Here is a 115343-nt window from a genome sequence, read left to right on the forward strand (position 1 = left end):
AAAACTGGTTTACTAATTGCTGTTACTGTACCTCATAAAGCTGCAATCTGCTGTAACTGTTCCCCGTTCCCTCTTCCCTATTCCCTACCTAAACAAAATGTTAAATTAATTTTGTACGGGTACTTAAATACATTAAAGCATTGATAATTGTTCATTGTTCATTGCTCATTGATAACTGCTCAAATTCAACATCTTCGTAAATTTCCGCCATCGTAATTTCGACGTTAACCGATTGTAATTTCAAAATACTGTCTTTAGTTAAAGTTTCCAACAGCCAGTTATTTTGATAAACTTTACGATAAACCTCTATTTTTACTTCCAGTTGATGAACTAAAATATACTCTTGTAAATTGGGTATTTGTCGATAATTAAAGAATTTTTCATTTCGATCTATACGCTCTGTGATTGGTGAAATAACTTCTGCAATTAAACAAGGACGACTTTTAAAATATATTTCTCTATCTTGAGAATCTTTTACAACAGATACTTCAGGATAATAAAAAGCATTCATCGATTCAATGCGTACTTTCATATCAGATGAAAAAACATAGCAATCAGTACCGTACAACTGGGTACGTAACCTTGCAAATAAATTTTCAGCAATAATTTTTAAATTATGAGATTCTCCTAATAAAGGATAAAGTTGACCTGCAATATATTCGTAACGAACTAGACTTTCTAAATCGTATTGCAGATATTCATCAATAGTTGAATCTACATATTTTGGTTGAGTATACATAGTTATTAAAATACGGTATCATATAATATCATACCGATAAATAAAAATATTTTTATGTCTATTCTATTCAAAAATTTTAACAATCTTTTCCTTTTTTTACACAGCTTTAGAAGGGATGGGGAGAGTAATTTAAATTCACTAAGTAGGTTGGCGCCAATAAATATAACTATGTAACGAAATGTAAAAAAGATTGAAACCCTTGCGATGAACCGCAGCTCCGCTGAATGCAACCGAATGCCTCGTCGCAATGACAAAACATAACCACGTTTATTTACACCCACCTACTTATCTTAGTGTCAGTAGGGAGGAAGATGCTTCGATGTCTTTAAGGATCGAGACGCTCCCATTACATTTCAAGCTCTTAACTCCTCACTGGTAACTGGTAGCTGGTAACTGGTAGCTGTTCACTGATAACTGTTCACTGTTTCTTGAAACTGCTTGGTGTTGCGTACTTTGGCGAAATCTGGATCGGTTTTTGCTAGTTTTTCGTATTTACCGGGAACTATTTTCATGGCTTTTTGCAGATTAACGATCGCTTCATCAGGATTATTTTGCAAAGCATAGGTGCAGGCTTTGTTGTAATATGCTTGATGTTTGTTGGGTTGAATCGCGATCGCTTTGTCGTAGGATGCTAAAGCTTGTCTGTATTTGCGTAATTGGGTTAAGGCAATACCTCTATTAATCCAAGCTTCGTACTTGTCGGGTTCGATCGCAATAGCTTTATCGTAGGATTTTTCAGCTTCATGGTAGAGACGCATCGCTGATAGAGCATTTCCCCGGTTGTACCATGCTTCATCCTTGTTTGGCTTAATAGCGATCGCTCTATCGTAAGAGCCTAAAGCTTGCCCGTATCGCTGCAAACTAGAATAAGCATTTCCCCTGTTAATCCAGGCTTCAGCATTATCGGGTGCAGCCATTACCACCTTGTCGTAAAGTGCGATCGCCTCTTCGTAGCGATTTGCTTGTAATAGTTTATTTCCTCGATCAAAAAAGTCTTCTGTCTGCTTAACAGAGTCTTGTGTAGACAACCGAGCAACGTTAATTTCTTGCACTACTTTTTTGTCATCCTGTCTTGTTGATTCTGCCCAATCACTACAACCAAATATCAATAAAGCAGTTAAGCCAGAGGCAACAAAACGGCTACAAAATGCCATATCGCATCCATAGAAATCATATAATTTATCCTAAGTCTTTTTCTTACCTTTAACAAGTATCTAGCAAAACTAATTGATTAATTAATTTGTTCTCTTTTATAGTAAAATACTTACCGATAAATGCTTTTATTTTTTAAAGAAAAAGGAAGGTTTATAATACATGAAGTACTACAATACATTAGTCATCTATTTTTGACAATCAATTCTTCAACTAAATTTGCTGAATTATTCTATTAATTTTAACCTGTTATGATTTATGCAAAGCTCTCTATTTAAGAGGGTTGAAGGATTTCAATTTTAATGTTTTAAAGCTTAATAATATTAATTAGATATTTGTCTATTTTAGTTATACGTAACAATAGATACATCTTACTTAAGATTAATTAAAGTAGATTAAAATCAGAAAGAATGTAACACAGTAGCTATTATTTATACATAATTAATTGAGATTGTAAAGCTATAAATAAATAATGCTAGGATTTAACCCGCCTCATGAAATTATTTGAAATCATTAGTAAGTAAACAGTAATACTTACTTATAGTAAATTAGCAAAATTGGAGCATTGAAAAATATTTGATATAACTGTTAAAAATAGTACAGTTATCTGTTGAAGAGAAATCAGAATAATTCCTGAATTCTCAAAACTTTTTCTGTATGCACAACGCGCCATTTAGTACTGCTGATGTCAAAATATAATCATGTCAATTGAATCTAACTCCCACTCATCGCAGTCTCGGAGCCAGCAACCCGCATCCGAAGACAAATGGCAACCCGATGAATTCGAGAGTATAACAAGTACAAGCCAGTTACCTAACGGGCTTACCGCTCAACAAGTAAACTCAGCCATAGCTTCGGTGCAGTCGCAACAAAACACGAGTGCCCTACAGCAAGCCCGTTCCACCTTTGCTGACGACAGTTCCACAGAACTGCAAGTCACATCACGAGCATTATTAATAACTTTATTTGCAATTATATTAACGGTTGTTGGTATAGTCCTAAATCAGCCGATAGTTGGCATTGTAGGAACCGTAGCAACATTATTATTATCAGTAATAATACTTTTACCCTGGTTGCGAGTTACAGTAACTGAACTGCTGACACCTCAACAGCGAGCGTTGATTATTGCTTTTTTAGGCATAACCGTCTCGATTGCAGCTTTAGTCAAATTTGTTCCGGGCACGATCAATTGGGACGTTTCGGGAACTTTAGCCGATTGGTTTGGTGCTTTAGGACAAATTCTGATAGCCATTATCGCGGTTTATGTTGCTTGGCGACAGTATGTCATCTCCAAAGATTTAACAATTCAGCAAAATTTACTTACCATTCAGCAAAATAATATTACTCAACAGCAGACAATCGACACATATTTTCAAGGCATTTCCGATTTAGTATTAGATGAAGAAGGATTATTAGAAGATTGGCCGCAAGAAAGATTGCTAGCAGAAGGGCGTACCGCTTCAATTTTGAGTAGCGTTGATTCAGTTGGAAAAGCCAAAATTCTCCGCTTTTTATCTCGTTCTAAATTATTAACACCATTACAGCGCGACGCACATCTAGGTAGAGCAATTCTTGACGGTAGTGGTGGCTACGCCATTGACTTGGTTGCAGGAGTGCGCGTCATTGACTTAGGAGTAATGCTAGCGGGTGCCAACCTTTCCAATACAGATTTACGGTGGACGGATTTAAGCGAAGCCAACCTAGTACGCGCCAACTTAAATAACTGCGACTTAGTAAAAGCCAACCTTTGCCGCACCATATTATATGAAGCTAATTTATCGGGAGCCGACATCAACGCAACCAAACTATTTTACGGTTCCTTAGAAAGAGCATCACCCCGCAGTCGTTTGCATCCACCCAATTATCGAACCGGGGAGCGCACGGGTGCAGTAGTAGAAAAAGCTAACTTTACCAACGTTAAAAGAATGTCTCCAGCCAACCGACATTATTGTTGTAATTGGTGCGGCGAAGAAAGTAGAAAAACAATTCCCGGTGGTTGTGAAGGAATTGAAAATAAGTTGGGGAGGTGATTGGGAATTGGTAATTGGTAATTGGTAATTGGTAATGGGTGATTTGTAGTAACCTAACATTGTTTGGAAGGCTAAATAAAATATTTAAGACTAACATCTTGCAGCATTGTTGTTAAACCCAAATTTCCGCCTTGAAATCAATTTCAAGGCTCATATACAAAGTACGTTGAAACGCACTATAAGAAGCTGAAAACTTTCCCAGTCTGATTTATCAGACTTTGTGTTTGAGCCTGGGAATTTATTCCAAGGCGGTTTATGAGGCTTGTTAAGAATGGTGCATTCGGGTGAATTAAAATCGACTGAAAAACTCAATTATGACTTTTAAAGAATTTTTACAGCGATATGCTGCTGGGGAAAGAGATTTTAGCGAAATTAACTTAGAAGGAAGTGGTTTTATAGGAACTGATTTTAGGCTAGCTAACCCCGAACGAGATTATTTTACTTGCGCTGAACTCGAAGACACCAATTTTAGTAACGCTAATTTAAGTAAAGTATGTTTTGAAAGAATTGAGATCAGAAACTGCAATTTTACAGGGGCTAATCTTCAAGAAGCATCCTTAGCTGAAGCAGCAATTTTTGACTCCAATCTTAAAGAAGCGAATTTAGATGGATTCAGCATGATTGAAGCAGTTATCGAAGGTTGCAATATGGAAGGTGTAAGTTTGAGAAACGCCGAATTGGGTGATAGTGGGATCGGTGGTAGCAATTTACCGAATGCGAATCTTGAAGGGCGTCACGGGGAGATTTCTGTAGGCGATATTGATTTCACTGGGGCAATTGGCTTTAACCGTTATCTTGTATCTGGTGGATATTACAATATTACTCTTCCCGATGGCAGATTCATTGCTGATTGGCTAGTTGAGGAGATTTGAAAAATTAATTCTTGTATTTGTAGGGTGTGTTGTCGCGGAGCGCAACGCACCATTAAAGAACATTAATACCAAAACGGTGCGTTAGGCGCGATACAAATATATTTCGTCACAATCCAAATTCCCTATCGCGCCATAACACACCCTACTAATAAACCCACGCAGGTGGGTTTTGCCTGTGTAGCCGTGGTTTCAACCGCCAGGTATTTTTCATTCCCAATCCCCAATTCCCAATTCCCAATCCCTAATCCCCAATTCCCCAATCCCCAATCCCCAATTCCCAAATTTCAAGATAAATGAAGCCAACACATCTATGCGAAAATACTAATTCCCCATTAGAATCTACCAAAGTCGGGTTATAAACGAAACAATCCGAAACCGAAAACCACTAACCAACCTTCTGCGCTGTGAAATTGAAATTAAGCCGTTTGATTCCATTTCTTGATGAAACTGTATCCAGTTGGGCATTAGAAGCCCGCTTGTTACGCTGGTTAACCTTGATTTGGCTGTTTGTAGGTTTAGCCGTATTGTTTTCGGCTTCTTACCCAGTTGCTGACGTTAAGCATGGTGATGGGCTTTTGTTTTTCAAACGTCAATTGATAACTGTATTCTTGGGCTTGATTCTCTTCAATATCATTGTTAATTTACCCTTTCATAAAATAATTGGGGTATCCCATTGGCTGCTAATGTTGTTTTTGGGGTTGATTATTCTTACTTTAATTCCGGGTTTGGGAACTAGGGGGGTTTACGGTACGAGCCGCTGGCTATCTATTGCAGGATTCCCGATTCAACCTTCGGAATTTATCAAACCTTTTTTAGTATTGCAAAGTGCGCGAGTTTTTGGAAATTGGGACAGACTTAGTTGGGGAATTCGCATTGCTTGGCTGGGGGTTTTTGGTTTAGTGTTGCTGGGAATTCTCGCGCAACCTAACTTGAGTACCACGGCACTTTGCGGTATGACTGTCTGGTTAATTGCTGTCGCGAGTGGTTTGCCTTACAAATATTTGGGAGGTAGCGCTGGTGCGGGAGTTATATTAGCGCTGATGAGCGTTACCGTTAATAAATACCAACGCTCGCGTATTACTTCTTTTTTCAATCCTTGGGACGATCCTCAAGGTACAGATTACCAGTTAATTCAAAGTTTATTAGCAGTAGGCTCTGGCAATACTTGGGGTTCTGGATTTGGACTTTCTCAACAAAAGCTTTCTTGGCTACCAATTCAAGATAGTGACTTTATTTTTGCTGTATTTGCTGAAGAATTTGGCTTTGTTGGCAGCGTCACACTGTTAGTAATGTTAGCTGTATTCGCAACTTTGGGATTAATTGTAGCTCTCAAAGCAAAAAGCGTTATATACAGATTATCGGCAATTGGGATTACCACTTTACTTACAGGACAATCATTTATAAATATTGGTGTTGCCAGTGGAGTTTTACCAACCACGGGTTTACCTTTACCATTTTTTAGTTACGGCGGTAGTTCGATAATTGCTACATTGATTGCAACAGGTTTATTAATTAGAGTTGCACGGGAAAGTAACGAAGCCGACGTACTTCCATTACGACGACAGCCGATAAAATCCAAACGCGAAAGACGGTTTTTACATAGGAATAAATTTTAATTTCATACTCTCAGGAATGGCCGCAACCGCAACCAAAAAGTAGGCATTCCCAACTCTAAGATTCCCCCAACCCCCCGCTATCTTGGGGGGCTTTGCGTAAGTCCTTTCTCTTCATAACTGTTCCCTGTTCCCTGTTCCCTATTCGCTATTACCGATTACCCACAATTGATATGTCTTGGTTTCTCTTCGCAATTTCCACAGCTTTTTTAGAATCAGTCAGAGATATTTTCAATAAAAAGACAGTTGACAAAGTTGATGAATATGTTATTACTTTTTCTTTAAATTTATTAACTGCACTATTTTCTCTACCGCTATTTTTATTTAACGATATTCCCGGTTTAGCAAATAACTTTTGGTATGCTGTAATTGCTATCGGAATTTTAAATACCATAGCATTTTTACTTTTTTTCAAAGCCATCAAAGCTTCTGATTTATCAATAGTCGCACCGATAACTACATTAAGTCCGTTATTACTTTTAATTACTTCTCCGTTTCTTGTCGGTGAATTTCCCAATGCTGTTGGTATTTTAGGAATATTTATAATTGTAATTGGCGCTTATGTATTGAAATTTCAAGATAAAAGTAGGGGATATTTAGCTCCTTTTAAATCGTTATTTAAAGAAACCGGGTCAAGATTAATGTTTGGGGTAGTATTAGTATGGAGTCTTACCGCCAATATTGACAAAATCGGCGTGCAGAATTCCTCTCCTATTATGTGGGCGATCGCCGGACATTTAAGCGTAGCTATATTTACTTTTCCAATATTATTGTTTAAATCAAAACCCAATATTAAAAATATTAAATCTAATAGTGGAAACCTAATTGTAATTGGTTTTTTAAATGCTTTAGCAATATTATCTCAAATGACTGCATTACAGATGGCTCTCGTATCTTTTGTAATTGCAGTCAAACGTACCAGTGCTTTATTTAACGTTTTATGGGGTTGGTTAATTTTTAAAGAACAAGATATTAAAGAAAGAATTGCTGGTTCGATAATTATGATTTTGGGAGTTGTAGTTATAACTTTGTCGAAATTGGTTTGAATGGGGAATGGGGAATGGGAAAATGGCGGTTGAAACCGCTTCTACACAAACAAAACCTGCCTCCGCAGGTTAAAAGAGATAATTGGTAACTGTTCACTGATTACGGTAGCCAAAAATCGGGAACAATAGATTTAACAATTGAGCGCACTGTACTATTAATTGTTCTTCCAATTTGTATATGTGGTTCGTCTGCTTCTACTGGTAAAATATTTGCATTTATACCTTTTCCTAAATAATCAACTACCAAATTTGCAGCTTCTAAACCTGTAACAAAAGCTTTTTCTTGAGACCAAGATCCGTGACGGCTGGTAATCCAATCACCGCTCATAAATACATTATTAAATGTTGTTTTTGCTGGCAACATATGTCTATAGCTACCGGGTGAAAAGTGCGTTACAGCTTGGGGTAAACGAATGACGCTGCTATCAATTACTTTTGCATTGGCAAATTCCGGTACGCAGCTTGCTAGATATTTTTGCACTATAGGAATTATTTCTTCGTCGCTCAAAGGAATAAATTGATTTGCATGGTAAAAATCAACTTCTACAACCGTTCCCGGCTCGTTTCTATATTCATCGTGGAGCGCGTTTAGATCGAAAAACGTCCATCCGGTAGTTTCATCAAAGCCGAAACAAGCGTTAGAAGGAAGCGGAATATTAACTTTGCGATCGAACCATAAACGAGTTGCTAATACGTCGATCGCGTTTAAATTCTTTAAATTGCGGAATTCTTCACGAGTTTGCAAGCTTTCGCTGTTGGCAACAATCTTTTTCATTCCGGTAATACCAACGCTAAAAACTACTGCATCGGCTTCAAAAACTTCATCACCGCAAACTACACTTTTTACTTGATTCCCATCAGTAACTAAATCGGTAACTCGCTGATTTGCAAGTATTTTCCCCCCAGCTTGTTCAATTTTCTCTACCCAAGGACGGAAGATTTTTTCGCCAACCGTACCCCGGCACCAAACCACATCAAAATCCGGTTGATGTGCCAAAATAAAATAATAGAGCATTCCCAAAGTTGCAGCAGCCGAACATTGTTCTCCGGGTGCAAATAAACCCACCAACAACATCGGCTCAAAAGACTCGTGGTAAAGCCGTGCAGAAACACCAAACTGCTTAAATAATTCCCTCGCCGTGACATAATCGTAACGTCGCCAAGCAGCATCAGAATTATCAAAATCGATTAGAGCGTAGAGCAAAGGTAAAGCACTGAGTCTATCAACTAACGGCAATCTTTTAAATTTAGTATAAATAAAAGTTCCTAAAGGAGTAGGAAGCTTGGGTAAATCTTGAAAAATAGGAGACTCAACCTCCAAACCTGCGGGAGAATACTGAGATGAACGAGTCCAAGTAGTGAAAGGATTAATATTTAATTCATTGATTAGCGAAAAAATATTTCTATAAGGATACCAAAACCCGTGAATACCAGCTTCAACAGATTTGCCTTTCTCAGTCTTCCAACCAGCAACCAAACCCCCTGGATAAGAGCCAGCTTCCAGAAGCGTCACATCATAACCTTGTTTGGCTAAATGGTGAGTTGCACCCAAACCAGCCCAACCCGCACCTACTACTACTACTTTTTTCATATTCAATTATCACCCGGAGGGTGTGGATCATCAATTACCAATTATCAATTACCAATTATCATATTATTTTGGGTTGCCCGTGGACAAAAGTAAAGAGATTACCTCTTGCCATGTGTAATTTATTGCAAGATACTGACTTGTAGACGTATATCAAAACTTCAAGATTTTTTACTAGTCTTCAAACCGGGTTTATAATAATTTTGATCCGGTATTTATTGTTTATTTTTTCGCAAATGTGGCTTCTAGCTGCGTGCCAAATACTGATAATTAGTTATATCCAATGATAAACTTAGCGCAATCATTACAGGTATTCAAAGAAAAGAAACAAATATTAGTTACAAGTATAATTATTATAGTTTCGATAATTATTTTTCTGTTTTTATTATCACAGTTATATCAATTTGACTGGATTGGGTTTGGAACTGTTTCAGATATTTATATAAGTGACCAAGAAGCAATAAATTTTAAAACTGGCAAGATTGTCAAGCTTCACAAAAAAATGGAGCATATAAAGGCGGCAAAAAAGCTTTGGGACTGGTTGGAATTGCTGGGAATTCCAGTTTTATTAGTTATTTTAGGTACTCAATTTCAAATTAATGAAAAGAAGCTAGCGGAAGAAAAACAATTAGCTGAAAAAGAACGAGTTGATGAACAAGTCAAAGCTGAAAAAGAACGAGTTGACGAACAAGTTAAAGCTGAAAAAGAACGAGCCGAAGAACAAGTTAAGGCTGAAAAACAAAAAACAAATAATATTTTAAATGAAGAAGCTTTGCAAGCTTATATTGATAGGATGTCAGAGTTACTGCTTGATAAAAAATTAAAATCTTTGTCTGCAAACGATCCTTTACGAGAAGCAGCATTAGATGTTGCACGTGCCAGAACTTTGTCAGTATTGCGGAGATTAGATATAGATGGAGAAAGAAAAGGAAGCATTATTCGGTTTTTAATTGATGCAGAATTTATCAATGAATTGCAGCTTGATTTGAGCTATGCCAAGCTCAGTGGTGCCGATTTAAGTGGAGCTAATTTGAGTGGGGCTAATTTTTATGGGGCTAACTTCGAGGGAGTTAATCTAAATGGGGCAAAACTGAGCGGTGCAAAGTTAAGTGGGGCTAACTTCTATGGAGCAAAGTTGAGCGGAGCTAACTTCTACGGTGCCGATTTGAGTGGTGCAAAGTTGAGCGGAGCCAAATTGAGCGGCGCTAACTTTTACGGTGCCGATTTGAGTCGTGCTTATCTTAGTGGTGCCAACTTGAATGGAGCTAACTTCTACAGTGCAAGTCTCAGCAGTGCTAATCTCAGTAGTGCCAATCTGTGTTTTGCCAACCTTAGCGGTGCCAACCTTTGTTTCGCCAACCTTTTAGGAGCATATCTTAGTAGTGCCAAACTCAGTGGAGCAAACTTAAGTGGAGCAAATTTTTTCAACGCTAATCTTAGCGACGCAAAGCTCAGTGGTGCCAACTGTAGTAATACTAAATTTAATAGTGCAGACTTGAATGGTGCCAACTTAGTCGAAGCTAAAAACTTAAGTTTAGAACAAATCAAGCAAGCTAAAAACTGGCAAAAAGCGGTATATACTGCTGAATTTTATAAGCAGCTATTTTTAGCAGAAAATATAGCCGAAGAAGAGATTTATTAAAGGGAGTAGAGAGTAGTTAGGACTTGGGAGTTAGGAGTTATTTCTTCTTTTTCCTTTCTCCCCATGCCTAATGCCCAATTAAACATCTAATTCAATTTCATATCCCAATCTTTTAGTAAGAGAAATTTTATAAACATCACCTTCATTCATCTCTCCAGGCTGTTTCATTTGAGTTAAAGCAGTAACGACTTCATCTGAATTTGCGGTGAGAATCACTACAGGTTGATCGCAAGCGATAGGAAAATCATGCCAAGTACCAAGATGCAGTAAAAGTCCATGCCCAGGAGGAAAACGCAGCGCTTTTACTTGCGATAAATCCGGTAAATCTTGATTATTCTCGTGAGTTGGTGGTGACAATACCATAATAAAAGGAGATTGTCCCAAACCGATAAACATTTGTGTCATGTACATATGACGTTCCAACCAAGTTACTGTTGGATATCCTGGCATTATTTTCGCAGTTCTAAAAGTTGCATCACCGCGATAAATAAAGTCTAAATTTTCACCTTCTAATACTCTTCCTTGGTAAAAAGGTATTCCCAATCCAGGTTTACTGACATCATCACCCAATAAATGTCCGTAAGGTTTAATATTTTCTGAATTGGCATCAATTACCGGAATTGTTAAAGTTTGAGTTTGAGAAGTATTCATATTTTAGATTTTAGATTTTGGATTTTAACAACGGATACATTTTTTGTATTTTTGATTATAAACCTAAAAACCTCACCCTGTCCTTGCGGACATCCCTCTCCTTAATAAGGAGAGGGAAAGATTTACCTTCTTGTAAATCGAGGGTGAGGTTTTTCGATAAATGTACTATAGGAATTAATATTATTGATAACTGATAATTGATAATTGTTCATTGATTAATCACTGATTCATATATCTTTTCCCCCGTGGTTATCCAAGTATCTGGTTGATTTTTAATGTTCATCAAACATTCTTTTAAATATTTTAACCGCATTGGTTGACCGACTATAAAAGGATGTAAACCAATTGCCATTACTCGCGGTTGTGATTCTCCTTCTTGCCACAGTTGATAAAATTGATCTTCTATGGCTTTAGCAAATTCTGCACCGGAAAAACGGTTGCTCAAACATAAAGTAATATCGTTGGCTTCTATAGTATAAGGAATAGCTAATAAACGTCCATCTGGAACGGGATACCAATAAGGTTGATCGTCATTTACCCAATCGGCTGTATATTCAATTCCGGCTGAATGTAACAGTTCAAATGTTGATTCTGTAATCGAAAAGCCCGGTGTTAACCAACCTTTTGGAGTTTTACCCGTGGCTTGTTTGAGTAAAGTTAAAGTTTTGTTTATGGTATCGGTTTCTGCTTCTCTATCCATGCCACTATGACCAGTAGAATTATTAATTCCATGTGCCATTATTTCCCAATTGTGCTGCTGCATCGCTTCCATAATTTCTGGATATAACGTGGAAATTTCGCCGTTTACTGCTGCCGTGACGGGAATTTCTAATTCGGCAAATAATTCAAATAAACGCCAAATACCAACTCTATTCCCATAATCTCGCCAACCATAGTTAGCAATTTCTGGATAACTATTTAGATGAGGTTGAATTGACGTTCCTATTTTACCAAAGGTGAAATGTTCGATGTTCATTACCACCCATACGGCAACTTTAGCATCGTTAGGCAATTTTAATTCTGGGCGTTGGGAAATCGGTTGAAAAGATGGAGGAAGCATAAATCAGTGAGCAGTGAGCAGTGAGCAGTGAGCAGTTGGGAGTCAGGAGTTATGAGTTATGAGTAGCAAGTAAAATATATGGCGATGTTTATTATAATACGATTTCTCTTTACTTCTTTCCTCTGCGCTCTTTGTGTCAAGCATCGGTTTTTACTCAGTAATCCTAGAGATGGAAAGAAAGCGATCGCATTCGGGTGAATTTTAATAGACTTAATTGTTAAAGAGATAATTGTAAATAAAATGCTCTAAACATTAATTCTTATTAGCTTCATAGTCTCTATTTAACAGCTTTTAAAATAAGTAATTAATCCTTAGCTATTCAAATCAAAATCTTTATTTAACGTTAAATATTTCTTAAGATAAAGTCGATAAAATATATTAGACAAGTATCGTATAAGCGATGCAAAGTATATAAATTTATTGGTCATCTAATCAAATATAAACTAGATTCCGGAATAGTTTCTTGAGGATTTGATGTTAAAAATATCAACTGAGGATACGAATAAACCCAATATTACAAACGAGGTTTTAGTATGGAAGGCGCTTTACTAATTCTCTTTCTATTTCTACTGATTACTTCTACAGGAAAAGAAAAAGAACCGGATGAACATTACGAAGTTAAAATCTACGACAAGAAAAAGAAGAAAGACGAAGAAGAAGATTAATTTCTCAAAAATGAATAAGTTGCGAACAGAATAATCGGGGTAATTCTACTTAACTAAATATTAAATGAAGGCTTTGCAATTGCAAAGCCTCTACACCTTTTAAAAGGTTATAATCGTTTCAAACTAAAAACAAATGATGGTAGTCTTCGCTCCGCAAGCTGGCACTATGAAAATTAATTGGAACGACTATATTACAGAATAAGTTATTAATTCTTCAACTTTTGACATTTTAGCTATTGAAAAATGTATTATTGATTCGGGTTATCTAATGCCCAATCCCCAATCCTCAATTAAAATGCTTACCGAAATATTAATAGAAAACGATACCCTAAATAAAAATCTAATCTCAGAAGCACTTAAAGATAAGTTTAGAGCAAAAGCTTTTGATATTACACCTGAAAATGTAGAGGAAACTATAAATAAACGCTGGGATTTACTCAAATCTATTTATCCGGCTTTTAAAGAATTATGTCAAACTAATTTACAAATGTCAAAGGTAGCCGTGTTGCCAACATTATGGGATTTATGGCTACCTTTAGCAATGCAAATTGCATCGCGACATCAACAAATTCAGCGTCCTTTTATACAGGGAATTTTAGGTGGACAAGGAACTGGCAAAACCACAACTTGTAAAATTATTAACTTGATTTTGTCACACTTAGAATACCGCACCTTGAGTTTATCTATAGATGACTTATACAAAACATATCAAGCACGTTTAATTTTACAACAACAAGATCCCCGTTTAATTTGGCGGGGGCCACCGGGAACTCATGATGTTGATTTAGGGTTAAATGTTTTAGATAATATTCTTCAGCGACAAACTACTATCAATGTTCCTCGCTTCGATAAATCGCTACATTCTGGAAATGGCGATCGCACTTTACCAGAAACGGTAGAAAATATTGATATCGTGTTGTTTGAAGGTTGGTTTGTCGGAGTTAAACCAATAGATTCCGCAGTATTTAATACTCCACCGCTACCAATTATTACGGAAGCAGATAAAGTATTTGCCAGGGATATGAACCATTTGCTCCACGACTATCTACCCTTATGGCAACGCTTAGATAGTTTAATTGTTTTAAATCCTACAGATTATCGTCTTTCTTTAGAATGGCGAAAACAAGCAGAGCATCAGATGAAAGCCAGCGGAAAAACTGGAATGACAGACTTACAAATCGAAGAATTCGTAAATTACTTTTGGAAAGCACTGCACCCAGAATTATTCATCAAACCATTAATAAAATCTCCATCAGTTGATTTAATAATTGAAATTAATCCAAATCACAGCTTTGGGAAAGTTTATAAGCCCAGTTAGGAATTGGAAGTTAGGAATTAGGAATTATGAATTAAGTAGGTTGGCACCAATAAATATAACTATGTAACGAAATGTAAAAAAGATTGAAACCCTTGCGATGAACCGCAGCTCCGCTGAATGCAACCGAATGCCTCGTCCCAATGACAAAATATAATCACGTTTATTTACACCCACCTACTTATAAATTACTCAATGCCCAATGTCCAATTCCCTATCCCCAATTCCCTATCCCCGAATCTCTTTCAATAAATCATTAAAAGGTTGCCAATTATCTTCTTGAGCAATTGATTGCCAAACTGATTCAATTACGGGTCTTAATATTACTGTTTGCGGATTAAAATCTTTTAAGGTTTGAGCAATATTATCCATTTCGGAAGTTGCCATAGTATTCAATATTCTGTGGTAAATTCCGGCCCAGTTAAAGAATAATTCCGATGAACCTAATGATTGCTTGATTTCAGAACCTTCTAATATGTAACTAGCGTCATCTTGCCATTTGTGAGAAAAATTTGCGGCGATATCGGCGTAAAAATGATGGTAGCTGACAGGATAATGTTTAAGGAAATCAATTGTTGCTTTTAATATTTCGTCAGTTTCTCCTGGTGGTAACTCTTGGTTGAATCCCAATTTTTTCAACATTAATAAACGGTAGTTGCCCAGAAAATATTTACCGAATTTTATTAATCCAGCATCCATATCAGATTTATCAATTACAGCCTTTAATGCTTCTTGGAGCATTTCTAGATTCCACATACAAATATCTGGCTGGTGGATGTAAGAGTAACGGCTGTAATGATCGAAATATGCTGCGGTAAAATGTGGATCGTAAGTAGGAATAAATGCATAGGGACCGTAATCAAAACTTTCCCCAGTAATCGACATATTGTCAGTATTTAAAACCGCATGACAAAAACCAGCCGCCATCCATTGCGCTGCTAATTTTGCGACTCTTTCTACTAATTCCCCATAAAATAAAGCATATTTTTCTTGCTCATTAATTAAATGCGGATAGTAAACCTCTATTACATGATCTAAAAGCTTTTTAGTTAAATCTGGACGCTTTAAATAGTTTAAACGTTCAAAAGTACCAAAACGAATATGGGAACGATTCACTCTTACCATTACCGACGAACGAGTTGGGGAAGGTTCATCACCGCGCCACAACTGCACTCCCGTTTCGATCAAACTCATACACCTGGAAGTGCGTACACCCATGCGATGCAGCATTTCCCCCGCTAATACTTCCCTCATTCCACCTTTGAGAGTGAGCATTCCATCCCCACCACGGGAATAAGGTGTTCTGCCGGAACCTTTAGTACCGAAATCATAAAGTTCGCCATCGATTCCGCGTACTTGCCCGTAAAGAAAACCTCTACCATCACCCAATCTGGGATTGTATTCGCCAAATTGATAGCCGTGGTAGCGCATTGCCAGAACAGGTTTACGCTGCTCAAATTTACCAAAAGCTTGAATAAAATCTTCGTCTGTTACCTCTTGGGGGTTTAATCCTAAAAGCGGAAGCAGCGCATTATTGCGGAAACGGAGTTTATGAAGGGAAAATTCCTCCGCAGCAACTTCATCAAAATAGTCCGAGCCTAAAGATTCAAAAGCCGGTTCGTAGTCGAGGTTAAGTAGGGGATTGGTAGTTTCAGCCGTTTGCATTACCAGTACGGGTAAGTTTGTCATTACCTTTAATGGTACATCTGAGAGGAAGATTGGGGGAGGGGGGATGGGGAGATTGGGGGATGGGGAGATTGGGGAGATTGGGGGATGGGGAGATTGGGGGATGGGGAGATGTCTAATTGTTAATTGGTTAGTTTGTAGGTTGGGTTAGGCGCACGAAGAACTATGGTTTTCTATGAATAACTAATCTGCATCGCCGTAACCCAACATTACCGTATCGGTATTTTAGATTATTTATCCACAATTGGTATATAGTTTAAATTAAATAAACATAGTCAAACATAGACAGATTAAGTCAAATGATTGAAAGGTCATGAAACTAATTCAAAAGCATTTTCTTAAACAAACACACCGGAAATTTAAGGAGATTGACGGAGCCTGTTTTGCGTCGAAAAACTTGTTTAATTGCGCTGTATACATTTGCAGACAAAGTTACTTTAAAGGTAAGAAAATACCAACTTTTAACGAGTTATATCATCTTCTTAAACTAACTGATGATTATAAGAGTTTACCTGCCAAAATATCACAACTCATAATCAAACAAGTCAGTAATGTTTTTAAGTCGTATTTAAAAGCTCAGGCGGAGTATTCTAAAAACCCCTTGAAGTTTAGAGGTAAACCGCGACTACCCAAATATAAACATAAAGAAAAAGGTAGAAACTTATTAACATTTAATTACCAAGCTATTTCCAAAACTTGGTTAAAGAAGGGTTTTGTTAATCCTTCTGGGTTAACTCTAAAAGTACCAACCAATATCACTAATATTGATGAAGTTAGAATTGTACCAAAATACGGATGTTATGTTGTTGAAATTGTTTATAATGTCCCTGACGTTGAACAATGTACTCCTGGTGTAATAGCTTCAATAGACATAGGTTTGAATAACTTAGCTACTGTTGCTAGTAATGACCCAAACTTTACTCCTTTTATTGTTTGTGGTAAAGCGATTAAATCTTATAACCAGTGGTACAACAAACTTAAATCGAAATTACAATCATTTTTACCAGAAAATCTATACACTTCTGGAAAACTAGAAGCCCTGACACGGAAGCGTAATAACAAGATGGATTATTATATCCATACTTATAGCAGGTTTATTGTCAATAAACTTATAGAACGTGGTGTTAGTCATTTGATAATTGGTAAAAATGAAGGCTGGAAACAAAACATTAAAATTGGTAAAAGAAATAATCAGCACTTTATTTGTGTTCCTCACTCTAAATTTATAAATCAGTTAGTTTATAAATGCGAACTTGTGGGAATTAAAGTCACAACCAGTGAGGAGAGTTACACAAGCAAGTGTAGTTTTCTGGATATGGAGCCAATTAAGAAACATATTTTTTATCAAGGGAATCGAGTCAAAAGAGGATTATTCAAATCTTCACAAGGTTTGAAAATTAATGCCGATTTGAATGGGGCTTTGAATATTTTGAGAAAAGTAGTTGGGGATTCTGTTTTTAACAGAGACTCAGTAGAGCGGCTTGTAGTTAGCCCTTTAAGGTTTAAACCTTATAAAGCTTGAGTAGATTTGTCTACAAAATTAGTAACTATTGGGTTACTCTACTTGTTAATATAGATTTTCCTTAAAAATTTAGAACTTAGGCAATCGCAATGATAAATTAGGCATTCTAAATGTTCAGATCCCCCCAACCCACGCCACTTGCTACAACTCTGGGAACCAGAGCAACGGGGGCTTTGCGTAAGTCTTAAAAATAAAAAGACTCCGCAATGGCGAAGTCTCTACATTAATTATTAATGATAAAATTGATTTCTACGATTAATTACCAACAATAGCATTAATTTTCTGCCGAGATGTTTTAACTATTGATTGAATGCGAGCCTTTTGATTTGGTGTTAGCCTCATAGATTGAAGTAGTTTGCTTCTTCCTTGGCGCGTTTTTAAAGATTGCATAATATCACTACGTTGCGCTTTAGTTAACACATTGGTAATTTGTCTAAATGCTTCATCTTGAATAGCATCTACTTTTTTCTTTTGTTGCGGAGTAAGTCTTTTATAAACACGCGGTATTGTATATCCTGCTGCTTGTATTGTCAGCGGAATTAAAATAAATCTAGGTATTAATGCTTCGGCTTTATTAGCGGAAATTCCAGTTAAGGATATAGCTATTAATGCAGCACTTAAAAACACAGACAGACGCTTTGTGGATTTACCAAACATTGAGAAAAACCCCTTAGAATATTTTAGATTTTAGATTTTAGATTTTAGATTTGTCAACACTTAGATAAGACTAAGTAAGAAGGCAGCGACAGTAAATGAAGAACAAATAAAAGTTTATTCTTTAGAAGCATCCCTGTTCCCTTCTTAACATTTTAAATCCCATTTAGGATTGGTCAAACTTGTTAAAATATGGTCTTGCCATTGATTATTAATCAATAAATAGTCTCTAGCATAACCTTCCACTACAAATCCTAACCTCTTGAGCAAATTACCGCTACTTTGATTGTGAGGCATATAATTTGCCATTATCCGATGCATTTTTAATTCTTCAAAGACATAATCAATGCTCGCTTGTAAGGCTTCTGTCATATAACCTTTACCTTGTTCTTTTTCTGCCAAACTGTAACCGACGGTACAAAATTGTGCCACCCCCCGGATAAAATTACGGTAGTTAATTATTCCAATTATTGTAGATTCGTTTTGAGAAAAAATCAGTAGTCTTAATGATTGCCCTTGGAGAAATTCTTTTGTTGCGATTTCTACTTCAGTATGCCAATATTTTACTGTAAAAAAAGGCTCAGACCATATAGGATAAAAAGGAGTCAGATAAGCTTTATTATCAGTGTAATATTTGAGAATATTGGTTACATCTTCCTGACAAGCCAATCGTAATAATAGTCTTTTGGTAACAATGCGCGGTTGTTGCAATTGCATTGGTTAATTTTGATAATTTACGATCAAAGCATAATAAGATTTACTAGTAATAGAACTAAAACAGAACTAAGAACACATTTGAGATTGTGCTACTTTTCTCATACCTGCTGCAACTAGACCGAAATTTTCGTCAATTACCAATAAAGTTAAGTATTTATCAGCTTCCGCAGGAAATTTAAACCAATTAATCCTTAATTTCAAGTTTTTGATCGCGGCTCAAAAATAACCACCTAATCTAGCAGTTTTAGTTGTATTATCAACTTCATCCAATTTGATGATTCCCTGAGATTGTGTATGCATAAATTTGGTACAATTAAAACAAAATGTAGTCCAAGTTACTTTTTTCTTTCAGCAATTGTTTACCATACATAATTTACCAGAGGACTAAAAAAAAGTGCAGTTAAATATGAAAATAGATGGGGAGAATTGATAATTGGTAATTGGTAATTGCTAATTACTAGCTGCTCGCTGTTCGCAGCAATAGTTAATAATTGATATACATCTGCGCCTTGGGGCAAGTAATAACTGATAATTGAAAATTGTTCATTGATAACTGTAAAATGGGAATACGCTACGATTGGCAGGAAGCAGAAATACGCGCAATATACGATACACCTTTGCTGGAGTTAATTTACCAAGCTGCCAGTATACATCGTCAGTATCACGATTCTAGAAAGATACAGGTTTGCAAATTAGTATCAATTAAGACTGGTGCTTGTCCCGAAGATTGCAGCTACTGCGCTCAATCTTCTCGTTACAAAACAGAAGTTAAACCCGAATCTCTTTTAGATAAACAAACAGTAGTTGACATCGCAAAACAAGCTAAAGAAAGCGGTGTTAGTCGAGTTTGCATGGGTGCTGCTTGGCGCGAAGTACGGGATAATTCCCAATTCGAGCAAGTCTTGGATATGGTAAAAGATGTGACAGCATTAGATTTAGAAGTATGCTGCACTTTAGGAATGCTCAACGAATCACAGGCTAAGCGTTTAGAAGATGCAGGGCTTTACGCTTACAACCATAACCTCGACACTTCACAAGACTATTACAGCACCATTATTACCACTCGAACTTATGGCGATCGCCTCAAAACCATCGACAATGTTCGCCAAACCAACGTTACCGTATGTTCCGGTGGTATCCTCGGTTTAGGTGAAAGTGCTGACGATAGAGTTTCTATGCTAAAAACTTTATCCAACCTGCAACCCCATCCAGAATCCGTACCCATCAACATACTTTCTCAAGTTGAAGGTACACCATTAGAAAATCAGCCCGATGTCCCCGTTTGGGAAGTAATACGAATGATAGCCACAGCCCGTATTGTCATGCCAAGCTCCGACGTGCGCTTAAGTGCTGGCAGATCGAGACTTTCTCAAATAGAACAAGCAATGTGCTTCATGGCGGGTGCAAACTCCATCTTTTCCAGCGACGACGGAAAGATGTTAACTGTCACCACCCCCTGCCCCGGATACGATACCGATAAACAAATGTTAGACTTGCTCGGCTTAGAAGCGCGAGAGCCAGCGAGGAAGCAGTTAGCAGTTAGCAGTTAGCAGTGACCAGTTACCAGTTACCAGTTACCAGTTAGTAAGTAGGTTGTGGGTTCTAGATTGAAAGTTAAAGTTTACAGTTTTAGAAACTACTTTCAGTGTTTCCATTTTCTAATTCCTTCCTTTGTGTTCTTACATCTAATCGTTAGTTAGTAACTGATGAATCGCACTTTCAGAATTAATAGTGTTTACTGGCAACTGGTAACTGGTAACTGAATTACAGAATCTTAGCTGCACGTAAGCCGAAGAGTAAACCAGCAGCGATGCCGATAAACAAAACCAAGAAACCAATATACGAAACTATAGCTAGCATTTACTTTTCTCCACAATCGTTCAATTATCTATAAATATATTGAAGCATTAGTCAGTGACCAGTGAACAGTTATCAGTTACCAATAAGGAATTCTCCCCATCCCCCTATCTCCCCTTGTCTCCCTCTCCCCATCCCCATCCCCCATGCCCAATCCCCTAAATTACGGTACAATACACCACGGGGGCTTGTTATGGGGTTTAAAGAATGTATAATGCGATTAAAGTAAATCTGCCGCTGTCTTCTTATGAAATTGCGATTGCCCGCGTAGCTGGCGCTACGAACGCGCCATCTGGTTTAGATAAACTGGGCGATTATATGAATAATTTGCAGTTGGGTAAGAAGGTGTTGCTGGTTTCTAACTCGACGGTTTTTGAACATTATGGCGAAAGGGCTTTAAGTTCGCTTAATGCTGCTGGTTTTGATGTATGTCACTGCATTTTGCCAGATGGCGAAAAATATAAAAATTTAGATTCTATACAAAAAATATACGATACGGCTCTGCAAAATCGCGTAGAACGTTCTTCTACGATGGTGGCTTTGGGAGGCGGGGTGATTGGCGATATGACGGGTTTTGCTGCGGCTACTTGGCTGCGAGGAATTAAGTTTGTGCAGGTGCCGACTTCGCTTTTAGCAATGGTGGATGCTTCGGTGGGTGGTAAAACTGGTGTTAATCATCCCCAAGGAAAAAATTTGATTGGTGCTTTTCACCAACCGCAATTGGTATTAATAGATCCCGAAGTACTAAAAACTTTGCCAGAAAGAGAATTACGTGCCGGAATCGCGGAAGTGATTAAATATGGCGTAATTTGGGATGCTGATTTATTCGCAGAGATGGAAAAATGCGAAAATCTTGACCAAATGAAATATTTAATGGCTCCTTTCTCTGGTGGAGAAAAATCTTTAATTGACTACATATTAATGCGCTCTTGTCAAGCTAAAGCTGATGTAGTAGGTAAAGATGAAAAAGAAGCGGGATTGCGAGCAATTTTGAACTACGGACATACCGTTGCTCATGCTGTAGAAAGTTTGACTGGTTATAGCGTAGTAAATCACGGTGAAGCGGTGGCGATCGGTATGGTAGCAGCAGGAGAAATTGCTGCAAAATTGGGAATGTGGAAAGCCGAAGAAGTACAAAGACAAAATGCTTTGATTGAAAAAGCTGGTTTACCAACTAAGTTACCAGCAGGTTTGGATATAGAAGAGATAATCCAGTCGTTGCAATTGGATAAGAAGGTGAAAGCCGGTAAAGTGCGGTTTATATTACCAACGCGGATTGGTGAGGTGATAATTACCGATGAAGTTCCTTCGGAAGTGATTAGAGAAGTCTTGCAAGAGATGAGTTGAAGTGGCTGCGAAGGGAAACAGTAAAAGATGACACCAGATTTCATTTTCGGCTCCTCCCAGTTTGCAGTCTAGGTAGGTGTTGGAGTCTGGTTAAGTAGACTTTGTTTATTAGCCTTGGAATTAATTCCTTGGCGATTATTGGGGCTAATTTCAATTGATGCAAGAATACCTTTACTATAAAACTTTTAACTTATGTAACGATGCAAGTAATACTTTGTCTTATAATATACAGAAACTTCGGCTACTAAATATTACATTACTGAGTTAAAACTAGTAACAATTACATTTAGTAATAAGACAGTAAATATAATGGATTTGCATAATATAGATCATTATTTACAGCCAACAGATATTAATAAAGTTACTAAGTGGGGTGAAGGTTGGAGTTGGTTGGCTGGAGGTACTTGGTTATTTTCCGAACCACAACCAGAGATTAAAACTTTGGTTGATATACAGTCTTTGGGATGGGATGAAATTGATTTAATGAATTCCTCTAATTCCGATCGAGGAGAATTATTAGCTATTGGTGCAACTTGTCCTTTAATTAAATTATTACAGCATCCTTGGCTGCCTGAATATACTGCTGTAGAAGGCTTTAGAGGTGCGATAAATGCCCTTTCAGCTTCGTTGAAGGTAGTTAATATCGCTACTGTCGGAGGTAATATTTGCCTTGCCTTATCGGTGGGTACTCTTGCACCTATTATGGTGGCTTTAGATGCAAGTTATGAGATTTGGAATCATAAGGGTAAATCGCGAATTGTTACAGCAAAAGAATTTCAAATCGCTTCTCGTCAAACTATTTTGCAATCTGGGGAATTATTACGACGAGTTTTGATTCCTGTGGAGAATATGAAATGGCAAGTTGATTATCAACGTTTTGGAATTGCAGCGAGCGACACTGCTTTAGCTATTGTTGTAGGTGCTTATAATTCAACTGCAAAAAAGTTACGCTTGGCTATCGGTGCGAGTGTTGCTGCACCAGTATTATTAGAATTTGAAGCTGGTTTAGAGAATAATTTTAATTACATCGCGTCTTTGAAAAATTTAGATTTTATTGAAGATGCAAAAGCTAGCGCTGTTTATCGTCGGGAAATCACGCAGATTTTGATTAAGCAATGTTTAAATCAGTTAGCAGTTAGCAGTTAGCAGTTACCAATTAACAATTAACAATTATCAATTAACAATTATCAATTACCTACTCCCTGCTAATATATGCAACCTTTAAATTTGCGCGTTAATAATCATATTCATACAGCAAGTTGTCATCCAGGAAGCAGTTTACTTTCTCTTCTTCGTCAACTTAATTACTTCGGAGTACATCGCGCTTGTGAAACTGGTGATTGTGGTGCTTGTACTGTTTGGGTAAACGATACACCTGTACATAGCTGTATTTACCCAGCGATGCGAATTAACGAACAATCCGTAACTACCATCGAAGGATTATCGTCAAATAACGAATTAGCACCGATACAACAAGCATTTTTACAAGCTCAAGGGTTTCAATGTGGGTTTTGCACTCCGGGAATGATTATGAGTGCAGCGAAATTTCCTTTCTCATCAGTACAAGACTTACATACTAATATGAAAGGAAACCTCTGTCGCTGTACTGGCTACCAAGCAATTATCGAAAGTATTTTACTTTATCAAAAATCAAATGGACGTGACACCGTTGCCACGCCCGCAATTCTCACACCACACTCCGTCGGAGAAAGCGTTCCTAAACAAGATGGAACCGCAATCGTTACAGGTAAAGCATACTACACTGCTGATAATTTGCAATCCGGATTATTACATTTGAAAATATTGCGTTACACCGGAGGTGTCGCTTCTGGGGCATCGCCATTTCCCCATGCAAATATCCGCGAGATTAATGTTGACAAGGCTAAAGCACTCGAAGGAGTAGTGGATATCTTTACTTACCAGGATGTTCCAAGAATACCTTACACTACTGCCGGACACGCAGAACCAGTTCCCGATCCTTTAGACCATTATTTGCTGGATAATAAGGTGCGGTTTATAGGGGATAGAGTTGCTGCTGTGGTGGCTGAATCGGTTGAGATTGCGACAAAAGCCCTATTGTTAATTGAGGTTGATTACGAAGTTTTACCCCACGTTACCAATCCGGTGGAAGCAATGAAAGATGGTAGCGTTGTTATCCATGATGAACCGGAATCTCAGCAAATACCCGATCGCGATCGCAATATTGCTGGTGAAATATTTTTGGAATCGGGAAATGTAGAACTCGGTTTTAGTGAAGCGGATTTAATCGTAGAAAATACTTATACTTTACCAGCAGTACAGCACGTTCATTTAGAACCTCACGTAACGGTAACTCATTTGGAATCGGATGGTACTTTGGTTGTTCGCAGCAGTACCCAAGTACCGTTTCATTGTCAAAGATTATTATCGCAACTTTTCGATATTCCTCAAGAGAAAATTAGAGTTTATAAACCGCAACTCGGCGGTGGTTTTGGCAATAAACAAGAAATATTAACAGAAGATTTATGTGCATTGGCAACTTTGCGTACTGGTAAACCCGTGCAGTGGGAGATGACGAGAAACGAAGAATTTACCGCTACAAATAGCCGTCATGCAATGACAATTAAGCTAAAAACTGGAGTTAAAACAGATGGTACAATCGTTGCTCAGGATTTAGAAATCATTGCCAATACCGGGGCTTATGGCAATCACGGTAAAACGGTGGTATTTTTATCTGGCTATATTCCTTTGGGTTTATACCGTTGCGACAACAAAAGATTTCAAGCATATGCCGTTTATACTAATACCATGCCTGGTGGTGCATTTCGCGGTTACGGTGCAACTCAAGGCACTTTTGCAATGGAATCTCAAATTGATGAAATTGCTAATAAATTAAATCTTGATGTTATACAAATAAGGCAAAAAAATTTAATTCGTCCGGGAGATTTAGTTAGTTTAGGAAACGATGACGAGCATTTTAATTTAATTGGCAGTTATGCTGTGGAAGAATGTTTTACCAAAGTAATTCAAGCATTAAATTATGTTAAGGGTCAACCCGCAGTTATCAATGGAAATCGCCGTCGCGGTATCGGTTTTGCTGTTTCTATGCAGGGAAGTGGTTTATGTAAAATCCACACTGCTTGCGTTAAGTTATCACGGTTAGCTGATGGGAAATATGAATTAAGAACGGGTTCGGTTGATGTTGGTACGGGTTCCGATACCACTTTACGCCAAATTGCAGCAGAAGTTTTAGGTGTGATGATCGCCGACATCAAAATTATTTCTGGGGATACGCAATTAACACCTTTTGATGCAGGTTCTTATGCTTCTGCAACCATGTATATTTCCGGACAAGCTGTTAAATTGGCAGCAGAGAAATTAAAGCAGAAAATAGCAGATGAGATAACATCACAAGGGATAATAGAAGTAGAAGAAAGCTATACAGCTTCGGAAGCGACTTTAACTTTTGCGGTTCAAGGTGTAGAAGTAGAAGTTGATATTGAAACGGGAAAAGTAGAAGTTTTGAGATGCATTCAAGCAATTGATATTGGTAAAGCAATCAATCCCAAAATTTGCGAAGGGCAAGCAACCGGGGGAATTGCGATGGGAATTGGTTATGCATTAACCGAAGAATTACTATTTGACGAACAAGGAAGAATAATTAATCCTAAACTGCGGGAATATCGCATCCCCACAGCGGCAGATATGCCACCAATGGAAATATTTCTTATAGAAAAAACCGACCCTTACGGCCCATTTGGCGCTAAAGGTGTAGGAGAAATCACAACTAACTGTACCGCACCAGCCATCGCAAATGCGATCGCTCATGCTACAGGTGCGAGATTACGACAATTACCAATGACACCGGAGAGAGTTTGGAAAGCAGTTAGGAGTTAGGAGTTTAAGATCCCCCCAACCCCCCGATAAATTGGGGGGCTTTGCGTAAGTCATATTGTTAATTGTTAATTGTTGATTGATAACTGTTCACTGCTCTTTAACATCAGCAATAGTAGCATTGATATCATAATTAAAACCTTCTATCTTCGCTGGGCTACCGATTTTTACTAAGCCTTCACCTACTACTGCACCAGTGTTTTGCATTTGGGCAATACCAGTCAATGTGATGAATAAATTTGTTTCAAACGTAGCGCTGGGATCTGGTAATTCTTTTACCGAACCATCAGGTTGAGTCACATTTATGGTGATGGGTAGCTGTTTGACAGATTTTATCGTCATTTGACCGGAAGGTTTATTGTCGATTGTCAGTTCAGTTTTTCCACCAGCTTTTAAACTTTGTTCTAATAAGGCTTGAGGACGAAGTAAATTTAAACCGTCCACAAATAAATCTACTTCTATCGGCTTTGTGGAAATATTAGCCTGAGCATTGGAAGCAGGTATGTTAAAAAACAAGCTTACGAGTGCGAATGTCAGCACCGCTAATGCGCTGAAAAGCACTGTAATAACAGGGGTAAGCGACAGATTCAAAGTTCGTCTTAGCTTAGCAGAATTGAACCCATGAGAATGCCAAATTGCCATTAAAATTAATGCCTTTCGATGCAAATTGGACAGATAAAAAAAGTCAACGAGTGCAAATGTTGAGCTTTCATACGATAGTAGCGCAACTGTTGACAAATGAGTCATATAAAAGTCTAATATGTAATAATTACTAGTTTGTGTTTTAAAGCTACAATTAGTAAGTAACTAAAAATACTTTAGAAAATTTACATTAAGCTGGGGTAAATGGAATGTCTACTGCCTATTTGAAAGAAGAAGAGACTATGGAAGTAAGTATGGAAGACTTAGAAAAGTATCTGTATGAAAACCATGAGAGGATAGGAAATCGCCGCAAAAAATTACGTAGACTTCCTATAGTAGATATTAAAGATGATTCAACTAGAAGCAAATAGTTAATTATTTTAAATGAAAAAATAAATTAACAGGACATACCATTTACCGACTTTTTCCCAGAAGTTGCGATTCGTCAACTGCTTAAACAATCTCAAATTCTAAATTATGACTTTTCAAAAAACTATGAGTGAAATGGTCGATTTCATTCGTGTTGCTTAATTCTAAGTTGTAAAAGTCTACTTTGTCATGCTCAAAATAAGGACCAGCGTGCCAAGTTCCGACATTTAATTTAATAAAACAATTTCCGGGAATGCGAAAGGCTGCAATATTTTGCAACGCTGGTTCATCTATATTATTATTAGCCGGACATACTGCCATTAACCAATCTTTACCACCTAAAGAACCCAAGCATTGAGTACATTTTGCGTGACGGGTAATATTGTGAAACTTGCACCCGCGCCCCTGCAATTGCATAATATAAAATCTTGGGATACCGTTATCGAGTACTAATTGAGCATCATCTGCATCGAATAGTTTGCCATCTTTGCTAGGGAAAATAACTTGTCCGTAAGCTTGAAAATTTTCTGAAGTTATAGCTTGCGCTGATAATTGTTTTACTGCTGTTGTATTAGTCATATATAAGATTCCTGCTAACTGTTAACTGCTCACTGGTTACAATTCCAATTCTTTCGGAATCATTGATTTAGGAATAATAGAAGCTTGTTCTTGTTTATCGTCAGGTTTTGTGTACCAGTAAGCCCAAGCAATTAACACTCCTTGCAGGGGAAGTCTAATAGCTTGAAATAAAGGCGAACCTGAATATGGTATGCTTTCAATTTCAATATGATTAATTGCCATATTGATGTTAGCTGGATAAACTGCGATAAATAATGCAATTATTCCCCATGCGGTAGGTTGACTCAAAGGGGGAACTAATAAACCGATACCACCTAGTATTTCATAAAAGCCACTTAAATAAACTAAACCCAAAGGATAGGGAAGTTGTGGTGGCATAATTTTTACAAAAGGTTGGGGAATTGCAAAGTGCAAAATTCCTACAGTTATTAAGGCTACAGAAAGGATAATTCTTAGAAGTTCTTTGTTTTTTTTGATTAATTCCATTTGAACGAATACAGAAAAATTACTCAAATATTCTTTCAGTTTGTTAGCTCAAGAGTATTTTGTCTTCTATCGAGAGTGGGAAAAGTTTAACTATAATCTTTCAAAATTTATACTTCCTGCAAAATTAGTCAGTGCCGGTACTTAAGTAGGTAAGGTAGCAACCGAAGTATCCGAACCTTTGACTATTATGGGTACAGTTTTAGCAGGGGGGATGGGAATTGCAATCAAGAAAAAGCGAGCTAAGAAGAATTTAGAATCAGCGATTTAATACTGATAGTTCAACTGGCTCGCTTGTTATTTTGGATTAAGTAAATTTTAACAGCAATCGGGTGAGAGTTTATCTTAACTCCACCGGATTGCTTTTTATAATACTAATTATTTAAAAAGAAGAATAGCAAAATCATGAAAACAGTCGTAATTGGTGGGGTTTGCAGAACTGGTAAATCAAGGTTAGCAAATAAAGTTTTTAATAACACTAAAGCCACGGTGTTTCATGGCGACCATGCCCATCCCACAAGATTTTTAATGATTTTCAAAACCCGTTCGTAGTAGTGCTTCAGCGCATCCGGATTCCGCCCGGCGCTGAAGCGCTACTACGAACCTATCAGAACTAATGAAATGGACTACGAATTACAAATTAAAAGTTACTAACTACTCAGAACAGATTCTAAATTAAGAAAACCATTTGCAATCAAATAGGATGCGTATGTAGTATATAATTCTGCATCAATTGGATGGCAAGATACACCGCTTCCTGCGAGTGCATTTAAAGTCTCGTCACAGCTGATAACTGGTCTATTTTCTGTCAAGTATAAATCGGGAATAGTAAGTTGTCTTTCTGACCAGCGTTCTAATAAAAATGGACGCAGAGTATATAAAGGATTTTCCTCTGATGTCACATCGTTAATTAACTTATGTTGCCATTCTTCGTAAGGAATCATCTTGATCGAAAAACCAAAAGAACTCAACCACTCAACTAATGTGCTTAAAGGTGCGGGTTCTGGATGTTGGAGATGGAAAGCCTTACCGATAGACTCTTCTTGTCTGGATAGATGTACGATCGCTTGGCTTACATAGTCAACGGGTGACATATCCAACATATAATTTACGTCGGGGAAGCATCCCATCTGAAGACAGCCTTTGGTCATTAAGTTTACAAAGTCATCAGTATTTCCTACACCTGTTTGGCTGTGTCCGGAAATTAAAGGTGGTCTGTAAATGGTGATGGGAAGTCCTCTTTCTCCGGCGATTTTAACTAATTTTTCTGCTACCCATTTAGTTTGAGAATAGCCAAGAAAAATACCTTCCCAGCGGTCAAAACTATCATCCTCTTTAACTACTTTTCCTGCGTATTCAGGTGATTCAAATACCGCAACGCTAGAGACATAATTTAACGGTTTAACTTTAATTTTACAAGCCAAACGGATGATTTCTTGGGTTCCCAGTACGTTAGCTGTTTTCAATGCTGAGTAGGGAAATACGTAATTGAGCATTGCAGCACTGTGATAGATGGCATCTATATTAGTCGCCAACATATCAAATCCTTCAGTGCTTATACCCAGTTGCGGTTGAGATAAATCGCCAACTATCGGGATAATCCGAGGGCTAGATTCTTCATCCCAAATCCCATAAGATTCTAAATTCTTTTTCAGCTTTTCTTTACCTGCTTCTGCATCTGCTGCACGTACCAAACAGTAAATATCTGCATCGGTTTGCTGCAAAAGTTCGTGGATTACAAATGCTCCTAAAAATCCGGTACCTCCAGTTAAGAAGATATTTTGAGGATTGGGATTAAATTTATAAGAAGTTGATGCAGGGCGAATAGTTTCATCAAGCACAGCTTCTGCTGCTAAGTTAGGAGCATTAGTAGTATCAACGAGTGATTTGGTTTCCTGTTGAGATTCTTGCGCTTCCTCAGCTAAACGTCCCGAAAGTGCTTCAATTGTGGGATAATGCCAAAGCAACATGGGGGACAATTCAAATCCCAACATTTTCTGTGCTTTGGTAACAATTACCATTGCTTGAGTTGAATCTAAACCGTAAGTATCTAAAGGTTGGGTTACGTCGATTTCTTCGGCTTCCATGTTGAGTATTTCAGCCAAATTAGTTAAAAACCAATTTTGAATTTCTATAGCGTTCATAATTTGTTTTGTAGTCATTTTATTTTAGATTTAGAATTACACAGTTTTTTTACTTTAAGTTACTTGCTTGCTGCCAGAAGATTATGGAGATTAAACCGCAGAGAGTGCAGAGAGCGCAGAGAAAAGAAATGAAGAGAGATAGGAGATTTTAGAGGGGAATAGGAGTAAGATTTATTTTCAATCCAAAATCCAAAAGACGTTAAAATCTAAAATCTAAAATCCTAAGATGTAAATTTAACAGGGTGATATTGAGAATAGAAATTATCTAGTTGTAAATCTTGCATTTTCAAACTTTGGATGCGATATAAATAGGAAGTTCCTTTCATCATTTGGTTGGCAACATCAACTACCTGACGATTATTTGGTTCTGATAAATAAGAACCTCGCACCCAGTCATTAAAGCTACCCATTGCGGGGCCGCACCATACTTGATAATCAACTTCTCTTCCCTTTTCACCGCAATTAGACCATCTGGAAGATAATCCTAAATACCAGCGGAAAATCAACGCCATTTTATATTTAGGGTTGTTAGCTGCTTTGGTTAATTTATCAGGATTACTTTTGGATTGATAAACAACGGTTTCTTGCCACACTTCTTCGATGCTTTTGCGGAAAACCTGTTTTTCTAATTTTGTTTTTTCTGCTGATGGAAGTTCGTCAAGAGAATTATAATTTCGATAGATTTCGTATAGTTTTTGTGCTTTCAGTGGAAACATAGTTCCGCGTTTGAGAACCTGTAGTTTTACTCCCATTTCAAACATATCAGCAGCTGGTGCCATCATTACGTCGGCCATATCAGCTTGTGCTAATAGTTTTTTGGTATGTGTAGAAGTTCCTGCTTCTAAACAAGATTGATTTATTGAACCAGTAACTACATATGCGGCACCCATCATAAAAGCTGCTAAAGCCGATTGAGGTGTTGAAATTCCTCCGGCAACTCCAACTCTAATGGGTTTTTCGTAATTATATTTTGACTGTATTTCGTCTTTTAAAGCAATTATAGAAGGTAGTACGCAAACCAAAGGACGGTTATCTGTATGACCGCCAGAATCTGCTTCTACGGTAATATCATCTGCGATAGGAATTTGTGCTGCAAGGGTTGCTTGTAATTCGGTAATTAAGCCTTCTTCAACCAGTTCCTTGAGCATTTTCAAGGGTGCTGGCTGCATAAATTTACTCGCAACTTCTCGACGAGAAATTTTAGCAATTACCTTATTATTAATTTGAATTTGGTTAGCTGAATTTAAACTTAATCCAGCCGCACGATAGTAAACAATGTTAGGAGTTAAATCTAAAAATGCCGAAGCTTCTACAGTTTCTACTCCATATTTTAGATATAAATCTACAGCACCTCTTTCTATTTCGGGGTCGTTAGGACTATGAATTAAATTAAATGCATAAGGACCATTAGGTAAAGATGTTTGAATTACTTTAATCGCTTCTTCTAAGCGAGTTAAACTCAAACCACCCGCACCAAAGGAACTCAAAATATTCTCTTTACCCAGGGCAATTACCATTTCTTCAGAGGCTATTCCCCCAGCCATTGCACCAGTTGTATAAGCATATTTGAGATTATGAAAATTAATGAAATGGGGGTCGCCGAAGCTTTTAGTAAAAACAGGTGGAGCTGCAATTAATAATTCTATTTCCGCTGGTTGACTGTTATCGAGAGGACAATAGCCGTAATTAGTTACTCCAATTCTGTCTCCAACTTTAACGATATAGCAAGGTTTATCAGTTTCAAGCAATTGTTCTTTGATTCCTTCTGGATCGAAGGAAATACAGCTTACTGAACCTTTCCAAGTTCGATTTTTAGCTGAAGTAGAACCTTGAAATACAAGTCCGTTGTTTTCTTTGTTTAGCACTTTGTCTAATATTTGCACGTTAGTTATCAGTATTTACATGAAGTAAGAAAGGTATGTCCTAATGTCCTAGCGGACACGCTTCGCTAACGGACACGCTCCGCTAACGTAGTAAGGAATTTATGCCTTAATATCAGGAAAGACGGTCCTTACTACAAACGAATAATTGTTAATTATCAGTCAAATGTTCGGCGCAAGCGATTTGTAGTTGAATTATTTCGCTTAATTGTTGGCTAAAATCTTGGCGCGATTTTAAGAATGTAGAGTGGGTTTTATGAACCATTAAATTATTTGTGTTTACTTTTTTATATTGACTATAATTAGTCACATTTTGAGTTGAAGCTAATTTTTTTGGTGTGGTAGATGCAACATATGAAGTAGTTTTTGCCGCATTTAATCGCTCTATTTTTTGTTTGGGTACGGCGTTCATAGGACTTACTTCTGGTTTTTTCGGTGCTGCTGCGGGGGAGTTTGTTTCTTTTGGTTGGGATGTTGTAGTTTTGGCAATAAATTCTTTTTCAACAGGTTTTGGTGCTGTTTTTATTTTCTCAGTTATCTTAGCCGCTAATTCTTTTTCAACAGGCTTTGGATTAACTTCCGATTGTTGGAACAGCTTTTTATTTTCTGCCGTTAAAATACTTTCAGTAATATTATGACCACCTAATGTAACTTTTCTCTGACTAAGTTTAGCTTTTTTACTGCTTTCTTCCACTGTGGAATATAGCGGCGATAAATCTAAATCAACTTGGTGACTCGTTAGTTTTGCTAATGCTTTGAGAATGCTACTATGGTCGTCTAAGCCTCTACGATTAAGGGCAATTGTCATGTGTTCTTTATCGCTTAAATTTTTATCAATCCATCGAGAACAAACGTTTCCAGCACCTGTTTCAATAAATATTTTCGCACCATCGCTATAAACTTGGTTAACCAGTCGAGGAAAATCAAGTTCTTTACAAAGCCCTGTAGCGATACCTTCAGCAATGGCTTTACTTTCTAATTCTATTGGCGCATATTTTGCCGCAGAATAAAGTATTAGATTTTGCTGATTTTCTTGAATTGGTAAAGTGTTAACGTTGGCAATCTCATTGTGTTCGGAAGCCATCGCTTCGCAGTGAATTACATGATCGAATGGTGCCCGGAATGCATTACAACCCAGTTTTTTTATAACTCGTTCGCAGGTTGCTGGCTCACCTGCAATTACTACTTCTTCTGGCGTATTGATTTGAGTCAGGTAAACGCGGTTTTCTGCTGCGATAGCTTCCCTAACTTGGGATGGTGTGGCTATCAGAACGTAATTACACCAGAAATTATTGTCTGGAGATTTTTCTACAGGTGGTAGCTGCCAAAATTCTCTAACGCAGTTTTTCGCACCTGATAATCTGTCTCCGAATAAGGTACTGGTGTTTAAAGCGTTGCTCATCTGACCAAATTGATTCCATATGCCGATAGCAGACATCATACTAACTTCACCCAAGCTGTAACCAAAAGCAAATTTTGGTTTTACTTGGAAGTTATCTTGAAGCACTTTAGAAAGCAGTCTGGCTACGACTATTTCGTTTTCAAACATTGCCGATGAATCATCTAGCAGTTGTTTTTCTAATCCTTCTAATTCTCTGCTTGATAGTTTATTCAAGCTGCGAGGATACACTAACTTTTCAACGTGACTAACACGACTATCTAAATTTTGCAGGATGATATCATCGTGAACTTGAGGAAATAAACGGAAGAGATTTCTACCGATACCGAGATAAGAATTAACCGCAGCAGGATAGATAAATGCAACTTCTCCTTTTTTACCCAACGGTTTGGCTGTAAAATAACTGCCTAGTGGAGTTTGCCACTCTTCACCTTTATCAAATGCATTATTAACACCTTTGATGGCTGCTTCTATTTCTCTGGCTAATTCTTTGGAATTACGCGCCAAAATTGCTAAAGTATATTCTTTGTTGCGTTTTTGATAATCGGCAAAAGTCGTTTTAGCAGCTAGGGGAAGAGAACTTCCCTCGTTTACTACATTTTGCAAATTTTCAACTTGCTGTAGTAAATCTTCGCGATTATTACCAGCGATCGCAAACAGTTGGAGAGGCATTTGCTGCAAAAATCTGCTGCTGCGGTCTTGTTTCTTTGGTTCTTCAGATATTATTAAATGGGCGTAAGTTCCATCTATACCCATACTGTTGATGGCTGCGGTTCTTTTCTCGGTGTCTGGATTAAGAAACCAAGGCCTCGATTCCGGAACAACATAGAAAGGACTGTTTTCCCACTTGTTAATATCTTTTACGCCAGTCCATTTTGGAGTTGCAGGAAGATATCTATAGTAGAGGCACAAAGCTGTTTTAATTAAACTCGCAATTCCCGAGGCAACATAGGTGTGACCAATATTAGCTTTAACGCTGCCGATCGCACAGTTTAATTTATTTGCACCGCTTGGATAAGCCCGAAGTAATCCCTCAATTTCTGCTTCGTCTTCTTGGGAAATGCCACTAGCGAAAACTTCAAGATAAGATATATCTTTATTTTTGATTTCTGCCGTATCAAAAGCTTTATTACAAGCATCTTCAACGGTGTTAGCATCCGTGGAACCCAAACGACTTTGCAAATCATTTTTGGTAGCATTTTTTTGCTTGAAACTAACTGCATCAATTACCGCGTAGATGCACTCGTTTTCCTGTTTTGCTACTTGATGTCGTTTTAATACTATTGCACCTGCACCTTCGCCAACCGCCCACCCATTGGCTTTTTGGTCATAAGAAAGAGTATTTACACCTGTATTAACTGTTGATAACTCATTTCTTAATAAAACGTGTTCCATACCGCCAGCTAAATCCACGGCACCCACTAATACGGCATCTGCTTCCCCAGTAGTTAATAAATGTTGCGCTACTTCTAAAACTTTAAACGTGGAGTTTTCGCCAGCGGAAATGGTCAATGCGGGAGCAGTAAAATTCCACAGCGAGGAAATACGACTCGCCATAATATTAGAAATATAGCTGACAAACTCGCTGCTATCAGCGGGGTGGTGAATTCCGTCTTTAACTATTGTTTCTAACTTCGACAGTTTATCAGAAGATAATGATATTGCGTTAGCATTCAATCCTTCTTTAATTTCCCAGTCTAAATTCCATCTCTGCTGGAGTTGATGAACGGAAAGTTCGGCTTCAGTAGCGATTAAAACTGCTACCTTGTCTCCTTCGTTTACCGAAGCATCTTTCAAAGCGCGTTCGGCTACTTTGAGCATTAACAGTTGTTGTTTGTTGAGTTTTTCTAACTCATTGGGGGGAATTTTACTAGATACGGTATCAATTTCAAATTCACTAATATAAGCTCCCGTAGGTGCTTTACCTTCAGGTAAATTATATTTTTCCAGTAGTTCTGTTTTATTTTCTACACCATGCCATCTTTGATCGGGTAGAGGAATAAAATGTTGTTTTCCTTGGTAAATACTGCTTTCAAAAGCATCCAACCCATCGCAACCACCGAAAAAGGCATCCATTCCCACAATCGCCATTTTAGCGAGTTTGAGGGGTTGGTTCAATTCTTCAGATGTAGTGTTTTTATTTTGTTCTAAAATTAGATGTGCGTTAGTCCCACCCAAGCCAAAAGCACTAACTCCAGCGCGTTTTATCGAACCGCTTTTTGAGTGCCAGTTAGTTGGACTAGTTACAATTCTACTCGGTGAAATTACGTTATCTTCCGAACCGATGGGGTCTGTAATATTAATAGTTGTGGGAATAATACCCTTGCTCATGCTCAAGAGTACTTTTATCATACTCGCGCTAGCAGCACCAGTCAGCAAATGTCCGATATTGGATTTTACCGAACCCGTAAACGGAGTTGCTTGATATTTACCAAAGAAAGTTTCGACAGAATTAAATTCGGTACTGTCTCCTAATAAAGTTCCAGTAGCATGACACTCCATATAGTCGAGAACTTTGGGATTGATATCAGCTTCCGAATAAGCCTTTTCAAAAGCTAAAGTTTGTCCTTTGGGGTTGGGGCTGAGTAAATGTTTACCCCTACCATCGTTAGAAAGTCCGTTACCCGTTATTGAGGCGTAAATGCGATCGCCATCTCTAACTGCATCGCTATAGCGTTTGAGAACGAGCATTCCCACGCCTTCCGAGGTAATTAATCCCCTGGAAGATTTATCTAAGGGGCGGCTAATATCGTTGTTTTCTGGATAGCCTTGGATGCCCGAAAAAAGCATCCTGATAAATATCGGATCGGCACAACTAATACCACCAGCTAACATCAAGTCAGCTTTGTGTGTCCATAGATAATGAGATGCTAATTTAGCAGCATATAAGGGTGAGGAACAAGCAGCATCCAGGCAAAAATGGATGTGAGAGAGAGATAAAGCTTGAGAAATGATAGCAGCGGGTAAACCCGATATCATACCGTTATAAAATGATGTCTCTTCGGAGTTAGGTAAACTTGCGGTGGCAAAATCCTCTTGCTGCAAAAGTTCTGCAATTGCAGGATTCAACACCTGTTGATAAAGCGGTTCAAATAATTGATTTGATGATTTCGTAGGTAGCGAGAGTGTGCCCAACAGTACTCCACATTTGGAAAGAACAGACTTGTCTTCCAAGTAACCACTATTTTGTAATGCTTGCTTTGCAGCATAAAGCGACCATTTAAAGGTGTCATCTAGATTTTGTAGCAACGAAGAGGGAAGATTATATCCCGATGCATCAAACTTAAAATTACGTACAAACCCCCCTTGCAAGGAGTAAACTTTATCTGCTTTTCCTTTTACCGGATCGTAAAATATAGTTGGTTCTATACCAATCTCATCAATACTTAACTCGGAAGTAGAATCCTTTTGTTCAATTAAATTATGCCAAAACTCTTCAGCATTTTTAGCATCCGGGAATAAACATGAGAACCCAACGATCGCAATTTTTTCCATACTTTTTATTCAGTTAACAGTGAACAGTTATCAGTTAATTAAGGGAGTGGGGAATAGGGGGATGGGGAGAAGGGGACAAGGAGAATTTTAACCTTAAACCTTAGTAACTCTTAACTCCTAACTCTTTAAAGATTTAGTTGGAATAATAATTCCTTTGCCACCCAGTAAGCGGGAATAAATTTTGCCTTGATTGTCGTGTATTGTAAAATCGGCTGCGACGCTGGTAGCTGTTTTACTTATAATTTCGCAAGAAACGTAAAAAGGTTTATTGCTAGGGGTTGCTGCAAATTGTTCGTGTTTCTGGATTTGGGCGGGTAAACAAACTTCTTGATGATAGTGCTGCAACCAAACCCATAAAGGATGAGTACTCAAGTCAACAGAAAAAGGATTTACCCATATAACCGGGAACTGCCCTTGTTGTTTTCTATCGATTTCGTTCCAGACACATTCGATAGTAATTTTTTCTGGACTAATATTTAAAACTTTTGTCAGCCCTTTAAAAGAATCCCCGTGGAATAAAGGAAATATTGCGGGATTTTCTTGATAAAACTCATTACCTTTAATAGTAATAATATTATCTTCTGCCATATTTAATTTTTCGTAAGTCGGACTTGGGGTATGTTGCGGTAATAAATGAATATCATCAATACTAAAATGATAGTTAAGTTTTCCGTTTTTATTCCTACTCCATATTTTCGCTTTAAAAACTATTTCTTGATGCTCGTGTTTAGCAGTTTCTTCTAAATCTAGGATATATTCTTCTGCCAGTTTTTCATCGAAAGGTATTCCCTTCAATACTTTAAAATTGTTATAGTAATAAAACCTATATCCTGGATAAAGCTGTTCGCAAGCATTAATCATCCATTGGGTTCCACAAGTAGCAGGTAAAACTGGCTTTCCACCGACTATATGATCTTGTAAAAAAGGATTAGCTGCTTGGGTTAATCGTCGATGAATGCGATAACTTCTTAACTGAGAATTATAATTTAACGGTGCTGGAGGTGGAGAAATCGGACTACCAATTACAACTTGTGTAGAATCCCGGTAAGAATTATGAAGTTCGTTAACTAACATTTTCGCTCCCGCTTCTACCGGAATAATTTCAATTCCTCTACGGGCAAATTCTTTCTTCAATTCCGGCGTTACCATACCGCTATCCCAGCCACCCCAATTGATAGCCACTACATGACATTGGGGATATTGTTGTTTGAGCAGATGAGCCGATTTATTCAGAATTTCATTAGCTAAAGCGTAATCCGATTGACCGACATTACCGTAAAAACCGGCAATAGAAGAGTATAAAACTAAATGTTCTAATTGAGGAAGATTCACGCAGCTAAGAAGATTTTCTAAACCTTGGATTTTAGCGCTGTAAACTTTTTCAAAATCTTCCGTACTCTTCTTTTCAATTAACTTATCAGCTAAATTACCCGCACCATGAATAATACCAGTTATTTCACCCATAACTTCTGTTACAGCGGTTATTTGCTGTTGTAAATCGTGAGTATTTGTAACATCAACGCTAAGATATTCAGCTTCACCTCCTACTTGTTTAATTGTCTCTAAAGTTTGTTTTATTTCTCGGTCAGAAATAATTTGATTATAAATCTTTTTCACCTGCATGGGAGTAGGTTTTTCTCCCCTAGCAAGCAAATCTTCCATAATCCGTTTTTTTAAAACTGCTTCATCAAAGCAATTATTTGCAAATAAAGGTTCGGATTCTAAAAGTTGCGATCGACCTAGTAAAATAAACTTACACGGATATTGCGTTGCCAATTCAATCGCACATTTTGCAGTAATACCTTTAGCTCCACCACTGACAAGGAAAACCGATTCGGGATTAATTGAAGTTGCTGTTTTCATAGATTTTCTGAATGATAATTAGTAAAAAAAGGGAGACAAGGAGACAAGGAAAATTTTGACCTTTAACCTTTAACCTTTGACCTCATGAATCGGTAATTGTCGAAAATTAATGTAATTATCGCGTCTGTCATTAAAGCGCTCTTTTCTAATAGCGGATACGATAGCAAATGTTGTAAATGTGAAAAAAGTTACCATCAATGCTATTAATATTGGAATTAATTGATCGGTATCGCTATTATTTGTGTTATCCCTATTACTACTATTATTCCTATTAGATTTAGATGTATTAGATATATTAGATGTATTAGATGTATTAGATGTATTAGATGTATGACTTACATCCGGTTGAGGAGTCACAGTTACCTGACTTGTACCTCCAATCAGTGTAATATCGCCTAAGTCATGCTTATCTCCAGGTAAATTAATATTTGATTTGTGGGTTTGATAACCGTTCGCTTCTACTGTTATCTCTCCCTGGAGAACTCCTTTGTCATCAGTATTTGTTGTAAATCGGTAAATTCCTTCGATATCGGTGTATAAAACCACGGAATTACCTTTATTATCATCAAATATGACTTTTGCGGCTCTAATAGGCGCTTGTTTGCTCCAATCAACAATGCGACCAATATAATTAGCTTTTTGATTTCCAGACATGGTATATTAGTAAGTAATTCAAAACTCCTAACTTTGAAGACGGAGTTCCAAATAGTTCAAGGAAGTTGTAAAAATCTACCTTCTTTAGCTTATAAGGACTCCTTTTCCCAACCCCTAACCCCCAACTCCTAGTTCCCCGTAGAGACTTCGCAATTGCGAAGTCTCTACTGCTTTTTAGGTAATGGGTAATGGGTAATGGGTATTAGGTAATGGGTTATAACCACTAACAACTAACAACTAACCACTAACCACTAACCGTAATAGTCGTTCTTCCTTGGGTGCCGTAGCCAACTTCGGTGATTAAACGATTGGGATCGTGTAGTTCGGCTTGGATGTGGTTGATGCAGTTTTGAGGATCGATTTCGGGGTGTATATCAATTGCTCTACAAAAAACTTTTCCCCATTCCCAAGTAAGTGTTTTGGTTAATCCGAATAATCCACCAGCAATAGCGCCAAAGTTAATTTTTTGTTCTAATCCAAAAGCGCCATCGAGTCGAGTTACCGTACAGAAGCAGCTGTATCCGCTTTCTGCTGCTGCATTCAGGGATTTTTTGAGATGCTTGGCAATGAAGAAGACAAGTTTTGCGATCGCCTTTTCTTCGGGAGAGTAGTTTATCTGGTTGGAAGCATTGTTAAATATTGGATGAATATGGATGAAAGCTCCTATGGAACCGCAGTTAGCTGCAATTGCTGCTAGCTGTTGCTCTAGATGTTTTTCGCTTGTGTCTTCTAAAATTATATTTTTGATATTGCTCGGTAGCACCGAACGTGTGGGAATTATTGATTGGGGAAAGCTTAAAACTACGACTTTCAAACCCTTTTGAGTTAATGATTCGGCTAATTCGGCGGTGGTGAGGGAGCCATCATCGGTAATTAAAATGATGTTTCCCTCTGGTAGTGCAAATTCTAAAAAATCGGGTTCGGGAAGGAATTGCAATTTAGCGGGATGTCTTGCAACTCCCCCGATTTGATTTAATGGCTGGCTGATGTCAGACTGTAGCTTTTTTTTTTCTCCTCCAGATAATGTCTGGAGATATTCAACTATTTGTCCGATTGTCCTTAATTCGCTGATTTCTTCTAAGTTATCGGGTTTGGGTAAATCCGGGTATGCTTCTTGTAATGCACCCATGATTTCTACCCGTTTAATGGAATCAATACCCAAGTCGGCTTCCATATCCATTTCCATTTCCAGCATTTCGACAGGATAACCCGTCTTTTCGCTGGTTATTTCTAGCATGGTTTGACCGAGGTTGCTGGTATCAACGCTGGCTGAAACGATTTCTGTGCTTAGTTCGGGTTCGATATTTTCTACGGTTTCTGCTTCTTCCGGTTCTACCACTGTTTCTGGGATAGAAATATCAACTGTAGGTTGACTTTCAATTTCAGCAGTTTGTATTTCAACGGTGCTGTTATTAGAATCACCCGAAGACAGAGACTGTAAATATTCTACTATTTGACCGATTGTACGCAGTTCGCTTAGTTCTTCTACGTTATCAGACTTGGGTAAATCGGGATACATTTCCTGCAATGCACCCATAATTTCCACTCGTTTGATAGAATCGATGCCTAAATCAGCTTCCATATCCATATCCATCTCCAGCATTTCCACAGGATAACCCGTTTTTTCACTGGTGATAGCTAGGAGGTTTGTATCTAAACCTGATAAGTCTACGAATGGGGAGGTGGAGGTGGGGAGATGGGGAGATGGGGAGATGGGGGGAGTAAAACCATTTGTTGAAGTTTCTTCTTCAGTAATGGTATTTTCGCTACCGGGTTGTGAAGCTTTGTTTGTAACAGCTACTACAGGTTCCGGTAGTGGTTCATTTTTGGTTTCAACTGTGGGGGTATTTCCATTAGTAGAAATTTCTTCGGTAACGGTATTTTCTGAGGTTGGTTGTGAAGTTTTATTGGTGACGGGTACACTCAAGCTTGTTTTAACTTCTTGCTCGGTAATACCTTCGTTTTGAATTACCTGTTCGTATTCTTGCTGGATGTGTTGGAAGAAGTTTTTGGTGTATTCTACTTGATTTTGTAAATACTGTTCGTGAACTTTGAGGGTATCTCCTTGATGGCTGTGGAACTGAACCATACCGCGCTCTAAGCTTTCGATAATTTTTGGCTTGAGTGTTTCGCCCTCAGACTCAGTTTTAGCAAACAAGGAATTCTGCTGCCCCATCAGTTGGAAAAATGTTTTGATGTATTCAACTTGATGGTTGAGGTATTGAGCATGAACTTGCAAATTCTCGCTTTGATTTTGTCCGAATTGAGTTAAGACATATTCTAAGCTTTCTAAAACTTGTTCGTAATTTATAAGTTCGTTAGGCTTACTTTGCATATGCATATTTAATTTAGAAGTTGACTGCGAAGTGGGGGAGGGGGTAGAGGGGGTAGAATTTTCTACTTCAGCGACTTGTTTCTCTTTCTCCTTCTCTTCTATTGCTACTGGTTTGTGATGTCCGTTTCCGTTGTTGTGATTGGGGATAGAAGTTTGGGAAGAACTAAAATTTTCTATATTCTCTGCTTGTCTCCTTATCTCCTTATCTCCTTGTCTCCTTGTGCCCTTGTCCCCTTGTCCCCTTGTCCCCTCGTCTCCGTTACCGGAAGCACTAGAAGAAGTTACTGAAACAGTTGCTGTGTCAGATTTGGCAGAAATCTCTACCTGATGCGGTTCGCTAATAGCTTTTTCCCATCTCTGCTTTGTTTTCTCTGATACATAGTTGCTACCGTTTAATTTGATATTCAACCCTTTCTTAGTTTCAGCAGGTTTGATTGGCTCTACTAATTGATAAGGATCGAGATTTTTCAAAGTTATCCCGGCAACTCGTAACTGAATTACAGCTTCTCTTAAACAGTAGTCGCTATCTTTTCTGGGGCTTGAGTTTAAAGCAATTGCCATGTGAGGGCGATCGCCTAATATATCTTTGACTAAGTTGGTGAGTATTTTTCTAGGCCCGAATTCTATGAAGCAGTAACCGCCGTCTGCATAGATGTTTTCGATTTCCTGTTTAAATAGTACTGAATTGGATAGTTGTGTTTCAAGGGTTTTTTGTACTTCTGCGGGATCTGTAGAGTGCTGTTTTCCTGTAACGTTGGTGTAGACGGGGATTTGAGGTGATTTAAAGGTGATGCTTTTGGTTGCGATCGCAAATGCTTTTTGAGCGAAGGCTATCAATGGTGTGTGGAATGCTGCGGCTACTGGTAGCACTACAGCAGCACATCCGGAGTCGTGAAGAATCTTTTGCAGTTGATGAATTACTGGTGTGGGGCCAGCTAATACGACTTGACGGGGTGAGTTCAAGTTGGCAATCTGGATTTCGGGATACTGCTTAAGTACTGTTTCGATTTTATCTACGTCTTCTTTTACCGCCAGCATTGCGCCGGTATCGTAGTTAGGATCTTCTGGTGCGGCCATTGCTCGGCCTCTAGCTTTAACTAAAGCGCAATAATCTGCGTCGCTTAAGGCTTGACTGGCCCACAGTGCCGTTAATTCTCCAAAACTATGTCCGGCAACAAAATCAGGTTTAAATCCGGCTTGTTGCAATATTTTGTAGTATCCTGCGCTCAACATTCCGATGGCTGGCTGGGCGTATTCGGTGCGTTGTAATGCCGCGATTTGAGCGTTTTTCTCGTTTTCGCCAAATACCGGGTGGGGAAAGACAATTTCCGAAAGCGGTTGCAAATGATCCTTGAGCAACAAACTATCCATGTAACCGTATAGTTGCCGCACTTGGGGGAAGTTCATTAATACTTCTTTGCCCATATTCAGATATTGCGAACCTTGTCCGGAGAACAACGCAACTACTTTTCCACTCAAATCCATACCTTCGGAACGGTAATGAATTCCGGTAGGATGTTCCCATTCGGTTGCCGACGGTTTGTTTTTCAGCAAGTCGATGCTTACTTTAAGTCTTTTACAAGCCTCGGATAAAGAGGATGCAACAAACCCGATTCTTGCGCTACATTGAGGAATTTCTTTAAACTTGCTCGCTTCTACCAGTTCGGAATAATGGTTATTTCCTGCGGTAGATTGCAACTTTTCTAAAGTCTGTTCGCAGGTTTTCAATAATTGAGTGCGATCGTCTTCAAACAACAGCACTTGAGCGGGTGCGCTATGCAAGCGATATGCACTATCGTGGTCGCTGTTATATTCTTCTAAGACTACATGATAATTGGTTCCACCAAAGCCAAAAGAGCTTACACCAGCACGTCTGGGGGCTTCCCCTTTAGCACGAATCCAGGGACGGGTTTCTGTATTTAAGTAAAAATTAGAATGGTTAATATTAAGTTTGGGATTGGGGGAGGATACGTTGATGGTGGGTGGTAATACCTTGTGATGCAGCGCCAAAGCTGTTTTAATCAAGCTAGCCGCACCAGCCGCAGCTTTGGTGTGTCCAATTTGCGATTTAACGCTACCCAATGCAATATGCTGTCCCTTGGAATTGTCTTGACTAAAATATTCTCTCAAGGAAGCAAACTCGGTGGGGTCGCCCGCCATAGTCCCGGTACCGTGGGCTTCGATTAAATCTACAGTTAAAGGATCGAAACCTGCATCTTCATAAGCGCGTTGCAAAGCTTTAAGCTGCCCTTCTTTACGGGGTGCGTAAATACTCTTAAATCTGCCGTCGCTAGAAGTACCAATACCCTTAATAACTGCATAGATTTTATCATTATCTCTTTCTGCATCCGACAAACGCTTGAGAACTATCATTCCCAAACCTTCACCTAACATCATCCCGTCGGATTTTGCATCAAAAGGTTTAACTTTGTCGCCAGGAGAAACCGCAGGTGTTTTACTAAAACTGATATATGCTGAAACCGAATTATCTGTATCAACACCTCCAGTAAGCATCATATCGCTGCGATGCTCTGCCAGTTCGGCGATCGCCATTTTTAAAGCAGCTAAAGAACTAGCACAAGCAGCATCCACCGTACAGTTCAGCCCGCCCAAGTTAAAGCGGTTGGCAATACGTCCAGAAATTACATTCGATAACATTCCAGGGAATGCATTCTCATCCCACTCAACGTAAGCACTTTGAATTTTTTCAATAATTTTTTGTGTATCTTCGTCAGATAAACCGCTGCTTTTTAAAGCTTTTTTCCATATAGGATACTGCAACCTCGAACTAAGCGGCACACCCAACTTCAAAGCCGCAGAGCCTAAGACAACTCCGACATTATCGCGGTTGAATTCGCGCTTCTCACTGTAGCCAGCATCTTCCAAAGCTTCCTTCGCAACTACCAAACTTAATAGTTGCGAAACATCCGTAACTTCTAAAATATTCGGCGGAATACCAAATTCCATCGGGTTGAAGTCAACGAAGGGAATAAATCCACCTTTATTACAATAAGTTTTATCTTCTTTTGTTCTAGGATTGCTATCGTAATAATCTTCTACATTCCAATGAGTATCGGGAATATCGGTTATGCAGTCTATTTCCGAAACAATATTCTGCCAATATTCCTGTATATTTCTAGCTTGAGGAAAAATGGATGCCATTCCAACAATGGCTATAGGATTATGTTGCAATTGCCTGTTAACTTTGTTCATTGACATAGAATCTTTTGAGGGCATTTTTTCTTTGTTGACCTTAATAAACCTCTTCACAGCCTTTTCGCAATTGTTAATTTGTTCTTCCAATTGCGCCAATGCCTTATCGATGGATTGAGCGGACATAAAACATAAAATGAATTTAGTATTGTTACTTGCCTTCAAGCGATTTAATCGGAACTGTAGCGACTATAAAATTCAGCTATAGCTACCACGAGTAAATAGATAGCATAGCTGCCCAATTAATTCCTTCATTGGATAATAAACCTGGATAAGTAAATTATAAATACTTTTTCTTTGGCAAAAATATCAGAAGAAACGCAACTCCGATTAATTTGTTGTTTTAAAAATGTTTAGATAATTTCCCCTACTTATACTTTCCAATATTTTATCCCCATTGCGCGTCTATCCCAGGTTAGAGGAAACAAACTAAATAACAGTTATTTCGTGACATTCGGGCAAAAGGTCAATTACATTATTGAAGCTAGAAAAATAATCTTCTAATGCCTTTGCAGCTTGCCCCGTGAATTCCATCCATTCTTGTGGATGGTTATTTGAAGACACTGTTTGCCATTCAAACAGGGCAGGTTTGGGAGTAGCTACTAAAACAGAAACGCTATTTTTATCGGAGCCGTTTTGATTATTAAACCTGACTGCGGCTATGTAATCCGTATTAATGACAACGTTCTGTATTTTAATAAATGCCATAGCTAATTAAAACGCCTTGGAAGATAATTTTATGAACTGTAAACAATAATGTTTGACAACTTAGTTACAAAATCACACCATCTAAAATATTAAAAACCATTTGATAAATACTTGACTCACCCGCACCAATTAAATAATGATTTTATCGTGATAAATCGACTAATCATGCCAACTAAGAAAACAGAGTAATTAGACTGGTTTTAATTTTTAATTATCCGTTACGAATGAACTAATCATTAAATATCTAAATACTTGAAATCATTAGAATTAATACCAACAGTAGCACAGCTTAAACAAAGCAGATAATACCGTTTTGAGCAATTTGGAAATAAATATAGATTTTTAAAACTGTTAATTAGAACGAAAATATTCCATTCGCTGTATCATAAAAAACTTCACATAGCTAAGGGTAATTCAACAAAAAGCCTGAGAAATATAAGCTTTTGTTGATTATGAAGTAGCTGTAAGTTTGTTGTAAAGGAATATCGGTAATTCCCAGATACATACAGTTTAAAATTGATTCTCAGATATATGTATATTTATTCAGGGGAACATAATAATTAAAAAAATATCCGTAATCATTAATGGTTAAAAATCAAGTTAATATATCAATTTAGAATATATCAATTTACATAAACAAAAATAGTTACTATTGAATCTTTTAAGTTTTACTAATTGTTTTAAATGAAGAATTGCCAATTTAGATACTTTGATTATTAGAAGAAAGAATAGATAAGAACTAAGCGAAATTAAGACATAGTTCGCTTTGAGCAGTATTAGGAATTGGGAATTGGGGATTGGGGATTGGTAATTGGTAATTGGTAATTGTCTGGCGGTTGAAACCGCTGCTACACAGCCGAAGTCCACCTCCGTGGACTAATAATTTCTTCAACCCGAAGGGGTTTTGTTTGTATAGCCGTGGTTTCAACCGCCAGGTATTTTTCATAATTTCTTCAACCCGGAGGGGTTTTGTTTGTGTAGCCGTGGTTTTAACCGCCAGGTATTTTCAACCCACATTTTCCCCCATCCCCCCATCTCAAAAATACAAATAATTAGAACGCGCTATCTTCTCAGGTTGTTTATCCATCCATCTTCCCCAACGGGATATTCCACTACGAATTGAATCTAAATTTTCGTCGCCGATGAAACAAACTCGGCGCATTTTTTCGCAAGCCATTAAAATTTCGCCGTTACCCATAAATGGTGCAATTACATAATTGTTTTGAGTTGTAAACATATTTATCAAATACTGTATTATCCCTTCCACATTGTCCAAATTTACTGGTATCTGTGGTTTGGATATTGCTTCTCGCGAAAAAATACCAACGTATATTTTGCCTAATAACAATTCGTACTGAAAATTCATCCGAGTAGTGCTGCAAAATTGATAAATATTGTTTTCCGAACGCAATACAGCTACAACAGAAGCTTCATCTACCAAATAATCGTGATTCCATACATCTGAAAAAGTGGCGATTGCCAAAGCAGCGTTTGAGGGTAAGAGTCGAATAAAGTCTTTTTGAGCAGTATCGCCGTAGTATACAAGATGGCGATTGCCTAAAGTCCATTTATCGCCAATTAATGAAGGCGACTCTTGATTAAAAATTAGCGAGTTGAGAATTTTTGGCTGTTCCACTCTTTGTTGTTCCTTCTTAGTTCCGGATTTGGCCTCAAGTTCTGCCATTGCGCTGTGAAAGGCTTGTAGCTGCAATTCTTCTTGTTGAGCGCGTAATTTTGCGGCAATTTTGGCTTCTCGCTCGGCTTCTTCGTAATTGCCTTTATTTTTCGCTACTTCGTAAGCTTTTAAAGCTTTTTCTGCTAAAATTCGTTCTTTTCTACCAGTTCTAGCAATCGAAAGCAAGGTAATTTTTTTGTCCGCGATGGGGGTTTTCTGAATGATTTTCTGAATTTTTGGGGCTATATCTCTGGCTATTTGCTTGTCATGCTGCCAACTGCGTTCGCTATAACCGGCCTGTTTTGCTAATTCTTGGGTGGTTTTGGGAGGTGGTGAAATAATTTCACCACCATTTTCTGAAGCTTTGAGAGTGTATTGATTATCTCCTGCTTTTGCTCTCATTCCTAATTTTACAAGAATTTTTTCTCGTTCTAATACCAGCCTGCCTCTTTCAAGGGGTTCTAGTTCATTACGAATTAAATTTTCGTCGATTTCGGCTAATCTGGCGTTTTCGTCGGAATCATAGGTAACTATATTACATTCAATTTGTTTATAACCCAGCAACATGAGGGCTGTTAAGCGATGCAATCCAGCAATCAAGTTAAAATTATGGTCTACCGTTATTGGATTAAGCAAGCCATTTAGCTCTATAGATTTTTTTAACTGCTCGACTTTTTCATCATTAATAGGACGACGATTGTTACCGTATTTGATTTTTTCTATCGATACTTTAGATATTCCAGACATAATAAAATACTTTCATAACGGTATACCGACTGATATTTGATTGATTGCGGGTATGTCTTTTAAATTGCTTTAAAATCTAATAAAATAATGTTATGTCATAAAACTGGTAATAGCTTGATGTAAACTAAATTCCTATAATAATCAAAATTTTGCGAAAGCCCGAACCCGATCAAATTATTCCTCTTATATTGCATTAAATCAATCTACTTGATAGCAAAAATATCATAGCTAAAACTAAACTTTATAAATTAAAGTATTGAGATAAGCATTTTGACAGTTAAAGCTTATGGACGTTATGTCAGGGCTTTTTGCTCCCTTATGTGTCGAACTTAAATAATTAAATTTTTAGAATGTATTTGTTGCCACCAAAATACTGTAAAAAATATTGATAGTATTACTATATGGCTAAATTTAATACCAATATGTTCCAACAAATCAGGGCAATTAAATACTACAAACTTATTTTTAATAATATTGCTACATAAGCTTTTGAGCATTTACAATCTAAAATGAAACGTGAAGCATTTAAGCATTAATTCGATTAGTTAAGTACCGTATTATTTGCAGAGAGAAACATATGTATGTAAGAAAAAATATGCCTCTTCAGCAGCTTGACAATATCAAACTTATTTGACATACTTAAAGACAAGTTTTTTCGAGTTATTCACGCTTGCGCTTCATTTCTATTTAGCTGTAATTAAAATTTGCTTTTTGTGAAGAGTGTTACTGCTATTTCCTAGAACAATACCTTATTAATAATATAGAATAAAAATTAGTAAATCGAAACGCCCTTTATTGATTAATTTTTGACTACAGAATATTAGCAATCGATGAAATATTATAGATTAAAGATGAGAGGTTAAATTTTAGACCAATCTATTTGAGATTTGAGATTAAACCTCCACAAGAGACACAGGTTGACGAGGTAGCTAAATTTGCCCCGGTTTGTTTTTTAAAGCAAAAAAGCAAAAAAGCAAAAAAGTAAAGGATAATTCAAAATTCCTGCATCATGTTAGGTAAGATTGAATGTTCCATACACATTTTTAATTATTTATGCACTCGGTTACTAGTAGTCTACCTGCGGGAGCTTTAATCAAATTGTTTCTCTAATGCCTACTTCCTACCTTCACCAGGTGCAATAAAAGAGTTCGTTGAGTACCGGCGTTGAGTACTTAAAATAATTAGAAAATTTTTCAGCACATTATTATCTGCTGTCTTTGCGTAAAATCCGTCTTTGTATTAATAACGGGTTTTCAGGCAGAGTAAATCGGCTTTCTTAAGTAACGATTATAAAATCATCACCGTAATACAAAACTTGGCTCTTCACAACTGGAATCAAAATATGTCAGCAGATAAGGAAAGGGAGTTTGTTGAAAAAGCCCCCCCAAGGTGGCGATTAATTTTAGCGACTTCCATTGCTTTAGCTACAGCGATCGTTAGTTTCTACAGCTATATACGATTTCGCCCTAGCGTTCAAACTGAATCTCCTACCCCTGTAAATACAACTCCTGCGAGGGTAGCAATCACAGCTTTGGGGCGTATAGAACCCGAAGATAAGGTAATTCAACTATCGGCTCCTAATTCAGCCACTGGAGCGCGGGTAGAGAAACTATTTGTAAATCAAGGAAGTAAAGTCAAAGCCGAACAAGTAGTAGCATTGCTTGACGGTTACGAGAAAGCTACAGTCAACGTACAACAAGCTTTAGATAAAGTCAGAGTTGCTCAAGCGAAGTTAGCTCAAGTAGAAGCTGGAGCAAAAACAGGAGACATCGACGCCGCGAGAGCAGCAGTTGCCAGATTACAGTCTCAACTAGAAGGAGAAATTGCTACGGGGAATGCTACTGTTGCACGGTTGCAAGCAGAGTTAGATAATGCTCAAACTGAATATAATCGCTACCAAAAGCTGTATCAACAGGGAGCGGTTTCGGCTTCTATAGCAGATAGTAAACGTCTGCTTGTTACCACATTGCAGCAGCAACTTAATGAAGCTCAAGCAGCCCTCAATCGTAGTGTTAATACTCTGCAAGATCAAATCAGAGAAGCTAAAGCTAAATTAAACAGCGTTCGAGAAGTTCGTCCCCAAGATATTCAACTGGCACAAGCTGAAGTTAAAAGTGCAACATCTGCTGTAGAACAAGCCAAAGCAGAACAAGAATTAACCGTTCTCAAATCTCCTATTACCGGCACAGTATTAAAAATTAATACTAAACCGGGGGAAATGGTTTCCTCCGAAGGAATAATGGAGATAGGTAAAACAAATCAGATGTATGTGATCGCTGAAGTTTATCAAACAGATATTCAGAAAGTGCGTCTAGGGCAAAAAGCGATCATTAGCAGTACAGCATTACCTCGGGAATTAAAAGGAACCGTTAGCGAGATTGGGTTATTAGTTGATAGACAAAAAATTCTCAATATTAATCCAGGAGCAGACACCGACAGAAGAATTGTAGAAGTAAAAATTCGTATTGACGAACTAGAAGACAACAAAGTAATTATGGGTTTAACAAATTTGCAGGTAGATGTGGCCATTCAAATTTAATTCAGAATGAATTTGAAGGATGAAACAAGGTCCTGAATCGTACTTTTTATACCGATTGATTAGTAGTAGAAGAGGGAATAGGCAACAGGCAACACAAGAAAGAGATGGTTTTTATCTGCGGACAATAATAGGTATATAAACTACTAGTCTACCAAGGGAACTATGTAGGGTTAATAATGAGAAATTTTTTTCTACCCCCTCTTCCCCCTCCCTGTCTTCACCCGGCAATTTTGGGTTGATAGACTACTACCTTCATCCTTCATACTTCATTATTTATACTTGATTCATTCCAATTTTAATACTCGATAATCATGGCTTCAAAAATCCCGATCGCATGGTTACAGCTAATTAGAAACAAGCTTCGTTCTTGTATAGCTGTGGCTGGTATCGCTTTTATTGTTATGCTGATGTTTATGCAACTTGGATTTCAAGATGCTCTTTACAGCAGTGCAACTCAGGTACATCGCAGTCTCCAAGGAGACTTATTTTTAGTTAGTTCTCAATATAAAGCATTAACCGCAACCCAAAGCTTTTCTCGGACTCGTTTATATCAAGCTTTAGGATTTGACGGTGTAGAATCGGTTACTCCTATTTATTTAGGATTTGCTAAATTTAAAAATCCCGATAATGGTGAAAAATACTCAATATACGTAATGGGCTTTGAACCTAGTAAAGCCATCATTAACTTACCAGGAATCAAAGAAAATCTAGATAAATTGAAATTATCCGATGTAGTATTATTTGATAAAGATTCTCGACCGGAATTTGGGGATGTTGCTATACGGTTTCAACGGGGAGAATCCCAACCAAGTATCGAAATATTTCCCTTTGATTCATTAGCAGGATTAAGACTTAGAGTAGGTGGATTATTTAGCTTAGGTCCTTCCTTTGGGGTCGATGGAAACTTAATTGTTAGCGATACAACATTTCTGCGAATATTTCAGAATGCTAGACCTACTGACAAAATAGATGTAGGAGCGATCGCTCTTAAACCGGGAGTAGATACCGCAAAAATTACACAACAATTAAGAGAAAAATTACCCAACGATGTCTTGATATTTACCCACGAAGAATTTGTTAACTTTGAAAAAGAATACTGGGCTAATAGAACACCAATTGGTTTTATTTTAAATCTGATGCTAACAATGGGTTCTGTTGTTGGTATAGTTATCGTTTATCAAATACTATTTAGCAACATTGCCAGTCAATTAGTAGCATATGCAACTTTAAAAGCCATAGGTTATGCCAATAATTATTTATTAAGAGTAGTTTTTAAACAAGCTTTCATTTTAGCAGTACTAGGTTATATCCCAGGTTGGATTACCTCCAAATACCTGTATGAATTCGCAATGAAAGCCACAAAACTACCCATAAGTATGAGTTTCAACAATGCATTAATAGTTTTAATTGCAACAGCATTAATGTGTATGACTTCCGGTGCATTAACCATAAATCAACTCCGCTCCGCAGATCCGGCAGACATTTTTTAGAATTGGTAATTGGTAATTGGGAATTGGGAATTGGGAATTGGGCATGGGGCATGGGAAGTTAGGAATTAGAAGTTAGTATTTTTTAACCTATTACCCATTACTAAAAATATTCAAATAAACATATAAGTGAAAAAGTATGAACCTTACAGACAAAACTTTACTGATCACCGGAATTGGTGAATTTATTGGTTTACGTGCGGCCGAAATAGCTATAGCAAAAGGCTTAAAAGTCCGTGGATTAGAAAAAAATCCCGATTTAGCTAAAAAAGCTCAAAAATTGGGTGCTGAAGTTATTCTCGGCAGTGTTACCGATTCATCTATTGCTCAAAAAGCTTGTCAGGATGTGGATATAGTTTTACATACTGAAGAAATGGCAAAAGAAGGAGGTTCAACTAAAGAATTTGCCCAAGTAAATATTGACGGAACCATAAATATTGGTAAAGCTGCTCGCGATGCTGGTATCAAAACTTTTGTTCATCTTTCTACTGCTTTGGTTTATGGTTTTGATTACAAGAATGGTGTTACAGAGAACGAACAACTTGTAAAAGAAAAAAATCCTTATTGTCAAACAAAAATAGAAGCAGAAAAAGCTTTACAGCAACTAAATAGTTTGCAAGATTTTGGTATTATTATCATCCGTGCAGGAGATGTTTACGGACCGGGTTCTATTCCTTGGACGGTGCGCCCGATATCGTTTATGGAGCAAAAGTTATTTGCTTATACAAACGAAGGAAAGGTAATTAACCATGTATATGTAGATAATTTAATTGATGCCATTTTTCTAGCGATAGAAAAAGAGCAACATGGTGAAATATTTAATATTACCGACGGAAAAGAAACTTCTCCCCAAGAATATTTTACTCGTTTAGCAGAAACAGCAGGATGTTCGGCACCTTCATCTTTAGGAAAAGAAGAAATCCGAATATTTTTAAAATTGCGCTGTCAAGGGCAAAAACTTTTACGCAAACAGCCAGATATTTATCCCGAAGCTGTAGATTTTATGAGCCGCCCTTATGCTTTTTCTATTGATAAAGCACGTAGAATCTTGAATTACAAGCCAGCTATTTCTTTAGATGAAGGAATGAGTCGCATTAAAGAATCGCGCTCATAATTAAGAGTGATGAGTGGGGAGTGGGGGAGATGGGGAGAATTTCTAACTCTTGATTCTTAACTCTTAACTCCTAACTCCTAACTCCTAACAACTATCAACTATCAACTAAAATAATGAAAAAATATTTTTTGTGTTGCTTGTTATCGACTTTAGCAAGTATTGGATTAGTTATTAAAGCTAATGCTGTAGAAGATTCGGCGAATTTGACTATTGCGATAAAAGGTATAAAAAACCAAAAAGGTCAGGTTTGTCTGAGAATCTATGAAAGCGAAAGCGGATTTCCTCTTGGTAATAGCAGCGAACTGAAAAGCCAATGCATGAAAATTACTGGTAATTCACTCAAACAAGAATTTGCAGGTTTAAAAAAAGGTACTTATGCTATTGCGGTTGTTGATGACCAAAATGGTAATAACAAACTTGATAGAGATTTTTTTGGTATCCCTGAAGAAGGGTTTGGTATTTCTAATAATCCTACCGTATCGATAAAAACAGGAACTCCGAAGTTTGAAAAAGCAAGTTTTTCATTAATACAAAATCAAACTATTGAGATTGATATGAAATATTCTCTCGATCCTTAAACCTAAATTATGGATAAACAAGCTTTAGGTATGGCGATTTTTATGGGACTATATGTTCCATTATTCACGGGACTTTCTGTGACAATACACCGTTTTGCGCGACGAAAACCTTACTCTAGCAACGAAATTATTATTGTCCATCGTCAATTTGAAAACCAATCTTTTGACAGTATAAACCAAAATTCCATTTTTAAGCTGGATAAATCCCATAGTTTACCTTCTTCAAAAAATGTCTCGGAGATTAAAACGCTCTCATTTTATAAGTTTTTACCTCCAGCCTATATAAGAGACAATCACTTATTGCAGAATTTCGATTTAAACAAAATTGGGATCGATGATTCACAACTAAATCTGCAAAAAGTCTCACCACGAGATGATTGAATTTTAGATTTTGGATTTTGGATTTTGGATTTTTTGTACATTGTCTCTAAAAATTTGAAAAACTTAACTCCGCTTTTCTAAAAAGCGTTTAACGTGTTTTTCAAACAAATGGGAATCGAAGTTATAAATCTTTAATAGCCATCTACTGAATTAAATCTAAAATATGAAATCTAAAATGCAAAATCTTGTTAGCTTTTCTCAATTGTGTAAAGGTTTGTATAAATGAAATTTTGGGCGATCGCACTGCTGCAAACTTTGCTAGGTTGGCTGGTAATTCAGATAACTTTAACGCTTATCTTTGTTTATTATCTGCGTTCAAATAGCATCGAGTTACTCTCTGACAACCAACTTCCTAAGACAGCAGTTATTCTATGCTTGCGAGGGGCAGATCCTTTTCTCTCCAACTGTTTAAAAGCTTTATTAGAGCAAGACTACCCTCAATACGATTTAAAAATTATTGTTGATAGTCAGGAAGATCCAGCATGGCAAGTAGCTCGCGATACTGTTGCTGAGTGTAATGCTACCAACGTTCAAATCAGTCCTTTAAAGATAGCTAGTACCGTCTGTAGTTTGAAATGTAGTTCCTTAATACAAGCTGTCTCTGAATTAGATAGTTCTTACAAGGTAGTTGCTTTAGTAGATGCAGATGCTGTAGTTCATCCTACTTGGTTGCGCGAATTAGTTACACCTCTAATGCATCCAAAAGTAGGAGCAACTACAGGCAACCGCTGGTATCTATCACAAGGCACTTACTGGGGAACTTTAATCAGATATATATGGAATATCTCGGCAGTGATACAAATGTATTTGTACGGTATCTGTTGGGGAGGAACTTTAGCGATTAAAACACAAGTGATTCACGAAACCGGAATGCTTGAAAGATGGGCAAGGGGTTTAAGCGAAGATACGATGCTTAAAGGCATCCTCGCCAAACACGATTTAAAAGTAAAATTTGTGCCTTCTTTGTTAATACTTAATCGCGAAGAATGTACTTTAGGAAACTTAATGAATTGGATGAAACGCCAATTATTAATTTCTCGACTATATCATTCTCAATGGTGGATGGTAGTTATGGAAGCGGTGTTTTCCACACTGTTACCAAATTTGATATTTGTGCTATTTTTGGTGAATATATTATTAGCTAAATGGGATGTTTCGCTAATTCTATTTACTTGCTATAGCCTATACATATTCTGTTTAGTTTTGATAACAACTGTTTTAGAAATAGAAGTCAGAAAAGTAATAAGCTATCGATGGTTGATGCCAAACATCTCATTTGGAACATTAATCAAAAAGCTGATAGAAATTCCTTTAACGCATTGGTTCTATGGATACGCTTTAATGTCATCAATGTGGATATCAAAAGTCTATTGGCGTAAGATAGTCTACCGGATCAAAAGTCCCTTTAATATTCAGTTAACCAAATATCATCCCTATCAATCAGATAACCAACCAGTCGATAATCAAGTTTCTCTTTAGGGAAATGGTGATAAGGGAGTAGGGAATGGGGAGTAGGCAGTAGAGGTAAAGATTTGAGACTTATTTACTTATACTTATCTAAAATCCAAAATTCCCTACTTAAAAAATCATTCTGTAACTAACTATAGGATTACGGGAGCAGAATTTGAAGAAGTCTTAGTAAATTTTCTGTTCCCCATTCCCTGTTCCCCGTTCCCTATTTCCTAATCTCTACATTCAGAAATCAAAACGGATTCCTATATATTTAATCATGTTAAAACAACCTCTTCGTGTTGCGATCGCCACTGGATTATATGCCCCATTTTTGACAGGAGTTTCTGTTGCAGTACATCAGCGAGTAAAATGGTTTTTGCAGCAAGGGCATGAAGTATTTCTGATTCATCCCCAAATTAACAATCGGTATCCTCCTAATGTTGGTAAACGTCCGATGGCTGGATTAGATGAACTACAGCAGTTTCCAAATTTTAGTTCATTTGCATTTCCGACACAGCCATTAATATTTTATAAATCTCTTCCTCAACCATTAAGCTATCGACATTGGAACGATACTAAATTATTAGAAAATTTTAATCCCGATGTTGTATTAGTAGAAGAAGCAGCGCAAATGAGGGGGCTGTATTCGCTTTTTTTACAAGGTTATGGTCGTCCTGTTGCAGTTGAATATGCTAAAAAGACCGGCACTCCAACAATCTCTTTATTTCATACCGATATCGTTGCCTATATCCAATATTATTTAGGCAATCAATTATTCAATTTGATTCGTCCTATTATTCCCAACTTAATTAAACAATTTAGCGAGTCTTACAGCCTCAGTCTATTTTCTTCAAAAGAACAACTCGCTAAATATTTAGAAATGAAATGTCAGCACAGCGAATATTTTCCCTACCAAGGAGTTAATTGCGATAAATTCAACCCCGAAAACATTAATTATAATCCTATTCCTAACGACAATAGACCAACTTTATTATTCGTAGGACGCATTACAGCCGAAAAAAATGTCAATCAATTATTAGATATATATCCGATAGTTGCTAAGAAAATTAAAGACGTTCACTTAGTAATTATTGGTAGCGGCCCCATAGAAGAACAAATTAAACAACGCGCTCAAGAATTTGGTTCTGGTGTAACAGTTTGGGGTGAATCTCATGGAGAAGAACTTTTAGGATGGTTTGCTCGTGCAGAGGTATTTGTTAATCCTTCCATCACCGAAAACTTCTGCACCACAAACAACGAAGCTTTAGCTTCTGGTACTCCCGTAGTTGCTGCGGTTGCACCTTCCACAGCAGAACAAGTTACACCAGGTAGCAACGGCTTTTTAGCAGAACCAAATAATCCAGAAGATTTTGCCGATAAAATCATTCAAATTCTCGAAAACCCTGAATTAAAACAGCAAATGAGTGCAAATGCTCGCCCTTCAATTTTAGAATTTGATTGGTCAGCTTGTATGGAAAAATTTGAGTTGAAGCTTTATCAAGTTGTTGCAGAATCGCAGAATAAATTGACGGGTGTTGGTTTGTAATTAAACGTTTTTCGTTATGCCATATTAGCCCTCACCCTCGAAGGGTGGGGCTACAATTACGAAGCCCACCTGCGTGGGCTAAAAAGAGTTTCACAAAAAGCCCCCCTTAAAAAAGGGGGGTTGGGGGGATCTTAACGTGTGGAATCCTAATTTATAAGCTACGACATAATATAAAAAGTATCTAATTTAGTTTGTAGGTTGGGTTAGGCGCACTCCGGAATAATTGTTTGTAATTAGAAATGAATGTCGCGCCGTAACCCAACATCTTTTTGAGCAAAATTCTACTAGTTAAACCTATTCATTTTTAGAATTTACGTAACTAGCATATTGCAATTTTAGCCCCATTCTTTTAGAGTGCGGGCGATTAAGTTTAAAATATATACCTATAATCCCGCACTTCTTAAACCAGTAGCATCTACCATCATGACGCAAACACTTTCTACAAAAAACGCGAATAAGCTACAGCTATCACCCTTAAATATACCTAAGCGTTTGCTTCTCGGTCCCGGCCCTTCAAACATTCATCCCGACATACTCAAAGCGATGAATACTCCTCCCGTCGGGCATCTCGATCCGGCTTTTTTAACGCTTATGGATGAGATTCAATCGCTGTTACGCTATGTATGGCAAACGGAAAACCAACTCACAATAGCAGTTAGCGGTACGGGAAGCGCGGCAATGGAAGCCACAATTGCCAATTCTGTAGAACCCGGTGATGTAGTATTAGTTGGTGTCGTCGGATACTTCGGAAACCGTTTAGTTGATATGGCAGGACGTTACGGTGCAGACGTGCGAACCATTACCAAACCTTGGGGACAGGTATTTTCGTTAGATGAATTGCAAAGCGCGATCGCAACTCATCGTCCCACAATAGTAGCGTTGGTTCATGCAGAAACTTCTACCGGGGCACGTCAACCGTTAGAAGGAGTCAGCGAACTATGTCGCGAACATGGTAGTTTGCTGCTGGTGGATTCAGTCACAAGCATGGGTGGTGTACCTTTGTATTTAGATGAATGGGGAGTCGATTTAGCTTATAGCTGTAGTCAAAAAGGCTTGGGTTGTCCTCCCGGAGCTTCACCGTTTACCATGAGTCCCCGTGCAGTAGAAAAATTGCAAAAGCGTCAAACCAAGGTTGCAAACTGGTACTTGGACATGAACCTGTTAAGCAAATATTGGGGTAAAGAACGCACATATCATCATACAGCCCCGATCAATTTATATTATGCTTTGCGGGAATCCCTACGTTTAATTGCAGAAGAAGGGGTAGAAAATAGTTGGGAAAGGCATCAAAAAAATGCAGAATATTTATGGCAAGGTTTAGAAGATTTAGGAATGACTTTGCACGTTGAGAAACAGTACAGACTACCAACCCTGACAACTGTTCGTATTCCCGAAGGCATTGATGGTAAAACAGTTGCAAGAGAAATGCTACTAGAAGACAACCTTGAAGTTGGAGGTGGGCTTGGCGAATTAGGTGGCAAAGTTTGGCGCATCGGATTAATGGGTTACAACAGCCGCAAAGAAAATGTAGACAGACTTTTGGAAGTATTGAAGAAGAAAATTAAAAAAGTTTAAAGGTTAGAGGTTAAAGGTCAAAGGTTAGGAGTTAAGAGTTAGGATAGAGACGTAGCACTGCTACGTCTTTTAGGAGTTAGGAGTTAGGAATTCTCCCCATCTCCTTGTCCCCCCATCTCCCCATCCCTTTCCCACGCGAGTAGAAGAAACCCCCACATTTAGGTACGGTTTAACTGACTGCCTCTGGATTAAATAACTGTTACATTTGTTTATGTAAGTTGAAACAAACCTCACAAATAAAATACCGTGAATAATATAGACCAGCGCAATCCAGAATTTTTTGATAATCAAACAACAGGTGGTAATTCCTTGTTGTATTACATTAAAACAATGAGTCCTGAAACGATTTCTCAACTTTCTCGACCTGGTTCTTCCGAAGTTTCAGAAGCAATTGAACGTACCATCGTAGCTATGTTAGGTGGTTTGCCTTCTGATGATTTTAACGTAATGATTAGTACTAATCGTGAAAACTTAGGAAAACTTTTAGCTTCTGCGATGCTTAATGGTTATCTATTGCGTAATGCCGAACAGCGTATGGCATTTGAAAATTCTTTACAATCGTTAGAAGCCAGTTCCCCAGATAATGATTGAAACAATTAATCTACTCGATAAATTAAGCCCTAGTCCCCCGACTGGGGTTTTTTATTGTATTTTAGTTAAAGGGGAACGGGGAATTGGGCATTGGGCATTGGGCATTGGGCATTGTAAGCCAATTGCTTATTACCTATCCTGAATAATCATTTTATAAATCAAAACATATACCTAAAATAAAATAAAGTAAAGAATATTGTAATCTTAAGGAAATGCTCTTGATATTGAAGTAATAAGAATTAGGCATTATTTACTAATGTTAAATATTTTCGCAATTACCAATTACCAATTCCCAATGCCCAATTCCCTACTCCCTGTTCCCTCATGATCTACAAACGACTTTTACTGATATTTAGCTTGATGTTAAGTGGTATTGGTATTGCTACATTTTTCGTTTGGCAACAAGCGATGCAGTTACCTTCCTGGTATGTTCAATCCTCATCAAAGGAAAATGTAATTTCTTCCACTAAGCAAGTTAAGAAATCAATAAATCCTGAAGATGTATTGCGTAAAGTTTCAGATAATTTGACAGCCACAACTATAGGAGAAGTAGAACTTGATGCAGAAGAAGTCAATTCCTTGATTACTTCTTCGATTGGAAAAAGAGGAAATACTAAACAATTAGCGACTGCTATTAAAGGTACAAATACTAAAATTGAAAACGGTAAAATATCTGTAGGTGCCGTTGTTGAAACTGCATCTATTCCCGTACAAGAATTATCTGCACGAAAAGAAACCAAAATTATTCAATTATTACAACGTTTACCGGGCAAACAGAAACAAGTTTATATTGGAATTGAAGGAAAACCCAGCATTCGCAACCAGAAATTTAGCTTTGATGACGCTACTCGCGTTTCTCTAGGTTATGTTAGCTTTCCGATTGCTGAAGTTTCGCAAAATATAGGTATCCCCCAAGATAGTATTAATCAACTTCTTTCCCAAGAACTTAAAAAGCTGCCAATTAAACTTGAAAGTATAAATATTCAAGATGAGCGTCTTGTAATTCGTGGATCTAGGAATCAGTGAGCAGTGAGCAGTTAGCAGTTATCAGTTATCAGTTATTATTTTTTCCAGGGTAATTTAGTTCCCATTTCTGTTAGCGCTGAGAATATGAGATAGATAATTAATAGAGATACGCTGAGAATAAAAATAATTACTTCTTTGTCCATTTATTTGTTAATTCGTTTATTCATCCACTTATTTTAAAGGTTATTTGATCGCTTTTATGCTCAGGTTTCATGAAAAAGTTGATAAAGCCGACTTCTTGCAGCATACTTAACAACCGTCTTGACATAAATTCCCCCACGATTATACAAATTGAGGACTTACGCAGCAATAACGGAAGTATCGTGTTCCACACATTTTAGATCCCCCTAACCCCCCTTAAAAAAAGGGGGGCGCTATTAAGTCCTAAAATTATTTAAAATTCACATCTTGCTCCATTATCGCTAGGCACAAATATCCGCCTTGTAAGCCGGAGGCTTTCTCGCAGAGAAATCAAAATCATCGGCTAATATACAAAGTACGTTAAAACGCACTCTATACCTTGCCCAGTCTGATTTATCAGACTTTATATTTGAGCCTGGGAATTTATTCCAAGGCGATTGTTGAGAAAGATCCATTCCGGTAAATTAAAATGAACTGCAAATTATCGACGGTTGTGAGGCGATCGACATTGGAATTTCAGCAGTAATTTTACAGATATAGTTTGTTATTTACCCGTACCAATGTTAGCGCTGCGTACTTTGAAATCTGAAGTAGCAGCAGGTATTCCATCATCGATAATCAATCAAGTTGCTCCCATCCGATTCTGACTGACTGGTTGACGAATGGAAGTTGGGGAGTAATTCAGTTAGCAGTTACCAGTTACCAGTTGTAGTGGGAGCATCTATTTTTTATTTGAATTCCCCGGAATGCACCTCTAATTCAACACCGCCTTGGAATAAATTCCCAGGCTTATAAACAAAGTCGTCTTAAGACGACTGGGCATTGTAAGAAGTGCTTTTTAACTCAAATCTTGCACATCCAACCTAAAAAGACGATTTAATTATCCGGATAGCTTGACATAAATTGTCTTTTATCCATCCACAATAATAAGCATATTTACATAGAAAATTGTTTAAAACAAATCTTCTATAAATATTAGAAAATCCTCACGATACTAATATTGATAGGTACTTTGCGAGTAAAATATTTATGAATAAAACTTTAAAATTACTATAAACCGCTCCAGATATGTATTATTAAAGACCTTTAATAAAAATAAGATGTAAATACCAAACCGAAGGCTCTGTTAAAAATGGTAAAAATTTGTTAAGAATGGTGACAGGACTGTTAACGGGAGTAACCTTCATATTATGGATAATAAAACTGGGACTAAACCACCACATCACGTAGTTATCGTTGGTGGGGGTTTTGGAGGATTGTATACAGCAAAAGCACTAAATAGCAAAGATATAAACGTAACTTTAATAGATAAAAGAAATTTCCACTTGTTTCAACCGCTTCTGTATCAGGTAGCTACTGGTACTTTATCACCCGCTGATATTTCATCACCATTGCGATCGGTGCTTAAAAAAAGCAAAAATACCAAAGTGCTGTTAGGGGAAGTTAGCGACATCGATCCAGAGCAGCAAAATGTGGTGATGAGGGGTGAAGAAATCCCTTATGACAGCTTAATTATTGCTACAGGTGCCAAGCATTCGTATTTTGGGAAGGATGAGTGGGAACAATTCGCACCTGGTTTAAAAACTGTAGAAGATGCGATTGAAATGCGTCGCCGTATATTTATGGCATTTGAGGCAGCAGAGCAAGAAAAAGATGAAGAAAAACGTCGTGCTTTGTTGACCTTTGTGGTGGTTGGTGGTGGCCCGACTGGTGTAGAATTAGCTGGTGCGATCGCCGAGTTAGCTTACGGTATTCTCAAGGAAGATTTTCGCAACATCGATACTCACGAAACGCAGGTATTGCTTTTGGAAGGTATGGATCGAATTTTACCACCTTTTGCACCAGAATTATCTGCAAAAGCTCAAAAATCTTTGGAAGATTTGGGTGTTACTGTAGTCACAAAAACTTTGGTAACGGATATCGAAGGAGATATAGTTACCGTTAAGCAAGGTGACGAAATCAATAAGTTTGGAGCCAACACGGTATTATGGGCAGCAGGTGTAAAAGCTTCACCTTTGGGTAAAACAATAGCAGAAAAAACTGGTGCAGAATGCGATCGAGCCGGAAGAGTAATCGTCGAACCAGATTTAAGTTTAAAGGGATATCCAAATATACGTGTAATTGGCGATTTAGCACATTTCGCTCACCAAACGGGCAAACCATTACCCGGTGTTGCACCAGTTGCAATGCAGGAAGCGCAGTATGTAGCAAAGTCTATTAAACAACAGATAAAAGGCAATTCTTTACCGGCATTTAACTACGTTGATTATGGTAGTTTAGCGGTAATCGGACAACATTCTGCTGTTGTAGATTTAGGCTTTATGAAACTTACAGGTTTCATAGCTTGGCTATTTTGGTCATTAATTCACATTCATTATTTAGTTGAATTTGATAATAAACTTGTAGTGATGATTCAGTGGATTTGGAACTATTTCACCCGCAATCGTGGAGCAAGATTAATTACAACAACAGACTTACCAGCACCCGTTGAAGTTAATAGCAAGATAGATTATTATCCGCCAGTTAATGATAAAAAAGCTGTTAAAGTTTAGGGAATTGGGAATAGGGCATGGGGAATAGTTAAGAGTTAGGAGTTAGGAGTTAATAGTAATATTTATCCCATCTCTCCTTTTCCCCTTGTCTCCCCCTCTACCCCTTCTTCCCCATCACTCCAACGGTATCGTCACAATAAAAGTAGTTCCCACACCTTCTTTACTAATTAAACTAATTTCTCCTTGATGCAATTCTACATATTGTTTGACAATTGATAATCCTAAACCATGCCCTGGTATTTGCCCGACATTGCTAGCTCTTTGAAAAGAAGCAAATAAATTATCTTGTTCTATATCGGGAATACCGATACCTTTATCTTGAATGCGGAAAATAGCTTCTCCTTGTAAGCAGAATAAATCAAACCGTATTTCTCCACCTTGGGGTGAATATTTAATTGCATTAGATAGCAAGTTAGTAAAAATGTGTCGGAGTAGCTTTTCGTCTAAACGAGGTAAACTAATATCCGCAGGTGCGCTATTTTCTTCCTGTTGAATGCAGCATCCTTGAATTTTGAAAATAATTTGATGTTTTTCTGTTGCTATCAGCTTGATTTCTGCTACTAAATCCTGACAAAATTTTTCTAATTCTAAAGGTGCGGGATTAAATTGAGTTTTATGAACTTCTGCTTTACCAACTAACAATACATCACTCAATAATTGATTGAGATTTTTAACAGCGTTTTGTATATGATATAAATATTCGTCTTTTTTATTATCCGTTATTTCCTGGCTGTGATTTGCGAGTAATTCAGTCGAATTTAAAATTGTACTTAATGGATTGCGAAATTCATGACTTACCATTGAAACGAAACGAGATTTTAATTCTCTCATCTCTTTCTCTTTTTGCAATTCATCTCGCATCACAGTTTCTTTTTGATGCTTGCTCAAAGCTATCTCAATGGTAGTAATTAACTGAGTTTCTTCAAAAGGTTTGAGTACGTAACCAAAAGGTTGGGTTAGCTGGGCTTTTTTTATAGTACTTTCATCGGAATGAGCGGTGAGAAAAATTACCGGAATATTAAAAGTATTCATAATTATTTCGGCAGCTTCGATTCCATTCATCTCACCTTTAAGCATCATATCCATTAAAACTAAATCTGGTTGCAATTCTTCGACTTGGGTAATTGCTTTTTCCCCATAAGCGATAACAGCGGGGACGATATAACCCGAAGTTTCCAAACAATATTTTATGTCGCAAGCAATAATTCTTTCGTCTTCTACAACTAATATTTTGTCTTTCATTTTTATATTATGTATTACTGTTATCGGTAAATGTAATTCTAAATGAAGTACCAATTTTGGAACTATATACTATTGTCCCCTCTAATTGCTCGACTAAATTCCAGACTAGTTCTAAACCGAGGGATTGTTTTTTTAATGAATCAATATTTTCTCGTACTCCCACACCATTATCGCTAACTGATAATGAGTATTTACCAGTTTGCGAAGTTATAAATTCTACATATATTTCTCCTTCCTCACTATTTTTAAAAGCGTGCTTCATTGAATTGGAAATAAGCTCGTTGATAATTAAACCACAAGTAATTGCCGTATCAATTTTCAAAATTAGTTTTTCTATATTAGTATTTAGCTTAATACTTGTAATGTTATAACAGCTAATCAAATTATTTGTTAGCTTACGAATATACTCAGAAAATTCTATTTTTTCTACATTGTTAGTTTGATATAAATTTTCGTGAATCAAAGCCATTGCTCGGACGCGATTCTGACTATCCTTAAAAAATTCTAATGCTTGTTTATCTTTGATATATCCAGACTGTAACCGTAACAAACTAGAAATTATCTGTAAGTTATTTTTAACGCGATGATGAATTTCTTTGAGCAATACTTCTTTCTCTTTTAAAGAAGATTTTAATTTATTTTCTACCTGCTTGCGAACTGTAATGTCGGTACTTGAGCCAGCCATAAAAGCCGGTAAACCATCTTCATCGCGAATTACAGTACCGCGAGTTAAAAACGCATAAGCATCTCTATTTTTGTGCAGCATTCGGTGTTCTATTTCGTATTTAGGGATTAACTCTTCTAAATAGGCATTAATTTCAGCTTTTACTAAACCCACATCCTCAGAATGCACAAATCGCAACCAGTTGCTAAAATGATTGGCTATTTCTTCATCTTTGTAGCCAAGCATTGCTTTCAAATTAGAATCTATATAAACTTCATTGGTTTGAATATTCCATTCCCAAACTCCCACTTTTCCCGCACTTATAGCTCGTGCGTATCTTTCTTCACTTACCCTTAAAGCTTGCTCTACTCGCTTGCGTCCTAGAACATTTCCTAATATTTCTGCTACTATTTTAAGTAAGAAAATGCTATTTTCCGTCCACATAGTAGTACTTAAAGATTCAAAACCTAAGAAACCGATTAAATTTCCACTACAAGCGATTGGTAAAATAATCAGAGATTTTATATCTTGAGTTTTAAAAACTTGTTTTTCAACTATTTTTTGTAAAAGTAAATTCTGTATATCCTGTAACTGTAAAATTTCACCACAGTGAAGCTTTTCTATAAGCAAAGTCAAATCTTCAACGTAGATATCTTTTAACTCGTTGATACGAAATGGAATTCCCGAAGCACACCATTCATGGGTGCTATTAAACTTTTGTGAATCTTCCGTTAATAAAAATACATAACTGCGATCGACACCTGCAAATTCACCAATAGTTTGTAGTGCTTTATTGATACCGTTATCTATTTGATTTGCAGCAAGATTAATAAAATCAGCCGATATATTAGTAATTAGCTTTTCAAAATCGACTCGAAAACGAAGTTCTTTTTCAATACGCTCTCTTTCGATAATTTCTTGTCGCAAGCGCGAGTTTGTGTTTATTAATTCATAAGTACGTTCTTCTACTCTAATTTCTAATTCATCTTTAGCTTTTTGTGACTCTATTTCAGCTTTTTTCCGTTCGCTTATATCGCGGATAATAACGACAATGTGGTGTCCGATTATGCTTATTAATCTGGCTTCAAAGGCTTTTTCTCCTGCTGGTACCGCTAAAGAATATTCGATTGCAACTGGAGAATTAGTTTCTAGTACTTGGGAAATAGCTTCTTGAAATTGACAAGCAACTGATGGTGGTACAACTTCTTCTAATTGCTTACCTAAAAATTTTTCAGGTGGTAAATATAAATCGGAAAATTCTTTTGCGTGACAGCTAAGGATAGTGCCGTCACTTTTCAAGCGAAAATACATATCAGGAAAAGCTTGAAATAACTCTTGCAACTCGCTGGTTGTCTGTAATAGCTGTGCTTCTGTTGCCAGACTGTCGCATATTTTATGCTGCAATAGCTTATTAGTGTCTTTTAAATTATCGAACTCGATTTTTAAAGTTTTGTATTTTTGTATTTCTAATTCTATCTGGGTTGCTAAATTTTTCTGTTTCTGTGTTTCTGTTTGTAATTTTATTAAAGTATTTGAAAGCTCTGCCTGCAATTTTTGAGCAATGATTACTGGAGTAACTATTTCTGTTAATTCTCCCGAACTATTAACAACTGGTAAAAACACGATATTATTTTCATGCATTAAAGATAATGCCTGCTGACAATCGTAATTAAGCTGTAAAGTAATCGCTGGTTGCATTAATTCAGCCACTTTTAGATGTTCTAAGTTACTACCAGAAGTAATCAAATAAACTAAATTTAAAAGTTTAAATCTACCTAAAAGTTGTGAATCTTCGACAATAAATAATTCTTGATTTTCTATATCTTTTTCTTTAAGTTGTTTTATGAAACCGATAATTTCCGTCAAAAGAGTTTCAGGAGAAACTGTCAGATTAAAGTATTTAATAGCATCTGCGACTAAAAGCATAGCGAGAATTTCTGAAAGCTACATCAATGGTGTAGCAAATAATTTTGATATTACACATTCTGATATTTTGTATGCAAAAACTATATAAAAGTAGGCTTTATAATCAAAGCATTTTACATATTTTAAAGCATCATGTTTTGATAAAAAATGCCTTAATGAATATCTAAAGCAAAATTTTACCTCGGATTCGACGAGATAGTGAGATAATATAAATTGCTATGTAGGTATTGATAATTTAGTAATTTAAAACTTAAAATGCTGGCTAAGCAGTACTATTTGCATCGGCATAATCATATTGGCTGAAATGCCGTTTAATCCTGAATTCAAAATTATTTTGAAGATTTTTTTCAAAAATGATTAACATTGCTACCCGGATAAAAATATACTCTCTCCAATTGCTAGCTTAAGTTATAAATAAGGCTATAGCATCGTGGTTACTACTTACATATTTAAGATTTTGCTATAAGTACTGAACAATTTAGATGAAGAACAAATCGAGAGATCCTGAATGCTTTTTCAACTACCTCTCGGCAGTAGCTAAAAAATATTTATGGCATTTTAGCTGTATAAAACAGTAAATTGGTATTAGCCAATCAAAAAATATACCGGGGAAACCGATGTCTAGCGAACAGGGTACGCTTGCCGTCTACCATTCTAGTCTTGCATCTATCGTTGGAGAAGAAAATCTTATTTATGATTTCGACAACACGCAGATAAAAAAAGCCATATCGCCGGAAAATCTCCCCGGTTGCATTGTATATCCCCAAACTCAAGAGCAACTCGCTGAAGTGATTGCAGAAGCTTACCGCAATAAGTGGCGCGTTTTACCTTGTGGTAGCGGTAGTAAACTCAAGTGGGGTAGTTTAACTAAAGTCGATATCGTTGTTAGTACGCAGCGTCTCAACAAAATTATTAACCATGCTGTAGGTGACTTAACTCTTACTGTAGAAGCAGGAGTGAAATTCGCCGATATTCAAACAGCTTTAGCAAAACACAATCAAATACTTGCACTTAATCCAACAACACCCGATTTAGCAACCATTGGCGGTATCATCGCTACTGGCGATACGGGTTCTTTGCGGCAGCGTTATGGTAGCGTCCGCGACCAACTGTTAGGCGTTACCTTCGTCCGTGCTGACGGTCAAATCGCTCGCGCTGGAGGGAAAGTAGTCAAAAATGTTGCTGGATACGACTTAATGAAATTATTTACCGGCTCCTACGGTACTTTAAGTATCATCACCGAAGCCACATTTCGGCTATATCCCATGCAGTCAGCTTCGGGAACCGCAATTTTAACGGGTAGCAAAGAAGCCATATCCCAAGCCGCAGAAACCATTCGTGGTTCCGCTTTAACACCCACTCAAGCCGATTTACTATCCTCTCAACTAGTATCAAGCATGGGAATCGGTAAAGGATTGGGATTAATTCTTCGCTTCGAGAGTATCCCCGAAAGTGTCAAGGAACAATTAAACCAAGTTTTGCAAGTAGGAGAAAAATTAGGATTAACTGGCGTATTATATTCCGACACAGAAGAACAAAACTTATGGCATAGATTACCAGAAAAAATACATTTACCTGAATCTGGATCGGAAATTACTTGCAAAATAGGAGTATTACCAAATGCTGCGGTGGAAATTTTAGATCGAGCCGATTTAGGTTCGATTAACATCTCTAGCGGCTTGGGAATATTGCGATTTGAAGATGAAATAATGGTGCTAGAAATGCGAGAATTATGTCAACAATACAGTGGTTTTCTAACTGTATTATCAGCGCCAATAGAAGTTAAACAAAAAATAGATGTTTGGGGTTATAGCGGTAATGCATTGGAATTAATGCGAGGAATTAAAAAACAATTTGATAGTGAAAATATTCTCAGCCCAGGGAGATTTGTGGGAGGGATTTAGGGAGATGGGGAGAGGGGGAGATGGGGAGATGGGGAGAATTTATAACTCTTAATTCCTAACTATGCCCAATGCCCAATTACCAATTACCAATTACCAATTACCAATTACCAATTACCAATTAATCATGCTTTCAGAAAATAACGAAAATAATATTGCTTCTTTGAAAAATATAAATGGTTTTGATGAGAATCATCCGCCGGAACCAAAGTTAATTGATAGCTGCGTTCATTGCGGATTTTGTCTTTCTACTTGTCCGAGTTACAGGGTTATCGGTAAGGAAATGGATTCCCCACGGGGAAGAATCTATTTGATGGATGCTATTAATGAAGGGGAAATTCCTTTAAATCAGGCGACTGCCGAACATTTTGATAGTTGTTTGGGCTGTTTGGCTTGCGTAACTACTTGTCCTTCCGGTGTGGAATACGACAAGTTAATTAGCGCCACTCGTTACCAAGTTGCTCGTAATTATCCCCGCAGTTTACCGGATAAATTATTTCGACAATTAATTTTTTCGCTGTTTCCTTATCCCCAAAGATTGCGTTTTCTATTAGTGCCACTATTTATTTATCAAAAGTTGGGATTACCAAAGTTAATTCGTGCTACTGGTTTACTCGAAAAGATATCTCCTCGTTTAGCAGCGATGGAATCGATTCTTCCAGAAGTTACTGGGAAATCCTTTCGAGATAATTATCCTACCGTAATTCCGGCGCAGGGTGAAAAACGTTACCGCGTCGGAGTAATATTAGGATGCGTACAGCGGTTATTTTTCTCACCCGTAAATGAAGCTACCGTGCGAGTTTTAACCGCGAATGGTTGCGAGGTGGTAATCCCTAAATCTCAAGGCTGCTGTGCCGCACTTCCGGAACATCAGGGGCAAGCCTCACAAGCGCAAGCTTTGGCAAGACAGATGATTGATAGTTTCGCAGATATGGATGTAGATTATGTAATTATCAATGCAGCGGGTTGCGGTCATACTTTGAAAGAATACGGTCATATTTTAGAAAATGACCCCGAATATAAGGAAAAAGCCAAAGAATTTGCCAATAAAGTTAAAGATTCACAAGAATTTTTAGCAATGGTGGGTTTAACAGCCAAATTATCGCCTTTGACAGAAGAACCGCTGACAATGGTTTATCAAGATGCGTGTCATTTATTGCACGGACAAAAAATCAGCGTTCAACCCCGTCAATTATTAAAGCAGATTCCCAACATTAAATTGCGCGAACCTTTGGATGCAGCTTTATGTTGCGGTAGTGCTGGAGTTTACAATATGCTGCAACCCGAAGTTGCTGAGGAATTGGGAGAGCAAAAAGCCAGGAATTTGGTAAATACGGGTGCGGAGTTGATTGCTTCGCCAAATCCTGGATGTAGCTTGCAGATTAGCAAGCATTTGGAGAAGCAGGGTAAGGAAATGAAAGTTATGCATCCGATGGAGTTGTTGGATTGTGCGATTCGGGGGGTGAAAATTAATTTGTAATTTGTGAATAATTTGAATTTTACCTGGCGATTATAAATCGCAGCTACACAGGCAAAGCCCACCTTCGTGGGCTGGTTATAGATGCATATTTGATGTAGAGACGTAGCAGTGCTACGTCTCCCAGTCGTTTAGGTTATCGTAAATAGTCCAACAAAGGTAAGAAATTATACACTGATACCATGTCCCACAGCACATCAATAGCATTACCAATATTTTCAGTATCTTGATTCTGTATCAACCATTCTTCAATTAAAGGTGTAACTTTATTAGATTTCTTACCCAATTCAACTAAAGCTTGAGCAGCACTACTACGCACATCGCTATCATCATCAAGGAGTTTGACAAGGGTGTTAACAATCCTATCAGAATCCCTACCTAATTTAACTAAAGCTTGAGCAGCATCACTACGTACATAGCTATCATCATCATCAAAGAGTTTGACAAGGGCGTTAACAACCGTATCTGAATTCTTATCCAACTTACCTAAAGCTTGAGCAGCATTACTACGTACATAGCTATCATCATCATCAAGGAGTTTGATAAGGGCGTTAATAACCCTATCGGAATCCTTACCCAACTTACCTAAAGCTCTAGTAGCACTACTACGTACATAGCTATCATCATCATCAAGGAGTTTGACAAGGGCGTTAACAACCGTATCAGAATCTTTGCCCAACTCAACTAAAGCTTGAGCAGCAATAATACATACATAGCTATCATCATCAAGGAGTTTGACAAGGGCGTTAATAACCCTATCGGAATCCTTATCCAACTTACCTAAAGCTTGAGCAGCATTACTACGCATATCGCTATCATCATCAAGGAGTTTGATAAGGGCGTTAACAACCTTGTCGGAATTCTTGCCCAACTCACCTAAAGCTTGAACAGCACTCAAACGCACATTGCTATGATCGTCATCAAGGAGTTTAACTAGTGCGTTAACAACCTTATCGGAATCCTTACCCAATTTAACTAAAGCTTCAGCAGCGTTACTACGCACAAAGTCATCATCATCATCAAGAAGTTTAATAAGGGTGTTAACAACCCTATCGGAATCCTTATCCAACTTACCTAAAGCTTCAGCAGCATTACTACGCACATAGCTATCATCATCATCAAGGAGTTTGACAAGGGCGTTAATAACCCTATCGGAATCCTTACCCAACCTACCTAAAGCTTGAGCAGCACTGCTACTTACAATCCATCTATCATTAAGGAGTTTGACAAGGGCATTAACAACCCTATCGGAATCCTTGCCTAACTTACCTAAAGCTCTAACAGCACTCAAACGCACAAAGTCATCATCATCATCAAGAAGTTCTATAAGAATAGTAATTGCTTCCTCTCTTTCTCCCAATTGTGCGCGATAATATTGTAACCTAACCTTATTGATTTGATTAGCTTCAGTTTTTAATAACTCTAAGGCTTGTTTTTCAAAAGCAGTTTCATTAAAACAACAAAATATCTCAGATAATTGGGTTCTAATTTTCCTGCCAATTTTTCCTTCTTCACTCGCCTCTAAATCAACCAAACCCCGCAAAATATCTTCCCCTAACTTCTCATCAGCTATACTTAATCCCTTAACATCTTCAGCTAAACAATCAGCAGCAAAAAATAAATCCCGATGTAACCATTGTTCGTACTTGCTGCCATGATTCAAAATCTTCCTAATAGCTTTTGCTGCTTTCTTCGGTTTCTGCTGAGATACCAATAATAACAACACTTCTCGCCAGTGCTGCTCGTGAAGATGTTCGCAAATATGGTCTAAAATTATCTCAAATTCCCCTTCATTATCTGCTTGATAGTTAATCTGCTCGGCACAAAGATATTCCTGAAAGGTTTTATGAACAAAAGCGTAACAGTTATGCCCTTGCTCGTTGAGTAAACCTGTACGCTCTTGAATTAAATCTATAAAACGTTTCGCTTCTTCTTCAGCTTTATAAAGTACAATTCCTTTCATTAATTTAATTTCCTGTTTTAGTTTATCAAGTAACTCATCGCAGTCTATTAAGGTTCCACCTTCTTTATCTCCCGTATTTCCTTGGGTATGAATCCAGTAAGCAAGAATTTCCATCAACCGTCGTAAATCATCTAATTCCAGATATTTCAACTTCTCATGAGTAGTAAGTTCTTTATTTGCATCCCAGGAAGTTAGTAAGGTTTCTACTGCTTTGTCATAAAGTTTATGTCTCTCCTTGGGTAATACAGCTTGATAGCGATGAATTAAAGCAATGATGGTTAACAATAAAGGATTTCGCGCTAACAGTTTGATGCGTTGATTATTATTTAGCGCTTTTCGTAGACTTTCCTTACGTCTTTCTGCTTCGGCTTTATCTTGAAAACGGCTATCGTACCAGCGGTTAACAAATTCTTCTACTTTTTCATCGTCAAACGCTAATAGTTCGTAGTGAGCAAATTCTTCGGTACGAAAAAAATCGCGCTTGTAAGCAGCCGGACGTGATGTAATAATAGCGATATTGTGCTGAAATTGTCCGAGGAAGTTTTCAATTCTTTGTACTACTTTATAACGCTTGCTTTCTTCCGCAACTTCATCCAATCCATCAAGTAAAATTAATGCCCTTCCATCTTCCAACCAATACTCAAAAAAACCTTCAGGTAAGCTTTTTACGGACATTGTTTGTTCAGCAAATTGCTTTGCATAATCAAGAATGCTAATTTCACCCAGTCTCGATAAATCTCGCATTCTAATTATTATTGGTAGGTAATCTACATTTGGATTTAAACCTAATTTTTTAACTTGATTTTGAGCTAGGATTACAGCAAAATAGCTTAATAACGTGGTTTTACCGGAACCAGGCGCACCCAATAAAACGAATTTGTTAGAGTCGCTTTGAGTTAAAAGCTTTGAAGCGATAAATTGATTACCAGAACGATTAATTAAAGCGCGTTGACGCTGTTCTAAAAATAACTCTTGCTGGCGTTTACCAAGCGAGATATCAGAAACTACATCCTTCCACTCAGCTTGATTTATAATTCCAGAATCTTGTCTTTTAATATCTTCCTCTACATCCGGCATCACAAAAATCTGTGCCAGCTTCTCGGATTTATCAACTTCTTGTCCGGTTACTAAGATACCAGCAAACTTTACATCATCAAACCAGTTTTCTAACTGTTCTAAATAGTCTTGTTTTGCTACTTTAAATTTTATATATGTATTTGTATTTTCAAAATAAGTGCTGACAAAAACTTTCATCCAAGACTTGGTACAAGATTCGTTAATCTTCTGCATCTCGGTATGATTTTGAGCTTCTTGAATAAAAGCTTCAGTTAAAAAATCTATATTAATATTGCCTTCGTTTTTTAAAGGTTTTTGTAATTCTTCAATTGCTTTTTCTGTAAAAAACTTATTTAAAAATCTTCCAGTTCCTTTAAATCCGTCAGTTTGACAGCGATAGAATAACCTCTCTTCCTGTTCGCAAGCTGTTTTTACCGAGATTTTAAGAGCTTTTTCTAAATCACTATGATTTAATTTGCTACCAATACCAGAAAGAACTTTTTCACAAACTTTCTCTGTCCCAAATTCTAATATTTTACCAGCAATCATTACTGTTATAGGTTCCATTTAATGAATTGAAATACTAGTCAGTAATTATACTAATATTTTTTTACTGGTATAAACAATTTGTCAAAATTAAAGATTTTGTTGTTACATCCAGCCACAAGGCAGAGCCTTCAGCATCTGCATTCCTTGCCGGAGACAAGGAACGAGAAACAACGAAATAATTTCAGCCTGCGGAGGCAGGCTTTGCTTTTGTAGCCCCAGACTTATAGTCTGAGGGCAATCTGAGGGCTTTTTTTTACACAACTCAAACCCCCACCTTAACTTTCACATCCCTTTTCCGTTTCACCATCAACCACTTACCCCCGGAAGGCGCTAAAGTACCGCCGCGAATTTTTCCATTAATTGTAAAGGTTTAAAAACCCACTCAATTAATTGGGCAAATCTGGGAGTTTTTGGTCTTTTTACCTGTATCATTGCTGCTACTAAAAAAATGTATATCTTATTAGACTAACGATTTTTAACTACTTTTGGTTGGATTTAATTTTTTCAATTGGTACAGAAAGCTGTTTTATTAAGTCTACCTGGGGGGGATACAGAATTATTTGTGCTGCTTTTAAACTAGCAGAATTATGTCGTTATAGGAAAAGTAAAAAAGTATATGAATAATATTTATATTATGAATCTACTTGTTCTTGATGATATTTATATTCTGAATCTACTTGTTGTAGGTTTACTCTTACTGTTTGTGACTTTGGGTTCGGGTGTAATTGCGCGATCGCCTTTTTCATATGCTATTATTTATCTGATAGTAGGAATTACGATTGGACCTTATGGTTTTGGTTTAGTTGAATTGCGTCGCGAGGGTATATTTAATACTGAATTGCTCAAAAGGTTAACGGAATTTGTCGTAATTGTTTCTGTATTTGGTTGCGGTTTAAAAATTTCTCGTCCTTTAAAGTTAAGAGCTTGGGATATTACCATCAGGCTAATAGGAATTTTGATGCCGATTTCTATTTTTGCCATCGCTGCTGTCGGCAAGTTTTTTCTAGGTATGGATTGGGGTGGAGCAATTTTATTAGGAGCAATTTTAGCACCAACTGACCCCGTATTAGCCTCTGCTATTCAATTAAAAGATGCAAGGGATAATGATGAGTTGCGTTTTGGTTTAACTAGTGAAGGCGGATTGAATGATGCGTTAGCTTTCCCCTTCGTTTATTTTGGTCTTTATGCAATCAAAGATGACAATTGGGATAACTGGATTAAAGATTGGGTGGGAGTTGATTTAATTTGGGCAATTGGCTCTGGAATTATTATGGGGTTTGTGGTTGCCAAAGCTATTGTCTGGCTCGATAAAAAAATTAAAGAACGTCATCCTGTTGATAATTTGATGGAAAATTTTATTGCCCTTAGTGCAATTTTTCTCAGCTATGCTCTAACGGAAGTTGTCAACGGCTATGGCTTTTTAGCTGTATTTGTAACTGGTTTAACTATGCAGAAAAGTCATTATGACCCTGAAAAGCCATTAGCACAATTAGAATTTATCGAACAAATTGAAAAGCTTCTCGAAATAGGAACAATTTTATTGTTAGGAACAATATTGTTATATCAACCAATGGTAAATTTTGCGCCTCAGTCAATTACAGTGATATTATTAATGTTCTTCTTAATTAGACCTTTAGGAGTTTTTATTAGTACAATCGGTAAACGTACTATAAAAAACCCAGAGAATAACAAAGTTTATCCTCAAAAACGCTGGTTATTCGGCTGGTTTGGTATTCGTGGAGTAGGTTCTTTATACTATCTTGCCTATGCTCTTGGTAGCGGTTTGAAAGGAGAATTAGGCGAACAAATTGCCTGGATAACTTACACTACTGTTGTTGTTTCAACTCTTTTACATGGAGTTACCGCCACACCGTTGATGAATTGGTATAACAAAAATATTGGAAGTAATATTGAAACTAACGCTTTACCGGATTAATAAATGACGTAGTTGGTAAAAACAGAAGTTGCTTAATTGCAGTTTCCAGATATTCTATTTGAAAAGGTTTTTCAATATATCCATTACAACCTGCCATCAAAGCTTCATCTCGAAACATATCGCTAGGTAAACTCGTAAGGGCAATAACAGGAACAAAATTCTTGTTATTGCGTAAATATTTAGCAACATTAATACCGTCTATTTCGGGTAACATCACTTCTAACAATACCAGCGCAGGTTGGTATTTTTCGATCATTTTTAAAGCACTTTCACCATCTTTAGCAGTAATCGCAGAAAAGCCCAACAGCTGAACTATTTGCTGGGTTAACAGCAAGTTATCAGCATCATTATCAACAATTAAAACAACCGAATTTTCAGAAAACAAAGATAAACGCTTTTTCAAATAACTACTAAGGTTTGTCGAAAATAACCTCGAAATGCAGTTTGTATGCTTATGTTGAACAGAACCAGAATAAACCATAAGACACCCAGACAGTAATTTAATAGTATCAATGAGGCAAGTACAATGCTAGCTAGGACGACGCGCCCATACATAAAGGTGAGGTTCGCTTAACGCATTGGCTCTACTTCAATTTAACTGGTTACTACTATCCAATTCAACTGTGGAAAAAATGCAGTAAGCAGATATCTTTAATTTATCTCTCTTAAGAGAGATAATTTTTATCACTCTTTTTGATAATATTACTTTTTTTTTAAATGCGTAAGTGTATAAACCGTAATATTAGTTTTTTTTACATAAAGATTACTTTTTTATAATTATAAATTATTATAGGTAATGAATGATGGTGTGTCTAGTCATTCATTACCTATAAGCGATATTGTTCGCGAATTAAAATAAGTACTATTTTCCGGTCACATTGTCAACTAATTCTTCAGCTTTCTCTACTAAAGCTGGTTTAAGCTCATCCCTATAAACCTTGGTATTTTTTTCGTAAGCTTTTTCAGGATCTTCTGATTCCTCTATTGCTTCTTCATAAGATTCTTGTTTCATTTCTTCTTTACGTCCAACACCTTCGCTAAAAGTATAAGCCCGGTCAATTTTTTCTTGGGGAGTTAGTTTTGTACTTTCTGAAGCTGGATAAGCATAACTAGGTTGTTGTGCAAAAATAAACAATGTCGATGCAGCTATTAAAAGCATTAAGCTTAAAACAAAACTGCGACGTAAGATTTGTTTAAAAGATGATACAAAGCTTTGCATATATGTTTCTCCGATTTTGAACTTTTGTCTTAATAGTATTTAGTCAGAAACAAGTTTTTAAGTTTTAACATTTTGTTAAAACTAAATCTAACTAAAAAGTATCCTACGTTTCTTAATGAACAAGTTCCTTCTATCGGAAGATGCATAAACAAAGAAACTTAAGAATGATTTCTATAACCATTGCTTATTAATATCAATTCCTCTACTTTGCATAGCTTCTTCAAATAAATCGGTTGATAAAGCTTCTTCTACGGTGTAAACTCCGGGTTTATTTAATTTACCTTCGAGTAACAATTGAGCTATGCTACCCGTACCATAACCAGAAGCTACTGCAGTGTTTTCATGGGCTAAAGTCGAACAATAAACCGCTGTTTTCCCGTCTTTTATTCCCGTAACTTCCGAGCGAATTGCTACACCGATTCCACTCAAGCGATCGGTAACATCAGTCATTTTATGACTAACTTGAGCTAGAAATTCTACACCACCGGGATTTTGAATCCAAGATTTAGGAAATACATTTGCCGCTATCCAGGTTAAATGATTGTAAAAATCGGGAACCGAACCGAATTTCGTAATTACACTTTTAACTGTAGGAAAAGCTTTAGGTAAAGTAAATGTTTCCGGCATATCGAACCAGTAAACCCCGTTTTTTCCGTAGGGTTGAGGAAAAGTAACAGCTTCTCTTTGCGTGTAGGGTTTCACCGTTTCCCACTTACCATTTATCAATGCTTCAAAGGGATTTTGCAAACCTAAAAATGTAGTTCGCATTACCGTTACCCCAGCCCCACCTGAACTCGCTACAACATAACTTAAATGTATTTCTTGTGCTTGATCAAATTGTTCGACGCACTGACGCACCATACTATTAGAAATACCGGGAAAAATACCCGTGTTAATTACTGCCGTCACACCTTTTTCAACAGCTTGTTCGTGAAGCGTTAATACTTTACTAGTATAGGAGCGATGGTCGCTAACATCTAAATAGTTAACACCTTGTTCAATGCAGATTTGTAAAACGGTAGTATCTCGGTAGTGAAAAGGGCCAGCACAATGAACCACAATATCGGAATTAGCAATAGCTTCGCGCAATTTTCCAGTTTCCGCTAAATCTAAAGCAAGGTATTGTTTAGACGTATCATGTCCCTTTTTTACAGCCGTGCGTCCGGTAACAGTGATTTCCGCTTGCGTATGCTTAGCAATATCTCGGGCAACACTACTACCGATGCGTCCTCTTCCACCTAAAATTAAAACCCGTTGTGTCATGTTCGTGCATTAGCTACGCTACATATATTGCATCAGTTTTATATATACTTTGTCATCTGTAGTGAGGATGACATTATTTAGCCGATAGGAGGATGCCCCACCCTTGAAAAGTGGGACTACAAAAACAAAGTTAGTAGTTACTAGGTTGGGTTAGGCGCACTTATAATTATGGTTTTAAAATGAAAATAAAGTTACGCCGTAACCCAGCATGGCATTTTGTTTTTTTACAATCCTAATGTTGGGTTACGACACGATGAATCAAAATTATATTTATTACTTAAAATTAATATTCGTGTCTAACCCAACCTACAATTACTACTGCAAATTGCGGATAATATTATTTTTCACAACCGTAATGTTGGGTTACGACACGATGAATAAAAATTATATTTATGAATTAAAATTAATATTCGTGTCTAACCCAACCTACAATTACTTACCTTTGACCTTTAACCTTGCTTCTTAAACATCGACTCGAAGGTAGACGAAATCGCTTCTTTCGCATCCTTCAAACTCTGCTGCATGGGTTGCTTATTCTGCAAAAATACTCTTGCACAATTACGTCCCGGCATTCCGGAAATTGAACCACCTGGATGGGTTCCCGCACCTGTTAAATACAGGTCTTCAATTGGTGTTTTATAATTGGCAATTTCGGGTAGGGGACGGAAGAAAATCATCTGGTCTAATGTCATATCAACATGATAGTAATTCCCCTTATAAGCACCCAATCTTTCACCTAATTCGGCAGGACTTTCTACAGCGCGAGCAATAGTTGCATTTTTTACGTTTGGTGCGTAATCTGCTAGTTTATCTATAACTCTATCTGCTACTTTGTTTTTCAATTCATCAGTCCAACCAGTACCATTTAAACCCGTACCTTCAGCATCTTTGATTTGATAAGGAGCAAAAAATTCAATCCACAAAGTATGCTTTCCTGGAGGTGCTAAACTGGGGTCGCGATAGCTGGGTAAAACTGCATACATTGAAGGATCGGCATCGGGAATTTGACCCAAAGTACACAAACTATGAGCTTGTTCTACATGAGTAACTGAATCGGCAATTAATATTGAACCAACTAAATATTCGTCTTTGTGTTCGTGGTGTTCAAAACGTAGCGGTTCGTTTAACGCCAAGTCAATTTTGAGGATAGTTTCGTTATTATTAACAATACGACGCTTTAACCTTTCATGCAAGTCTGGATCGGCTGCATCTGAATCGCTTTTATCCACCATTTGCATGAATACTCGTTTCGCATCAATGTTAGAAATTACCGCTTCTTTTGCACGATATTCTTTACCACCCGCAACGCGAACACCCACAGCTTTACCGTTATCAATCAATATTTTTTCTACGTGCTGCTCGGTTAAAATAACGCCACCTTTACTTGTGACTAAATTAACTAAAGCTTGGGTTAATGCACCAGTACCACCGCGAGGTCTTGCCATGCCTGGATTGTGACGCATCGCCATCATTATCGCACCGATCGCCAAGGTTTTTTGTGAAGGTGGCGCACCTAATTCAGCGCAAAGTCTGGCTAATGGTGCTTTGAGGAATTCCGAATCAAACCATTCGTTAAGAATATCCTCGCCGCTGGTTAACATATTACGTATAAAGTCCAGCGTTTTGTCTACCGAACCTATTACCGAAAATAAATCTTTAATTTTAGTAATGTTGTAGTTACCAGCAATATCTAAAATTGACTTCGGTGGTGCGTTGAACATCGGAATCATTGCACCCAAAGCCCGCTGCCAATATTCTGTAAATTCCTTATATTTAACAGCATCGCGTTGAGAGTAACGAGCGATTTCCGCACAGGTTTTATCTAAAGACTTATGTCCTAAGAAATACTTTCCGTCTGGATGGGGACAAAATACAACTGGATCGCAATATAAATATTCCAATCCGTATTTTTCTAATTCTAATTCTTCAACGACAGGGCCGAGGTGAATAAATTCATGGTCGATCGCACACAAATTAAATTTGAATCCAGGCGCTTCCTTGGGTAAAAGTTCCTCAGTGGTAGCCGCACCACCGGGTATCGAGCGCTTTTCTAACAACGCAACACTATACCCAGCTTTTAATAAATAAGCAGCACAGACTAATCCGTTATGTCCCGCACCGATAATTACAACATCATATTGTTGCATAATTAATAGTTCTAGATATGGAATATATTGATTAGCTTATAATAATAACTTCTGTAAAATCTAACATCATACCGCAGTCATATAAGCATCTAATCAAATTTACGACTTTAAGGGTATATTATCGGGTATTTGTTGAAGATTGATTTGTGAGTGCAATAGTATACTACCTTGTTGCACTTTTAAACGATTAATCCGTAATGTAGTGTCTTTTAACTCAAAATAAGGCAATTTTCGCAACTTATGAATTTTATCTATTAATGCAACCATAATTTCTAATTCAATTCCTTCAGGAGTATTGCATTTAAAGCCATCAAGTATAATTGGCTTGTCTAAAGATTCTAAGCGTACATCGGCTTTCAAGCCTAAAGGTTTCTTTTCCAAACCTGAATCTAATATTATTTCCCCTTCAATAATAATTTTACTATTTCCAGGTAAACGGAATTGGATATTTTTAGGATAAATACTAACAATACTTGTTTCAGTATGGAATGTTAAAAACTCATATAATATATTGCGAACAAAATCTAATTTTAAAGCTTCATTGAGATCAACTTCTGTTACTACAATTCGACTTTGAATATTTATTGGATGATCTAATTCGACTTCACCTAAGAGGACTTTGAGAGGATTGATATCAATATCGTCAGTTTTTAATTCAATTTCATCAAGGCGAATGTCATTAAATTTTAATCCTTTACCTTCAAATGATACACCGTCCGCGTGTCCTTGAATTGCTTTGAGCAAATCTGTATTTACATCAAGATTTAAGTTATCCATTTTTCAGTTACCAGTTATCAGTTATCAGTTAGCAGTTATCAGTTATCAGTTATCAGTTCTTCATTGATAATTGTTTATTGGTCACTGATTTAATCAAGTTATGTTTACATTAAACTTTTGCATTCACAAATAAATCTATAATATGAAGGAGATAAAATATAAATAATTATTCAATTTTATCTTGTTCTCCGTTGCCTATTCATACAAATAATAAACCATTATTGTTCAACTTGCTGTAATAAATACTGTTCTAAAATATTTAATACGGCTTGTTCTACAGGACGCAATTTTGATTTATCAGTATCAGCTTGACAGACTTTTTCAATTACGGGAAATAACGAACCGTCTTCATATGCTGCTAAAATTCCTGGGTGAACGTAATATTTACGGCAAGTTGCAGGACGATTTCCTAATTCCTGGGCTACATTTTTAATTGCTTGAACAATATTTTTTTTGGCTTGTTTTTCTGATTCAAATTCGCCCATTTCATGTAATTCTTCTGCTGCCAATACCGTTCCAAACCAAGTACGAAAATCTTTCGCTGTAAAATCTAAATCGGTAATTTCTTTAAGATAATCATTGACATCGCCAGAATTAATTGACTGACGCTTATTGTCATCATCAATAAATTGAAATAATTCTTGTCCGGGTAATTCTTGAATTCGCTTCACAATCTTTGCCAAACGGCGATTACTTAGCTCAATATCATGGTTTACACCACTTTTACCACGAAACTTAAATCGCAATTGCGAACCGGAAATATCAACGTGACGCTGTTTCATTGTCGTTAAGCCGAAAGACTTATTTTTCTGGGCATACTGCTCGTTACCAACGCGAATTTTTGTAGTTTCCAAAAGTTTTACGGTAGCCGCTAAAACTTTTTCTTTAGGTAAACCGTGTTTCCTTAAATCTTTTTGTACCTGTTTCCGAATTTTTGGTAAAGCCAAACCAAAAGCAATTGTACGATTAAACTTAGTTTGAGAACGGATTTTCCGCCAATGTGCGTGATATCTATATTGCTTGCGTCCCTTTTCATCCCTTCCCGTAGCCTGTAAATGTCCTCTCTCATCGGTACAAATCCAAACTTGATCCCAAGCAGGAGGTATGACAAGGGCTTTGATTCTTTCTAATTCATCTTCACAACAGATTTTATTACCTTCCGCATCGTAATAACAAAATCCCTTACCCTTGCGCTGACGCTTGATACCCGGAGTCGCATCGCTGACATAAACTAAGCCGACAAGCTCCGCAGATTCATAGGGTTCCACAGCTAATGCGGCTTTAACCTCCTGTTTTACAAGTTTGTTTTTCAGCTTTAACTGCATATTACAAAGATGAGATTAAATAATAATATTTGTTAATTTAGCTTGTCATAATAAATCATAAATCTACTTGAAGAAATAAAAGGCGACCGTCTGAATAGGTATTTAGGTGATTTTGAGTAAATCTTGCTTTGATGTCTTAATTGGTATTTTCAGCAAAGATATTTGTAGAATTTGTGCTTAGCGTTAAAATTTATTAAACGATATAAGCTTTTACAACCTCAAAGCTGATAACCTAATTTTATGAATACTCTAAATCAAGTGCTAGAAAGCGCTTTGCAATTGTCATACGAGCAGCAAGAAATGCTGATAAAAATTCTGCAAAATCGGCACCATGAAAGCCGTCGAGCAGAAATTGCAGAGGATGCTCAAAAAACTTTGGCTGATTTTCATGCTGGTAATTATCAACCTCAATCAGCCAAAAGTATTATTGCAGAATTACGTCAGTCCTTAAACGACTCAGAAGCATGAGATTGCTGGTTTCAACCCCAAAATTTAAAAGAGCATTTCGTAAGTTTGTTAAAGGAAATGCTAATCTCCAGCAACGTATTGAAGATACGCTTGTGCAAATGGAAACAGATGTATTTACCGCAAGTCTGGGTACGCATAAGTTGAGTGGCAAGCTTGACGGCTTTCAATCGTGTTCTTGTGGCTACGACTGTCGGATTGTTTTCTCAATTGAGCAAGATGTTGAAACGGAGAGTGAAGTTATCGTTCTGCTTGATATCGGAACACATGACCAAGTGTATTAATCTTGTTTAAAATATGATCTGTCAGTTCCAGGAATGCGAGAATCTATTCGAGAAGGATTGGCAACACCGATTGAGGAGTGCGATCGCGAATTGAAATGGTGAGTTGGGATGCATGTTTATACCAAACAGGCGCAGAAATATTTCAAAAAACTAGCTTCTAATAAATTACAGATGAGTCGCTAAGAAGCTTACATCATAATAAGCGGATTTGATGTAGGTAGGTTTAGATCATACATACAGTTATAACTATTTGTTATGATCAAAAAGTTTGAGGGGATTTACTTACCTTTACTCCTAAGAAACATTACTGATTATAACGTACTACATTGTTATGGTTGTAATTCAAACTAGGTATGTTTTTAGATGGAAAAGAAAATAATTAAATTCCAGTACGAATTTGACGTTACTGGCAGGCGTGTTCCAGTTGATGCTATACAAAGCAATGGTGACGGTTTTATAAATTGTTTGGATTTAACCAAAATTCTAATAGAGATTGAGCATGGCAAAGCCGAAAGCCTAAAAATCAAACCCGAAGAAGTAGAAATTGATAACTGCTAACTACCAACCCCTCCCGCTTGAAAAACTTTCCCAATTACTTCTTCAACAGGTGGCTCTGTAACTGTTAGATCGACTACTTCTAACTCAGTCAAAATACGCGATACCGTACTAGTTAGCTTCTCTTGAGGAATCATAAAACCAACCATTCGTCCGTCATGCGCTTTAACTTCACCAAATGTCTCTAATGTAACTGTGTCTACGGCTTGCGCTAACTCTACATTAACTACTCGATAAGGCGCAAATTTTTCCAAAAGTCCATCTAAACTGCCGTCATACATTAATTGTCCTTGATGAATCAACAGCACTCGTTTACACAAAGCTGTAATATCGGCCATGTAGTGACTAGTTAACAAAACCGTGGCTTGATAGCGCTGATTGTATTCGCGCAGAAAATCCCGCACATTAACTTGAGCGTTGACATCCAAACCTAAAGTCGGTTCATCTAAAAATAATACCTGGGGACGATGCAAAAGCGCCGCTAATAGTTCAGCTTTCATCCGCTCTCCCAAAGACATTTTCCGCACGGGTTGAGTAAGTTTGTCTTCAAGTGAAAGCATTTCGGTTAACTCTCCCACTCGTGTCCGAAATTCTTTATCGGGAATACTGTAAACAGCAGCATTAATTTTGAGAGAATCCAGAGCCGGTAAATCCCATAACAACTGCTGTTTTTGTCCCATTACCAGCGTAATTTGCTGCAAAAAAGCTTCTTTACGACTAAACGGAATATTTCCTGCAACTCGTATATTACCGCTACTCGGATGAATCAACCCAGTCAGCATTTTGAGAGTAGTAGTTTTTCCCGCACCGTTTGCCCCCAGAAAACCAACCACCTCACCGGGTGCAATTTCAAAAGAAACATTATTAACAGCCTTAATTTCCCGGTACTTGCGGCGAAAGAAATGAGAAACTGTACCTTTAATACCCGGTTCCTTAATAGCGACTGGATAAACTTTGCTCAAATCCTGAGCAATGATGATAGACATATATCTTATTTCAAACGATGCATAATATACCAGATTAAAGGTTTTAGGGAAAAATGAAAATGGGTATGGGGAAGAGGGGGGAGAGGGGGTAGAAATTTAATTATTAACTCCTAACTCCTAACTCCTAACTCCTAACTCCTAACTCCTAACTGATTACCGCAATCTTCCGGAGCGCAAAATACTAAAAATCAACCACAATCCTAATAAACTTGCAGCAGCAAACAGGATATTGCTAATTAAAGATAGCTGGGCGGTTTGTGCGTTGGTGGAAATAATTGCTGCACCCATGATCAGCGAACCTACTAAGACGCTAAAAGATAATCGATTGGCTGCATCGTCTGTGGTGCGTCGCAAACCGTCTAAACCTTTGATAGTTATATTCCACTGGAAGGTTTCTGTTGATACTTGCTCTAATAAGTATTCTATTTGACGGGGGAATTGTAAGGAAAGACTTTTTAAATCCAATGCTGTTCTCAAAAGGGAACGGACTGGTGAATCCCCAACTAGCTGTTTGCGGAATAAGTCTGTTAAAAAAGGTTTGATTTCTTCGATAAAATTTATTTCTGGGTTGAATCCTCTAGCTAATCCTTCTAAATTGGCAATAGTTTTAGCGTACAATCCCATGTTGCTGGGTAAGCGGATATTGTTGTTGCGAGCAACTTGAAAAACTTCGTAAACAATCTCAGAAAAATTAAGTTGAGCCAAGCTGAGATTGAAATATTTTCGCAGCATCCGGTCAAAATCACCTTCCAGACGCGACATATCCACCGGCTTGGATGCACCTGATAGCTGTAGAGTCAACTGAGCGCACCTGGGAGCATCTAAATCCACGATCGCGAGCAACATTTCGATCAATATTTGTTGGGTGCGGGGATCGAGTCTTCCTACCATACCGCAGTCTAACAAGGCGACGCGACCGTCATTAAGATAAAATATGTTGCCGGGATGGGGATCTGCATGAAAGAAACCGTCTACATATAATTGCTGACAGAAAACAGCAAATAACAAACTGGTAACTCTTTGACGTTCTGTTTCCTGATTCGTATCTTTATTAGTCTCGTTGGGTATAGTTGCCGATAAAATGGGCGCACCATCAAGCCATTCCATCACCATTAATTTTGGCGAGGTTAATTCCCAGTAGATTTTGGCAACTACTATATCTTTAGGATCGAACCAGGTACCTTCAGATAAATTGCGTCGTAGCTGATCGGTAAAACCAGCTTCTCGCGTAAAATCTAATTCTGCCTTTAATGCAGTACAAAATTCATCGGCGATCGCCTTTATATCATTTACTTGTCCAAAGTCAGTACGAGCGACTAATTCGGCGATACCTTGAATTAAAGCAATATCTTGGTCAACAATCAGACCAATTCCCGGACGCTGCACCTTCATCGCCACTTCCTGACCGTTGACAAGAATAGCTTTATGTGTTTGAGCAATAGAACCTGCTGCTACAGGTACCGGATTAATCGTAGAAAAACTTTCTTCTAAAGGACTTTTCAACTGCTTGCGAATGAGTATTTCGACATCAGCCCAAGGAACCGGAGGGACATCATCTTGTAGACTTGAAAGTTCGTCAATATACGAAGCACTCAGCAAATCCGGACGAGTAGAAAGCAGTTGGCCGAGCTTAATATAAACTGGACCCAAATCTACCAAAATATTTTTTAACACCGCAGGAGGAGGTAACTGGGGTTCATCGGCTTTACCAAGAGTAATCAGCCGTCGCATATAATCCCAGCCATTGCGGAATAAAACTTCAATAATTTCTCTTTGACGAGGAACGGTTTGGGTTAGAAACATTTTTAATAATTATAAATAGGGCATAGGGCATGGGGCATTGGGAATAGTTATGAGTTATGAGTTATGAATTATGAGTTATGAGTTAAGAGTAGTAAGTTGGAAGTAATAAAGAACTGTAGGTAATTATTTTCTACCCCCTCTCCCCCTCTTCACCCTCCTTACTTATCCAATCCCCAATGCCCAATGCCCAATGCCCCATGCCCCTGAAAATTGACTGAATAGTTATACTAGTAGGAATTAGGGGCTTTACGCTTCTGTCAAGGGTTTGAGGTTTTGTTTCTATATATTGATTTTAGGTCCGCAGGTTGTAGATTTTGGGCGATTGGGTATGGTGAATTTTTGTATTTCACCGCTACCCAATGCCTGATAAATAATCCTTAAGACATAGTTACTTTATAGTTACGTTAAAGTAGTTCGGTAAAGCGGGAATCGGACTGTAAATGTTTTAGTACCTGCTTAATTTCTTGGGTGCGTTCTTTTTTGACAATTAGGGTGACATTTTTGTCGCGAACGACGACTACATCTTCCAACCCAATAGTAACAATTAGATCATCTTTATCGCTGGCGTAAAGAATGGCTCCTGTGGTGTCTAATCCTACATGAGTAGCTAATTCGACATTTGGTTCTTTTTCTTTTTTGAGCAGCCTTTCAATGGCGTTCCAGTCTCCTAAATCGTCCCAGCCAAATTCTACTGGTAAGACGTATGCTAGATTGGTCTTTTCCATTAAGGCATAGTCTACGCTTAGTTTAGGAAGTTTGGGATAAATTTCGGGACCATTTTTTTCTATGGGTTCGATGATTTCTGGAGCATAAGTATATAGTTCTTTAATAACAACTCCTGCTCTAAAAAAGAACATTCCGCTGTTCCAGCTAAAGCGTCCCGTTTGTAAAAAAGTTTCTGCCGTGTCGCGGTCGGGCTTTTCAGTAAAGCGGTTAATGTGATAGGCTGGCAAGTTGTTAAAGCTACCAAATTTCTCACCTTGTTCTATGTAGCCGTAGCCTGTTGATGGAAATGTTGGTTTGATCCCCAAAGTTACAATCGCCGGATTTTGTGCCGCTAATTCTACTGCTGCACTTAATGTATTTGCAAATGCCTCTTGGTCGGCAATCCAGTGATCGGCAGGGAAAAAGCCAATAATAGCGTCTTCACCATAACGCTTTTTAATTTCCAAACTGGCCCAGGCAACCGCAGCTGCCGTATCTCTTCCTTGTGGTTCTACAAGCAAGTTAGCTTCAGGCAATTCTGGTAATTGCTCTCTCACGCCTTCTGCTATGAGACTAGAAGTTATCACCCATAGGTCATGCCAACCATCAGTCAGCGGTAGCAGCCTGTCAGCAGTAGCTTGCATTAAGCTTCGAGAGGTGCCATCAAGATTTAAAAATTGTTTGGGTCGGGTTCGTCGAGAAAGAGGCCAAAAACGTTCGCCTTTACCACCTGCAAGAATTACGGGGAAGAATCGACTAGTCATGTTGTCTTACAAACCTAATTTACGACACTTCAAGTGTACAGTGGGCTTTTAAAGTAGCAATATTTTTGGCTTAAATTAAAATTACATTTTACGTTTAGGGATTGGTTAGTGGGGAGTGAGTTGTGGTTAAACAAATAGAAACTTGGGAAAATCAGAATATTTACGAGCAGGAGCAAGATTTAGAAAGTCAAGCTTCTATAGATGGTCAAATACTCAATTTTGAGCCAAAAAATAGTCAAAAAACGGGTTCTATTCCCAGTCAGCTGTATTATCGGCTGGGCTTGGCAATGCCCAGATGGCTGTTCTGGATTCTCACGGTTGTAATGGGGATTACTTTATCGGGCTTACTGGTATCAAGTTTAGCGCTTTGGACTCCGTTATGGAGTGGCATTGAAAAAAGTGATTCGGAGTTGGGATGGTCGCCAATAGATGCTGACGATGCGCCGTTACCTGGTGCTTTGTGGAGTAATATTTCGCAATACCAGCTTAAAAAACCAATGAATATTTTGGTTTTGGGAATCGAACCCGTACCCGGTACGGTTGAAGGTTCGCCGGAAAGTTTTGCTGGAACCAGCGATACCATGTTGCTGGTGAGATTTAATCCCGAAGATAAAACCGTTCGGGTACTTTCGATTCCCAAGGGTACGATGATCTCAATTCCCGAAGAGGGATTAAACAAGGTATCTCAAGCGAACGCATTTGGTGGCCCGGTTTTAGCTGCGCGGGTGGTAAGTCGTAGTTTAAGTAATGCGCCGATTCACCGCTATATTCGTATTTCAACCGCTGGAATGCAGCAATTAGTAGATCAGTTGGGAGGAGTAGAAGTATTTGTACCTAAGTCCATGCAGTACAAAGATTCCGCTCAAAACCTATCAATTGATTTAGTGGGTGGCTGGCAAACTCTCAACGGCGAACAAGCACAGCAATTTGCTCGTTACCGCGAAGAGGGTTCCGGAGATTTAGAAAGAGTCCAGCGACAGCAAACAATGTTGTTAGCCTTGCGCGAGCGTCTTTGGAGTCCCAAAGTATTACCTCGCTTACCGCAGTTAACCCGCGTTATGCGGAAATACTTTGACACCAACTTGAAACTGGAAGAAATGATGGCTTTAGTCAACTTCACTCTAAAAGTGGATAAAGACAATTTTCAAATGACTATGTTACCGGGAATTTTCAGCCGTTTGAGTGCAGATCCCGACAGTTACTGGTTGAATTTGACCGGCAAAGGTAACTTACTTTCCGATTACGCCGGAGTAAACCTAGCTAGTCTCAGGCAAAGTAACAATCCGCTTACCGTTCTTAGAATTGCCGTTCAAAATACAGATAATCGACCCGAACAAACTCAAAAAGTTATCGAAATTCTCAAAAAACAAGGCTTCACAAAAGTTTACGAAATACCCAACTGGGCGGACGAACGAGCAAAATCTGAAATCATAGTCCAAAAAGGTGATAAACAAGCAGCACAAGAATTACAGCAAATTTTAGGGATCAATCATATTGATGTATCTGCCACTGGCGATATAGAATCTGACCTAACAATACGTATTGGGAAAGATTGGAAATAGTTGTTAGTTATTAGTTTAGGACTTACGCAAAGCCCCCCAATTCATCGGGGGGTTGGGGGGATCTTAGAGTTGGGAATGCCTACTTTTTGGTTGCGGTTGCGGTCATTCCTGTAGTTGTTCTAATAACCAATATCTACTAACCAAATTGAAAGATTATGAAAAAAATCCTTTTTCGCTTTTTAAGTTTGCTGTTCGTTTTATGTTTGGCTTGGTTGTGGGTACTACTAGATGCTCATCCAGCTTTTGCTCAAATAGACACGATTAATTACAGCAGTACAAATTTAGAAAACCGCGATTTCTCCAATAAAGAATTGATTGGAGTCAACTTTATTGCTGCCGAAATGCGGGGAACGAATTTTCAAGGTGCTAACTTAACAAACGCGATGTTTACCAAAGGCAATTTATTAGGAGCCAATTTAGAAGGTGCAAATTTTACAAATGCTTTGGTAGATCAGGTAACGCTGGATAATGCCAACCTGAAAAACGCCAACTTTACACAAGCAACAATGAGCCGCACCCGCTTTTTTGATGCTGATATTACCGGAGCCGATTTTACAAATGCTATCATCGATCGCTATCAGGTGAAATTGATGTGCGATCGCGCTGAGGGAGTGAATCCGGAAACTGGAGTGGAGACGCGGTATAGTCTTGGATGTAGGTAGGGAGATGGGGAGATGGGGAGATGGGGAGATGGGGAGATGGGGAGAGAGGGGGTAGAAAATTATTCCTAACTCCTAACTATTCCCAATCCCCCATGCCCATTACCCATTACCCATTACCAATAATTAATTAGTCAAATTTTCCCTGACTACTAACTGAATTTCTGGTTAAATACTTTCAGTTATCTTTCGTTAGAGTATTGTCGGGTATTATTTGTGACAAAACAACAGGATAAACCGTCTCGTTCGTTTGCTGGAATTGCGGGTATTGTTGCCGCTGCTACTTTAATCAGCAAGGTTTTTGGTTTGGTGCGGCAGTTGGTTATGTCTGCCGCTTTTGGTTTGGGGCCTGCTTTTGCGGGGTTTCAATATGCTTATACTATTCCAGGGTTTCTACTGATATTACTGGGCGGTATTAATGGCCCTTTTTACACTGCTGTAGTCAGCGTTTTAGCTAAACGCGATAAGGAGGAAGCAGCGCCGTTAGTAGAAACGATTATGACGCTGATTGGTGGAATACTCCTTGTTGTTTCGATTATTTTAGTAGTTGCTGCGCCTTTATTTATTGATATTTTTGCACCGGGTTTGCTGGAGCCGGGTAAGGAGTTAGTTAGAGAAATTGCTATCCGTCAATTGCGGGTGATGGCTCCGATGGCGGTTTTGGCGGGTTTGATTGGTATTGGTTTTGGCGTGCTGAATGCTGCTAATGTATATTGGCTTCCTTCTATCAGCCCTTTGTTTTCCAGCGCTGCGGTTGTGGTTGCTGTGGGTATTCTTTATTGGCAAATTGGTAGCGAAATCAGCGCTCCGGAATATGCGATGTTGGGGGGAACTGTTTTAGCTGGGGGAACTTTAGCGGGGGCGCTGTTGCAGTGGTTTGTACAGTTAGCAGCCCAAACAAAAGCGGGTATGGGCAGAATTCGATTGCGATTCGACTTTAATCAACCAGCAGTGAAAGAAGTCCTGAAAATAATGGGGCCTGCAACCTTTTCTTCTGGTATGCTGCAAATTAACCTTTATACCGATTTATTTTTCGCTTCATTTATTAGTACTAAGGTTGCACCCGCTTTAGCCAATGCTGGATTGTTAGTACAAACACCTTTAGGAATTATTTCTGGGGTAATTTTGGTTCCGCTGCTACCGATATTTGCCCGACTAGCAGGGGAGCAAAATTGGGGGGATTTAAAATTACGCATCCGTCAGGGATTGTTGCTTTCGGCTTTTACCATGCTGCCTTTGGGTGCTTTGATAGTGGCAATAGCCCCTTTAATTGTCAAGATAGTCTATCAACGCGGTGCTTTCGATCCAGAAGATACAAAATTGGTTGCTTCTTTATTAGTTGTCAACGGCATCGGGATGTTTGTGTATTTAGGGCGCGATGTTTTGGTACGGGTATTTTACGCTTTGGGTGATGGGGATACTCCGTTTCGCATTAGTATGATCAATATTTTTCTTAATGCTTTATTTGACTTTCTATTTATTAAAGTTTTTGATTTTGGCGCACCGGGTTTAGTGTTAGCAACTGTAGGAGTAAATTGCAGTTCAACGTTGATGCTGTTATTCATACTCAACCGCAAATTAAACGGTTTACCTCTCGTAGAATGGGGTTTACCAATATTAGGATTAACTGCTGGTAGTGTAGTAGCAGGTGCGGCTAGTTATGCAACTTCTTTAGGTATTCAACAGCTTTTAACTTCAGACAATTTTTTAATTCAGCTTTTGCAATTATCAATATCTGGTTTTGTCGGATTAGCAGTTTTCGGAATTATTGCTTCAACGATGAATTTGCCCGAAGTGAATCTTTTTGTCAGTCGGATGCGACAGAAGTTTTTGAAAAGGTAAGAGTTGGATTAAATTTTGTGTAGGGTGTGTTACTAGGCTGTTAACTTTGTACCTTTTTTCAGTCTAAAAGTTCATCACAAATCCCTCTCCCCTTCTCCTGGAGAGGGGTGCCGGAGGCGGGGTGAGGGAAGTCTGTTACGATTTTGACCGACATAAAAGTTGTATGAATAAAAAGCGTAAGAAGTCCATCAAAGTCAACAGCCTAGTGTGTTACGGCACGAAATGATACCGGGTAAAACGATAGGTTAGTTAAGCCGTAACGCACCATCGAATGCAGGTGGTGAATCGCAAATTTGTTTGTTTAGGATTTATGAAAAATCGGACGGGCAAGGATGCTTATCCCACAAGATTATAAATTTAATTTATGCTAAATCAACCAAGCCCACTACAGCTTATTCAAGATGAATTATTAATACAACATAAAATACGTCTATTTGTTAAACGCGATGATTTGATTCACCCACAAGTTTCTGGGAATAAATGGCGTAAATTAAAATACAATTTAGCAGCAGCACGAGAGCAACAACAAAAACGTTTACTTACTTTCGGTGGAGCTTATTCCAATCATATTGCAGCGACGGCAGCAGCAGGTAAAATGTTTGGGTTTGAGACGATTGGTGTAATTCGAGGTGAATTAGTAAAGCCGTTAAATCCAACTTTGCATTTAGCTCAACAGCAAGGAATGAAGTTGGTTTTTGTGGGAAGAAAAGAATATCGGGAAGAAAAAGCGGAAATAGCCGCACGGTTACAGAATGAATTGGGAAAGTGTTATGTAATACCCGAAGGTGGAAGCAACGCTTTAGCGGTTAAAGGTTGTGCAGAGATAGTTGCAGAAGTACGCGAACAGCTTGATGATGATTTACCGGATTATTTTTGTGTAAGTAGCGGTACGGGTGGTACTGCGGCTGGGTTAGTTGTTGGTTTAGCCCGAATGTCTGCCTTGAAGGTATTTCCGGCGCTGAAGGGTGATTTTCTTAAAGATGAAATTAACAGCTTGATATGGCAATCTGTAGGGAAAAAATATGATAATTGGCAGCTAGTAACAGATTATCATTTTGGTGGCTATACAAAATGGAATCAAGAATTAATTGATTTTATCAATGATTTTTATGAAAAATTTAAGTTACAAATTGACCCAATTTATACAGGTAAACTATTTTATGGGGTATGGAATGAAATTGAAAAAGGTAACTTTAAAGATGGTAGTACGATTGTGGTAATTCACACGGGTGGTTTGCAGGGAATTTTCGGTTTTAATCAAAGATTTGGAGATTTATTAAATAATAGACATCTCCGGAAATGAAAAATACCCCTCTCCAAACCTCTCCCCCACTGGGAGAGAGGCTTAAAAAACCCCCATTCCCTCATAGGGTAGGGGGGTAGGGGGGTTAGGTTTGCGTGTAATTTGAAACCATAGAAATGTTTTCCGGAGATGTCTAATGTAGAGACGTAGCACTGCTAAGTCTCTCTCCCAGAAATTTGATTGTAAACGAGCGAATTTTATATAGGGATTGCTGAAAAAATATAGGATTTACGTAACCGCAACCAAAAAATAGGTATTTTCACCGTTAAGATCCCCCCAACCCCCCTTAAAAAGGGGGGCTTTGCGTAAGTTCTACAAATATAGAAGTAGCCTTTTTATAAATTTTGACTTTTGGAAAATAGCTGCGAGGTTTAATGATGCCTATTTCCGGAATCTAGTGTTAGCTAAGTGAATCATTGTTATTAGTTATCATAAAAATTCAGTAATTACCCTTAGCTATGCCAAAAAACTGCTTGCGAATTACCCATCAAGGCGAAAATATCCAACTCTCCTGGCAGCGCGGGCAAGCAGCACCACGATTTGCCGATGCGGTAAAACTTGAACATCCATTTAATAAAGAAGCTTTAACAGATTTACGCTGGTATTTAGAAGAATATTTACGCTTTCCTTATGGCATCTTCCCAGATGAAGCTGCAAAAATAGAACAAAATTTGCAGACTTGGGGAGAAGAGTTATTTGAATTAGTGTTTCGCAGTAGCGAGAAAGCGCGGGAGTTTTTTCAAGCTGCCACTTATGATGGTTTGCATAATTGCGAGTTGGCGATCGCCTCGGATGATTTCGCTATCTTAAATTTACCTTGGGAGTTGCTGTATTCTCCTGGTGACAGACAATTTCTTGCGCCTTCTTTGGCGGGAATGTCACGTAGTTTGAGCGATTATGCGGTAAGGGGAGAAATTCCGCAACTACCTCAAGATAAGCTAAATATACTTTTAGTAATTGCTCGCCCTTATGGGGAAACAGATATTGCTCTAAAAACCATTGCTCGTCCTTTGCTGGATTCTATAGCAGAAATTCGTCACAAAGTCAATATAAAAGTATTGCGTCCGCCCAGTTTTGAAGAATTTGAGCGGGAATTAAGCGCTAATAAAGGATTTTATCACATTGTTCATTTTGACGGACATGGAGATTTTGACCCCAACAGCCAAGGATTTCAGCATAGTTTGGGTGGTTTGGGACAAGGTGTATTGGTGTTTGAAAATCTTGATGGTTCACCGCAGATTGTGACAGCAGCGCAAATTGCCCAGAATTTAGCAGATTGTGGAGTGCCGATTTTTGTATTGAATGCTTGTAAATCGGCAAGGGAAGGGGAAGATAAATTTTCTTCGGTGGCGACGCGCTTGGTATCTTTGGGAGCCAAAGGTGTGGTAGCGATGGCTTATTCGGTGTATGCTGTTGCGGCGAAACACTTTATCGGCAGGTTGTATGGCGAATTGGTGAAGGGTGCAAATCTTTCTCAAGCAGTTGCAGCAGGAAGAAAAGCTGTATTGAATCAACCGCAACGTCCAAGTCCAAAAGGCGATAAAATATTGCGAGATTGGATTGTTCCGGTTTTGTACGAGCAGGAAAGTTATGCGCCGTTTATTCCTGAAGATAATACAGATGATATTTTCGATCTAGATGATGTAGAGACGTTATACATAACGTCTTTATACGGATTTCCAGATGAAGGAGCCTACGGTTTTATCGGACGCGATTACGATATTTTGCGCTTAGAGCGAGCATTTCGCCAAAATAATATCGTATTGATGCAAGGAATGGGCGGTGTTGGTAAAACTGAGTTATCTTGCGGATTTGCGCGGTGGTTAGAAGAAACTCAAGGGCGCGATCATAAAATGTTCTTTGTTTCCTTTGAACATGGCGCAACCTTGAGTAATGTTATCAGCCAAGTTGGTAGGGAAGTTTGGGGAGATCAATTAGATAAATTTAATTCGCTTCCACTAGATAAACAGCAAGCTGCGGTGTTGAAATATCTGCAAACTCAATCGTGTTTGTTAATTTGGGATAACTTTGAACCTGTAAATGGTTTTCCTACCGGGAATCAACCGTTATTAACTGGGGAAGAAAGAAACGAACTCAAACAATTTCTCAAACAGTTACGCAGCGGGAAAACTTGGGTATTAATCACCAGTCGTCGCGAGGAAGCTTGGCTTGATTGTGGTTACACGCTGTTGAATTTAGGTGGTTTGCTCGCAGGTGATGTAGAAGAATTAGCCGCCAAGATTTTGCAAACTGCGGGGGTAGATAAAAGGAAGTTGCCGAAAGAATATTTGGAGTTGTTGAAATTATTGGGGGGACATCCCTTGTCATTGCGGGTAGTGTTACCGCATTTGAAAACGCAAACACCAGCGCAGTTAATTGAAGCCTTGCGTCAGGGATTGGATACTTTTGCGGGGGAGGAAGAGGAAGGAAGAGATAAATCGCTGACGGTTTCGTTGGATTATTCCTTTAGTAAATTGTCGGAGAAAGCGAGGAGACATTTACCGTTTTTGGGGTTGTTTTGTGAGAGGGTGAATGTAGATTTGCTTAATGGTTTTTCAGAAAGCCCTGATGATGAATTTGGGCAAGTATATAAAACGGTATTTGGGGAGAATTTGCACAAAGATGATTGGTTAGCAATTCTCAATGAAGCCGCAGCAGCAAGTATTTTAGAACAATTGGATAGTACTGTATATAAAATTCATCCGGCTTTACCTTGGTTTTTACGGAAACGGTTGAATGCAATAACGCTTTTGCATAATGAGGAGGTAATCAGTGAACTCGAAAAAAAGTTGCTGATTTTCTACGCTTCTCTGGCGGATAAATACCGTGAGAAACTGATCGGCAACGCCGAATTCGCAATCTTTATCTTACGGGTAGAAGAAGCAAACCTGCTGCAAAACCTGCGTCTAGCCGAACAACAACAGCAATGGGCTGAAGCACAAGCGATTTTACAAGCCTTGGGAGAGATATACGAACGTTTAGGGCGCAAACCTGAATTTAAAGCTTTGCAACAGCGGGTGTTAAATCAAATTGGTATACATCTATCGGAAGCTAAAGCCAAGGGTAAAGATGCTTTTAATTTCTGGGTGTACCTGCGGGTTAATGAAGCGAATGAAGCACTATTAAGTGCTGATTTAGAAGCAGCAAGGACAATTTATCAGGAAATTCTCGATGAATTGATAGCTTTAAATGACTCCTCGATGAATGACAAAATTGCTGTTGCCTATCACCAACTGGGTATGCTAGCCCAAGAACAACGGCAATTTGAGCAAGCCGAGCAATATTACCTCAAAGCTTTGAAAATATACGAAGATGCAGGGGATTTGTACAGCGCTGCAACTGGCTATCACCAACTGGGTTATGTCGCTTATCAACAACGGCAATTTGAGGCAGCGCAGCAATATTACCTCAAAGCTTTGAAAATATACGAAGATGCAGGGGATTTGTACAAAGCTGCAAGTCAATATCACAATCAAGGTATGGTAGCCGAAGAGCAACAGCAATTTGAGCAAGCGCAGCAATATTACCTCAAAGCTTTGAAAATAAAAGAAAAGGCAGGGGATTTGTACAGCGCTACAACTGGCTATCACCAACTAGGTGTGGTAGCCCAAAAAAAACGTCAATTTGAGCAAGCTGAGCAATATTACCTCAAAGCTTTGAAAATATTAGAAGATGCAGGGGATTTGTACAACGCTGCAAGGGAATATCACCAACTGGGTATGGTAGCCCAAGAACGACGGCAGTTTGAGCAAGCGCAGCAATATTACCTCAAAGCTTTGAAAATAAAAGAAAAGGCAGGGGATTTGTATAACGCTGCAATGGAATATCACCAACTGGGTAACGTAGCCGAAGAACAACGGCAATTTGAGCAAGCGCGGCAATATTACCTCAAAGCTTTGAAAATAAAAGAAAAGGCAGGGGATTTGTACAACGCTGCAATGGAATATCACCAACTGGGTATAGTAGCTCAAAGACAACGGCAATTTGATGAAGCGCAGCAATATTACCTCAAAGCTTTGAAAATATACGAAGATGCAGGGGATTTATACAACGCTGCAAGGGAATATCACCAACTGGGTACGGTAGCCGAAGAACAACGACAATTTGATGAAGCGCAGCAATATTACCTCAAGGCTTTGAAAATATACGAAGATGCAGGGGATTTGTACAGCACTGCAATGGAATATCACCAACTGGGTATGGTAGCCGAAGAACAAGAGCAATTTGAAGATGCGATTAGCTATTATCAAAAAACCTTTGGTATTTTTAAACAATTCCAAGATTGGTATCGGGCTTCATCAACATTGGCTAAATGGGGAAGGGTGTTAGAAACGCAATCAAATTTTTCTGAAGCTTTACCAATTTATATTCGTGGTTTAGCAATTGGTATTGAGCATTATCAAGAGTTTATTAACTTTTATATAAATGCTTTAGCGCGGATGTTGCGGGTTTTGGGAGAAAATCAATTTGATACGATTTGGCGCGAGGTGACGGGTGGGGATTGCGCGGGTAAGGTGCGGGAGGCGATTTGGGCGGCGCGGGATAGGTTGGATGAGGAGGGGTAGTTGCTCAGATATCCGCCTTGGAATAAATTTTCGCCGTAATCCGTCTTGAAATAAATTTTCGCCGTAATCCACCTTGAAATAAATTCCTGGGCTGCATATACAAAGTCGTGTCTTCCGCCTTGGAATAAATTCCCAGGCTCATATACAAAGTCGTCTTAAGACGACTGGGGATATTTCGTTTGGTGATGATGATTTGAATTCAGTCCGTTTTCAACGGACTTCGTTTATTAGCCTGGGAATTTATTCCAAGGCGGCGGACATTTGCGAAAATTCCCAACCAGGCGGACATTTGCGGAAATTCCCAACCAAGGCGGCGGATTTTTCCGTTGGTTGGTAATGATAATTTGAATTCAGTCCGTTTTAACGGACTTCGTTTATTAGCCTGGGAATTTATTCCAAGATGTGAGTTACGGCGAAAATTCCCAATCAAAGCGGACATTTGCGAAAATTCCCAACCAAGGCGGACATTTTCGGTATTTATACCAAAACAACAATCCCAATCAAGCGAGTAAAATCAAGAAAATTTAAGCATAAGTTTTCATATAATAATCATGGCTTTTTGGCGCACTTATTATCACCTTATTTGGGCAACTAAAGAACGTCACCCTTTAATTACACCTGAAAGAGAAACCGATCTTTATAAGTATATTGTTGATAAATCTGATAGTCTTAATTGTATAATTCATGCTATTGGTGGCGTTGAAGACCACATTCATTTAGTCGCTTCTATTCCACCAAGTTTATCTATTGCTGATTTTGTCAAAAATATTAAAGGTGGTAGCGCACATTTCTTAAATAAAAACAGTAGATTATCTGAAGATAAAGTTTCTTTTAGTTGGCAGCGTGGATATGGTTTATTATCTTTGGGTAGCAAACAGTTAGAACAAGCAGTTGGTTATGTAAAAAATCAGAAAAACCATCATTCTCAAGGAAGCGCGATCGCCACTCTAGAAAAATATAATGATCAATAATGTAAAATTAAGTTGTTCTAAACTTTCCTATAAATAAAAAGGAACCATAATATGCAAGCTTACAAAGCCAAAGGCAAAATTGACGCAACAGGTAATTTAGTAGTTACACAATCTATTGAAATACCACCCGGAAATGTGGAAGTAATTATTTTACAGGTAGCTGATGAAGTTAATGATTCTACAGAAACCCCCAGTGAATCGCAATCAGAAACACCTAAAAAGCGGGAATACAAAATTCAAGCACTGAAACACTTGCTGGAAAATGCACCACCAACATCACCAGATTTCGATCCAGATGAAGCGAGATGGGAAGCTTTAAAGGAGAAACATAATTTGTGAAGATATTGATAGACACCAATATTATTGTAGATGTAGCACTTGATAGAGATCCTTTTTTCGCAGCTAGCGAACAAGTGTTACGTTTTGTCGAACAGCAACGAGTTGAAGGATATATTAGTGCATCAACCTTTAGCGATTTATATTACATTATTCGCAAAACTAAAGGTCATACTTGGACTATACAATTTTTACAAGGAATAGCAACCTTCTGCCAAGTCGCTACGGTAAACCAAGCTACAATCTCAATGGCGCTTGCTAGCAATTTCAAAGATTTTGAAGACGCAATTGTGTACGGTGCTGCGGTAATTAACAATTTAGATGCTATTGTTACTCGCAATCAAAAAGACTTCCCGGTTACAACTCCACGAATTTTAACACCCGAACAATTAATTCAAGAGTTAACATCTTCGTAAATCTATATGAATACCCAATTAGATTCAACCGAAATAAATCAAAAACAGCAACTCCTTAAAGATTACGAACCCGCACAAAAAGCATTAGCTACCCTAGAACAAAACAACGGCAATTTTAATACTGCTTTCGATGAACTTTGGACTGAAAAATTCGGTACGGATACTTACGATAAAAAATCTCTTTGGCAATCTACTTTAACTGTACTACGCAAAGAACTTTGCGGTGATGATGGTTTCCAAGCTCAATTTAAAGAATATACTAAAAACCCCGGTAGCGCTCCATTACTTACCGGGTTGATTGTTTCAATTACAACTTTATCTGGTTTACCTTTAGATCCAGCTATTTCAACAGTTGTTGTTTTATATTTACTCAAGGTGGGATTGAAGATTTTTTGCGAATATACCGAACCTGATAATAAAAACTAATATTGAAACTAAATCATCACCCGCCTTGGAATAAATTCCCAGGCTCATATATAAAGTCGTCTTAAGACGACTGAGAATTTTTTGGTTGGTGATAATAATTTGAATTTAGTCCGTTTTCAACGGACTTCGTTTATTAGCCTGGGAATTTATTCCAAGGCGGCGGATTTTTCCGTCGGTTGCTGATGATAATTTGAATTTAGTCCATTACAACTATTTAATTAGCATCACAAGTACGGCTGTAACCAAATTTTTTACACTTACCTTGATATTTCTACTAAAATACGATAAATCAAAAGGGTATTCTGTAATATCGCATTATAGATGAATTCGATGCAAAACTAATTTAATCTTACTATAATTATGGATATTTTACTGTCAGATCCCCGTACTTTAATCGTTATATTTCCTATCGTTTTAGGATGGGTTTTGGTATATATATTGCTTCAAGAAATTGATAAAGATGTTTATTGATAGACTATTTAACTGTTATTTAACTGTCAACTCTTAACTAAAACGGGAAGTAAGAAGTAAGTAGGTAGGCATAATTAAATGTAAGATGTCATTGCGTTACCCTAACGGGTCAGCAAGCTGAACACGGAGTGTTCCCTAGAGAGGGAATGGAGGAACGACGTTAGCGCAGCGTCTCCCCAAGGGAGATAGCAACCGCAGTGACTGGGATTGCTTCGTTCCTCGCAATGACTGAGCGTATTATATTTATTTGTATTAACCCACTTAGTAGGTTAGGTGATACAGAGCGAAACCCAACATTAACGTTAACGTCGGGTTTCACTTTTGAGGTAACATTTAGTAGCTAATCTACTAGGATGAACTTTGAGGAATGGTAAAAAACGAATACTAAGCAGTTTCCAATGATGGGCTAGGAAAATGCGGTTTTAATGCTTCAACCCAACGTGCAATACGCTCGTCAGTTTTCTCACTTTCATTAACTTCATCAATAGGTAGTCCAATAAATTTACCATCGCGCACGGCGGAGGAATATTCATAGGTATAACCGTCGGTAGGAATTTCACCAACAAGGGTTGCACCCAATTTTTTAAAGTGATCGTATAAGGTTCCTAATGCACTGACAAACTGTTCGCCGTGGCTCTTATAATCTCCCGCACCGAATAGCCCAATGGTTTTACCTGTAAAATCAGGTTTGTCCATCTCCATTTCAAATAATGGATCTCGCCAGTCGTTTTGGACTTCCCCAGAACCCCAGGTAGAACAACCAAAGAGCAAATGATCGTACTCAAGCATTTCATCAACACTAGTGAAATCTTCTTCCATGCTAAAAAGATCGCATAATTCTTCACCAAAATGCTCATGTATCTTTGTGGCGATTTCTTCGGTTATGCCGGAAGTACTGCCGTAAAAAATAGCCATCTTTGCCATAATTAAAGCTCCTCTGGGTTAAGCAATAAACTTTTTTGTGCTTCGATTCTGCGCGGATTTTTATTTTCAGAGATTCCCAGAGCTTATTCAATTTTAGATTTTCGCTAACAGGATTTTTGATTGGTGATGAACGGATTATTCTCGTCATCAACCGATGAAAATCTAAAATAGACAACTCAAAACACTATTCCAAATTACATTTAGATTTGTTGCTGTGTTGTAACAGATATGACGAAATCTGTTATGTGTCTCATGCATTATCTGGCAGTTGAATAATTAATTCCCCAATTCCCAATGCCCCATTCCCCATATTCGTAACCTCTTTTTCTATTACCCCTAATTTGTGCGATACACCGTATTGTTCGGCTAAGCCGCACAAAAAGCTGAACGCCTATCGCCAAAAATAAATGTCTTGTGCAACAATGGATACTCTGATTATTTTAAGTACTTGTAAAATTGACGATCAAAGCCGCTCTAAATTGGGATTATTTTAATCTAATTTCAACACTATTAGGACTTACGCAAAAGTAACGATAAATGAGGTATCCCCAACGTTAAGATCCCCCCAACCCCCCTTTTAAAGGGGGGCGTTGCGTAAGTCCTAACTATACTAAATAGTTTTCACAACTTTCATCGAAACTCCACCACTAGGAACAATTGTAATACCCCGACGCACTGGTTTTACTGGTTTTTTATCGACTAATTCCAATGCAAATTTTTGGATAATAGTTGTTAATATCAATTTCATTTCATACATTGCAAAAGCCGCACCAATACAGCCCCGATAACCTCCCCCAAAAGGCAAATATTCAAATGCGGAAAACTTTTTATTTAAAAATCTTTCGGGAATGAATTTATCCGGTTGTTGATAAGTTGTTTCCTGACGATGAGCTAAATATATACAGGGAACTAAAACCGTACCTTTGGGAAACTTTTCTCCAGCAACTTCTACTTTATCTATAGCCATGCGGGGAGTACAAATTAAAGCTATGGGGTGAAGTCGCATGGTTTCGGAACAAACTGCATTTAGGTAAGGTAGTTGAACAATTGTTTCTGGGTTTTTTTTGTTTAAATTATCTAAATTATCTAAACTTTGTAATTCGTTAATTAATTTATCTTTAACTTCTAGATGCGAGTGAATCAGATAAAATAACCACGCTAAAACTCCAGATGTGGTTTCGTAACCCAAAAGCAATAAAGAAACTAGTTGATCTCGCAATTCCTTATCAGTCATTTTACCGCCATTTTCGTCACTCGCTGACATTAACAAACTTAAAATATCTTCCCCTAAATTATCCTTTTTTATTCTACGTTCGGAAATCTCAGCATATATTAATTTATCAATTTCTTCCCGTCTTTTGAGATAATTTCCCCAGGGACTCCATTTTCCTAAATCTTGCTGTAAAGGTGGAAAGAAAAATAAGCTAGAAAACAGCGGTTTAGTAATATCATCTAATAAAGCGGTTAATAATTTTATTAATTTTTCGTAACGTTCCCCTGGAGTAATTCCAAATACCACCTGAAGGATAATTTGTAAAGTAATATCCGGCATTACTTGCTGCATAGAAACAGTATTACCAGGTTTCCAATCGCGAATTACATTATTAGTAATATTGCATATTGTATCACCGTAGGATTTTAGGCGATCGCCATGAAATGGAGGCATTAATAATTGTCGCTGCCGATTATGTGATTTACCCTCTTGAAAGACAATAGAATCGCTGCCGAATAACGGTTTGAATACATGAGTAGCTTTTTTAAAATCTAATTTATTCGCGGAGATAGCGAAACAATCGTTAATAGCTTGGGGGCTGCTGAAGAAGACAACTGGCGGGGAATTTATACCCAAGACTCGTAAACTAAAGGTATCTCCATATCTTTGTGCATGGTTATCGAAAAAGTTTATCGGGTTAGCAATTAATTGTAGGGTTTGGATTAAGGAATTAGTCATATAGATGGTAATTTATCGCACTTCATTACACCGCAAAGACACAAAGCTTGCGGAATTATATAAATAATTAGAAGAGTGTTGTTTTAATTTATTTTACAAGTTTGATTTTACAACAATAAAGGCGCAAAATAGCTTATCATCAGCATAATTTTTGCTAGAGAATCATCAAAAATAAAAGCCTCTCCCTAAAAAAAAGAGAGAGTATGTTAGCTCTAAGCCTTTCAGTGGCTAGGCTAAAAACTTATTCAACAATCATCTAACTTGTGTTAAATAAAGGCGAAATTACTTTCCTCAAGATTCCCTTCCATACCCAATAAAACTGCAACATCTTGACTTAAAACATTAATTGTAGTTTTACCATCATCTATTTTGAAAGTTATATCTTCAAAAGATAAACCAATACCCGCAATTCCAATTACATCAACTCCACTTTCAAAGTCAGTAATTGTATTTGCGTTTAGCGGCAACTCTGCTGTCACAATCCAAAATTGATCTTTACCAGCACCACCACTAATTATATTTCCACCTTTTTCAGTAACAAAAAACCGATCGTTACCATCACCACCAATTAATCTATCGTTACCACCTGCAAAAAAGGTATCATCTCCATCACCACCATTCAAACGATTTCCTCCCCTACCTTGGGATGCATCCAAAATATCGTTACCAGCACCACCATTAATAACATCGTTTTTCCCGGCGAATAATTCATCATTACCGCTACCACCGAATACCCGATTACCACCGGAAATACTTTGAGTGGTATCTACTAAATCGTTACCTTTTCCAGCAAATACGACATCTTTATTACCATCAAAATCTGGTAATAATCCAGTTTCCAAAATATCATCTTCAGCATCACCAACAATCAAAACTTCGGTGAGATATTCAAACTTTTCTCCCGGTAAAGCAGGTGTATTTCATGGCGGCATCCGTACTGGATTTTGCTGCTCGTAAGCATATGCCAATCCTATTAACGTAGATTCAGTAAATGCTTGACCAAACAAAGAGATACCAACAGGTAAACCCTCTTCAGTATATCCCGCAGGTACTGTAATATCGGGGAAACCCGTTAAGTTAGCTAAATAGTTGGCTCTGTAGGGGTCGCCGCCAACGTTTTCTAAATCGGCTTGATAAGTTGGGTCGTCAATTACGTTACCATCGGAATCAGTAATCGGAGTTGGTGGAGTGGCAATGGTTGGATAAACTATGGCATCTAATTTGTTGTCAACGAAAATATTATTTAATTCTTCCTGCAATTGTGGAATACCTTGATTAATCGCTGTTTGATATTCGGGATTATCCAAACCACCAAATTCTAAGGAATCTTCGTATACTGCAATCCGATTGGGATTAACTGGAGTTTCCGAATTAACCAATTCTGGATCTTTACTAGCTGCAATTAATTCCTCTAAATCCAAAATAATCTCTGGCTACACCAATTCTTGCACCTTTTAAAGCATTTTTATCCAAAAATTGAGTATAATCATCAAAAGTTTTTCCCTTGCTTGCTTCCGTTGCCGGATCGTTGGGATCGACACCAGCCATTACCCCCAGTGCGATCGCCGCATCTTCAACAGAAAGAGCCATCGGGCCAGCCACATCTGCGGTAAGCGCGAGGGGAACTATACCATCAGCACTCACCAATCCCCGCGTCGGTTTTATACCTACCAAACTCGTAACGGAAGAAGGGCCGCGAACCGAACCTGCCGTATCCGTACCAGTTCCCAAAGTCGCAAAATTCGCCGCAATTGCCGCACCCGTACCGCTACTCGAACCACTAGCATCGCGATTGAGATTATAAGGATTGAGCGTTAAACCTCCCAAAGAACTGTAACCAAGCCTTCCAGAAGAAAGAGCAAATTCGCTCATATTGGTTTTACCCAAAATAATCGCTCCAGCATCGCGAAATTCGCTTGTAGTAAAGGCATCATCTGGAGGAATCGAACCCGCTAAAACATCAGAACCCGCTGTAGTCGGTAAATCAAAGGTGTCATAATTATCTTTTAAAAGTACTGGAATTCCATACAAAGCTCCATCCGCACCTTGATTTCTCAACTTTGCATCTAATTGCTTCGCCGTTTCCAAAGCATCGGGATTAACCGAAATTACCGCAGAAAGATTTGGCCCTTGATCGTCATAAGCTGTAATTCGATTCAGGTAGAGTTGGGTTAATTCCTCTACACTCAAAGCTCCGTAATTAAATGCTGTCTGAATATCGTTGACAGTAGCTTCTTGTAAATTAAAAGTAGATGGCGCTGAAAGATTGAAGGTAGAAGGCATATTTTTTGACCTGTAACTTTGGGGTTTGATATTGCTGTACGAAAAATTACTCACAGCAAAACAGTAAGGCTTGGTAACTGAACTTTAGCCAATTACGTCATTTTATTAGGGCTGATTCGATTCAAAAGTTTAGCTCGCAAGGAATTGACACAAAAAAATTTAGCGTTCAGCTATGCTGTCTCTGTCGCCGATACATCCTACAATTAATTTACACTGAAAACTACAAATCTTAACGAGTAAGATATATTACTTTTATTCTTCGTTCGTAACTAATTTTTTGTTATAGAACAGCCATATAATTAGTGTTTGATTGCTGTCTTCTCCCAACTTCCAGGAGACGTAGCACTACAACCCGTTGGAATGAATGAAAAGGACTACTAGCATAGCAAAGCGCAATCTTTTCTATATAAATTGTCAGTATTTTTTTAATTAAAATTGCGGAATCCTTATGTCTTGCTTTGGAGACTCTCTTGTAGTTACTTATAGCAGGTAAATTTTGGAGGATATCGTGAATACCGCAAATCTTCCTACTCTTAGAGAAGGTTCAAAAGGCGCGGAAGTCATCAAGCTACAAGAAATTTTAAAACAAATCAATTTTTATTCTGGTGCAATTGATGGAATTTTTGGCTCTCAGACTAAAAATGCAGTTGTTAGATTTCAGCGTGAATATGGGCTTGTTGCAGATGGAATAGTTGGCTCAAAAACTTGGTCTAAATTAAATGAAATTGCAGGTGGGAATATGGAATGGCGACGCATGACGGAAGCTGAAGAAATAAATGAAATTAAAATGATTGTTAATAATCGTATGGGTGTAGCAGCGCTTAATTTATTAGCATTAGAAAGTTTTCTTGGTTTTCAGTGTACCAGAAGCTTTTATATTAATGAAAAGTTTGGCGGCAATCAAAGGATAATGAGAGTTAAATGCGATCCCCCAAGAGGAGCATCCAGTGCTGTAGCTTATGAAGAAATCCGCATTATCTTCAATCTTTTTGAAGGGCAAATTGAAACTTTTGATGTTGAAAGAGTTATAGAAGGAACCGAACCGAAAATTAAATTGCCGGATTAATTTTTAGTTAATTAGCGAATGGTTAATACGAATAGAAAGATATCGCAGGCGTTGAAGAACAATGTCTGCGATAAATTTTTTGAGGAATTTGAATCGCGATCGTATCTTATAAAGTCCGATAAATTCGCTATAATCCCAGTAATCTTGATTAAATTGGTTTGTAGTTGCGCTTTAGCGCTTCCTTTATATAGCAGCTAACTAATAAAGTGGTTAATTTCAACCCTTATCTACAATCGATCGGCAATACTTACGCCCAATGGTGGGATTGTTACACCATAACTGATGTTGTAGGAAATCTTCGGCACGAGCAACAAAAGCGTTCAGCGATGCTGCCTCTATCGCCATTTTTCAATTTTGGGTTGATGGTAGAGAAAGTTAAACAGCAGCAAGAAGAAGAAACCGAACGTTTAACGGTTATTGAAGGTTTACGTAAATACGCTGACAAGCACGTGTTATTAATAGGTCGTCCGGGTTCTGGTAAATCCACAGCGTTGTTACGGTTGTTGTTGGAAGAAACCTCTCCCCATGAACGCGGAGCGTTTTCTCGTAGAGTAACCCCTCGCCTCTTAGGAGAGGGGCTTAATTCTCCCCATTCCCTCGTAGGGAAGGGGGCTGGGGGGTTAGGTCAAATTCCCATCCTTATAGAACTTCGCTTTTACAAAACTTCAATCATCGAATTAATCCGCGACTGTCTCAAACGTCACCAATTGTGGTTAGAAATCGCTGAAATAGAAAAATTGCTGTTTGCAGGAAAATTCCTTTTGTTAATTGATGGTGTAAACGAATTACCATCGGAAGCAGCAAGACAAGATTTACAAAAATTTCGCCAAGATTATCAGAAAACCACACCGATGATTTTCACGACGCGAGATTTAGGGGTAGGTGGTGATTTAGGAATAGAGAAAAAGCTGCAAATGCAACCTTTAACAGAAACCCAAATGCGGGATTTTGTTTGTGGTTATCTTCCAGAGCAAGGGGAAGAAATGCTCAAGCAGTTGTCAGGGCGTTTGCAGGAGTTGGGAGAAACACCTTTATTATTAATGATGCTTTGTTCGGTGTTTGTTGATAATCAAAACAAAGTACCATCAAACTTGGGTTCGGTATTTCGTCGCTTCACTGAAATTTACGATAATAAATTCAAACAAGATATTCCGGTAACAGATGAATCTCGCCGTTGGTGGAAACGGTTATTGCAGCATTTAGCTTGGGTAATGACTCATGGCGGAACCTCTCCCCAAACCCCTCGCCTCTTAGGAGAGGGGCTTCATGCTTCCCATTCCCTTGTAGGGAAGGGGGCTGGGGGGTTAGGTTTCTTGAAAACCGAAATTCTCGTTGCTATTCCGATACAGGAAGCTAGAAATGTTTTGACTCAGTTTCTCAAAGAGCAAGATTATCATCAGCCAAGGGATGCAGAAAAATGGTTAGATGATTTGCTTAAACATCATTTGATTCAACTTGGTGCAGAAAATCAAATTCAGTTTCGTCATCAACTGCTGCAAGAATATTACGCTGCTGAAAGATTATTGGAAGAGTTACCGAAGTTGAGTGATGATGATTTGCAGTGGGAATATTTGAATTATTTGAAGTGGACGGAAGTTGTAGCGTTGATGATGCAGTTGGTAGATAAGCAATATAGCGCGGTGGGTTTGGTGAAGTTGGCTTTGGGGGTTGATTGGCAGTTAGGTGCGAGGTTGGCGGGGGAAGTTAGGGAAGAATGGCAAGGTGAAACAGTTGGTTTGATTGATGTTTTAGGATTGCCAAAATTATTAGAAATTAGATTATTGAATATAATACAATCTAATGTGACAGTTGATTCACTAATTGAAGACTTAAAAAGTGAAGAATATGAAGTTTGTATATATGCTGCAAATACTTTGGCAAAGATTGGTTCAGATATAGCAATTCCTGCCTTAGTTCAAGTTTTACAACATGAATATTTTCAAGTTCGTGAGTCTGCCGTAAAAGCTTTAGGTCAAATAGGCTCTGATAGAGCAATTCATAGTCTAATAGAAGTACTAAAAAATCAAGATGAAGATGATTCAGTTCGTGATTATGCTGCTGTTGCTTTGGGAAAAATGAGCCAGATCAATGCAATAAAAGCTGTAAAAATTGAATTAAAAAATAAAGTTAATCAAGATGATAATAGGTCTTTTCTCAGCCATGCAGCAACTGCTTTAGGTGAGATTGGCTCAGATACAGCAATTTCTTTACTTATTGAATTATTAAAAGATAAATACTGGAGTGTTCGTGCAAATGCTACATTATCTTTAGGAAAAATAGCTTCTGAAAAAGCTGTTCCTGCTTTAGTTGAAATGTTGAGAGACGAAGATGCTGATGTTCGTGCCTATTCCGCAGAGGCTTTGAGTAATATTCGCTCAAAGGTAGCGATTCCTGCATTAACTGAAGTGTTACAAGATCAAGATTCTAATGTTCGTATAACAGCAAAATTAGCTTTAGATGAAATTTGTTCGCACAAATCGACTAGCGAAAATAATTTAGATATATCAATCAATGTCGATAAGAAAGCTTCAAAAACTTATATAGAAAGTCTTTGGGATGCAGCAGCTAGAGGTCAATTGAGTTTTAATACTTACCTTTTTGCATTAATTAGAAAAATTAAATACGATTTTAGCGATCTAGATTCCGATCGAGTTATTTCTTCACTAACTGAATATTTAAAACAGGAAGATTATGTTAAGGCAATTGGTGGAGCAAATCTTGAGTTACTTATGTATGAACTCGAAAAAACCCAACAACACCTAAAATACTACAAACCCATCCCTAAACTCATTATGTCCAATACTTCCCACAACTACGCTCTACTCATTGGTGTTGGTGAATGTGACGAAGACAAATTATCACTACCAGTTACGGTAAAAGATATCCAAGCACTAAAATCTCTCCTCACCGACTCCAACTTATGCGGTTACATCGACAATAACATTCGTCTTCTCTATAACAAAACCGCTACCAAAGAAAAAATCCTCGAAAATTTAAACTGGTTAAAACAACAAGCCGAAAATGACCCAGAAGCAACTATACTTATTTACTATTCCGGTCACGGTTGCTTAGATAATTCTCAAAATTACTATCTCATTCCCCACGAAACCGATAGAGCAGACATTCCCGACACTGCACTTTCAGCAGAAACCTTGAACCAAGCATTACGAGAAATTCCCGCACAAAGATTATTAGTAATTATAGATAGTTGTCACGCTCAAGGAATGGCGACTTCAAAAGACGATGCAGGGAATAATAAGCGATCGCCCATACCCAAGAGTTTTACTCAAACAGCTTTACCAAAAACCATTATTGACGATTTAAAAGGTACGGGAAGAGTTGTATTTACATCCTCTACCGGAACACAATTATCTTGGATTCGCAGCGATAGGGAAATGAGCATTTACACTTATCATTTGCTCGAAGCTTTACAAGGTGCGGGAAATCAACCCGGAGATAAGACGGTGAAAGTTTCTCATTTAATGAATTATCTGAGTAAAACTGTTCCGTCAACAACACAGCAGGAATATCAAACCGAACAAACACCATTCTTTGATTTCGCGACAGAAGACTTTCCCGTGGCTTTATTACGTGGTGGTAAAGGTTTACCAGAAGAAGGATATGAAAGCGTCAAAGCAGAAGCAGAAGAAAACATTCGCAGCATCAGCAATAAAGTTAAAGATGGTGTGGGAATAGTTGGCGATCGCAATATTGGTTTTAATATAGGTACAGCAGGGAATATAACTTTTGGTGATATTTCTTCAAAATAAACATGATTAACTTTGAGTTGTAATTTTTTTATTAAGTTAACCCGCAAAATAAATTCTAAAAGGTTCAGCTAAAATCCCTAATATCCGATCCAATTGCGTAATAAAATATTCTGTTAAATCAATTTTTACTAAATTATCTTCCAAGATCATAAATTTCCAGTTAGTACCTGTAGAAACAGCACCATAAATAATTTGCCCCTCCAATCCTTTACGAGTATTAAACATTTGAGCGGCAACCATTTGAGCTACACATTGTCCTAAGCCGATACGGATATCATTATCTTTAGCCTCTACCAATGTTAAAACCGGAGCAGTTACCAATGATTGATTGCTGGATGCGCTTAAGAGAAAATCACAAGCACCAGTTAAACTCTTGGATTCATCAATATTAAATGTATTACCAGAAAAATAACCGATTTTATTCTGAAATCTTCGCCTTACTTCTAATAATATTGGCGTAATAATCAATTCCGAACGAGCTTTTTCCGTACTAATACTCGATGCTAAATCTAAAGTCTCATCCAAAGTTTCTTTTAAACGTTGAGAAGGTTCCATAGCTTCAACTTGACCAAACAAATGAGAAATATCTTCTACATTCAATTCTAATTTAGCAACAGCTTGGTCTATTGTTTTAAAGTCGCTGTATGACATAATTTATCTTAAGAGAGGGAACGGGGAATGGGGAACGGGGAACGGTGAGAAGAGGTTATATTAATATTGAGAGAAATAATTAACAATCAAAGCATCTCTAATTAACTGGGTTAAATTAAATATAAAACCTCACCCTGCCTCCGGCTGCCCTCTCGAAGAATCAGGAGAGGGATTGAGGGAGAGGTTAATTGCGTGCTTGATAATCCAAATTCCAAAATCTAAAATCTAAAATCCTAACCAACCGTTTCTAAACTGCGAGATTCAACAACCCGCTTACCTTTAACAACCATTTGAATCGAACGATTTGGGCCAGTTACCAAACCGCGACGTTTAGGTTTTACTTCACCACTATCAATCAAATCTAACTGCAAACTTGTTAAAATCTTCGTCAAAATCAACTTCATTTCAAATTGAGCAAACGCCATACCAATACAGCGTCTTGCACCACCACCAAAAGGAATAAATTCGTAAGGTGAAAACTGTCTTTCTAAAAAACGTTCCGGTTTAAATTTCTTGGGTTCGGGATATAAATCTTCTCTTTGGTGAACTAAATAAATTGAACCATATAATAATGTACCTGGTTCAAAATCGTAACCGCACAGCGAAACAGGCGTTTCTACCTTTCGCTGAAATAGAAGTATTGCTACCGGATAAATTCGCAAAGTTTCATTACAAACTGCATTCAAATATGGCAGTTTATTGATAGTGTTAAAATCGGAATTTTCATCTAAACAATCGAGTTCTGCCAATAACTTTTCCCGAACTTCAGGTAACTTATGAATCCAGTACAAAGCCCAAGTTAAAGCAGTTGCGGTGGTTTCATGACCTGCAAATAACAACGTTATTAATTCATCGCGTAATTCAGCATTAGTCATGGCTTCGCCATTCTCATCCCGTGCTGCCATTAACATACTTAAAACATCAGTACGCGAATCATCGGGCTTTGCACGTCTTTCTTCTATTTCTTCATTAAGCAGTTGATGAATTCGTTCCTTTTGACGCAGAAAATTTCCCCAATGACTTTTTGCACCTAAATCTCGTTGCAGAATCGGAAAAATCATAAAAGCTGCATTGATAGGTGAACTTCCCCCAGCCTCCAAAATCGAACCGAGAAGTTTTTCTAATTCAACAGCGCGATCGCCTTCGTAAATTCCAAACACTGCCTGCATAATTACCCGCATGGTAGTAGCCTGCATCCCAAAACGCACATCGAAGTTTTGACCAACTTCCCAGCTATTCATTATCTCCGAGGTAACTTGATTTATCGTATCGCCATAACAACGCATTCTATCGCCATGAAAAGCAGGCATCAATAACTGACGCTGACGGCGATGTGCATTACCGCTCGCCATAATTACAGAATGCTTACCCATCAACGGTTCAAAAGCTTTGTTTCCTTCTGATGGAACGCTAAAATCCGTCTTATCGTTAGTTAGTATTTGCTGTAGTGCTTGCGGATTACTAATAAAAACCACACGAGACTTTAAGTTTAAAGTGAAAATATCCCCGTAGCGTTTGGCACAGTTATCCAGCATCGACAAAGGATTGAGGATAAATTTAAGCGTTTGGATAAAAGAAGGAGTCTTGGGACCATTTGGTAATTTCATGGGCTTCTAATGAATTGTCTTTTATTAATGGTAATTATTTTTCAAATTTTAGGCATCTGGAGATGGGGGGATGGGGGAGAGAGGGTAGAAAAACTCCTAACTCCTAACTAAGTAACTAGGTCAAATTAAATGTAAAACCTCACCCTGCCGTATCGCTTCCCTTATTAAGGAGAGGGATTGAGGGTGAGGTCTTATTATTTTATATTTAATTACGTCTATCTACTTATGCCCAATTACCAATTCCCAATTTTAATAACTAATTAAAATAACGAGTGATTATCTCATCAATTTCTTCTTCATCTGGTAGCCAGTAACTAGCATCAAACTCTCTATCATTACTAACTCTACCGGGTAAAGTTAACATCTTTATATCCGAGCGATTTGTTCGGACACCAAAATTAACCAAAGTTAATAAACTATCAAGTGTTAAATTTGTATCAATATTTTCTTTTATAGTACCGAGAATAATTGGCGATCGCGCTAATGTTGCAGGATTCAAAGCCTGTTGTATCAAGGCTTGCATGAGTAATTGCTGCCGTTCAATTCTTCCGATATCTCCTCTTCCATCATTACGGAATCTCAGTAGTTGTAATGCTTTGTCGCCGTCAAGATGCTGCTCTCCAGCTTTCAAATTAATATATAAATGTTGGGAATCGTCTTGATATTTTAAATCCTTGGGAACGTTAACTGTTACACCTCCTAAAGCATCAACTAGTTTACCGACTCCCAAAACATTAATCCTAACGTAACCATGTATATCTATATTTCCTAAAAGATTCTGAACGCTTTTAGCACTTAAATAAGCACCACCCAAACGATTAGCTGAATTAATTTTTCTCAAACCATAACCTTCTATTTCCGTGCGGGTATCTCTGGGAATAGAAAGCATATTTAATTGATTAGTTTTCGGATCGAATCTAATCAATAACATCACGTCGGAAAGTCCATCAAAGGAATTTATTTGGGGTAAATATCCTAAGTCTTTACTTTCTTCCGGTGCATTTTGCGTATCTGGAGGAAGTACGCTCATTCCCATCACCAAAATATTGACGGGACGATTTAACTGTAAAAATTGACCTCCATCAATAGCATTGTCATTAAAAAAATCCGTTTCTTCTGGTTTAAGATTAGCTTGCATAAATGGCTTGCCAGTCAAGAAAAATCCAAATAATCCTCCAGCGACAGCCGACACAATCGCAAGTTGAACCATTTTCCCCCAAAAACCCCCCTTGCTTTTGGGTTGAGTATTCCTCTCATTAGCGCCGTTTATTTGAGGATTTTCCTTATGAATCAATTCCTTCAATTTTCCCATAAATGAAATTAGAGTAAGTAACTCGAATTTTTTGAGTAAATAAATTAATAAATAAATTACAGATTTTTCAATCGCGCATTTTTAATAACTACAATTCGGCTGCTGCTGATTGCGTAAAATCTTACGGTAATTTCTCTAAAGATTCATGAGTATAATTATCTAATATTGGGAATTGGTAACTGGTAATAGTTAATTGGTAATAGGTAATTGGGAATGGGGAATGGGGAATTGGGAATTGGGAATGGGGAATATCAAAATCAAGCTCTGTAAGCATGGATAGATTTAAAACTATTTTTTATAGCTGGTTTGATTAATTTCATCAAGGTTTCTCTTAATGCAACATTAATTGGATGCTTTAATTTACCCATTTGTGCCGATCTTAAGGACTGTTTTACAATAGACTTGGTACGTGGAAATCTCAGAGATTCATATTTACGAAAAGCTACTTCTGCCTCTGAGTGTTCGAGTAAACATTTAGTTACAACCAGTGCATCTTCTAATGCCATACAAGCCCCCTGCCCTAAAGTTGGTAGAGTCGGATGTGCAGCATCACCTAGTAAAGTTATATTTTGCTTGCTCCAAGGTAAAGCCGGTACTCTATCGTAAAGGTCAGTTTTAATAATATCTGTTTCATCTGTAGCAGCAATTAATTCGGGAATCGAACGAAACCAATCTTGAAACATATTTTCAAGTTGTTTTTTTCGTTCAATTGCCGCATCTGGTTGATTTTCTGGAGCTAATGCTGCTGCATACCAATACATCCGATTTTTACCAAGCATCATAAATCCAAACCCTTTTCCCCTTCCTAAAAACTCTCTGATATACCCAGAGGGATATGTGTTGGGAATATGAGAAGTTAAACCCCGCCAAGTTGTAAAATTCCGATAAATTGGTGGCTGTTGACCAAATAGCTCAGTTCTTACTCTCGAATTTAAACCATCAGCACCAATCAAAGCATCACCTTCAATAGTTAAACCCGATGCAAAATCAGCGCGAACTTTATTTTCGTGTAGCTCCAATCGTT

General features: G+C 37.8%; 85 protein-coding genes and 2 pseudogenes (1 of these 87 running past the window's edge). 45 read left to right on the top strand and 42 right to left on the bottom strand.

The genetic code is table 11. The features are described from left to right. Positions 1–151: 151 nt before the first annotated feature. Positions 152–739, bottom strand: a complete 588-nt coding sequence (locus tag ACM03V_RS16845; RefSeq protein ID WP_414621950.1) for a Uma2 family endonuclease — start codon at positions 737–739, stop codon at positions 152–154. A gap of 404 nt (positions 740–1143) precedes the next feature. After that, positions 1144–1893, bottom strand: a complete 750-nt coding sequence (locus ACM03V_RS16850; RefSeq protein WP_414621951.1) for a tetratricopeptide repeat protein — start codon at positions 1891–1893, stop codon at positions 1144–1146. 699 nt (positions 1894–2592) lie between these two features. Here ACM03V_RS16850 and ACM03V_RS16855 point away from each other — a divergent pair. The 4 genes from ACM03V_RS16855 (at position 2593) to ACM03V_RS16870 (ending at position 7452) form a co-directional block, all read left to right on the top strand. Continuing rightward, positions 2593–3921: a pentapeptide repeat-containing protein gene (locus ACM03V_RS16855; protein WP_414621952.1), complete on the top strand. Its 1329-nt coding sequence runs from the start codon at positions 2593–2595 to the stop codon at positions 3919–3921. Positions 3922–4235: 314 nt separating this feature from the next. After that, positions 4236–4793 carry a pentapeptide repeat-containing protein gene (locus ACM03V_RS16860; RefSeq protein WP_414621953.1) on the top strand — a complete coding sequence of 186 codons (558 nt, stop codon included), beginning with the start codon at positions 4236–4238 and terminating at the stop codon, positions 4791–4793. A 410-nt stretch (positions 4794–5203) separates the two neighbouring features. Next, positions 5204–6409, top strand: coding sequence for an FtsW/RodA/SpoVE family cell cycle protein (locus ACM03V_RS16865; protein WP_414622040.1), 1206 nt, complete (start codon positions 5204–5206; stop codon positions 6407–6409). A gap of 170 nt (positions 6410–6579) precedes the next feature. Continuing rightward, positions 6580–7452, top strand: coding sequence for an EamA family transporter (locus ACM03V_RS16870; protein WP_414621954.1), 873 nt, complete (start codon positions 6580–6582; stop codon positions 7450–7452). A gap of 100 nt (positions 7453–7552) precedes the next feature. Here ACM03V_RS16870 and ACM03V_RS16875 read toward each other — a convergent pair whose 3' ends face one another. Further along, a complete protein-coding gene (locus tag ACM03V_RS16875; protein WP_414621955.1) occupies positions 7553–9043 on the bottom strand; it encodes an FAD-dependent oxidoreductase in 1491 nt (496 codons plus the stop codon). Positions 9044–9323: 280 nt separating this feature from the next. Between ACM03V_RS16875 and ACM03V_RS16880 the strand changes: the two genes are divergently transcribed. Then, the gene (locus ACM03V_RS16880) at positions 9324–10682 is read left to right on the top strand and encodes a pentapeptide repeat-containing protein (RefSeq protein ID WP_414621956.1); all 1359 of its coding nucleotides are present in this window, start codon (positions 9324–9326) and stop codon (positions 10680–10682) included. A gap of 78 nt (positions 10683–10760) precedes the next feature. On the opposite strand, the gene ACM03V_RS16885 is transcribed toward ACM03V_RS16880, so the two are convergent. Both ACM03V_RS16885 and ACM03V_RS16890 read right to left on the bottom strand, forming a co-directional pair. Further along, the gene (locus ACM03V_RS16885) at positions 10761–11333 is read right to left on the bottom strand and encodes an ureidoglycolate lyase (protein WP_414621957.1); all 573 of its coding nucleotides are present in this window, start codon (positions 11331–11333) and stop codon (positions 10761–10763) included. A gap of 208 nt (positions 11334–11541) precedes the next feature. Then, positions 11542–12393 carry a polysaccharide deacetylase family protein gene (locus ACM03V_RS16890; protein WP_414621958.1) on the bottom strand — a complete coding sequence of 284 codons (852 nt, stop codon included), beginning with the start codon at positions 12391–12393 and terminating at the stop codon, positions 11542–11544. Positions 12394–12926: 533 nt separating this feature from the next. Between ACM03V_RS16890 and ACM03V_RS16895 the strand changes: the two genes are divergently transcribed. Next, the gene (locus ACM03V_RS16895; RefSeq protein WP_414621959.1) at positions 12927–13058 is read left to right on the top strand and encodes a hypothetical protein; all 132 of its coding nucleotides are present in this window, start codon (positions 12927–12929) and stop codon (positions 13056–13058) included. A 295-nt stretch (positions 13059–13353) separates the two neighbouring features. Further along, positions 13354–14376, top strand: coding sequence for a glycerate kinase (locus ACM03V_RS16900; RefSeq protein WP_414622041.1), 1023 nt, complete (start codon positions 13354–13356; stop codon positions 14374–14376). Between the two features lie 225 nt (positions 14377–14601). On the opposite strand, the gene ACM03V_RS16905 is transcribed toward ACM03V_RS16900, so the two are convergent. Continuing rightward, entirely contained in the window at positions 14602–16038 is a 1437-nt protein-coding gene (locus ACM03V_RS16905; protein WP_414622042.1) for a protein adenylyltransferase SelO, read from the bottom strand. Between the two features lie 334 nt (positions 16039–16372). Between ACM03V_RS16905 and ACM03V_RS16910 the strand changes: the two genes are divergently transcribed. Next, entirely contained in the window at positions 16373–17581 is a 1209-nt protein-coding gene (locus tag ACM03V_RS16910) for an RNA-guided endonuclease InsQ/TnpB family protein (RefSeq protein ID WP_414621960.1), read from the top strand. 255 nt (positions 17582–17836) lie between these two features. On the opposite strand, the gene ACM03V_RS16915 is transcribed toward ACM03V_RS16910, so the two are convergent. Both ACM03V_RS16915 and rimJ read right to left on the bottom strand, forming a co-directional pair. Continuing rightward, positions 17837–18238 (bottom strand): hypothetical protein, encoded by a 402-nt coding sequence (locus tag ACM03V_RS16915; RefSeq protein WP_414621961.1) that lies wholly within the window; start codon positions 18236–18238, stop codon positions 17837–17839. Positions 18239–18382: 144 nt separating this feature from the next. Beyond that, positions 18383–18952, bottom strand: coding sequence for a ribosomal protein S5-alanine N-acetyltransferase (gene rimJ, locus ACM03V_RS16920; protein ID WP_414621962.1), 570 nt, complete (start codon positions 18950–18952; stop codon positions 18383–18385). Between the two features lie 560 nt (positions 18953–19512). Between rimJ and bioB the strand changes: the two genes are divergently transcribed. Then, positions 19513–20502, top strand: coding sequence for a biotin synthase BioB (bioB, locus tag ACM03V_RS16925; protein WP_414621963.1), 990 nt, complete (start codon positions 19513–19515; stop codon positions 20500–20502). Positions 20503–20716: 214 nt separating this feature from the next. On the opposite strand, the gene petL is transcribed toward bioB, so the two are convergent. Next, positions 20717–20812 carry a cytochrome b6-f complex subunit PetL gene (petL, locus tag ACM03V_RS16930; RefSeq protein WP_414621964.1) on the bottom strand — a complete coding sequence of 32 codons (96 nt, stop codon included), beginning with the start codon at positions 20810–20812 and terminating at the stop codon, positions 20717–20719. Positions 20813–21016: 204 nt separating this feature from the next. On the opposite strand from petL, the gene aroB reads away from it, so the two are divergent. From aroB to ACM03V_RS16945, 3 genes are all read left to right on the top strand, one after another. Next, a complete protein-coding gene (aroB, locus tag ACM03V_RS16935; RefSeq protein WP_414621965.1) occupies positions 21017–22156 on the top strand; it encodes a 3-dehydroquinate synthase in 1140 nt (379 codons plus the stop codon). Between the two features lie 309 nt (positions 22157–22465). After that, a complete protein-coding gene (locus ACM03V_RS16940) occupies positions 22466–23302 on the top strand; it encodes an FAD binding domain-containing protein (RefSeq protein WP_414621966.1) in 837 nt (278 codons plus the stop codon). Positions 23303–23368: 66 nt separating this feature from the next. Further along, complete coding sequence (locus ACM03V_RS16945; RefSeq protein ID WP_414621967.1) at positions 23369–26032, top strand: molybdopterin-dependent oxidoreductase; 2664 nt, start codon at positions 23369–23371, stop codon at positions 26030–26032. Between the two features lie 87 nt (positions 26033–26119). Here ACM03V_RS16945 and ACM03V_RS16950 read toward each other — a convergent pair whose 3' ends face one another. Beyond that, on the bottom strand, positions 26120–26671 hold the full coding sequence (locus ACM03V_RS16950; RefSeq protein WP_414621968.1) for a DUF4330 domain-containing protein: 552 nt from the start codon (positions 26669–26671) through the stop codon (positions 26120–26122). A 209-nt stretch (positions 26672–26880) separates the two neighbouring features. Between ACM03V_RS16950 and ACM03V_RS16955 the strand changes: the two genes are divergently transcribed. Further along, the gene (locus tag ACM03V_RS16955) at positions 26881–27042 is read left to right on the top strand and encodes a hypothetical protein (RefSeq protein WP_414621969.1); all 162 of its coding nucleotides are present in this window, start codon (positions 26881–26883) and stop codon (positions 27040–27042) included. Between the two features lie 82 nt (positions 27043–27124). Here the strand turns inward: ACM03V_RS16955 and ACM03V_RS16960 are convergent, their stop codons facing one another. Together ACM03V_RS16960 and ACM03V_RS16965 are read right to left on the bottom strand one after the other, a co-directional pair. Further along, positions 27125–27619: an ureidoglycolate lyase gene (locus tag ACM03V_RS16960; protein WP_414621970.1), complete on the bottom strand. Its 495-nt coding sequence runs from the start codon at positions 27617–27619 to the stop codon at positions 27125–27127. A gap of 36 nt (positions 27620–27655) precedes the next feature. Beyond that, positions 27656–28105: a DoxX family protein gene (locus ACM03V_RS16965; protein ID WP_414621971.1), complete on the bottom strand. Its 450-nt coding sequence runs from the start codon at positions 28103–28105 to the stop codon at positions 27656–27658. A 178-nt stretch (positions 28106–28283) separates the two neighbouring features. On the opposite strand from ACM03V_RS16965, the gene ACM03V_RS16970 reads away from it, so the two are divergent. Further along, the gene (locus tag ACM03V_RS16970) at positions 28284–28373 is read left to right on the top strand and encodes a hypothetical protein (protein ID WP_414621972.1); all 90 of its coding nucleotides are present in this window, start codon (positions 28284–28286) and stop codon (positions 28371–28373) included. Between the two features lie 134 nt (positions 28374–28507). After that, entirely contained in the window at positions 28508–28654 is a 147-nt protein-coding gene (locus ACM03V_RS16975) for a hypothetical protein (RefSeq protein WP_414621973.1), read from the top strand. A 98-nt stretch (positions 28655–28752) separates the two neighbouring features. On the opposite strand, the gene ACM03V_RS16980 is transcribed toward ACM03V_RS16975, so the two are convergent. The 9 genes from ACM03V_RS16980 to ACM03V_RS17020 form a co-directional block, all read right to left on the bottom strand. After that, complete coding sequence (locus ACM03V_RS16980) at positions 28753–30264, bottom strand: thioester reductase domain-containing protein (protein WP_414621974.1); 1512 nt, start codon at positions 30262–30264, stop codon at positions 28753–28755. Positions 30265–30467: 203 nt separating this feature from the next. Further along, positions 30468–32111, bottom strand: coding sequence for a PfaD family polyunsaturated fatty acid/polyketide biosynthesis protein (locus ACM03V_RS16985; RefSeq protein ID WP_414621975.1), 1644 nt, complete (start codon positions 32109–32111; stop codon positions 30468–30470). A gap of 166 nt (positions 32112–32277) precedes the next feature. After that, a complete protein-coding gene (locus ACM03V_RS16990; protein ID WP_414621976.1) occupies positions 32278–37020 on the bottom strand; it encodes a PfaB family protein in 4743 nt (1580 codons plus the stop codon). 117 nt (positions 37021–37137) lie between these two features. Next, positions 37138–38883: an SDR family NAD(P)-dependent oxidoreductase gene (locus tag ACM03V_RS16995; RefSeq protein ID WP_414621977.1), complete on the bottom strand. Its 1746-nt coding sequence runs from the start codon at positions 38881–38883 to the stop codon at positions 37138–37140. A gap of 69 nt (positions 38884–38952) precedes the next feature. Further along, positions 38953–39537 (bottom strand): carboxypeptidase-like regulatory domain-containing protein, encoded by a 585-nt coding sequence (locus ACM03V_RS17000; RefSeq protein ID WP_414621978.1) that lies wholly within the window; start codon positions 39535–39537, stop codon positions 38953–38955. Positions 39538–39781: 244 nt separating this feature from the next. Beyond that, entirely contained in the window at positions 39782–45211 is a 5430-nt protein-coding gene (locus ACM03V_RS17005; protein WP_414621979.1) for a beta-ketoacyl synthase N-terminal-like domain-containing protein, read from the bottom strand. A 303-nt stretch (positions 45212–45514) separates the two neighbouring features. Beyond that, a complete protein-coding gene (locus ACM03V_RS17010) occupies positions 45515–45793 on the bottom strand; it encodes a hypothetical protein (RefSeq protein WP_414621980.1) in 279 nt (92 codons plus the stop codon). Between the two features lie 739 nt (positions 45794–46532). Then, positions 46533–46739 (bottom strand): hypothetical protein, encoded by a 207-nt coding sequence (locus tag ACM03V_RS17015; RefSeq protein ID WP_414621981.1) that lies wholly within the window; start codon positions 46737–46739, stop codon positions 46533–46535. A gap of 90 nt (positions 46740–46829) precedes the next feature. Continuing rightward, on the bottom strand, positions 46830–48215 hold the full coding sequence (locus ACM03V_RS17020; RefSeq protein WP_414621982.1) for a ParB N-terminal domain-containing protein: 1386 nt from the start codon (positions 48213–48215) through the stop codon (positions 46830–46832). Between the two features lie 1342 nt (positions 48216–49557). On the opposite strand from ACM03V_RS17020, the gene ACM03V_RS17025 reads away from it, so the two are divergent. The 12 genes and pseudogenes from ACM03V_RS17025 (at position 49558) to ACM03V_RS17080 (ending at position 63197) form a co-directional block, all read left to right on the top strand. Beyond that, positions 49558–50754 (top strand): ABC exporter membrane fusion protein, encoded by a 1197-nt coding sequence (locus ACM03V_RS17025; RefSeq protein WP_414621983.1) that lies wholly within the window; start codon positions 49558–49560, stop codon positions 50752–50754. A 311-nt stretch (positions 50755–51065) separates the two neighbouring features. Further along, positions 51066–52244 carry an ABC transporter permease DevC gene (devC, locus tag ACM03V_RS17030; RefSeq protein WP_414621984.1) on the top strand — a complete coding sequence of 393 codons (1179 nt, stop codon included), beginning with the start codon at positions 51066–51068 and terminating at the stop codon, positions 52242–52244. A 136-nt stretch (positions 52245–52380) separates the two neighbouring features. Next, on the top strand, positions 52381–53355 hold the full coding sequence (locus ACM03V_RS17035) for an NAD-dependent epimerase/dehydratase family protein (protein WP_414621985.1): 975 nt from the start codon (positions 52381–52383) through the stop codon (positions 53353–53355). A 113-nt stretch (positions 53356–53468) separates the two neighbouring features. Continuing rightward, on the top strand, positions 53469–53933 hold the full coding sequence (locus tag ACM03V_RS17040; RefSeq protein WP_414621986.1) for a DUF2141 domain-containing protein: 465 nt from the start codon (positions 53469–53471) through the stop codon (positions 53931–53933). 9 nt (positions 53934–53942) lie between these two features. Next, complete coding sequence (locus ACM03V_RS17045; RefSeq protein ID WP_414621987.1) at positions 53943–54314, top strand: hypothetical protein; 372 nt, start codon at positions 53943–53945, stop codon at positions 54312–54314. 222 nt (positions 54315–54536) lie between these two features. Continuing rightward, the gene (locus tag ACM03V_RS17050) at positions 54537–55793 is read left to right on the top strand and encodes a glycosyltransferase (protein WP_414621988.1); all 1257 of its coding nucleotides are present in this window, start codon (positions 54537–54539) and stop codon (positions 55791–55793) included. A 250-nt stretch (positions 55794–56043) separates the two neighbouring features. Continuing rightward, positions 56044–57312 carry a glycosyltransferase family 4 protein gene (locus ACM03V_RS17055; protein WP_414621989.1) on the top strand — a complete coding sequence of 423 codons (1269 nt, stop codon included), beginning with the start codon at positions 56044–56046 and terminating at the stop codon, positions 57310–57312. A 423-nt stretch (positions 57313–57735) separates the two neighbouring features. Further along, a complete protein-coding gene (locus tag ACM03V_RS17060) occupies positions 57736–58887 on the top strand; it encodes an alanine--glyoxylate aminotransferase family protein (RefSeq protein WP_414621990.1) in 1152 nt (383 codons plus the stop codon). A gap of 246 nt (positions 58888–59133) precedes the next feature. Then, positions 59134–59478 (top strand): DUF760 domain-containing protein, encoded by a 345-nt coding sequence (locus ACM03V_RS17065; protein WP_414621991.1) that lies wholly within the window; start codon positions 59134–59136, stop codon positions 59476–59478. A 324-nt stretch (positions 59479–59802) separates the two neighbouring features. After that, positions 59803–60504: a hypothetical protein gene (locus tag ACM03V_RS17070; protein WP_414621992.1), complete on the top strand. Its 702-nt coding sequence runs from the start codon at positions 59803–59805 to the stop codon at positions 60502–60504. A gap of 617 nt (positions 60505–61121) precedes the next feature. Next, a pseudogene (locus ACM03V_RS17075) lies at positions 61122–61357 on the top strand (ARMT1-like domain-containing protein); the annotation flags it as partial. A 478-nt stretch (positions 61358–61835) separates the two neighbouring features. Beyond that, entirely contained in the window at positions 61836–63197 is a 1362-nt protein-coding gene (locus ACM03V_RS17080) for an NAD(P)/FAD-dependent oxidoreductase (protein WP_414621993.1), read from the top strand. Between the two features lie 114 nt (positions 63198–63311). Here ACM03V_RS17080 and ACM03V_RS17085 read toward each other — a convergent pair whose 3' ends face one another. Both ACM03V_RS17085 and ACM03V_RS17090 read right to left on the bottom strand, forming a co-directional pair. Further along, positions 63312–64439, bottom strand: a complete 1128-nt coding sequence (locus tag ACM03V_RS17085; RefSeq protein ID WP_414621994.1) for an ATP-binding protein — start codon at positions 64437–64439, stop codon at positions 63312–63314. Between the two features lie 7 nt (positions 64440–64446). Beyond that, on the bottom strand, positions 64447–67029 hold the full coding sequence (locus tag ACM03V_RS17090; protein ID WP_414621995.1) for a histidine kinase dimerization/phosphoacceptor domain -containing protein: 2583 nt from the start codon (positions 67027–67029) through the stop codon (positions 64447–64449). 617 nt (positions 67030–67646) lie between these two features. Between ACM03V_RS17090 and ACM03V_RS17095 the strand changes: the two genes are divergently transcribed. Further along, on the top strand, positions 67647–68933 hold the full coding sequence (locus ACM03V_RS17095) for an FAD-binding oxidoreductase (RefSeq protein ID WP_414621996.1): 1287 nt from the start codon (positions 67647–67649) through the stop codon (positions 68931–68933). Between the two features lie 121 nt (positions 68934–69054). Then, positions 69055–70410: a (Fe-S)-binding protein gene (locus ACM03V_RS17100; protein WP_414622043.1), complete on the top strand. Its 1356-nt coding sequence runs from the start codon at positions 69055–69057 to the stop codon at positions 70408–70410. Positions 70411–70543: 133 nt separating this feature from the next. On the opposite strand, the gene ACM03V_RS17105 is transcribed toward ACM03V_RS17100, so the two are convergent. Further along, a complete protein-coding gene (locus tag ACM03V_RS17105) occupies positions 70544–73993 on the bottom strand; it encodes a HEAT repeat domain-containing protein (RefSeq protein WP_414621997.1) in 3450 nt (1149 codons plus the stop codon). A 598-nt stretch (positions 73994–74591) separates the two neighbouring features. Between ACM03V_RS17105 and ACM03V_RS17110 the strand changes: the two genes are divergently transcribed. Continuing rightward, positions 74592–75911 (top strand): cation:proton antiporter, encoded by a 1320-nt coding sequence (locus ACM03V_RS17110; protein ID WP_414621998.1) that lies wholly within the window; start codon positions 74592–74594, stop codon positions 75909–75911. Here the strand turns inward: ACM03V_RS17110 and ACM03V_RS17115 are convergent. The 6 genes from ACM03V_RS17115 to ACM03V_RS17140 all read right to left on the bottom strand — a co-directional run bounded on the left by ACM03V_RS17115 (position 75892) and on the right by ACM03V_RS17140 (position 82642). After that, positions 75892–76392, bottom strand: coding sequence for a response regulator (locus ACM03V_RS17115; RefSeq protein WP_414621999.1), 501 nt, complete (start codon positions 76390–76392; stop codon positions 75892–75894). The two genes, ACM03V_RS17110 and ACM03V_RS17115, sit on opposite strands and share 20 nt — an antisense overlap. 381 nt (positions 76393–76773) lie before the next feature. Further along, entirely contained in the window at positions 76774–77130 is a 357-nt protein-coding gene (locus tag ACM03V_RS17120) for a hypothetical protein (RefSeq protein WP_414622000.1), read from the bottom strand. Between the two features lie 171 nt (positions 77131–77301). Beyond that, positions 77302–78393, bottom strand: a complete 1092-nt coding sequence (locus tag ACM03V_RS17125; protein WP_414622001.1) for a saccharopine dehydrogenase family protein — start codon at positions 78391–78393, stop codon at positions 77302–77304. A gap of 449 nt (positions 78394–78842) precedes the next feature. Beyond that, positions 78843–80540 (bottom strand): beta-carotene ketolase CrtO, encoded by a 1698-nt coding sequence (gene crtO, locus ACM03V_RS17130; protein ID WP_414622002.1) that lies wholly within the window; start codon positions 80538–80540, stop codon positions 78843–78845. A gap of 99 nt (positions 80541–80639) precedes the next feature. Beyond that, entirely contained in the window at positions 80640–81317 is a 678-nt protein-coding gene (locus ACM03V_RS17135) for a DUF2993 domain-containing protein (protein WP_414622003.1), read from the bottom strand. Between the two features lie 218 nt (positions 81318–81535). Beyond that, positions 81536–82642: a DNA topoisomerase IB gene (locus tag ACM03V_RS17140; protein WP_414622004.1), complete on the bottom strand. Its 1107-nt coding sequence runs from the start codon at positions 82640–82642 to the stop codon at positions 81536–81538. A 240-nt stretch (positions 82643–82882) separates the two neighbouring features. On the opposite strand from ACM03V_RS17140, the gene ACM03V_RS17145 reads away from it, so the two are divergent. The 4 genes and pseudogenes from ACM03V_RS17145 (at position 82883) to ACM03V_RS17160 (ending at position 83949) form a co-directional block, all read left to right on the top strand. Next, entirely contained in the window at positions 82883–83110 is a 228-nt protein-coding gene (locus ACM03V_RS17145; protein ID WP_414622005.1) for a hypothetical protein, read from the top strand. Beyond that, a complete protein-coding gene (locus tag ACM03V_RS17150) occupies positions 83107–83391 on the top strand; it encodes a type II toxin-antitoxin system YafQ family toxin (RefSeq protein WP_414622006.1) in 285 nt (94 codons plus the stop codon). Before ACM03V_RS17145 ends, ACM03V_RS17150 begins: the two co-directional genes overlap by 4 nt. A 12-nt stretch (positions 83392–83403) precedes the next feature. Continuing rightward, positions 83404–83493, top strand: a pseudogene (locus ACM03V_RS17155) (type II toxin-antitoxin system prevent-host-death family antitoxin); the annotation flags it as partial. A gap of 261 nt (positions 83494–83754) precedes the next feature. After that, positions 83755–83949, top strand: a complete 195-nt coding sequence (locus tag ACM03V_RS17160; protein ID WP_414622007.1) for a hypothetical protein — start codon at positions 83755–83757, stop codon at positions 83947–83949. Here ACM03V_RS17160 and ACM03V_RS17165 read toward each other — a convergent pair. The 3 genes from ACM03V_RS17165 to ACM03V_RS17175 form a co-directional block, all read right to left on the bottom strand. Continuing rightward, on the bottom strand, positions 83946–84932 hold the full coding sequence (locus ACM03V_RS17165) for an ABC transporter ATP-binding protein (RefSeq protein ID WP_414622008.1): 987 nt from the start codon (positions 84930–84932) through the stop codon (positions 83946–83948). The genes ACM03V_RS17160 and ACM03V_RS17165 overlap by 4 nt on opposite strands. A 153-nt stretch (positions 84933–85085) precedes the next feature. Next, positions 85086–86735, bottom strand: a complete 1650-nt coding sequence (locus ACM03V_RS17170; RefSeq protein ID WP_414622009.1) for an ABC1 kinase family protein — start codon at positions 86733–86735, stop codon at positions 85086–85088. Positions 86736–87139: 404 nt separating this feature from the next. Then, a complete protein-coding gene (locus tag ACM03V_RS17175) occupies positions 87140–88204 on the bottom strand; it encodes a mannose-1-phosphate guanylyltransferase (protein WP_414622010.1) in 1065 nt (354 codons plus the stop codon). A 122-nt stretch (positions 88205–88326) separates the two neighbouring features. On the opposite strand from ACM03V_RS17175, the gene ACM03V_RS17180 reads away from it, so the two are divergent. The 9 genes from ACM03V_RS17180 to ACM03V_RS17220 all read left to right on the top strand — a co-directional run bounded on the left by ACM03V_RS17180 (position 88327) and on the right by ACM03V_RS17220 (position 100284). Beyond that, positions 88327–89766, top strand: a complete 1440-nt coding sequence (locus ACM03V_RS17180; protein WP_414622011.1) for an LCP family protein — start codon at positions 88327–88329, stop codon at positions 89764–89766. A 155-nt stretch (positions 89767–89921) separates the two neighbouring features. Continuing rightward, positions 89922–90428 carry a pentapeptide repeat-containing protein gene (locus tag ACM03V_RS17185; protein WP_414622012.1) on the top strand — a complete coding sequence of 169 codons (507 nt, stop codon included), beginning with the start codon at positions 89922–89924 and terminating at the stop codon, positions 90426–90428. 213 nt (positions 90429–90641) lie between these two features. Then, entirely contained in the window at positions 90642–92267 is a 1626-nt protein-coding gene (murJ, locus tag ACM03V_RS17190; RefSeq protein ID WP_414622013.1) for a murein biosynthesis integral membrane protein MurJ, read from the top strand. Between the two features lie 364 nt (positions 92268–92631). Then, the gene (locus ACM03V_RS17195) at positions 92632–93570 is read left to right on the top strand and encodes a 1-aminocyclopropane-1-carboxylate deaminase/D-cysteine desulfhydrase (RefSeq protein ID WP_414622014.1); all 939 of its coding nucleotides are present in this window, start codon (positions 92632–92634) and stop codon (positions 93568–93570) included. Between the two features lie 458 nt (positions 93571–94028). Then, complete coding sequence (locus tag ACM03V_RS17200; RefSeq protein WP_414622015.1) at positions 94029–98135, top strand: tetratricopeptide repeat protein; 4107 nt, start codon at positions 94029–94031, stop codon at positions 98133–98135. Positions 98136–98686: 551 nt separating this feature from the next. Next, positions 98687–99106 carry an IS200/IS605 family transposase gene (gene tnpA / locus ACM03V_RS17205; protein ID WP_414622016.1) on the top strand — a complete coding sequence of 140 codons (420 nt, stop codon included), beginning with the start codon at positions 98687–98689 and terminating at the stop codon, positions 99104–99106. 51 nt (positions 99107–99157) lie between these two features. Continuing rightward, positions 99158–99445 (top strand): hypothetical protein, encoded by a 288-nt coding sequence (locus tag ACM03V_RS17210; RefSeq protein ID WP_414622017.1) that lies wholly within the window; start codon positions 99158–99160, stop codon positions 99443–99445. After that, positions 99442–99858, top strand: coding sequence for a type II toxin-antitoxin system VapC family toxin (locus ACM03V_RS17215; RefSeq protein ID WP_414622018.1), 417 nt, complete (start codon positions 99442–99444; stop codon positions 99856–99858). Before ACM03V_RS17210 ends, ACM03V_RS17215 begins: the two co-directional genes overlap by 4 nt. A gap of 6 nt (positions 99859–99864) precedes the next feature. Then, positions 99865–100284 carry a hypothetical protein gene (locus ACM03V_RS17220; protein ID WP_414622019.1) on the top strand — a complete coding sequence of 140 codons (420 nt, stop codon included), beginning with the start codon at positions 99865–99867 and terminating at the stop codon, positions 100282–100284. A gap of 855 nt (positions 100285–101139) precedes the next feature. Here the strand turns inward: ACM03V_RS17220 and ACM03V_RS17225 are convergent. From ACM03V_RS17225 to ACM03V_RS17245, 5 genes are all read right to left on the bottom strand, one after another. After that, positions 101140–101679: a flavodoxin gene (locus tag ACM03V_RS17225; RefSeq protein WP_414622020.1), complete on the bottom strand. Its 540-nt coding sequence runs from the start codon at positions 101677–101679 to the stop codon at positions 101140–101142. Between the two features lie 610 nt (positions 101680–102289). Beyond that, positions 102290–103630, bottom strand: coding sequence for a cytochrome P450 (locus ACM03V_RS17230; RefSeq protein WP_414622021.1), 1341 nt, complete (start codon positions 103628–103630; stop codon positions 102290–102292). Positions 103631–103896: 266 nt separating this feature from the next. Then, positions 103897–104502, bottom strand: coding sequence for a calcium-binding protein (locus ACM03V_RS17235; protein ID WP_414622022.1), 606 nt, complete (start codon positions 104500–104502; stop codon positions 103897–103899). A 48-nt stretch (positions 104503–104550) separates the two neighbouring features. Beyond that, positions 104551–105051 carry an amidase family protein gene (locus tag ACM03V_RS17240; protein ID WP_414622023.1) on the bottom strand — a complete coding sequence of 167 codons (501 nt, stop codon included), beginning with the start codon at positions 105049–105051 and terminating at the stop codon, positions 104551–104553. After that, positions 105023–105913, bottom strand: coding sequence for an amidase family protein (locus ACM03V_RS17245; RefSeq protein ID WP_414622024.1), 891 nt, complete (start codon positions 105911–105913; stop codon positions 105023–105025). Before ACM03V_RS17245 ends, ACM03V_RS17240 begins: the two co-directional genes overlap by 29 nt. Before the next feature lie 508 nt (positions 105914–106421). Here ACM03V_RS17245 and ACM03V_RS17250 point away from each other — a divergent pair. Next, a complete protein-coding gene (locus ACM03V_RS17250) occupies positions 106422–106979 on the top strand; it encodes a peptidoglycan-binding domain-containing protein (protein ID WP_414622025.1) in 558 nt (185 codons plus the stop codon). A gap of 206 nt (positions 106980–107185) precedes the next feature. Continuing rightward, the gene (locus ACM03V_RS17255) at positions 107186–110749 is read left to right on the top strand and encodes a HEAT repeat domain-containing protein (RefSeq protein WP_414622026.1); all 3564 of its coding nucleotides are present in this window, start codon (positions 107186–107188) and stop codon (positions 110747–110749) included. Positions 110750–110785: 36 nt separating this feature from the next. On the opposite strand, the gene ACM03V_RS17260 is transcribed toward ACM03V_RS17255, so the two are convergent. The 4 genes from ACM03V_RS17260 to ACM03V_RS17275 all read right to left on the bottom strand — a co-directional run. Then, complete coding sequence (locus tag ACM03V_RS17260; RefSeq protein ID WP_414622027.1) at positions 110786–111400, bottom strand: hypothetical protein; 615 nt, start codon at positions 111398–111400, stop codon at positions 110786–110788. Between the two features lie 233 nt (positions 111401–111633). Beyond that, positions 111634–113007, bottom strand: a complete 1374-nt coding sequence (locus tag ACM03V_RS17265; RefSeq protein ID WP_414622028.1) for a cytochrome P450 — start codon at positions 113005–113007, stop codon at positions 111634–111636. A 256-nt stretch (positions 113008–113263) separates the two neighbouring features. Further along, positions 113264–114217 carry an LCP family protein gene (locus tag ACM03V_RS17270; RefSeq protein WP_414622029.1) on the bottom strand — a complete coding sequence of 318 codons (954 nt, stop codon included), beginning with the start codon at positions 114215–114217 and terminating at the stop codon, positions 113264–113266. Positions 114218–114576: 359 nt separating this feature from the next. Next, a protein-coding gene (locus tag ACM03V_RS17275; protein WP_414622030.1) for an FAD-dependent monooxygenase crosses the window boundary here: on the bottom strand, positions 114577–115343 show its 3' portion. The gene runs 373 nt beyond the window's last position; 767 of the gene's 1140 nt are visible here — the last part of the coding sequence; its start codon lies beyond the right edge, outside the window; its stop codon occupies positions 114577–114579.

Source organism: Calothrix sp. CCY 0018 (assembly GCF_963920925.1).
In the GTDB taxonomy this organism is placed as follows: Bacteria; Cyanobacteriota; Cyanobacteriia; order Cyanobacteriales; family Nostocaceae; genus Rivularia.

Coding starts and splice junctions, on each gene's coding strand:
- ACM03V_RS16845 (WP_414621950.1), bottom strand. CDS start 739: ATGTATACTCAACCAAAATATGTAGATTCAACTATTGATGAATATCTG.
- ACM03V_RS16850 (WP_414621951.1), bottom strand. CDS start 1,893: ATGGCATTTTGTAGCCGTTTTGTTGCCTCTGGCTTAACTGCTTTATTG.
- ACM03V_RS16855 (WP_414621952.1), top strand. CDS start 2,593: ATGTCAATTGAATCTAACTCCCACTCATCGCAGTCTCGGAGCCAGCAA.
- ACM03V_RS16860 (WP_414621953.1), top strand. CDS start 4,236: ATGACTTTTAAAGAATTTTTACAGCGATATGCTGCTGGGGAAAGAGAT.
- ACM03V_RS16870 (WP_414621954.1), top strand. CDS start 6,580: ATGTCTTGGTTTCTCTTCGCAATTTCCACAGCTTTTTTAGAATCAGTC.
- ACM03V_RS16875 (WP_414621955.1), bottom strand. CDS start 9,043: ATGAAAAAAGTAGTAGTAGTAGGTGCGGGTTGGGCTGGTTTGGGTGCA.
- ACM03V_RS16880 (WP_414621956.1), top strand. CDS start 9,324: ATGATAAACTTAGCGCAATCATTACAGGTATTCAAAGAAAAGAAACAA.
- ACM03V_RS16885 (WP_414621957.1), bottom strand. CDS start 11,333: ATGAATACTTCTCAAACTCAAACTTTAACAATTCCGGTAATTGATGCC.
- ACM03V_RS16890 (WP_414621958.1), bottom strand. CDS start 12,393: ATGCTTCCTCCATCTTTTCAACCGATTTCCCAACGCCCAGAATTAAAA.
- ACM03V_RS16895 (WP_414621959.1), top strand. CDS start 12,927: ATGGAAGGCGCTTTACTAATTCTCTTTCTATTTCTACTGATTACTTCT.
- ACM03V_RS16900 (WP_414622041.1), top strand. CDS start 13,354: ATGCTTACCGAAATATTAATAGAAAACGATACCCTAAATAAAAATCTA.
- ACM03V_RS16905 (WP_414622042.1), bottom strand. CDS start 16,038: ATGCAAACGGCTGAAACTACCAATCCCCTACTTAACCTCGACTACGAA.
- ACM03V_RS16910 (WP_414621960.1), top strand. CDS start 16,373: ATGAAACTAATTCAAAAGCATTTTCTTAAACAAACACACCGGAAATTT.
- ACM03V_RS16915 (WP_414621961.1), bottom strand. CDS start 18,238: ATGTTTGGTAAATCCACAAAGCGTCTGTCTGTGTTTTTAAGTGCTGCA.
- rimJ (WP_414621962.1), bottom strand. CDS start 18,952: ATGCAATTGCAACAACCGCGCATTGTTACCAAAAGACTATTATTACGA.
- bioB (WP_414621963.1), top strand. CDS start 19,513: ATGGGAATACGCTACGATTGGCAGGAAGCAGAAATACGCGCAATATAC.
- petL (WP_414621964.1), bottom strand. CDS start 20,812: ATGCTAGCTATAGTTTCGTATATTGGTTTCTTGGTTTTGTTTATCGGC.
- aroB (WP_414621965.1), top strand. CDS start 21,017: ATGTATAATGCGATTAAAGTAAATCTGCCGCTGTCTTCTTATGAAATT.
- ACM03V_RS16940 (WP_414621966.1), top strand. CDS start 22,466: ATGGATTTGCATAATATAGATCATTATTTACAGCCAACAGATATTAAT.
- ACM03V_RS16945 (WP_414621967.1), top strand. CDS start 23,369: ATGCAACCTTTAAATTTGCGCGTTAATAATCATATTCATACAGCAAGT.
- ACM03V_RS16950 (WP_414621968.1), bottom strand. CDS start 26,671: ATGGCAATTTGGCATTCTCATGGGTTCAATTCTGCTAAGCTAAGACGA.
- ACM03V_RS16955 (WP_414621969.1), top strand. CDS start 26,881: ATGTCTACTGCCTATTTGAAAGAAGAAGAGACTATGGAAGTAAGTATG.
- ACM03V_RS16960 (WP_414621970.1), bottom strand. CDS start 27,619: ATGACTAATACAACAGCAGTAAAACAATTATCAGCGCAAGCTATAACT.
- ACM03V_RS16965 (WP_414621971.1), bottom strand. CDS start 28,105: ATGGAATTAATCAAAAAAAACAAAGAACTTCTAAGAATTATCCTTTCT.
- ACM03V_RS16975 (WP_414621973.1), top strand. CDS start 28,508: ATGAAAACAGTCGTAATTGGTGGGGTTTGCAGAACTGGTAAATCAAGG.
- ACM03V_RS16980 (WP_414621974.1), bottom strand. CDS start 30,264: ATGACTACAAAACAAATTATGAACGCTATAGAAATTCAAAATTGGTTT.
- ACM03V_RS16990 (WP_414621976.1), bottom strand. CDS start 37,020: ATGGAAAAAATTGCGATCGTTGGGTTCTCATGTTTATTCCCGGATGCT.
- ACM03V_RS16995 (WP_414621977.1), bottom strand. CDS start 38,883: ATGAAAACAGCAACTTCAATTAATCCCGAATCGGTTTTCCTTGTCAGT.
- ACM03V_RS17000 (WP_414621978.1), bottom strand. CDS start 39,537: ATGTCTGGAAATCAAAAAGCTAATTATATTGGTCGCATTGTTGATTGG.
- ACM03V_RS17005 (WP_414621979.1), bottom strand. CDS start 45,211: ATGTCCGCTCAATCCATCGATAAGGCATTGGCGCAATTGGAAGAACAA.
- ACM03V_RS17010 (WP_414621980.1), bottom strand. CDS start 45,793: ATGGCATTTATTAAAATACAGAACGTTGTCATTAATACGGATTACATA.
- ACM03V_RS17015 (WP_414621981.1), bottom strand. CDS start 46,739: ATGAAAAATACCTGGCGGTTGAAACCACGGCTATACAAACAAAACCCC.
- ACM03V_RS17020 (WP_414621982.1), bottom strand. CDS start 48,215: ATGTCTGGAATATCTAAAGTATCGATAGAAAAAATCAAATACGGTAAC.
- ACM03V_RS17025 (WP_414621983.1), top strand. CDS start 49,558: ATGTCAGCAGATAAGGAAAGGGAGTTTGTTGAAAAAGCCCCCCCAAGG.
- devC (WP_414621984.1), top strand. CDS start 51,066: ATGGCTTCAAAAATCCCGATCGCATGGTTACAGCTAATTAGAAACAAG.
- ACM03V_RS17035 (WP_414621985.1), top strand. CDS start 52,381: ATGAACCTTACAGACAAAACTTTACTGATCACCGGAATTGGTGAATTT.
- ACM03V_RS17040 (WP_414621986.1), top strand. CDS start 53,469: ATGAAAAAATATTTTTTGTGTTGCTTGTTATCGACTTTAGCAAGTATT.
- ACM03V_RS17045 (WP_414621987.1), top strand. CDS start 53,943: ATGGATAAACAAGCTTTAGGTATGGCGATTTTTATGGGACTATATGTT.
- ACM03V_RS17050 (WP_414621988.1), top strand. CDS start 54,537: ATGAAATTTTGGGCGATCGCACTGCTGCAAACTTTGCTAGGTTGGCTG.
- ACM03V_RS17055 (WP_414621989.1), top strand. CDS start 56,044: ATGTTAAAACAACCTCTTCGTGTTGCGATCGCCACTGGATTATATGCC.
- ACM03V_RS17060 (WP_414621990.1), top strand. CDS start 57,736: ATGACGCAAACACTTTCTACAAAAAACGCGAATAAGCTACAGCTATCA.
- ACM03V_RS17070 (WP_414621992.1), top strand. CDS start 59,803: ATGATCTACAAACGACTTTTACTGATATTTAGCTTGATGTTAAGTGGT.
- ACM03V_RS17080 (WP_414621993.1), top strand. CDS start 61,836: ATGGATAATAAAACTGGGACTAAACCACCACATCACGTAGTTATCGTT.
- ACM03V_RS17085 (WP_414621994.1), bottom strand. CDS start 64,439: ATGAAAGACAAAATATTAGTTGTAGAAGACGAAAGAATTATTGCTTGC.
- ACM03V_RS17090 (WP_414621995.1), bottom strand. CDS start 67,029: ATGCTTTTAGTCGCAGATGCTATTAAATACTTTAATCTGACAGTTTCT.
- ACM03V_RS17095 (WP_414621996.1), top strand. CDS start 67,647: ATGTCTAGCGAACAGGGTACGCTTGCCGTCTACCATTCTAGTCTTGCA.
- ACM03V_RS17105 (WP_414621997.1), bottom strand. CDS start 73,993: ATGGAACCTATAACAGTAATGATTGCTGGTAAAATATTAGAATTTGGG.
- ACM03V_RS17110 (WP_414621998.1), top strand. CDS start 74,592: ATGAATAATATTTATATTATGAATCTACTTGTTCTTGATGATATTTAT.
- ACM03V_RS17115 (WP_414621999.1), bottom strand. CDS start 76,392: ATGGTTTATTCTGGTTCTGTTCAACATAAGCATACAAACTGCATTTCG.
- ACM03V_RS17120 (WP_414622000.1), bottom strand. CDS start 77,130: ATGCAAAGCTTTGTATCATCTTTTAAACAAATCTTACGTCGCAGTTTT.
- ACM03V_RS17125 (WP_414622001.1), bottom strand. CDS start 78,393: ATGACACAACGGGTTTTAATTTTAGGTGGAAGAGGACGCATCGGTAGT.
- crtO (WP_414622002.1), bottom strand. CDS start 80,540: ATGCAACAATATGATGTTGTAATTATCGGTGCGGGACATAACGGATTA.
- ACM03V_RS17135 (WP_414622003.1), bottom strand. CDS start 81,317: ATGGATAACTTAAATCTTGATGTAAATACAGATTTGCTCAAAGCAATT.
- ACM03V_RS17140 (WP_414622004.1), bottom strand. CDS start 82,642: ATGCAGTTAAAGCTGAAAAACAAACTTGTAAAACAGGAGGTTAAAGCC.
- ACM03V_RS17145 (WP_414622005.1), top strand. CDS start 82,883: ATGAATACTCTAAATCAAGTGCTAGAAAGCGCTTTGCAATTGTCATAC.
- ACM03V_RS17150 (WP_414622006.1), top strand. CDS start 83,107: ATGAGATTGCTGGTTTCAACCCCAAAATTTAAAAGAGCATTTCGTAAG.
- ACM03V_RS17160 (WP_414622007.1), top strand. CDS start 83,755: ATGGAAAAGAAAATAATTAAATTCCAGTACGAATTTGACGTTACTGGC.
- ACM03V_RS17165 (WP_414622008.1), bottom strand. CDS start 84,932: ATGTCTATCATCATTGCTCAGGATTTGAGCAAAGTTTATCCAGTCGCT.
- ACM03V_RS17170 (WP_414622009.1), bottom strand. CDS start 86,735: ATGTTTCTAACCCAAACCGTTCCTCGTCAAAGAGAAATTATTGAAGTT.
- ACM03V_RS17175 (WP_414622010.1), bottom strand. CDS start 88,204: ATGACTAGTCGATTCTTCCCCGTAATTCTTGCAGGTGGTAAAGGCGAA.
- ACM03V_RS17185 (WP_414622012.1), top strand. CDS start 89,922: ATGAAAAAAATCCTTTTTCGCTTTTTAAGTTTGCTGTTCGTTTTATGT.
- ACM03V_RS17195 (WP_414622014.1), top strand. CDS start 92,632: ATGCTAAATCAACCAAGCCCACTACAGCTTATTCAAGATGAATTATTA.
- ACM03V_RS17200 (WP_414622015.1), top strand. CDS start 94,029: ATGCCAAAAAACTGCTTGCGAATTACCCATCAAGGCGAAAATATCCAA.
- tnpA (WP_414622016.1), top strand. CDS start 98,687: ATGGCTTTTTGGCGCACTTATTATCACCTTATTTGGGCAACTAAAGAA.
- ACM03V_RS17210 (WP_414622017.1), top strand. CDS start 99,158: ATGCAAGCTTACAAAGCCAAAGGCAAAATTGACGCAACAGGTAATTTA.
- ACM03V_RS17220 (WP_414622019.1), top strand. CDS start 99,865: ATGAATACCCAATTAGATTCAACCGAAATAAATCAAAAACAGCAACTC.
- ACM03V_RS17225 (WP_414622020.1), bottom strand. CDS start 101,679: ATGGCAAAGATGGCTATTTTTTACGGCAGTACTTCCGGCATAACCGAA.
- ACM03V_RS17230 (WP_414622021.1), bottom strand. CDS start 103,630: ATGACTAATTCCTTAATCCAAACCCTACAATTAATTGCTAACCCGATA.
- ACM03V_RS17245 (WP_414622024.1), bottom strand. CDS start 105,913: ATGCCTTCTACCTTCAATCTTTCAGCGCCATCTACTTTTAATTTACAA.
- ACM03V_RS17260 (WP_414622027.1), bottom strand. CDS start 111,400: ATGTCATACAGCGACTTTAAAACAATAGACCAAGCTGTTGCTAAATTA.
- ACM03V_RS17265 (WP_414622028.1), bottom strand. CDS start 113,007: ATGAAATTACCAAATGGTCCCAAGACTCCTTCTTTTATCCAAACGCTT.
- ACM03V_RS17270 (WP_414622029.1), bottom strand. CDS start 114,217: ATGGTTCAACTTGCGATTGTGTCGGCTGTCGCTGGAGGATTATTTGGA.